Here is a 115,343-nt window from a genome sequence, read left to right as displayed (position 1 = left end):
ATGATAAGATCCAAAAATATGCTATAGGTAAGATTGGTTACGGTATCCAGATGGGTGTAAGCGAAGTCCATACCAGAAGGAATCATCTGGGAAGAGCTTATCATGAAAGCGTATATGCGCTAACCATGGACGGCGAGAACATGGATGCTGAGAATGTCGCAGACATACATACTTCCGTTATGAATACAGGCGGCGAAGATTCAGGCGGAGAGCATGTTGATAGCGAACATACCGATAGTGCACGAAGTTATAGAAATAGTAAATTTGATAGCGGATGCCGCTTTTATCTGAAACTTGTTACTTCCAAGGGTGATGGCATCAATCTCAAAAAGTATGAAAAAGAGCTGTGTGATGCATTAAAAGCACTTGATAAAGGAGCATGCTACAGGCTTATAGATGAATTCATAGAAAACATAAGGCTGGTTGGAGAATGGTCTGTAGCTTCTGTCTACCTTACATCTGTGATTGATGCGATCATGATCCAGGCTATAGACATGCAAATAGATATTGCAATAATCTGTCCGGAAGGTCTGCAGCCTTTATATCACAGCATTCTGGAAGCGGGAGATGTATCAAGGGTTCGCAAAAATCTGAAAAAATATATCGTCGATCCTGTTTTTGCTGCAAGATATGAGCTTCTTGAGGATAATTCTTATCAGATGATGGCTCAGATAGAGAAAATGCTGGCTGATTCTAAAGGTAATATCACTTTGAATGAGTGTGCAGATAAATTGGGCGTCACTCCTTCCTATATCTGGAAGATCATGAAAGCTCAAAGAGGTAAAACATTCAGTGAATATCAGGAAGAGTACAAGATTGAAGAAGCCAAGAAGCTGTTGCAGCTTAATAGATCAGTTTCGGATATTGCATTGGAACTTGGATATACCAATGCTCAGAACTTCATAAGATTCTTTAGTAAGGGAACCGGACTTACCCCAGGCAAGTATAGAAAACTAATGTACGGACCGGTATAGATTGCGGCGGCGTGTGTGGTGCTTCCGACTCTGGCGGTAGGGTATCCACGAATGTTTTGCAAAGGCATGGGGCTTTGAGCGGATAGCATATAAATCATTGTCACGCTGTTAATTGTTTCATAGTTCATGGCATTTATATAAAAATTAAAAAGCAGACGAGCTATGCTGATTGAATGAGCTGGCTTGTCTGCTTTTTGATGAATTTGAGATGTGTTTTTTACAAAACATATGCTGGTTCTTGTAATAGATCGAGGGTGAAAAAAGAAGAGAGATATGTTTTACAAGAAAAATTGCGATTGTTGGATTCGTAAAATCAATAATCAATTTATTATTTTGGTCTGTATATACAGATATAAAATGATACAATTTGTATATTATGCATAAATTAGGTATATGCAAATTGTGATTTATTGGTAAAAAATAATATGATTGTAGATGTTACGAATCCGCGGCCATATGATTAGCTCATGGACGGGTTGTGGGTTTGGCAACTGCATCTTGGTATTACTATCTAAAACATCCCACATGGACGGACCTGCTCCCCTGTAAAGACTTAGGATATGCCGGTCTGTCCAAGTGGGAAGTTACTATCATGAAAAGAGGAGACGAGTATGGCTAAGACTAAAACGATCAAGTTGTCTGACGGATCTGTTATTGATGCCAACAGAACCAGCAACAGAAAATATTTCAAGCAGCATATATGGCTGTATCTGTTACTGCTTCCCGGGCTTTTGTACATGATCCTGTTCAGATATGTACCAATGGGGGGACTGATAATAGCATTTAAGGATTATAGTCCATTTAAAGGAATGTGGGGAAGTCCTTGGGTCGGATTTTCTAATTTTACCAAGTTCTTTAGTAATAATGATTTTCCAAAGCTTCTTGTTAATACGCTTGGAATAAGTTTATTACAATTAGTATTGTTTTTTCCGGCACCTATTATATTGTCACTTTTTCTCAATGAAGTAAGAAATATTGCATACAAAAGATGTGTTCAGACACTTGTATATATCCCTCATTTCGTATCATGGGTTATCATTGCCAGTCTAACATATCAGCTCTTTAATGTAACGGACGGTGTATTCAATATCATATCAAGATCGCTTACAGGTAACTCTTTTGACATACTATCCAAGGCATCGACCTTCTGGGGACTTATAGTTGGACAGGATATCTGGAGAGAGACGGGATACGGTACTATTGTATTTCTTGCAGCCTTGTCAGGTGTAGATCAGGAACTATATGAAGCCGCCAGAGTTGACGGAGCCGGAAGGTGGAGGCTTATGTGGCATATCACGCTTCCTGCCATAAGAGGTACCATCATAATGATGCTGATCCTGAGAGTAGGAGGAATCCTGAATACAGGTTATGAGCAGATATTTCTTATGAGGAATGACCTCAATCTTGCAAGGGCCGAAGTATTTGATACTTACATCTATACAAAAGGTATCAAGAATGGAATGTATTCATTTTCATCTGCTGTAGGTATGTTCAAGTCTATAGTCGGAATGATTCTGGTACTTATATCTGACAGAGTAGCCAAGTGGTTTGGCGAGAGCGGACTATATTAAGGGAGGGTAGATATGGCTAAGTCAAAATCAGGGTCCAAGGTCAAAAAAAGCCTTGGCGACAGAATAGTTGATGTCATCATATATGTAGTTCTGGGGCTTATTGCAATATCCACGATACTTCCGTTTCTATATGTATTCGCAGGATCTTTTGCTACAGAAAAGGAACTAACAGAAAAGGCATTCTTTATAGTGCCGACTATATGGTCATTTAATGCATACAAATATGCCATAAGAACAGCAAATATTCTAAGAGGACTTAAGAATTCGGTGATACTGACAGCACTTGGAACGACGCTTTGTATGCTCTTTTCATTAACATTTGCTTATCCTCTTTCCAAGTCTCATTTTAGGGGCAGGAATTTTGTAATGAATCTGGTTATCATAACCATGCTCTTTAGCGGTGGTATGATTCCTTCATTCATAGTCTACAGGGCATATGGACTCTATGATACATACGGTGCATTGATACTCCCGGGCCTTATAAGTCCTTTCAATATGATCATAATCAAGAAGTTCTTCCAGGGGCTTCCTGTAGAGCTGGACGAGGCTTCATATATGGACGGAGCCAATGACCTTCAGATATTTGCTAGAATAGCTCTTCCGCTTTCAAAGCCTGTTATAGCATCTATATCTCTATTCTACGGAGTTGGCTTTTGGAATGACTATTTCGGATCCATGATATATCTGCAGACTGCTGAGAAATATCCGATCCAGATCCAGCTAAGATCTATAATCCTTCAGTCATCAGCTATCGTTGACAACATGGCCAATGACTTTGATATGTACGGTACGCCTCCGGACAAGGCCGTCAAGATGGCATGTACGGTTATAGCAACAGTGCCTATCCTGTGTGTATATCCTTTTGTTCAGAAGTACTTCACTAAAGGTGTTATGGTCGGCGCTGTAAAGGGCTAAGGAGCCTACCCATTTAGTTATGTAAAAAAATAAAGCTGCTTAAAGAAACATATGCTCAAAACAAATCAAAATAATATGCAGGAGGAAAGAACATGAAAAAGAAAATCGTAAGTATGCTGTTAACATCAGCTATGGTAGTAGGTCTCGCCGCATGTGGGGGAGCATCATCTACTGAGTCAGGAGTAACTAATGGCCAGAGCAGCGGTCAAGAAGGATCCGGAGAGAGTGCTCAGGCAGAGGGTTCTGGCGAGCGTCAGACAATCACATGGTCAGTAATTGATGTCAATGCAGGTGTCAATGCTGTAGGCGACTATGCAGATGAGATTATACAGCAGATAGAAGATTACTGCGGCGCAGATCTTGATATTATCTGGTATGCCAATGATGCACTTTCTGAGAAGAATTCACTGGCACTTACAAGTCCATCTACAATGCCTCAGATCATGTCCTGGGGCGGTACTGTTACAGGCGATGTTGTATCAGCGGCCAAGAACGGAGCTTTTGTAGATCTTAACAAATATATCTGGGATTCAGAGAAGTATCCTTATCTGTCACAGCTTTCCAAGGAGGTTGCTGCTAATCTTACAGTTAACGGCCAGCTGATTGCCCTTCCACGTACTCGTGTTATCGGCAGATATGGTCTGTCTTATCGTCAGGACTGGGCCCAAAAGCTGGGCGTAGAGCTCCCTGAGAATGCAACTCCGGATGATGTATATAAGATGTTATATGCCTTTACCTATGACGATCCTGATGGCAATGGCGTAGATGATACTATCGGTATGGAGATGACTTTGTATACCGGTCCTTTTGATATCATCCAGACCTGGTTTGGATGCGGCAATGGCTGGCAGGAAGTAGATGGCAAGCTTATGCCTGTATGGACTACAGATGAGTATTTTGAAGCTGTTGAGTATATCAAAAAACTCTATGATGATGGCCTTATGCCTGCTGATTTCTATTCAAGACCTACAGACTCTTGGTCCAATGGATGTAAGACCGGAGAGAATGGTGTATTTATAGACGTTCTTGATTCAGGTAAGAGAATATGGCAGTACTTTGAAGCAGATGAAACCTATACTGCATCAGTTGTTAATCCCGATGAACCTGCAACTATGAATCTTTACGGAGCAGTTAACGGACATACACTTGCTACAGCCGGTTATAACGGATTTTTCACACTTTCTGCTACAACGCTTGATACTGAAGAGAAGATCGAAGCTGCGCTTACTCTTCTTGACAGACTCTGCTCACCTGAGATGCTCACACTTACACAATATGGTCTTGAAGGTATCAACTATGAGTATGATGCAGACGGATATATCGTAGATCTCGATGCTGAAACTGAGGATCAGGCAGCAGTAGAACTTGCCAACAATTATAAAGGTCTTAACCAGCTCCTTACATTCCTTCCATCATCAGAGTCATCTACAGGTGCTATTCCGATCGCAACCAACAAGTTCAATGAAGCTCAGGATGCAGCTTATGCAGCAGCTCTTCCATATGCAGAACTCAATCCGGCACTTTCTTATCTGGTAGGCTCTGATACATATTCTCAGGTTGGCGCTGACCTTGATGAGCAGGTTACAGCAGCAAGAACCCAGTATATCTGTGGATCCATCTCACTTGAAGAGTTCAAGAACACACTGGATTCAATCAGATCTCAGGGATATGACACTATCATCGAAGAGGTTAATGCGCAGAGATAAATAAGTGCACAAAGATACAATTTGCGTATAGAAATGCTGCTAAAGCTCGGAAATACGATGTGTATCAAATATATGAATGTTATATAGATGATCATATGCTATAGACACCCCGGCATCGGCATCCTGCGCGGATGTCGATGCCGGGGTTATTATCATGAATCAAAACTTTATGAGGTTGCAATATATGAATATATGGCTTGAAACTGTCGAAGACGATAAGATGACTTTTGGTTGGGACATGCAAGAGGGTGCTGACCGCTACAGACTATTATGGAAAGACAGAAAAAGAGACTCCATGCAATTTAAAGAGCTGGCACAAACAGCAGATTGCAGGGGAATTCTTAAAAAGATGCCAAGGATTCCTTACTATGTTAAGGTTCAGGCATTAAGGATAAAAGAAGGTAAGGATACTGGAGATGATAAAGATGCCAGAGAAACTGAAGATTCTAAAGACATTAGAGAAAATGTAGAGCTTAAAGATGCAAGAGAAGCTGAAGAGGCGAAAGAACATAAAGAAGTTGATAATGCTGAAGTAGTTAAAGATGTAAAAGAAAAAACGGTAGTACTTGAAGTAATAGATGAGAGCCCTGTCATAAAGACACCGGTAACCAAAGTATTAAAGCCTCAATTGGAAAAACTTGGAAGAGGCCTTGTGGCAGTAAAGACAAGAAACGGGATATTCGTATCATGGAGACTTTTTAAGGATGAAGTAACAGGAAGTAATGAAACAGGTCTGACAGGGACTGATTTTGTTGTTTTTAGAAACGATAAAAAGATAGCTGTAGTAACAGACAGCACCAATTATCTTGATACTAATGGTAATGAAAAAGATGTATATAGTATAGTGCCTTTTGTATCTGGCACTGATGTTTCTGATGATGAGCTTAGTGTGCGCCTAAAAAAAGCTGAGCATGTAAGCGTATGGGCAAGTAAGGATAACTATCTGGATATCCCACTTAAAAAGCCTGAAGGCGGTGTGACCAAAAAAGGAGAGGTATATGAATATCATGCCAATGATATAAGTGTTGGCGACGTAGATGGAGACGGCGAGTACGAATATATAGTAAAGTGGGATCCCTCCAATTCGCATGATGTATCTCAAAAGGGATATACAGGCAAGGTGTATCTTGACTGTTATAAGCTTGACGGAAGGCTGATGTGGCGACTTGATATGGGAGTCAATATAAGGGCCGGAGCTCATTATACTCAGTTCATGGTATATGATTTTAACGGTGATGGAAGAGCAGAGATGGCTGTTAAGACAGCTCCCGGAACGCGTATGCATATCTATGATGAAAAGGGCGATGAGATTAGCAATAGCTACATCTCTTTGCCACAAGCAGATATTGAAACAGGTGTGACCAACGAAGACAACTATGTCTGCTCATCAGAAGATTATAGGAATCATCTAAAAGAAGAATTCACATATTGGCAGGACCATCCGGAAGTTGTAAACGGGCACTGGCCGGGGACTTTGGAAGAGTGCTTTGGGATACCTGCAAGATACTCTTATCCTTTAGATTACAAGGATGCAGATGAGCTTACAGACTATTTTATCAATGTATATGCACCTTCAAGAAGCGATAAAAACAGGTTGTGGGAATTCGAAGGATTCGTATATGAAGGACCTGAGTATCTTACTATGTTTGCAGGAGATGGAAGCGAACTTGAAACGATTCCTTTCAAATTCAAAAGAGATGATGATGGCCTTATGTGGGGGGACTACTCCATGAATAGAATAGAGCCTTGCAACAGGGTAGACAGATTTCTGTCAGGGGTAGCTTATCTGGATGGAGTAAGACCTTATCTTATCGTGTGTAGGGGATATTATACAAGGACAACACTTGTAGCTTATGACTTTTTTGATAACAGATTCAATGAAGTATGGAGCGCGGACTCGGGATATGTTCCTATGAGTAATCCTTTCAATGATAATCCTCATGAGAAAAAAGGATCTGATCCTGTATACGGAGTTATCGCAGGCCAGGGCAATCATAGCCTGTCTACAGCCGATGTGGACGGCGATGGATATCAGGAGATAATATACGGAGCAGCCTGTATAGATCATGATGGAAGTGTCCTGTACAGTAGTTATGACTATCTCCCTTCCGGAAAATACGCCAAGCTCGGCCATGGAGATGCGATGCATGTAGCTAATATAGATCCTGATCGTCCCGGACTTGAGATCTTCAATGTGTTTGAAGGGGCTACAGCTGCGCCTTACGGATATGCTCTTAGAGATGCTGAGAGCGGTAAGGTATACTTTGGCGAATATGCAGAAACTGACCTTGGAAGATGCATGATAGGCGATATCTGCCCTGATGTCAGGGGGCTTCAGGTGTGGGTCAATGATGTCTATTCTGTCAAAGGAGATAAGCTGGATGTCCCGGCTCCATCTACCAATATGAACATCCACTGGGCAGCGGATCTTACAACGCAGGTCACTGATGGAAGCGAGTACCTTACTGAGAATAAGTGCGGTGTTATAAATGATATAGTCCACGGGGCTATGCTGATCCCTAAAGGAACCGCTACTAATAATGGAACTAAAGGAAATCCCTGCCTTGTGGCAGATCTCTTCGGAGACTTCAGAGATGAGATAGTACTTAGGTTGTCTGATGACAGTGCCCTTAGGATCTACATAAATACTGATATTACAGAGCATAAGCTATTTACCCCTCTCCAGGATGTGCAGTACAGGGTAGCTGTTGCCTGGCAGAATAACTGCTACAATCAGCCGGGGTATACGTCATATTATTACGCGAGCGATATGAGATTTGATGAAGTACTGCCGGAAAACGGATAATTGAGATAAAGGCAGTGCGTTTGCCTGAAGTTACTGCCGAAATGAGAGATATGGGAAAATAGGTAGTACATGAGGAGGAACTATTGGTTCAAAGGGGGAATGTATGGATATAGAAAAGTTTGAGATTGGATATAAGGAGTATCCTGATAAAGCAAAAGGTTGGTCTGGCGGAGTGTACTATCCTCGAAAAGAAGTTGTAAAAAGAATCCAAACGCAGCAAGACGAAGTTAAGGATATATCTACTGCTATAGATACCGCTATAGATACAGTTATTAACGGAACTTTGAAGATAAGTTCGAGGACGTGGACCGAGACGGAAGAGACAGGATTTGGGATATATACATATGTTGAAGGGCCTATCTTTGTGCTAAAGACAGGACTTAAGGATTATAAGTGGACTGTGATTTTCTCTAATCAAGGCCGAGAACCTATCAGAGTAAACTGTTATGCAGATGAAGTCCTTATGATCAAAGATGCAATGATCATGCCGGGATGCGATCAGGAGATATCCTTCATAAATTGTTCTATTCATGAAAATACAACTCTTCAATTTTTTGTATCGGATGCGGCCACCTGTAAGGAGGATGCAGGCTTTAATTCTTTGTATATCAAAGATATAGAATATATAGAATGTGAAGAGAAAAAGTCGGGCATAAAACCTACAATCTTCCTTGCTTCAGACTCTACGGTCCAGACTTATGAGAAGTTTTATTATCCGCAGATGGGGTGGGGGCAGGTCTTTGAAAAGTATTTTTGCCCGTGGGAAGAGTTAACAGAGTATATGTCTGATGACAGGATATATCCCCAGTGCCATGTCTACGAAAAAGAGAGCATTATCATAGAAAACAGGTCAATTGGAGCCAGAAGTTCAAGATCTTTTATAGATGAGGGTAAGTGGAATGCACTTCTTAGAAGAGCAAGGCCGGGAGACTATTGTTTCATTCAGTGGGCTCATAATGATGCAACCGCTGTTCGGCCTAACAGATACGTGAGCATATCTGAATTCGATGGATTCTTGATGAAATATATAGACTCATGCAGGAGCCGGGGCATATACCCTGTACTAGTGACGCCTGTATCCAGAAGAAACTGTGATGATTATAACGGAGAGTTCCCGCTATCTTTTGGAGAGTACAGGGATGTGATGATCGAGGTTGGAAGGCGCGAACATGTTCCAACTATCGATCTGTGCAGGATGAGCAATGAATATATGAAAAAAGTAGGCCCGGAAGGAGCCAAGGATCTGCATCTATGGTGCCCTGCAGGAGCATATCCTGATGGCGCTTATAAGGACGGCGTATCTGACAATACTCATCTTCAGGAATACGGCGCATTGATATATGCAAGGATGGTAGCAGGAGCTATCCTTACTATGGAAGGCTTTGAAGAGATCGACAAGCTTAAGCTTTATGTAGATATAAGCTTCGAACCTGTTAAAAAGCCTCTTCTGGTAAAAGAAGGCCCTGGCAGACTGGATACTGCTACTGATATCCCAACAGGTTTTGCCATGCAGGAGCTTTATGTGGCTGACAGTATGGCGAATTTCCTCCTTATCTGGAATGACGTGGAGGGGGCGAGATCCTATAACGTGTACAGGAAAGGGTCCGTAGACTTTCAGTTTTTTCCCTTAAGGAGTGTGACTGTGAAGGAAAAGAAGTCGGCATCAGTTCTACCTTTCAGGCTGCCGGCAGCAGATGTATATCAGGTCAAGGTTACAGCTGTGTTTGAAGATGGAAGCGAAAGCGAATCTAGCAGGATCATTGAATTCAGGGCTTGAGTATTGCCGTGGTACTTGATATAAGTTTTGCAGTGATTGAAGAAGTGGAAGGTTCGATGATCCGATGTTTGATCTTGCTTTTGTTGATTACCAAAGTATGACGTAAGTAGTTATATGGTGTCAAAAGGAACTTTTGACACCTCCTCATAGTATGCCTAACCCGACAAAGTGGTTTGGAGCCATTTTGCCGGATTTTTGCATTAAGTGGGGCTGTATTTGCATTATCTGTATAAAGGCGTAGATAGATTGTGGCAAGAAGGATATGATGACGTAAAGGTCAAAAGATATTTTGACTTGAGCTTGCTCGACTTGGTAAACATATGCCGAACGTTAAGCTTGTATTGGTGCATGCTTAAAGAACGGCGTATGCTTGGCGAGCGCTAAGTTTACATATTATACCCGCTTAAACTACTGGAACTGTCTGAATGGAGCCTGAATGAAGAAGATTGTACTTATTTTTGTTGCTATATTTATTACTATATTGATGCTAATTGTCATATTTGGAGACTTCAAAGTAGCCTCATCTAAAATAGAATGCACTACAGCTAATACGAATACTTGTACTAATACTGATACTGTCATTAATGATTATATAGATAACTTCTGCGATGAGACAAAGTGCTCATCTGTCAGCGTTGTGGTGATGCAAGATGGTAAGATCACTATATATGGAGATGAGGATGCTCTGTATCAGATAGGATCTATGACCAAGGCTTTTACAGGGTTTGCAGTATTGAAGCTTATAAATGAGAAAGTTCTGTCTGAGGACGATATAATATCTGATCATATCAAGGGCTTCACAGCGTATTATGAGAAAGAAGCGCGTGATATTACTTTAGGGCAGCTCCTTACTCATACAAGTGGATATACTAATAAGGAAACGGACTATCCCAGTGCTTTGGAGGGGATGAGCCTAGGAGCTTGGACTGATACTATATCAGGAAGTGAGCTAAGCTTTGCACCGGGGTCAGGATATTCATATTCCAATGTGAATTACAACCTGCTTGGAGCAGTGATAGAAGAGTCGACGGGGCTTTCTTATAAAGAATATATGGAAAAGGAGATACTTACTCCTCTTGGCCTTGCAGATACATATGTGGGGACGCCGGATGATGGCGATGTGGTATCCGGCTCAAGGCTAATGTTCAGACGCAGTATCCCATATGATATACCTGTTATTGAGGGCAGGATACCTGCCGGGTACATGTACTCTAGTGCATCTGATATGGCAAGGTGGATGCAGATATGGACCGGAGCTGATATGACGTTATCATCCCAGAATGATGATGCCAATAAAGAAAATCAAAAGGAAAACCTGAAAGATAATAAAGAAGAGAATGTGGATATACCTATAGAATATAAACAGCTTGTTTGTGATATAAAGGCGCATATAAGCAGCGCCGGAGATTATTACGCAGGCTGGGAATATGTAAGCGATGATATTCTAAATGAAGATACAACAGATGAAAAAGAAGCTATAGGTCATTCGGGAGGAACCCCAAATTATTCTTCGCGAATAGTCTTTTCTCAGGATAAAAATACAGGTGTATGCGTTCTTACGAATCTTAATGTAGCAGCTTCTACCGATAGTCTGTGTAAAGGAATCTATGCATATATCATAAATGGAAGAGACGCTGAATATGAGATGGAAATTAAGACCAGTATAGCTACGGATGTGTGGACTGTTTTTGATATTGTATTTACAGGCATGTTCATAATGGGAATCGTAACATTGGTAGGTATACTAATAGTAAATCGCCGCTGTATACTATTAGTAAGTGGAGCTTTACTAGTGTTAATTCTTATAGCCTTGTGCGTAGTGATGCCTATAATATTCGGCGCCGGACTTTATGATATATTGTGCATCTGGGCACCCTATAGTATGATGGGCGGGATGGGGATTTTGGCTGCTGATATAGCGGCTATAGGAGTCCGTTTATTGAGACTTAAAGCCAGGTGATACACATATAAATGGATATCAAGATGAGATATCAAGATGAGAATTCAAGATAAGATTTCAAGATAAGATATCAGATGCCTAAATAAAAGCCATGGAAAAGGTAGTATAGCATCTGTAAAAGCGCTTTTATCACAGAGGTTAACATATTATGAGAATAGAGCACAGGCAGGTTGAAGGTCAGCCTCTTACGGTTATAATTGAATATCCCAAGTGGAGCGAATCTGTTGATAACCTTGTCAGGAAGATAGGCATGATGGATATCTCGTTCATTGGAAGGATGGATGAAAAGTCTGTTAACATCAGCCTTTCAGACATCTATTATATAGAGAATGTCGATAGAAAACTCTTCATATATACAGAAAGTGAAGTGTACAGACTGGACGGCTCCATGGCAGATGTAGAGAGCCGCATCTACGATTCAAGCCTGGTGCGTATATCCAGAACCTGTATTATGAACACAGATTATCTTAGGCAGATACAGCAGATCAGGAACAGTCATCTTGAAGCTGTTATGGACAATGGTGAGAAACTTATCGTATCAAGGAAGTACCTTCAGGATATCAAGAAGATATTTAAAAGGAGATCGTTATGAAGAGAATCTTAAGAGATACATGTATTCTGGCTTCACTTATGATACTGAGCGTTTTTGCAATATCTGTCATATGGATGGGACTTACAGCAGAGATCGTCCTTGTGTTTCAGCTTTTTGCTTTATCTTTTGTCATAGCTCTTGTCAATTACCTTCTTGATGAATACCTGAGTCTATCAATTATAGGTAATTATTTGTTAAAATATATCATCGCCACCGCCATTGTAATGCTGTTTGGCTTTGTCGTTGGCTGGTTCTATCAGAGCAATTTCTGGATGGCCTTTGTTTATGTGGGAGTGGTTCTTGTACTTGCATATATGGTAGATGCTATCAAGACTAGAAAAGATATAGAGTATATAAACTCCAGAATTAAAAAATAGGAAAGTTAGAAAAATTGGGGATACACTACCGCTAAGAAAATGCCGATATAACAAATAATAGATGCTTTTTGCTGATATATTTGGAGGTGAGGCGTGAAGAAAACTCTGATCATTGTTATTGACCTTGTAATAATGACGTTGATACTTTTCTTTATAGTTCAATATGCCAATGCCAAAATGCGAGAAAGTAATGAGAGTGTTATAGAGGCCTTCGAGAAGATGACTGTTACTGCTGAGCAGATCATCACTAATTATCTTGAGGACGAGCAGCATCTATGTGACGTTTGGGCCAATTATATCAACAGGTCTGCTGAAGCGGGGACACCTATGACTGCTGAGGAGGCTATTTCTTTTATCAGAAAGGCCAAGATATCTCCTATAATCTACGGACATCTTATATTCACTGATGAAGGGTCCAGGAGCGGTATATCTACCCATCCCGGGTCCAAGGATCCTGACGATTATTCGGTTTCATATCGCAACATCAAGATTTTTGACAATATGGACAAGACAGTCAGACAAGATGGAGCTGTCAGTCTGACAAGAGCATATACCAATCCTCAAAATGGAGTGCAGTCAATTGCATTCATGAATCCGGTAACTATAAAAGATGAGGATACAGGAGAGCTCAAAGAAGCGCTTCTTATGCGCGTAGAGCCTGTAAGCACGCTTGAAGACAAACTTGTCTTCTTAAAGGGTGAGTATGAGAATGTAGAGATCTCTCTCATTAACAATGATGGAGAGTATATGGTTCATGGTAAGTCTCTTAAGAATTCCAACTTTTTTGAATATTATAAATCTTATAATAAAGCTGATATTGCAGATTATAACGAGATGATAGACAAGGTTACAACGCAGACAGGAACTATGACGATGTTCAATTCAAAGGGGGAAGAATGCGTGATCTCGTATACTCCTTTGAAATCCATGGATACGTGGCTGCTTCTGGCGTACATACCGGCAGTTGAGCTGAAGTCGACCAATACGGTTGTAGACTGGCTCCTTCTTGGAATGGTAACGGTGGGATTGTTACTGCTGCTGGGTTTCAACTATCTGATACTCGTGCAATATAACAGGAAACTGGCAGAGGCTGCAGAGGCTGCCAATCAGGCCAATGAAGCCAAATCCCACTTTCTATCCACAATGTCCCACGATATTCGTACACCTATGAATGCAATCCTGGGTCTTAATGAGATGGTACTTAGGGATAGTCACGAAGATGAGATCGTGGCGTATTCTGAGAGTATCAGGACTGCGGGCAAGACACTTCTTGGCCTTATCAATGATATTCTTGATTTTTCCAAGATAGAAGCAGGCAAGATGGATATCATAAATGTGGATTACAGTCTTGCTTCGATGCTCAATGACCTTGTGAATATGGTTCAGGGCAGGGCTGATGACAAGGGGCTTTCATTTAATCTTGATGTAGACAGGAATATTCCGTCTGTACTAAATGGCGACGAGATCCGTATCAAGCAGGTCATCACCAATATCCTTTCTAATGCAGTCAAATATACCAAGGAAGGTGGCATTACTTTCAAGGCGGGGTTTGAAAAGACCAAAGAAGAGCCTGATAAGATAAGGCTTATCATAAGCATAAGTGACACCGGTATTGGCATAAAGCCTGAGGATATGAAGCGCCTTTTTAAGGCATTTGAACGTATTGAAGAGAGCAAGAACAGGAATATAGAAGGAACCGGCCTTGGCATGAGCATAGCCCAGAGTTTTCTTAAAATGATGGGAAGCCATATAGAGGTTGAGAGTGAATATGGAAAGGGATCGACTTTTTCTTTTGCCTTAGTACAGGGGGTAAAAGACTGGAATCCTATAGGTGACTATGAAGAGAGCTTCAAACGATCTGTATCTGAGAGGAAGAAATATAAAGAGAGATTCACAGCTCCTGATGCAAGGCTACTGGTTGTTGACGATACACCTGTTAACCTGTCTGTATTCAAGAATCTTTTAAAGAGAACCAAAGTGCAGATAGACACTGCAGGCAGCGGAGATCAGGGTATCATGCGGTATAGAAACAGGCACTATGATGTTATTTTCCTGGATCATATGATGCCTGATAAGGATGGCATAGAAACCCTTAAGGAGATGAAGGAGATAGCCGATACAACGAATGCGGGAACTCCTATAGTATGTCTTACTGCCAATGCTATTTCGGGAATGCGCGAAATGTATATAAATGCCGGTTTTGATGATTATATAACTAAGCCGATAGATCCGGACAGGCTTGAGGCACTGCTCCTTACATATCTTCCGAAGGACAAGATCGTTGAAGCATCTAATGAGGATAGTGAGGATAAGGGTGCGGATGATCACGATACGGATGATCATGACATTCCGGATTTTATCAAAAAGATCGATGCTCTTAACGTGAATTCCGGCATCATACACTGCGGAAGTTGTGAAGCCTATATGGATACGCTAAAGACTTATCTGGGAAGTGGCAAGAAGAATGTGGATGAAATCCAGAAGTACTGGGCAGATAAAGATGTTAAGAATACTACGATCAAGGTTCATGCGCTTAAGAGTACTTCTTATGTGATAGGAGCGCAGAAACTTGGAGACTTCGCAGCACGTCTTGAAAAGGCTGGAGAAGCCGGGGATGTAGACATTCTTGAAAAAGAGATAGAACCTTTACTTACTCAGTATAGAGAACTGGTAGATAAATTGGAGCCTTTGGCATATGAAGATAGCATTAAGGTGCAGGATGGTACAAAAGATGCGAAAGATAAGCCTTTAATATCTGATGATGATATGAAAGAAGCTTATGAAAGACTACAGGAAGCTTGTAATTCATATGATTATGACAGCGTTGCAGATATAGTTAGTAAGCTTGAAGAATACAGATTCCCGGAGGATGAGGCGGCAAGATTTGAAACTATAAGAAGCGCTGTAGACAATTTTGACTATGACCAGATACCACAGATTCTTGCAGAAAAAAAGGATTGATGTCGCAAGATACATAAGTTTGAACCATTAGCTAGTGATATGAGGGTGATTATGTCCTTGGTTACAGAAAGGAGTCAGTATGATGATCCAGACAAAGAGATTTATTAAAAAGATAGTGATGGCGGCATTAGCAGGATCACTAATACTGGGCGCTGCATCATGCAGCCTAAGTTCTGAAAAGAGTGCGGAATTTAAACCGGCGCTTTCAACAGATACGTCCTGTACTATAAAGGTTGCAGGAAGCTATTCCAATTTTGAATCCTTGGAGAGTGAATTCGAGCGTTTCTATGAATACTATCCAAATGTAAGCCTTAACTATGTCTATCTGGATGATTATAACAATACTATCGCAAGCGCCTTAACAAGCGATGAAGCTCCGGATATATATGTTACGGCGTCATGGATGCTTGATGATGAGAAGATGGCACCTGTTCTTGATAGTGCGGAGATCTTATCTGACCCTTCTCTTAATATAGATCTTGACTGTATACGTCAGGGCGCTCGCTGGACGCTTGAAAATGGGGATGTGATCATGATACCTATTTTCACAAGGTCATATGGAATGCTTGTAAATTTGGATATATTTGAAAAAAATAACCTGGAAGTTCCGGATACATACAGTGAACTTGTTGAGACTTGCGATAAGCTGGTTGCTGCCGGTTTTGATGCTCCTATTATGGGGGATAACGGAATTACTGTAGCCGGAATATATTATGCATTTGCTTTTCCGCTATTTTGTAACAACGTAATTGGCAATCCCGAAGCAGTAGCAGCACTAAATAACATGGACAGCTCTGCAGGAGAATATATGCGACCGGCACTTGATAAGATAGGGAGCTTTGTAGATATGGGATATATAAATCCTAAGCTATGCTCTGATGAGATAGAAAATGACTATGATGCAGTTATCATGCGCTTCTTCGAAGGAGATGTTCCTATTATGCTGGGAAGCGGCGACATGGTATCCGGTACTCAGAAGCGTGAGAGTAAGTCGGAAGCTTTTATAGCAAATCCCTTCAAATACAAGTTCTATGTGGTGCCTTCTGGTGATGAAGGCGGATACTTCCTTGACTCTGTCAATCTGTTCTTTAGCGTGAACAAGAACAGTCCTAACCTTGACATGACCAATGAATTCATAAGGTTCCTTATGAGGGAGAAGGAGCTTGGAAATATGGCTGCGATAAAGCGCCTTATCACTCCGACCAATGATTTCTCCCTGGATGAGGTATATGCATCTCTTGAAAGCTTCCCTAAAGAGAGGTACTTCAGTTTTCAGGAGACAGGTCTTAATGATGCAGTCACCAAAGAGTTCCGTGCAGCTGCCTATAAGGTTGCCAACGGCGAGATGACTGTGGATGAGGCAGTAAGTGCTTACGGAAGCCTGTGGGATAACTAAAAGCACTTGCAGAAAGGATACCGGATGGAAGAGCGCGTAGTCGTTGTAGATGATGATGCGATCATATTGAAGAATGCCAACACGGTCCTGACCGGTGCCGGGTTTAAGGTTACATGCCTAAAAAGCGGACGATTATTGCTTGACTATGTCGTAAGGAATAAGATCGATATGCTGCTTCTGGACATCAAAATGCCTGAACTTGACGGCTTTGAGACTATGAGGCTTCTTAGAAAGTGGGAAAAGGATAATGGCGTAAAAGAGATACCTGTTATCTTCTTTACAGCCAATGATGACTGTGAATCAGAAACTATGGGACTGTCTCTTGGCGCAATGGATTTTATAAGAAAACCCTTTGTAGCAGAAGTACTGACGCTTAGAGTGCGTCACCTTCTTGATCTTATAAGGCTCCAGCGTGATCTTCATGCAGAGGTTGAGCGTAAGACCAAAGAGGTAGAGGGCCTGTCACTTCACGTAGTACATACTCTTGCAGATGCCATTGACGCTAAGGATGCATATACTAAGGGTCACTCCGGAAGAGTAGCAGAGTATTCAAGAGAGATAGCCAAAAGATACGGATATTCTGTAGAAAGACAGGATGAAATATACATGATAGGACTTCTTCATGATGTAGGTAAGATAGGCGTGCCTGATGCTGTGATCAATAAACCGGGCAGACTTACAGACGAAGAGTTTGAGAAGATCAAGACTCATCCCGGAAGAGGAGCCAAGATACTTCAGAATATCGAAGAGATGCCTAAACTTGCCATAGGAGCAAGATGGCATCATGAAAGGTACGACGGAAGAGGCTATCCTGACGGACTATCAGGAGAAGATATCCCCGAAGAAGCCAGGATCATCGCAGTTGCAGATGCCTATGATGCCATGACCAGTAACAGAAGCTACAGGGGCATAATCCCCCAGGACGTAGTCAAAAGCGAGCTTGAAAAAGGTTCCGGAACCCAGTTTGATCCACGCTTTGCGGCTATAATGCTTGAGATAATCAAAGAAGACACTGACTACAAACTACATGAACAATGATCCTTGTGGACGGAGACAAGGGATCATATTTTGTCAAAAAAGCCTGTGTTGACAGGCTTTTTTGGTGTACAATATAACTTTAAAACTTGGATACTACACCAAATAGTCCAAGAATAAAAAATGTTTTATAGGGAGAAAAAAGTAACAAATGTGGGAGAATGAAGATAGCAGAGTACCTGTGACTATCGAGGAATTAAAAGATCTATGTGCGCAAAGGGGAATTAATCTATATCAGCTGGGCTTCTATCTTGGTTCGGATCATATCGGACCTAATGCATATGGCGTTTACAAAGACTATTGGACTAGTGACTTTATAGTATATAAAAATATTGAGGACGGATCCAAGGAAGTACTGTATCAGGGACAGGATGAAGCGAAAGCTGTAAGTAAGATCAATGAGCAGCTAAGGAATACGCTTCTAAATGCGGAAGTCAGCAATGAAGAGGTACCGGATACCGGAGCGCTGGATACTTCCGACCATTCCCTTTTACGTCCTGAAACATCAGGAGTGGAAGAGAGCGAATATGCAAGAGAAGAGACTCAGGATTCATGTACAGACACCATATTCACCCAAGATGATGATCTTAATCTTTCCAGTGAAAAAATATCTGATGAAGAAGCTAATCTGAATATATTTGGAGGAAGTTCATCAAGCGAGGAATATAACTTAAGCTCGAATGAATCTGTACACAATAAATATACAAGTGGGTCTACGAAAGATGATAGAGCATCGGAAAACTCCTGGATGGATATTCAGACTCCGATCATGAAAGCAGCTCCTAATGAAGCTGGTACAAAAGAAAGTGATGAGCCATCTTCTGATGATGAGAAGAATTCTACTAAAGAAAAAGAATTTACCGCTGAAGATGTCAAAGATCTAAAGACCGGAGTAATATTTTGCATTGGTAAGCTTTTCTATTATCTTGGAAGGCTTTGCTATTATCTAAGCATAATCCTTTACTATTTGTTCAAAGCTTTTGATGGTGCCAAATATGAGATCAATCTCATACTGACTGGGAATAGAAGAAGCGTAAAAGACAGGAATAATAATGGCGCCGCAACTGGTGATAAAGAAAATGTCAGAATAGATGGAAGCGGCGAAGATAATGGCATAGAGAATGGTAAAGATAACGAGAATGAAGCTCCGGTATTTTTCAATGAGAAAGAATATGATGATAAGGCAGAACTCTTAGGAGCTAAAATACAATTTTATATCAGCAGGTTCTTCTTCTATATTGGCAAATACGCTTTGAAATTAAGCCAGTATTGTTATCAGGGTATAGATGATAAATTCAAGTTTGAAGCTGAGTTTAAGGAAGCAGATAGCGAGCATATAGCAAGAACAGATACAATCAGTAGGGCAGCAGAAAGTGAGCATGTAGCTAGAACAGATGTATCCGGCGGGGCAGCAGGCAGTAGTGTTATTACCAAAGAATATACCAACAGAAGACCGGATGTCAGCAAATCGGAGTCTGATGCTTATAACAATGCAGAAACCTATAAAAAAGCTGACACCTATACCCATACCAATGCTAATACCAGCTACTACCGAGGTAATGACCAGAATCTCCAAAGCCTTGTCAAGAACATTGACCCGGATGTAGAGTTATTAACAGCAGATTACTCTGAGACATATGATCTGACAGAGATTGCAGAGGAATATGATGATAACACAGAAGCTGGTAGTGATGGCAGTATAGATGATCTGTTTAGTTCATTGGATGATGAGGAACTTGAGTATCCTGATAATAATGAAGATTATATAGATAATAAACTCGGTAAAAAGATATACCTGTTCATAGTGGTGGCACTTGCTGCAGTACTGTTTTTGATATTCATGATGGCAGGTGCAGATTTGGCGGCCAAATCAAAGCGTAATGACCGAAACTACTATGATTACGAATATAATACAAATAGTCATAAGACCTATAACAACAGCTGGAGATGGTAAAAGGGCCAAAGCCCAGGGTGATAGATCACAGCAATCTGTCACTCTGGGGCGGCCTTTTTATATTACTCTATACTTTTTTATATTACTCCATACTCTTTTAGAAGCTTCTCAATATCTGTTCCTTTGATAGCACTTAGGAGTTTGCTAAGGGCGATCTTTTCCTTAAAGCCCAGCTTCATGTCAGTAAGGGGCCTTCCGTCGCGCATGCTGACTGCAGCCTTTAGCAGATCCCGGATATCATAGATGCTGCCCCAGACTTCCGGTACTCCGCGGTCTACATTCATGAGAGTATAGACAGCGACCATTGCAGTTCGTATAGAATACTCAGTTGTGAATACGGTGTCTCTTGGAACTTCTGCAAAATTCCCGATAAAAGCGAAGTTCACAGCGCCGTCAGGCACAACTTCTGGTCTGTCTCCTGCTGTACGCGGCATGAAGTAAGCACTTGCAAATGGCATCATTACCGGGATTGTTTTTGCACTGTTTGCAGCAAGCTGTTCGATCTGATCTGTGGGAACGCCAAGATGATACAGCCATTCCATGCATATTTCTTTGCCGGTGCAGTCGCGCATTTTCTTCTTGATATAATCACCCGGACGATCTGTATAAAGACCATAGAGCCATACAAGGCACTGATCCTTGGGCTGGGAATGGAACTGAGGCTGGCGATTGATAGTCCAGCTAAGTAGCCATCCCGAATCCCTTGCTGTAACAATTCCGCCGGTTACAACCTTGCCGGATAGTGGATCGCGCTGACATATGTTTTTGATATAGGGCAGGATCTTGCCATCTAATGTATTGACAGTGACACCCATCCAGTTGCATTCTTCGGGATTGCCATAGAACTTCTCCGGATGACCAAAAGAGCTGTCCTTTTCAGCAATCTTGCGCCACAGATCAAATGAACCACCCGGGCGGATCTCTTTGTGATATTCACACACTTGATCCTGACCACCAATGGAGGAGTTCTCTACATTACTTCCATTGGTGATAAACAGATAATCGTCCTCTGTAAGGTCCAGGTAATCTTTCTGGCCGGCTGTGTATAGTTCTATGCGCTTTGCAATTTTTATATCATCATGAATATCAAAATCAACATCCATGACTTGTGTATTAAAGTGAAACTGTACTCCGTGAGCTTCCAGATATCTGACCATAGGAAGAATCATGGATTCATACTGATTGTACTTGGTAAAGCGAAGAGCACGTAGATCCGGAAGACCATCGATGTGGTGGATGAAGCGCTGCATATACCTCTTCATCTCAAGAGCACTGTTGCAGTTATAGAATGCAAACATAGTCCTCCAGTATGTCCAGAAATCGCTGCCCAGAACTTCGTCATCCAGAACATCTGTGATACGCTTTTCTTCCAGATCTTCATCAGGTGTGAAAATAAGTTTTGTTAGCTGCCTTGATGCTTTGTCGCTAAGGTTGAATTTGCCGTCTGTATGGGCGTTCTGGCCCTGATGCTCAGTAACGCGGCACAGAGAATAGTTGGGATCTTCCTTGTTAAGCCAGTAGTACTCGTCAAGGACACTGACTCCATCTGTTTCGATAGATGGAATAGAGCGGAATAGGTCCCACATAACCTCGAAATGGTTGTCCATCTCACGACCGCCGCGCATGACATAACCAATCTCCGGATAGTTCCATCCATCGCAGGCGCCTCCGGCGATGGGATCACGCTCAAAAAAGTGAATGTTTTTTCCCGGCATTTGTGCGTCGCGCACAAGGAAACATCCTGCAGAAAGCGCTGCAAGTCCGGTTCCTATAAAGTAGGCGGATTTATGTTCAATTCCTTCAGGTTTTTTAGGACGGGCAAATGCCTCATAGTTACCACTTGAATAATACATAAAAGAACCTCCATAACACTGTAATTGCACTGTTTTTGGGTACAATTAAAGTGTAGGAGGTTCTGCTTATAGCTGCCATAGGCGAAAGATACAGAGTATCTAAAAAGACGATAGTAATGCATAAATGACTATTTTTCCAACAAAAGGACATAACTGTCTAAATAATCAAAATCATTAAATATATCCAAATAAGATACAAAAATTAAAGCGCATGTAAAAGCTAAATTACCTAAATAGCTATGAAAATTCCGATCACGTTCTACTTAAAGGGACATCCAGCCTGCACTTTTCAAGCATGCGGGGGATGTCACCGTCAATAAGTTCACTTAGGCGAGATACTATCTCTTTTGGAGGAGTCTTCATATCGCTCTTGATCCACTCCAGAGTCAGACCTACAAAGGCGTATTTGTAGAAATCAGCAATGAATTTCTTGTCTTCATCTCTGACAGTCATCCCATGAGCGCATTCCTCTACTACATTGATCAGGAGATCATATACTACCCGGTACAGGTACTGGATGATCTGTTCCTGGCTTACATGGCGGTAGACATTGATTATAAATGGCTTGTTGTCTTCTACTGCGTTCAGAACATTCAAAAAGCCCTGTTGCCAGGTATCATAGGTCGTATTGCTTGATAAGGCCTTCCTTGCATCCTCTTCACAAGACCATTCGATCAGGGCATATATATCCTGAAAATGATAATAGAAAGTGGCTCTGTTGACGCCGCAATCCTCGGTTATATCATTTATGGTGATCTTATTGACAGGCTTTTTTAAAAGAAGGTTCTTGAGTGAAGTTTCAAGTGCACGTTTGGTGATATTGGACATGAATCAGGCTCCTAAATGACTTTTATTAAAATCATCAAAACTATAATCTTAATATAGCTTATAGACCGGCATACCGGCTTATTCATATTTAATAAAACTGCTTGTCTATGAATTTATCTATTGCGTCATAAAATCTTGACAATGATTACATTGCCTTCGATTTTATTCCTTGTATATAAATCGAACGAGTCAGCACACTAGAATCCGATATCTAATATCATACCATATCTTACATAAGAACTTATTATTAAGAACTTATGCCTTATCACCACATATCCACGCCCATGCAAGATCTGACCATAGGCCTACATCGGCCTTAAGGCTCATATCGATTCCATTTTCTTGGAATTCATTGCCGCTAAAGAACTGTTCGATGAGTTCCTTCTTCCTCTGCTCTGAAACGTTGACTCCCTTACCTTCCTTGACACTGAAAGCCGCCCGCATGGTCTGCTCCATGCTATAATCCCCGCCGGACCAGCCTTTGAAGAAGGTATCGTTGGCAATTGTAAGGCCGTGAGGTCCTCTTGGGAACACATAGTGGGCGAAAGGAACCTTATGCCTGCGCAGTGCCATGGCAAAGAGATAACTGTTCTCTACAGGGACAAGACCATCTTCCTGAGTCTGCCAGATAAAACAAGGCGGTGTGTTACCTTTAACCTGTTTTTCCAAAGAGAAGTACTCAAGCTCTTCATCAGTAGGATCATCGCCAAGAAGAGCCTTGACTGAATCCTTGTGAGTGAACTCGCCTGTAGTGATAACAGGATAGGACAGGATGACGCCGGTAGGTCGGTTGGATATCTCGTTGTATGTAGGATCAATATCCTTGACATCATCAAAATGAACTGCAAGGCTTCCGCATACGTGGCCGCCTGCAGAAAAGCCCATGATATAGAGATTGTCAGGGTCTATGCAGTATCTGTCAGCATTTTTTCTTATAAATCTTACAGCTCTTGAGATATCTTCAAGGGGCTGTCTTTTAAGAGGAACTGACATGGTGATATCAGTTGTATAGCTAAGAACCAGTACATTCATCCCGCGTTTGTAGAACTCCATTGCAGGAAGCTCGCCCTCATGAGAGCAGCACATGCAATAGCCGCCTCCGGGTACTACCAGCATACATGGACGCTTATCAGTATCCGGGTGAAGATATGCAAAGACATTGGGAACAAAGCCGTAAGCTGCTTCGTAGGTATACTCGCCATCCTTCCAGATATTATCACGTTGTATCCTCATCCTTGGCCCGTTTTGAGGCATACCTTGAAGCTCATAATCAGCTTCCGGATAGTCAGGAGCCCATCTGTCTATACCATCTGATATATATGCAGCTATAGGATCCTCTGAACTTGCAGTATCCGTTGCATCCGCTCTGTCACCGGGAAGCACTGCGCTAAGCACAGCATAGTAAGCCTCTTTGGCTTCACACTTTCCTTTGAACAAAAGAGGGTAACTTGTCTCACGTCTAAAACCAGTAAGCCAGCTATCTTCATCTCTAAGATTCCAGAATGTGACACTTGTGATATTGGCCTTGCCTGATCTTACAGCGTCAAGGTAGATCTTGAAGAAGTCCCTGTATCGTAGAGCCAAACTATGCATGGACTCATCTGACGGGTCGGCATTGTGCATATCAAGCTCAGTTATATGGATCTTAAGACCAAGAGCGCCGTAGCTCTCTATAGCCTTCTTGTAATCATCAAGATCAGGATGATTCATAAGAAGATGAGACTGCATGCCCATTCCGTCTACAAGCTTTTGGTCAATAAGGGGTTTTAAAACATTGGCTATGATGAAGTCTCTCTTCCAGTCAAGAGCTGTCTCGTAGTCGTTGTAGAAAAGATCAACACCATCGGATACGTATCGTCTTGCATATTCAAATGCTTTGATAAAAAAGTCATTACCAACAGTCCTGGTCCATAGTGACTTCCTGAAATCTCCCTCGTCAACTATCTCGTTGACAACATCCCAGGCATAGATAACACCAGGGTAATTGGACTGAACAAAAGTAAGTACACCTTTTATATAGTTTTCAAGTCTAGAGAGCATAGTGTCTCTACTTGCAAGCGGAAAATGCTCGTTGTAGTTCTCACAAAAGAACCACTTGGGAGTCTGATTGTGCCATACAAGGGTATGGCCGCGCATGGCTATGCCATGTTCTTTGGCAAATTCAAGATAAGGGATGGCGTTTTCAAAAGTCAGGGCAGGTTCAAGGTTGTACTTGTCAGGGTCTTCCTTGTTAAGATTCTTGTCAAGGTAGTACATGGGCTTCATATCATTCTCACAAGTGAAGCTGTTGAACTGATCTGTAAGAAGCTCCATGTGAGCCTTGGTATGGAGATTGACTCTGGAGATAGCAGCGCCAATCTTAAAATATGGTTCATAGGCGGTTTTGAGATTCATAATATCCTCCGTAATACGATACTATAATTAAAAAAACATATCTATTGTAGAATATATCTATTGTATATATAAAGACTCTTTGTATATCTTAATACATTAATAAATAGCGTACTATGTAATTCTTGCCTATTACTTATCATTATTGATTAATTCATCGGAAGAAGTGATTAAACTACGCTATAATAAATATCGCAATAAGTAAGCCAAAGCTTGCTGCCCTAGATCCTACAGCTATTCAAAATGGGAAGTAAGTGCTATAATTGTTAGGGATTGCTAACTTGTTGCGACCTAATAAATGTAACTAATTATCCACAGGAGGAACATCAATGTCTTTTTCTAATGTAATTGTCATAGCTATTCTTGCGGCAGTTGTTTTCATAGCGCTAAAGGGTAGTATAAGTCACTTTAAAGGGGAGGGAGGATGCTGCGGAGGCGGCGGATCAGTTGAGAAAGAGCCTGATAAGAAACTCTCTGGACCCGTAATCCAGACTAAAGTGTTCAAGATAGACGGGATGCACTGCGAGAACTGTTCTAATAAAGTTAAGCGCACCATTAACAGAATAGACGGCGTATCAGCTAAGGTGAATCTGCGTAAAAAAGAGGCTGTTGTCCGTTATGAAAAAGATGTTGATGATAGCCTTATTACTAAGGAAATTGAGGATCTTGGTTACAAGGTAACAGAGTGTTACGGCAAGAAGTAAGAGTATAGAGTATATTATTACCTCTTAAGACAGTGCCGGGGATATCCGGTCAGTATTTTCAGAAGATGCAGAACCCGTCCGGGAATGTCAATGACTAAGAAGATTACTTTGTCATTGATATTTTCGGGCTTTTTTTTTTTCCTGATAATCTTCATCAAATCTTTATTTTTCTTTGTATTCTCTTTTCAGGTTGAAAAAACGCGATAACAAAAACAAATATACTTTGAAAATAAAGGGGAAAAATAATGGAAATGATGCTTAAAACTAACGAACTTTGTAAGACATTTAAAGATCAGAAAGCTGTTAATAAAGTTTCACTTAATATACCCAAGTGCTGCGTATACGGTCTTCTCGGACCAAATGGTGCAGGAAAGTCAACAACACTTAAGATGATAACAGGAATCATGAAGCCCACAAGCGGCGAGATCATCTACGATGGGAAGCCTTGGAACAGAAGCGTTCTTGATAAGATTGGAGCACTGATCGAGAATCCGCCGATTTATGAAAATCTCACAGCAAGAGAGAATCTTGAAGTAAGAGCGATCCTTATTGGAGCTCCCAAGAGCAGGATTGATGAAGTTTTAAAAACAGTTTCACTTACAAACACAGGCAAAAAGAAAGCTGGTCAGTTTTCACTGGGAATGAAGCAAAGACTTGGTATAGCACTTGCGCTTCTTGCAAATCCCAAGCTCCTTATTCTGGATGAGCCTACAAACGGACTTGACCCTATCGGAATTGAAGAACTTAGAGAACTTATAAGATCTTTTCCAAAAAAGGGAATCACAGTGATCCTGTCAAGCCATATCCTATCAGAGGTTCAGATGTGTGCTGACTACATCGGAATAATCTCAGACGGAGTGCTGGGATATGAAGGCGAGCTTCTTCCGGGACAGAATCTTGAAGAGCTATTCATGGATGTTGTTAAGCAAAACCGTAAGCTGCAGAATATCGCATAATTACCAATTACCTAACAGAATAGATGAGAGGATTGAAGAAATGACTAACATAATAAAGGCAGAATTTTTAAAATCAAAGAGAACTATGAGCAGTAAACTCATATTTGCATTCCCAATAATCGCACTTGTAATGGCGTTTGTGCTTACAAACGGAATAGAAAACGCATACGCAGAGAGTGCATGGAACTGGTGGTATGTATTTATTCTTCCGGGGATGATCGCTATCGTAAGTTATCTTTCTGTAATGAGGGAAAAGAAAAACGGATACTACAACATCAAGACTCTTCCTATGGAGAAAAGAAAACTGATGCTTGGGAAAATAGCCTATCTTGGAATCCTTGTACTTATATCAAATGTAGTGCTCTTTGCGGGAGCTACCATGGGTGGCGCCTTTCTAACAACAAGTGTTCCGGTAATTGGAGCAGCTGTAACAGTTGTCGTTCTTACTATCGCAGTGCTTTGGCAGATACCGCTGTTCTTATTCCTTAGTGAAAAATTCGGAATGGTAGTTGAACTCTTAGCCTGCCTGTTCATAACTGTGCTTGGAGTAAGTGTGGCACCTTCAGGAAAATGGTTTTTATTTGTATCCGCAATATCCAATAGAATTGTTACTCCGCTTCTTCATATACTTCCAAACGGCTTGAGAACGCAGGCAGAAGATCCGCTTCTTAGCACTACTGTAATCTTTCCCGGCATTCTCATTGCCCTGGCCCACTTTGTGGTTTTAACTTATCTGTATCTTAACTGGTTTGAAAAAAGAGAGGTCAAATAATAATGTTTATTAGATGTCTTCGTGCAGAGTTTTATAAAATGAAAAGAAGTCCCGTGACAATCAGTCATATCATAATCCCGATACTGGTAAGCGCGGTGTTTCTTGCTTATTATGCTAGTTCCGGATGGGAAGAGATAGATAAGATAACTGCTTTTTATCAGGCTCTTGGATCTGCATTTCCTGTATTGATTGGAATCTTCGTTGCAAGTACAATGGAGCAGGAGCAAAATGCTGGAGCGTTCCAGAATCTTCTTACTTTGAGAAGTAAGACTGCAGCACTTTTTTCAAAGGTAGTAGCATTACTTTTACTTGGTCTATTGGCTTTGTTATTCACAGCAGTTTTATTCGGATCCGGCTTTAATATGATTCACGGGCAGAGCAGCGCTTCAATGGGAGTGTTTGTTATAGCTTCTCTTGTGATGTGGCTTTCCGCGATTCCGCTTTATCTGATATTTGAGATTTTTGCATTTGTTTTTGGAAAAGCTTTTGCGATAGGTGCAGGACTGCTCTCAGGACTTATCAGTGCACTTTTCCTTACCGGTCTAGGTATGTATGTATGGAAGGTCGTGCCGTTTTCATGGGCAACTAAAATGCCTGATGCATACCTTGTATACGAGCTTGCTAATAGATCGGCGCTTTCTCAGATTAAGTCACAGGCACCGATTTACCTGATAGTTGTCATTGTATGCTTTGCCGGATATTATGTTTTTGCTGCAAACTACGAAGGTAGTAAGATTTCTGAATAAATGGCTTCAAATATTTATACAAAAAGGATGAAGAATATGGCAAACATACTTGCAGTTGACGACGAAAAAGCCATTCTAAACATGATTGGAAATGTTCTTGTTAAGGACTCTCACACAGTTACAAAAATTGATGATCCTACGAAACTAAAGATGGATAAGCTATCACGCTTCGACCTGATATTACTGGACGTGATGATGCCCGGAATTGACGGCTTTGAACTTTGTTCAAAGATAAGGAATGTAGTTGATTGTCCGATTATATTTATCACAGCTAAGACGGATGAGGGAAGTCTTGTAAACGGACTTGCCCTTGGCGCAGATGATTATATCTGCAAGCCCTTCGGAGTTATGGAACTTCGTGCAAGGATCGGAGCGCACCTTAGAAGAGAAAAGCGTGAACACGTGGCAAGACTATCACTTGGCAGGATCTGCTTTATGCTTGAATCACGAAAGATGATGATTGATGAAAAGGAAATAAATCTCACAAAGGCTGAGTATGACATATGCGAGTTTCTGGCAAAGAACCGCGGTCAGATTTTTTCCAAAGAACAGATACTGGAAAAGGTACTGGGGTACGACAGTGAGAGTAGTGACAGCACGATAATCACGCACATCAAAAATATAAGAACGAAGCTCTTGCGCTACGAATATATGCCGATTAAGACAGTTTGGGGGATTGGATATAAATGGGAAGAGTAAAGAGCAAGGATAAAAGGAATAAGAGGGGGATGCTGGGGCTTGGAAGTATGTTTGAGGCCTATACTTTTTTTATGGGATTTGCACTCATTATATGGGCTGCTATTTCTTATTTTGCGTTTGGTCTTCTTATAAATGCCGGAGTGATCTACCCGGCCAACTATGCTGAATATAGGATAAATGAAGCTTTTGAACAGATTGAAACAGCAAGTGAAGTGACGGAAGATCTGATTCCTGAAGTATGCCGCTATGTGGTCTTTTCAGAGGATGGAGAAGTCCTTTCAGGGAATCTTGGCCAAAAGGATGTGGAAACTGCATGGAAGGTATTATCAAATAATAATTATAGTGATGGTAAATTCTATAAGGTTATTCACCGCAAGGATGAATATGTTGTCTTACAGTACAGACTTAAGTCTCAGTATAAGTCAATGTGGATGAATGAACATCTGCCAAGCCCTGAAAATCTTATGATATTATTCATCTTTTTTTGCTGTATTGGAATCATGCAGATTTTTGCAAAGAGATTCGGATCGGTTATCCGAAAAAAGATGACTCCTATGAGGGGAGCCTTAGAGCAGATCGGCGACAGGAACCTGGATTTTAAGATAAATTATTCAGGTGTCAGGGAGATTGATGAATGCCTGGTGGCATTGGATGACATGCGATATGCGCTTAAGACTTCGCTTCAGAAGCAGTGGGAGACTGAGCAGGAAAAGAGCAGGCAGATGTCAGCTCTTGCTCACGATATCAAGACTCCTCTTACAGTAGTTCGCGGCAATTCCGAGCTTTTATTAGAGACAGAACTTACGGATGAGCAGAAGAACTATGCGGACTATATTTCGGGAAGTGCACTTCAGATTCAGAACTATGTGCAGACCCTCATAGAAGTTACGAAATCTCAGGAGGGTATCGAGCAGGCACCTGTCAATGTGAAGGCTTCTGAGATTCTGGCTGATATCAAAAAGCAGACTATGGGGCTTTCAGAAGTTTATCAGCTTCAGATTAACTGGAAGGAAGAGTTTTCACCTGTAAAAGATGCAAATGTACAGGCGGTGCCGGATGATGAAAATAGCGAGGTCATTATCAGCGTAGTGTACGACCACGTTGTCAGGGCTGTTATGAATGCTGTGAGGAATGCTGCTGAGCATACCCCTAAGGGCGGTATAATAAATATTATAGCAACTTACAATGGCTTAGAACTTGCCTTTACTGTTGAGGATTCTGGAAGCGGCTTCACACCTGAAGCTCTTGCCCATGGCACAGAGCAGTTTTTTATGGATGATTCCAGTAGAACAGGCGGTTCTCATTATGGTATCGGACTATTCTTTGCAAAGAAAGCTGCTAAGGAGCACGGCGGCGAGATTGTTCTTGCTAATTCTAAGGAGACTGGTGGAGGTAAGGTTCGGATCTACTTTACGGTCTGAGCATGAAACTGAAGAGGAAGCATATATTTTTGATATATGGAATGGAGAAAATGACAATGGCTAACATGATAATGAGATTCCCGGGCGGCCTTCCAAAGGCGCTTACTTTAAGCTACGACGACGGCGTAGAACAGGACGAAAGACTTGTAGAGATCACTAATAAATATGGCATTAAGGGTACCTTTAACTTAAACAGCGGCGCTTTTGCCAAAGAGGGCACAACATATGAACCCGGAACTATTCATAGAAGAATGTCTCTTAGTAAGCTCAAGGAAGTATATAGTAAGAGCAGTTGGGAGATCGCAGCTCATGCCTATACACATGCAGCGCTCGTAGGCCTTCCTTCTAATATTGCTACAGATGAGATTTCAAGAGATCGTAAAGAACTCGAGGAAGTATTCGGAACATTTGTAAGAGGATTTGCTTATCCATACGGAGCCTACGATGATGCAAGTGTACAGATTCTTAAAAACTGCGGCATATGCTATGCAAGAACTGTAAATTCAACTCATGACTTCCGTATTCCAACAGACTGGCTCAGACTCCCTGCAACATGCCACCACGCTGATCCTCAGCTTATGGACCTTGCAAAGCGCTTCGTTGAAGCTAAGAACAGCTGGTCTCCAATGTTATTCTATCTCTGGGGACACAGCTATGAGTTTGAAGAGAAAGACAACTGGGACGTAATCGAGAAGTTCTGCGAATACGTATCAGGCAGAGACGATATCTGGTATGCAACTAATATCGAAGTATATGATTACTGCAAGGCATTTTCAGAACTCATTTTTAATACAGATATGACAATGTGTAAGAACCCTTCGGCTATAGACGTTTGGTTCACATATGGCGATAAGGATGTTCATGTAAAAGCAGGCGAGATTGTGGAAATCTGATGTAATAATAGACCCAAAAGGAAATAGTAATGAAGAGTAATACTAAAAAAATACTAATTATTGCAACAGTAAACATCATTTAAGAACCCATATTATTTATGACTCCGTTCACTAGGTCCATTCCCTAGGTCGGAATACTTCGTTTATTTGCAATTATACTTGATTAGTGTATCATGATGGTGTAAGTGAACAGATGGGAGGAGTAACTTGTTTGGATATTAAGTATTTGTTGTTTTTGCAGGAAATTAGGGAGAGCGCACCCGAATGGATTAATAATCTTATGCAACTTATCACCGATATGGCCGGAGGCATTCTTATTCTGCTTATACCGATGATTGTTTTCTTTTGTGTTGATAAGAAAAAAGGAGAGTTTATATGGATCTCACTGGTGATAGCATCGGTGATAAATGTATTTGTAAAATGTTTATTCTGTGTTTATAGGCCTTGGATTCGTTCGGAATTGATAAATCCTTCGGCAAAAGCAATTGAGGGAGCAGGAGATTATTCTTTCCCAAGCAGTCATACCCAAGGGAGTGCATCAGCATTTGGTTCTCTTGCGTATGTTTATCGCAAAAAGAAATTGCTATCCATAATATGCATCTGTGTGATACTGTTGGTTGCATTCTCTAGGAACTATTTGGGGGTTCATACACCGCAGGATGTTTTAGCAGGTTTATTTATTGCTATTGTTGGAATTGCTTTGACATGCCTTATACAGAAGAAAATAGATGGCTCGGAAAAGAATCGCATAATCTTTTGTGTGATTGCGGTTGTTACTATAATGCTTGCTTTATTATTTGTAAGTATGAAAGAGTATCCTATTGATCTCGATGCTTCCGGAAATGTTTTGTATGATCCTTTGCGCTCAATATCATCATTTGCCAGTAAGGCTGGTTTGGCTATAGGATTTTTAGCGGCCTGGATACTGGAAGAAAAATACATTGCTTTTAGCACAGAGAATTTGACATTCGGACACAGGATTATCAGAGCTGTGACAGCTATTCTCCTATATTTCCTAATGGCGATAATAGCTGCGGGAGTTTCTTCAATCATACCAATTGCATGGGTGGCGGCTTTTATGCAAAACGCTATTATGTATTTTGGTGTTATATTCTTTGCACCACTCATATTCACAAAAATTGAATCGCACTCACGGTCATGAACATGGTATCAGCTGCTTAACTATAGTAGCTGATATTTTTTTGAAATTATAGTTAGCAGTGACTAACAAAAAGAGTTATAATGTCTATATATATGGATAGAAGCGGAGGAAAAAGCATATGAAAGCAGATTATAAAAACTGGATGCCCAAGGGTATGGTGATGGGAACTGGATGCGGAATGATAGCTTCACTGGTCCTTTTTCTTATTTTAGGGGTCTCTCCAATAGTACCGGAAGGAAGCGCAAAAAGAGTTATTGGAATTGTGCTCTTGATTCTTACAGTTATTTTTTGTGCTGTGACTATATGGATGTATTTGATGTACAGAGCTTTTTCTTATAACGGTAAGCGCCAGATGTCAAAACAGATCATTGAAGGGGTAGCCTCTTATGTAAGCATTCCTGATGGTGGAAAGGGGCTTGATGTTGGATGCGGAAGTGGAGCTCTTACCATAGCCTGTGCCAAGAAGAATCCGGGGGCATCTTTTATAGGAATTGACAGATGGGGTAAGGAGTATGCTTCATTCAGTAAAAAACTTTGTGAGAGCAATTCTGAAGCAGAAGGTGTAAGCAATACCTCTTTTATGCAGGGAGATGCGTGTAAATTGCCTTTTGAAGATGAGACCTTTAATGCAGTAACAAGCAACTATGTATATCACAATATTCCAAGCAGTGACAGACAGGCGATCCTTTTGGAGACATTACGCACTTTAAAGAAGGGCGGCACATTTGCAATCCATGACATTATGTCAAAGGTAAAATACGGTGATATGCAGGCATTTGTACAGAAGCTAAAAGACATGGGATATGACGATGTAAAGCTTATAGATACAACAAGCGGAATGTTCATGACTAAATGGGAGTCAACCTGGATGGGATTATCAGGCTCAGCTATTTTAATGGGGAGGAAGTAAGAAATGGGACTTTTTAAAGATTATGTGAGTCAGACAAGAAAACCGGAAGGCTTTCTTGGGAAGATGATGGTAAATGGCATGAATGGAGGACATGCCAAGATGGCAGATTGGGGCATGTCACATCTTAAAAACATAGCGCCCGAGGAAATAGTTGAGATAGGATGCGGAGGTGGAAGAAATGCCGGAGAACTTCTTAAGAGGTATCCATCATCACATGTAACAGCGATTGATTATTCTGATGTTTCTGTAAGTAAAGCATCTGCTTACAATGCAGACGCGATAAAGAATGGCCGATGTGAGGTCAGGCAGGGAGATGTTTCTGCATTGACTCTTCCGGAGGGAGAGTACGACCTGGCAACAGCATTTGAAACTATATATTTCTGGCCTGGATTGAAGGAGTGCTTTGCGCAGGTTGCAAAGGTTTTAAAACCGGGTGGAACCTTCATGATAGTAAATGAGTCCGATGGTACTGATGAGACCAGCCTAAAATTTGAGAAGATCATTGAAGGAATGAAATGTCATACCATAGAAGAAATAGAGGATGCACTTAAGACAGCGGGATTTAGTAAGGTTAAATCCGATCATCATAAGAGCAAACCGTGGATAACCGTTATTGCCAGAAAGTAAGATGGAGGAACAGATATGTTATTAACCATATTTTTAGCAATAGTAGTATGTGCAGCAGTCGCACTTATGATGTTTGCCGGAGTTGCATTTATTCAGGACACAAAGCTGTTTTCATCTGCACCAAAAGAATTTAGGGAAGTATTAAAGCCAAGGGATAAGGAGCTGTTTTATGGAGCCAAGGCTATAGGATGGATGCTAATGATTTTTAGTGTAGTAATGATAATAGGAGCATTGTTCATTTCTACTTGGGACGGCTTTAGATGTGAATATTCATTTTGGCAATTCTTTTTGCGTTTTGTAATGATCTTCACAATATACAAGCTCTTTGACATGATTTGCCTTGACTACTTTCTGCTGTTAAAATTTCACTTCTTTCAGTTTTACTTTCCGGAAATTGAAAGCGTAAGCCACGGCAGGAAGTATGGATTTAACATAAAAAGCCAGCTACTTAAGCTTTTGGTTGTATTCCCGGCGATTTCTGCTTTGGGAGCCTTAATATGTACACTTATTTAATATGTTCTTAGGGAGGTAAGCGATGAAGTCAAAACAAAGAATATTATTCGGATGTTATGCAATGGTACTTGCTATTATTGGGGACTATCTTCTTGGATACGGTACAATCGGCACAACATCAGATCCGGATGCCTATATGGGAATATCCTGGAATGTGGCTCCTGATTGGAGATATGCAGTATCATCAATCCTCGGTTTTTTGTGTGCAGCGATGTTTGCCTATGCTGCAACAGAATTGATGAGGATTATGGAGGATGAATATAATCTAAAGAATTCCAAACTATATAAGCTTTTCAAGGTTGCCAACTGGGGAGGAATTTTGTATTTTGCCTTTATTCATATAGGCATATGCATCCTGCCGGTTGTTTTTAATACAGGAATGGAAGCAACGGGCGATATTGAAGCATCTGTCGGTATGACGATCAGGGTTCTGAAAAGTGAACTTATTCCATTGCTGGCCGGTTTTGTGGTCTGCGATCTATTTGTGACTATAGGATGGATTGGAATGGTTATTAAGGGTATGCTTCCTGTAAAAAAATGGATGATCATATTCTGCCCTGTTTTTGGTGTGATTTTTGGAAATCTGCTCAATTTGATATCAGAAGGGTTGGACTCTGGGACAGAATCACTGGGGTGGCTCGTGTTGTATTTGGTTTGTGCACTAACTCTTACAGATAAGAAAAGGTCAATTAAATGAAACTGACAAAAAACAATTGAATCTCATCTCGGAACTCCTTGGCTGCCTTTGCTTTTGCGGAGGGGATAGCCTTTACTAACGGACTCATGAGCGAGAGCATGATTATCTGGTTTTTGTTTGTATATTTGGAAATCGGGAGGCCTTGAAAAGTGTTAAAGAATTATAACAAGGATGGGCAAAAGCTACCGTTATTTGGAATAGGGCCATATATGATCTTTGGGATGGGATTGACCACACTGGCAGGTATCATACTGTTTGGATATGTTTTTAAAATCGGGATATTGGAGATGCCCTGGATAATGGTGTTCAGGATTATGGGAGCCTTACTGATAATATCAGGCATATTTATATGGTTTACCGGTGCGGTTCGTTCAGATATGGATGATCATATAGAGAGCAATAAACTTAAGACAAACGGAATATATGCATGGGTCAGAAACCCAATGTACAGCGGCTGGTGGATTGCCTTTGCAGGCATCACCCTTATGTGGCATAACATATGGATGCTTGTCCTGCCGGTGATAAACTGGATTATTATGACGATTACCCTTATTAACTCGGAAGAGAAGTGGCTTTTGGATTTATATGGTGCTGAATATGAGACATATAAGACTAAGGTAAACCGCTGTATTCCGTGGAAACCCTGCGAGGACAGAATCTACGTAACAGATATTTCGAATGCGAGATGGATGGCCTATGACATTCCGGGAAACGTTGGGTGGATTATTTACATAGCATGTCTTGTAAGGTGTTTTATCGTAAAACCGGATTTCATTTCTTCATGGGGATTATTCGGGATCATTGTGATCTCAGTAATACCGGCTATTTTCATGATGATCGGAATAGCAGAGCTTGTTTCTGAAAGATTTGCACATCTTGACAGAAGACTCCCTAAAGTGCGACTTCTAAGAGGATTTGGAGCACTTGTTCTCGGCGGCACTCTTGGGATGACAGTAAGTGTACTTGGATTAATATATGGATATTGTATAGGAGAAAGAAATCTGATTACTATATGGTGTATGCTGCTTGGAAGCTTTCTTTGTTTTATTTTTGCCGAACTTATTTATAAAACATACAGGTAGATCCCGGGAGACTGGGACTTTCTTTGTTTTATGGGTTAGTTAATGCTAACAAAAATAATTAACTTAAAGGGAGAAAACTCATCATGAAAGAATGGAACAAAAAGAGTGCATTATGGATGCTGCTTTATGCAGTTCTGTATGCAGTAGGAACAGCGATTGTGTGCGTTACGGGAGCGATTACGCCGGTACTGTTTGTGTGTTATCAGATTACGGCAGGAATACTGCTCTCTGGAATCATCATATACGCATTCAGAAAGGTAAAAGCTCCAGGAGTAGCAACGTGCCTTGGGCTTGCAATGATTCTATTACTTTTGTTGATCCAGGATGCTGTGGCATGGCATGTAATACCAGTCATTATCATAACAGTCCTTGCCGAGGCAGTACGTGCAGTCTTTAAGTATAACTGGACAGGAGACGTGATAGCTACTGTGATCATGACATTTTCAAGTTTTGGTTATTACGGACAAATCTGGTTTAACAGAGACTATACCTATGAATGTGCCGTTGAAGAAATGCCTGCCGGCTATGCTGATGGTCTTATGACTGCAAGTCCTGCATGGAGTCTTATTATAGTCATAGCTATTGGAGCAGTATTGTCTGTGATGATATCAAATGTAACAGCAAAGCTTTTTAAAATTGACAGATAAAAGCAGGAGGAAACGATGCGACTGGGACATGTGATTTATGATAATCTAAACTTATAAGTTTGAAAATGATATCTGTTATATTTGGTTAACTATTTTTGTTGAATGATTACATAGACCAGTACCCCTGGGGATGCCCAGCCTGTACTGGCCTATTATTATGCCCATTTTTAGCGCAGAAAATCGGCATGAGACGAAACTACTAATCATATTTCAAAGCTGACGCTAATGCTCATGTACGGTAAGGAAGCAAGCAACCGAAAACAAGAGATAGACCGCCAGCACTACACTATTCCGAACCAAAGACCAAAAGATAAGCATTGTGGGAAAATCTAAACTTTTGGATTTTCCTACAATGCCAACTACGGCGGAATCCCTCCCACTCCTTATATCTTTCTGTATACATTGAATTTGTATTTAGTAAAATGCAGACAACACCACGGATCGGCTTTTGGTTGGACAATTCCAACCAAACACCACAGCAGACAGCAGAAAACATTCTGAACGCTAGGAAGCCGGTATGATTGTTACATATAAGGGGAAGAAAAATTTCTTTTAGGTACTTGCTTTCCTAAAACTGATGTGATACAATGATTTAATCCAGAAAAGGAGTAAAAAATATGCGGCAAGGTATTCTTAAATAAAACTATAATCAAATAGTGGGAACAAAGGATTATGATAGCTCCTTTTGTAGGGGCTTAGTTTTTTGTACCCAATTTAAGAATACTTTTGCCTTATCAATTTTGACATATCCCCAAAAACAGCAATCACAAACAGGTGTATGCTGTATATGTGTATGTCCGCAACTTATAATCCCCAGTGGTAAAAGTATTTTACTGCTGGGGATTTTTATGCCCTTTGGGGCTGTAAAGGGAGGACAATCACATGAAAATAATCAATATTGGAATTCTTGCCCATGTAGACGCTGGAAAGACGACCTTGACGGAGAGCCTGCTATATGCCAGCGGAGCCATTTCAGAACCGGGGAGCGTCGAAAAAGGGACAACGAGGACGGACACCATGTTTTTGGAGCGGCAGCGTGGGATTACCATTCAAGCGGCAGTCACTTCCTTCCAGTGGCACAGATGTAAAGTTAACATTGTGGATACGCCCGGCCACATGGATTTTTTGGCGGAGGTGTACCGCTCTTTGGCTGTTTTAGATGGGGCCATCTTGGTGATCTCCGCTAAAGATGGCGTGCAGGCCCAGACCCGTATTCTGTTCCATGCCCTGCGGAAAATGAACATTCCCACCGTTATCTTTATCAACAAGATCGACCAGGCTGGCGTTGATTTGCAGAGCGTGGTTCAGTCTGTTCGGGATAAGCTCTCCGCCGATATTATCATCAAGCAGACGGTGTCGCTGTCCCCGGAAATAGTTCTGGAGGAAAATACCGACATAGAAGCATGGGATGCGGTCATCGAAAATAACGATGAATTATTGGAAAAGTATATCGCAGGAGAACCAATCAGCCGGGAAAAACTTGCGCGGGAGGAACAGCAGCGGGTTCAAGACGCCTCCCTGTTCCCAGTCTATCATGGCAGCGCCAAAAATGGCCTTGGCATTCAACCGTTGATGGATGCGGTGACAGGGCTGTTCCAACCGATTGGGGAACAGGGGGGCGCCGCCCTATGCGGCAGCGTTTTCAAGGTTGAGTACACCGATTGCGGCCAGCGGCGTGTCTATCTACGGTTATACAGCGGAACGCTGCGCCTGCGGGATACGGTGGCCCTGGCCGGGAGAGAAAAGCTGAAAATCACAGAGATGCGTATTCCATCCAAAGGGGAAATTGTTCGGACAGACACCGCTTATCAGGGTGAAATTGTTATCCTTCCCAGCGACAGCGTGAGGTTAAACGATGTATTAGGGGACCAAACCCGGCTCCCTCGTAAAAGGTGGCGCGAGGACCCCCTCCCCATGCTGCGGACGACGATTGCGCCGAAAACGGCAGCGCAAAGAGAACGGCTGCTGGACGCTCTTACGCAACTTGCGGATACTGACCCGCTTTTGCGTTGCGAAGTGGATTCCATCACCCATGAGATCATTCTTTCTTTTTTGGGCCGGGTGCAGTTGGAGGTTGTTTCCGCTTTGCTGTCGGAAAAATACAAGCTTGAAACAGTGGTAAAGGAACCCTCCGTCATTTATATGGAGCGGCCGCTCAAAGCAGCCAGCCACACCATCCATATCGAGGTGCCGCCCAACCCGTTTTGGGCATCCATAGGACTGTCTGTTACACCACTCTCGCTTGGCTCCGGTGTACAATACGAGAGCCGGGTTTCGCTGGGATACTTGAACCAGAGTTTTCAAAACGCTGTCAGGGATGGTATCCGTTACGGGCTGGAGCAGGGCTTGTTCGGCTGGAACGTAACGGACTGTAAGATTTGCTTTGAATACGGGCTTTATTACAGTCCGGTCAGCACGCCGGCGGACTTCCGCTCATTGGCCCCGATTGTATTGGAACAGGCATTGAAGGAATCGGGGACGCAGCTGCTGGAACCTTATCTCTCCTTCATCCTCTATGCGCCCCAGGAATACCTTTCCAGGGCTTATCATGATGCACCGAAATACTGTGCCACCATCGAAACGGCCCAGGAAAAAAAGGATGAAGTTGTCTTTACTGGCGAGATTCCCGCCCGCTGTATACAGGCATACCGTACTGATCTGGCCTTTTACACCAACGGGCGGAGCGTATGCCTTACAGAGCTGAAAGGATATCAGGCCGCTGTCGGTCAGCCGGTCATCCAGCCCCGCCGTCCAAACAGCCGCCTGGACAAGGTGCGCCATATGTTTCAGAAGGTAATGTAAAGATACATAATCGTCAAGACGGCAACAATCAGAAGTTATGGAGGGTAACAATGGAATATAGTAAGGAAGATTTAATGGAAGCAAAAAAGCAAATTTGGGGAGTGGGAGAGAACATGGGAACAGAGGAAAGTAAAAAAATCTGGGAGGAGAACGCACAATTTTGGGATAATGCAATGGGTGACGAATCTAATGAATTTCACAGAGAGGTAGTGCGTCCCAAAGTAACGGAACTTCTATCTCCTAATCCTGCGGATTACATTTTGGATATTGCGTGTGGCAATGGAAATTATTCTTCGTATCTTGCACAAAGAGGCGCTTCGGTTGTCGCTTTTGATTACAGCAAAAAAATGATAGAATTGGCTAAAAGACGGCAATCACAATATGCAAAACAAATTGAATTTTGTGTGGCGGATGCGACCGATAGAAAAAGTATATTAGAATTAAAAAGAAATCGAGCCTTTACGAAAGCAGTTTCTAATATGGCAATTATGGATATTACGGATATTGAACCACTTCTTATGGCTGTTTATGAACTGTTGCAGGAAAGCGGAATTTTTGTCTTTGCAACGCAACACCCTTGTTTTGTCACGTTGACTGAAAAATATATGACACCGCACAGTTACTATGATATAGCGATTGAAGGGCAACCGAAAGAGCAGATTTATTATCATCGTTCCATACAAGATATTTTTAACCTTTGTTTTAGAGCTGGATTTGTCATTGATGGATTTTATGAAGAATGTTTTAGGTCAGTTTACAAGGAACTACACGCAGACCGTGAAACGGGCTGCTGACAACAAACGGCGCTATGCTCCCGGCTGGGTGCATAGCACCTGTTTGTTGCGGGGGTTTCCAAAGGGGGCAGCGCCCCATTTGGCACACGACTTTGCGGAGCAAAGTGTAGTGTGTTATACGCTCTGTCGGCGTTGCCCTGAAAATACCGTTGCCGCCGGGGAGGGCAAGGGCATTTGACGCGGCAGGAAAGCAGGGCTTTGTTTGGGGCTGGTAAGCCGGAAACAAAGGGCTGATTTCAGCAGCAGACAGGGCGTATTATGAAAGCCCCCGTCCCTCGTCCTCCGCCCCCGGCCTATGGGACAAAAAGTCCCAAAGCTCTGGACACCGTGACCAGATGTGTGGCCACACTCCGGGAAAAGTAGCAGGACGGCAGGAAACCGTCAAGGCTGAAATGAATGGGCTGACGCCCGGCCTTGACCGTTCCCCGCCGCCCCGCTGGATGGGTGGACAAGGTGGCCAATCCCTAAAAGTGTTTGGCCGCACTCGTTCATTTTGGGGCCTTTCTTCTCCCAAAATTGAAATGGGCGGGAAAGCCCTAAAATGGCTTTCCCGCCTTGATTACCCATTAGCAAAGACGGGCGAGACTGTCAACGGCGGCGCTGAAAGCGCCGTTCATCTTGAACGTTGACTGGCTCGCCTGGCTTTGCTACTGCCCGTAAGAGATGGAAAAACAAGATGGAAAACAAGGTTAAAAATGGTTTATACAGCATAGTCAAATTCAATTTCAAATTCTTTCCATCGGCCAGCAGTAACCTCATATTCATTATAGGCGTATCCTACGCCCAATACATGCGGAACCATATGTTCACCTCCTACTACTTCTAGCAGACAGTTCAAAGCTGCCGAGCATAAGTTACCCGGCAGCTCTAAACAAAACTATATTTTTCTATGATGGAGAATGCTTTTTTGCGTATCTACAAATCCTCCGTCATCGATTATTTCCCCAGTAAATCAATGCCAGTGCGCCGGGACCGGTGTGTGCTCCGATGATAGGGCCAATATAAGCAATACAAATCTCAGAATCCGGGAATTGTTCCAACAACCTTTCTTTCAGCATATCTGCTGCTTCAGGGTCATCGGCATGACCTATCAGAATCGATTTACCAAGTTCAGGTTTCCAGCCCTGTTCCATTCGGGCAATCTGAGTGGTAACAGCCTTTTTTCTTCCACGAGGTTTTTCCACTGCTTGCAGCTTTCCTTCGCTGTCCACATGAAGCAACGGTTTGATCTGCAAAGCCGTTCCCTTTGCGGCTGCGGCACCTGAAACCCGCCCGCCATGTTTCAAATGGGTAAAGGTATCAACCGTAAACCAATGACATACCTCTAATCGGTGTTCCATGACCCAAGAAGCCAATTCATCAATAGACAGTCCTTCCCTCTGCTTTTTCGCAGCTTCTCTGACTAAAAACCCTTCACCCACTGCGGCAGCAAGCGTATCAATGCAGATGATTCTTCTTTCCGGATATTCCTGCTGTAGTTCTTCAACCGCTAAAAACGCAGACTGATATGTACCTGACAGACCAGAGGAAAAACAGAGATACAGAATATCGGTTCCCTGTCGCAGACAGGGTTCAAAATGCTTAAAATAAATCGTTGGGTTGATTTGTGAGGTCGTTGCAAAATTCCCAGCTCTTTGCAAGCGGTAGAACTCCTTGGCTGTGATTCCTTCCGGGGAACCATATGAGTATTCTGTTCCGCCGATCTCAACATTCATAGGAATCATTTCAACAGATGGCAGACCTGCGGTTAACTCCGGTGCGAGATCTGAGGTGGCATCTGTGAAAATTTGATAGCCGTCCATCACTTCTTACACCCACTACAGCCCTGACAAGCAGCCCACAGCTCATCGGCCTTCGGCTTCCAGGTTTCTGCATAAAGTGTAGTCTTATCACACAGATGGTCAACACTTTCCGGGGACTGATACTCGGTAGAATGGGCACCGGATTTCTTTACCATGCTACGCAGACATTCAGGATTTTCCAGCATAGGACACGGCTGGAACATATTATCATTAAAGGGCTGACCGTCGTGATAGGCCATAAACAGCGGAGACTGATATGCTTCCAGCAGGGTCTTTTCACGGATGTTGGAGTCAGAGTAATGGATAAAAGCGCAAGGCTCAATGTCACCATTGGCATTGATATGCAGATAGTTGCGGCCACCAGCAATACAGCCGTTTACAAATTTCGCATCATTCTGAAAGTCAATTGTGAAAATAGGCTTTGTGCTACGGTATTCGCAGATGCGGTTATACATCTTTTCACGCTGGTCAGGAGACGGGAGCAGCTCCACAGCGGAATCGTTGCCCACAGGCATATAGTGGAAGAACCATGCGAACTTCGCACCGCACTCCACCAGATGATCGAAGAACTCATCCGAGCTGATGGAGTCGATGTTCTTGCTGGTATAGCACCCAGATACGCCGAAAGGCAGCTTCTTTTCTTTCAGAATCTTCATCGCCCGCATAGTAGCCTGATAAGTACCCTTGCCACGGCGGAAATCAGTAGCTTCCTCGAAGCCTTCAATGCTGATGGCCGGGTAGAAGTTCTTCACCCGCAGCATCTCATCGGCAAACTTCTCATCGATAAGGGTACCGTTGGTAAAGGCAGAGAATACGCAGTCAGGATGCGCTTCACACAGGCGGAGCAGATCGTTCTTGCGTACCATAGGTTCACCGCCGGTGTAGAGGAACATATAGGTTCCCAGTTCATTGGCCTGATTGATGATGTCATCCAGTTCCTCATAGCTCAGATTCAGCTTATTACCGTATTCTGCCGCCCAACAGCCGGTGCAATGAAGGTTGCAGGCGGAAGTGGGGTCCATCAGGATTGCCCAGGGGATATTGCAGCCGTACTTTTCACGATTAGCCACCTGCTTGCGGCTGCCTAAGAGAGATGCATTGACAATAAAATTGCGGAAGAACACTTTGCGGACTTCAGAATCAATGTCCGTCCAAAGGCTGTTGATCAGGCGCATCCAGTTGCTGTCAGGCTGCTCCATCACCTTACGGATTTGCTGGCGCTGTGTGAGATAGAGGTTATCCTTATCGAACTTATCCGCCCAATCTAACAACTTGGGGAATGCTTCCTGCGGATTGCTGTCAACATATTTCAGCACTTGATTGACGGCGAAAGCCTGTGCGCTGTCTTTAATAGAATTACTCATGGTTTTGTCTCCTTTTCTATCTTAAAAGCAAAAAGAGCCGATAATCCGCAGCACAAGGCTAACGGGTTATCGGCTCTGCGTCTATGCGTCTGGCTCTGTGATAACTGTGGTATTGAATTGTTTTACGCTGATTATTATTTCCCGTTTGCACTTCGGACAGTATAGCGGAAAATTTTCAAGTACTGTATTATCACAGATTTTAATTCTCGTTTTGTTGTTGCAGTTGGGGCATAATAGCCATTCGGTTTTTTTCATTCTTTGTTTTTCATCAGATAGTAGAATATCTATGGACAATTACATTTACAACTCACGCAGTTTCCACCGCCTTGTAGAAACCATTACACACGCGCCCACAATGAGTACTGTTAAGACGATGGAGGAAAGATAGACGCCATTTAGTGCTACTTCATACACATCATAGTACCGCAGAGGGGTCAGATAGTCTAAGAAACGGTTCCCAGCGTACTCGGCGGTGATGGCGACAGCATAGGCGGCCAATACGAAAACCGTACCGACACGAACCGCAGCCTTATAAGATTTGAAGAGGCTGGCAAACAGTAGGCCCAAGGCAAAGAACAGAAGTTGTGTCAAGAACATTCCAACCACAGTTGCAGTTCCAGCTCCCGGCTGTTCCAGTCCCCCCATCGGGAGGATGACCGCAAAGTAATTGCACACACCGCTGAACAGGGAAAATACCAGCAGGTTCACCGATGAAACAATCACCTTTGCCAAAACTATGGTTTTTCGCTCCACAGGCTTTGTGAACAGATATTCGGATGTCCCAAATTTCTTTTCCCTCGCCACACAGGACAGGCCCAGAGAGATTGCATAGGCAAAGGCCAACAGCCCCTCCCAAAAATAGATACACGCGTACCAACCAAGGGCCGTCGTGAGATCCCCTTTCACACCGAACATGATCATGATCAAGCGAGGGAATTGGTCGACTGTCCGGGCCATCTCATCCAAACTGTCCTTCAAGGATAAAAGTTCAAAATAGCAGAATCCGCACAGCAGTAACATGATCCCCAGCCAGATCAGCAGGGTCTTTCTGGTTTGGCGGAATTCGTTTTTAATCAATGTTTTCATGTTCACACCTCCTTAGCTGCGGAACTGAATGTCTTTTTTCAGAAAGACACCGTAAGAAAGCACCAAAAACAGGGCAAACAGCAGCACACACCATCCCAAGTAATCCAACTCATAAAAGCCAGATTTGGAAATCTCAGCCGCACTAAAGAACGAGTACGGGGACAGAAAACTAATGGCACGGTTGCTGACAATGTTGGAGAAGCTGGTAATGCAATACTCAACGAACACAACCAAACCGGCAGTCAGCAGCGGACTGCGGTTGCGGGAAAACAAAATTCCCACCATCAGGCCCATTGCAGCGAAGAACAGCGTAACAAGGGTCAGGGACAGGGCAATCAGGAAAAACTCTCCCCAAGGAGTTCCGGAACGGAATATTGCCATGGCGAAAAGGGAAGCCAGCAGATACCCCGTACCCACAATCGCCACGCCGACAAACACGGTCAATGCCTTTGCCCAATAAATTGCTTTCCGGGGAAAGGGCTTTGTAAACAGATATTCCGAGGTTCCTTCCGTACATTCTCTGGTGTGAATGGAAATGCCGAAGTGCATCCCAAAAATGCCGGAGGCAATCATAAAAAAGCTGGTGAGAAACGCATAAATGCCCAACGGTGAGGTCAGATATTCCATGGACACGCCAACGCCCTTGTAAAAATCACTCGTACCCAGCGTTTCATAGAGGTCTCCGGTGGAAACATCCATAAAGCTGTAATAGGTAGGCGTCATCACAAAAACACACAGAGCCAAGGCGATGGCCCAACCCAAAATATATTTGCGGTGCCTTTTCAGTTCATATTTCAAAATGATCATGCCTGACACCTCCCTACTCGTAGTAGTGCATGAAGATCTCCTCCAGAGAGGGCTCTTCCAAAAGCACATCGTCCAAATGCAGCAGGTGAAGCTTGTCAATGATCGCCGTGATATTGCCGTTATACATAAAGGAAACAGAGGTCTTGTCCGCAGTCTCCGCATAGTTCGCAATGCCGGACAAATTAAAGAAATCGCGAGGGATAGCCTCCTTTGCACTCAGAGTGACTTTTTTATAGCCGCTCTCACGCAGTTCTTTGATGGGCTGAATGCCCACGAGCTTGCCTTCTTTTAAGATTGCCACCCGGTCACACAGCTTCTGTACTTCGCTGAGGACATGGGATGAGAAGAAAATGGTGGTTCCCCGGCTGTTCTCCTCCTTCAGAATATCGTAGAAAGCCTGCTGGATCAGTGGGTCTAACCCGCTGGTGGGTTCGTCCATAATGATCAGTTTGGGTGAAGTCATAATGGCAGACACGATACCCACCTTTTTCTTGTTACCCAGAGACAGGTCTTCGATTTTCCGGGTCAGATCCAGATTGAGGCGCTCAGACAGCTCATACATTTTCGTTTCGCAGTCCATGCCGTACAGGTCAGCGGTGTATTGCAGCAGTTCCCGCACCTTCATGTTTTCATAATAGCTGTTCTCGCTGGGAAGGTAGCCCACATCTCTGGCAATGACACTGGCCTTGGTCTGGCAGTCCAGACCGAAAATAGAGGCGTTGCCGCCGCTGGGATGGATCAGGCCCATCAGCGTGCGGATGGTGGTGGATTTTCCTGCACCGTTGGGGCCAATGAAGCCGAAAAACTCGCCCTCATTCACCGAGAAACTGAGGTCATTGATCCCCCGATGGGTTCCATAGTGCTTGGTCAGCTGGTTTAAGACGATTGCTTGCTCACTCATTTTTGATACTCCTCCTTATAAAAATTTTTCCGCAGAATTGCGATGTTCTCCTCAAAATCCTCCATGACAGCCTGAAAATCGAAGGCCGCCGCCCCACGGTACCGGGCCGCATAGCCCTCGGCCATCAGAAGCAGCATTTGAAAGACCGGCTGGGCATCCTCCGGGTTTTTGAATTTCAAAGCATCCTCTTCCCGCAGAACAAGATCGTTTCGGAATCCGCTGGCCTCCTCCGTCAGGATCGCTAGCGTATCTGCCACCTCGGGAGAAGTTTCCTCCCAGGCACTGGTAATAAACTGCAAGATAAAAGGCTGATTTTGGAGCCCCTCCATTTTCATGCGGCTGGATGCCAGGATTCTGTCGAACAAATCTGTTTGGGAATTGAGGGATTCCTTGTCAAATATTCCCTCTATGATTTTCTTGCAGTATTCCAGTAGGTAAATGTAGAGCTGCTTTTTACTGCCGAAATACTGAAACACAGACGCTTTGGAAATGTGTGCGGCTACCGCAATATCATTGATTGAGGCTTTTTCATAACCAAACTTGCCGAAGCACTGGAACGCCGCATTGAGAATGGTCAATCTCTTTTCTTCGGTCAGGGCCAAAAATTTGTCCAATTCATTTCCTCCTTTTTACATATTAACCGTTTCTGTTATTTAGAGTATAGCACCAATAACCGAATCGGTCAAGTATTTTGGAGTATAATTCAAAAGTTTTCTTTTTATACTGTTAGATCAACGAAGATTAGTCTCGAAAGTACCGGTGTGTTCAAGTCAGCAGTTGCACGAAAATGTAATTCGTTCAAATACTACTACCTGAAATATAAAATTACATTGGGTGATGTCTATGAAATTTGAACGCGATGAGCGCAAATTTGATTTCCACGATATAGGGTGCGAGATAAAGCGCAAGATGGAAAACAAGGTTAAAAATGGTTGACAAGTCTATCGGATGTGTGTTATACTGTGCGACAGTTTGAGATTGGAAGGAGGCTTACGTGTGTTAATTTGTGTACGCTAATAAGCAATAAAAAGTAGAAGTACCTTTCCACATGATGGTGGGCTTTTTTTGCGTGCGTATGCAAAGGAACACGTAGGTTTGACACGAGCAGTCTTTGAACTGTATCGTGGTGTTTTTTCGTGCTTTGTTGTTATGCAGGCGTCTGCCCTCTCTGTGGGACAACGCCTGCTTTTTATTGCAGAAACAAAGGAACAATGCAATAAAAAAGGAGGTTCGCATTATGACCCAAAACAACAATTCATGGAGAAAAACTTATTTTACACTTCTTGCCGGACAAGCAATATCCTTTATTAGCAGCGGTATTTTGCAAATGGCCATTATCTTTTATTTGGTTGCGAAAACTAATTCTGCAATCATATTGACGGCGGCAACACTGATTGGATTTTTGCCGCAAGCCTGTTTAGGCCCGTTTGCAGGTGCTTTTGTTGACCGGCACAGCCGTAAAAGCGTAATGATTGGTGCGGATTTGATAATTGCCGCCGCTGGCGGTATTCTGGCGCTGGTGGCGTTTTACATGGAATTGCCCGTATGGTCTATTATGGTTGTCCTGTTAATCCGAAGTGCGGGAACTGCTTTTCATTCTCCAGCATTCAGCGCAGCAACACCTATGATTGTGCCAAAAGAGGAACTTACAAAATGCGCTGGTTACACGCAGACCATGCAAGCAGTAAGTGCGATTATCAGTCCAGCTGCCGCAGCGTTTTTATATGCTGTTTGGCCTCTTAATGCAATTATATTGTTAGATATTGTGGGTGCAATCCTTGCCTGTGTGACTGTTGCGATTTCGTCCATACCAACGCCTGAACTATGTCCAGAAACGAAAAGACAACAGTTTTTACAGGATATGAAAGAGGGGTATGTGGTATTAAAGCAAAACAGGGGCCTCTTTGCTCTGCTCTGGATTGGTGTAATTTATATGTTCTTTTATATGCCAATCAGTACGCTTTTTCCTCTCATCTGTATGTCATACTTCAAAGGAACACCGGCCCATGCCTCTGCCGCTGAAATTGCTTTTGCGGTTGGTATGCTGCTTGGCGGAGTCATTCTGAGCATTTGGGGCGGTTTTAAGAAACGGCGGTACACCATCGGTCTTTCCGTTCTCCTGATGGGCGTTAGCAATATGCTCTCCGGGCTTTTGCCGCCAGACGCATTTCTTGTCTTTGTTGTGTGCTGTACTGTTATGGGAATTTCCGCTCCATTTTACGGTGTGCAAAATGCGATTTTTCAAGAAACGGTCAAACCAGAATATCTGGGGAGAGTTTTTTCTCTACTGACAAGCGCCGCTTCCCTCGCCATGCCGTTTGGCCTTGTCATTTCCGGGCCTCTGGCGGAGCGGCTGGGAGTTGAGAAATGGTTTGTCATTTGCGGAATTGGCATTATCATCGTTGCGCTTGCCGTATTTTTACTACCCGGTTTGAGAGAGATTGACAATACGCAATAATCAACTGCACCTTTTTCTATTACTAAACAAAATGCCTGGATGGTGGTTCTGAAAAACCAGAACCGCCGTTCAGGCATTTTTTATCTTCGTCCTCTCTGCGGTTTTGGATTCTTCAGCAAGTCGGATTTTTCCGCAATCTTTTTCAGCCACTTCCGTTCTTCTACTGACAGCTTCCTAAAATTCAGCTTGAGCCGTTTGCAGATAAACGCCAAGTACGCTTGTTCCGTGTCGCTGTCCTGGCTGACGATTTCACCAGCAGTTTCCAGCATTTCTTTTAGCGGGTTATCCTCTGGGACGCTGAAAAAATCGTCCTTGTGTGTTTCCCGCAGAGCAAGGGCAATCCCGTTTATGTCCCGTTGTATCACATAGCGGCAAAACTCGTCCTCATCAATATGGGCGGTGATAAGCTGTCTTAACTGCGTATCACTCATGCCAGGATTATGCTTTTTTATAACAGTTGCGCTCATCGTGTCCACTATGGCGTTTGCACCCTGCGCCTGTTTCAGTGCCGTTCCGTTCACATAGATTTCAAGGTCAGCCATCAGCCGGGGGAAATCCGGGTGCGCCGCCAGCTCACACAGCAGGGTATTGTCTATCCTCCCGCTTTTCAGCAGGTCAATCATTTCATCACTCAAACGCAGGTCTGCAAGATCGGCGTTTGGGTGATTTTTCATTTCAGACAGCCCCAGCAGATAATCAGCGGTCACACCGTAAAACTTCGCCAGCCGGATAAGGGCATAGTGGCTGATGTCCTTGAAGTCTTCCGTTTCGTAACTGCCCAGCGCAGACTTGGAAAGCCCGGTCTGCTCCGCAAGCTGCCCCAGCGTCAAGCCACGCTCCACACGTAGGTCTTTTAATCGCTCTTGTATGGATAAAGACATATTCACCCTCCTTGCTAGCTCAACGAAAGAGAAGCCGTTATGCTATGTACTATGCTCATAGCATAACGGCATAGGCATTTACAGTTTTATTTTACCATTTAAAACCAACAAAGAAATTCCTATGGTAATGATAGTAAGGCTTAAGAAGGTAAAACGTGATAGCTTAAAATAAATTCAAGTTTGTCGGGTAAATAGCAAACCCAGCCGAGCCAGTCAACGGTCAAGATGAACGGCGCATATGCGCAGCCGTTGACAGCCCCGCCCGCCTTTGCTGGTAGGCAATCAAGGGGCGACAGCAAGAAGTGCCACCGCCCCGCACTATTATTCAGAAAGGGGAATTTCCATGACCGACCAGATAGCCTATCAAGAATATATCCAGCGCAGGTACAACGCCTTTTGCAAGACTGTTATCCGCTGTGCCGCCTTGGACAAGATTTTGAAGCTTAAACGGCAATGGGAACGGCAAGTTTCCCTTGACTATCTGATGAACGAGAAGTTTGTCCAGTTTGCCGCGTCGGAGCCGGACGAGGAATACCCATTTACCGTCTGCGGTCAGACCGTCCTGCTCTGCAACGCCGCCCTTGCCGACGCGATCTCTGTTTTGCCGGAGCAGACGCGGGAAGAAATCCTGCGCTATTACTTTCTGCGCCAGCCGCAGCGCGTGATCGGCGCGTGTATTGGCCGGTCACGCAGCACAGCGGGGCGGCATATCCAGCTTGCCTTGCAGCGGCTACGCGAAGAAATGGGGGTGAGCCGGTATGAGTAGACTTCTCCCCTATGAAACAATCCTCAAAGCCCGTGAGGGCGACCCAGAAGCCGTGAACGCTGTCCTGCTCCACTACGCCGGATATATCCGCTATTTCTCAAAAGTGAACGGGCAGGTCAACGCCGAGGTGGAGGACTATGTAAAGCAGCGGTTAATTGACTGTCAATTCAAGTTCCGGCTTGACGAACCACCGGACAAGTCATAAAAACTGAATACCAGCCGCCACCGACGCGGCCAGCGAAAGCAGTAAGTCTTGAAAAAGATTTACTGCTTTTTTTGTTGTCCGGCTCCGCTCCCGGCCATTTTGCCCCCTGCCGGTTGTAGTAGTAAGCGAGGAGGGAATTTTTCTGCCCTGGTGTTTGGCATTTGGAGCATTTACCCGTAGTAGAGGGCAAAGAGAAAGGATTTCTCCAACACCGGGTAGAAACCACTGCGTCCGGTGTCATTTTAGCGAAAGCGGGCAGGAATGCCCTTTACAGGATTAGTAGTAGCAGAAAAAGAGAAACAAACTTTTGTGGTTGCAGTTTTCCAAAAAAGTGGCGGACGGAAGTGAGAGAAAGTTTGCAGTCACGGAGAGCAAGTTTCTACCACGGTGCCAAAATCCGCAATTCTGCAGTTTTGCCCCTCGCGGGAAACTTGTTGGGGAGTGCCTTCCCCAAACCCTGCTCATGCGCCCTTACGGGCGAGAAAGGAGGTCACACCATGCGAAAGAAATACAACACGCCCCACCGCAGCCGCGTTGTGAAAACCCGGCTGTCCGAAGATGAGTATGCCGACTTCACAGCGCGGCTTGCGCCCTATGGTATCAGCCAGTCCGAATTTCTCCGGCAGGCGATACGGCGGGCGACCATACGCCCGGTTGTCCATGTGTCGTCGGTCAATGACGAGTTGCTTTCCGCTGTCGGGAAGCTGACAGCCGAGTACGGCAGGATCGGCGGCAACCTCAATCAGATTGCCCGGTATCTGAACGAATACGGCGTACCCTACAACACCCTTTCCGGCGAGGTACGCGCCGCCATATCCGACCTTGCCGTCCTCAAGTATGAAGTCCTCAAGAAAGTAGGTGACGCGGTTGGCAACACTCAAGCATATCAACTCTAAAAACGCCGACTACGGAGCCGCCGAGCAATATCTTCTCTTTGAGCATGACGAGTTTACCATGAAGCCGGTTTACGGCTATGTGATGGACGAGGACGAGAATTTTATTATAGACGAGGAAGCCGCCCCGGTGGTGCAGCAGATTTACCAGCTTTGCCTTGCCGGGAACGGCCCGACCAAGATTGCCCGTATGCTGACGGAGCAGCAAATCCCCACGCCGGGGACGCTGGAATATCAGCGGACAGGCAGCACCCGCCGTTATCACCCAGGCTATGAGTGCAAATGGGCGACCAACACCGTCGTTCATATCCTCGAAAACCGAGAGTACACCGGATGTCTGGTGAACTTCAAAACGGAAAAGCCTTCTTATAAGGTCAAGCACAGCATAGAGAACCCCGTCGAGAAGCAGGCCATTTTCGAGAACCACCATGAGCCGATCATCGACAAGGAAACATGGGAACGGGTGCAGGAGTTACGCAAACAGCGCAAACGCCCGAACCGCTACGATGAAGTGGGGCTGTTCTCCGGGATTTTGTTCTGCGCCGACTGCGGCCATGTGCTGTATCAGCAGCGGTATCAGAACAAAGACCGCAAACAGGACTGCTACATCTGCGGCAGCTACAAGAAGCGCACCCGCAACTGTACGGCGCACTTTATCCGCACCGATCTGTTGACCGCTGGTGTCCTGGCAAATCTCCGGCAAGTGACCGAATACGCAGCCAAGCATGAGAGCCGGTTTGTGAAACTACTTGTCCAGCAGAACGAGATCGGCGGCAAGCGAAAGACCGCCGCAGCCATCAAGCAGCTTGAACAGGCGCAGGAACGCATTTCTGAAATCAGCCGCATTATCAAGCGGCTGTATGAGGACAATGTAAACGGCAAAATCAGCGATGAGCGTTTCATGGAACTGTCGGCTGACTACGAAGCCGAGCAAGCGGAGCTGAAAAAGAGAGCCGCCGCCCTGCAAGCCGAACTGGACAAGTCACAGGCAGCTACCGTCAACGCCGAGAAATTTATGGGCATTGTCCGCAAGCACCTTGCCTTTGAAGAACTGACCCCCACTCTCTTGCGGGAAATGATCGAGAAAATTGTGGTGCATGAGTGCAGCTATGATGAGAACGGCACCCGCAGGCAGGACATTGAGATTTATTACAGCTTTGTCGGCAAGATTGACTTGCCCGAATAACCGCCCGACCTATCCGACACAATGGCCAAGTGTCGGATAGGAACGGCAAAATTTTTTGCACTTCTATTGCTTCTTTATCACACATAAGCAAAGTCACAGGGAATGAAGCAGTTTATGGTCGGTGGTGTATGAAAGTTGTCACTACACGTTTTTACAAATCCGTCCTGACATGGTAATATATATTCGCTGTGTCAGGTCTATTTTTATGTCATAATAGAAAAATAGTGCCCGGCGTGGTACTCGGTATAACAAGCTGAGATAACAAATGGCTTAAATAAAGCATTTTTAAAAGGAGATACATAGAAAATGAAACTAGGAATCGTAGGTTTACCAAATGTAGGTAAGTCAACACTTTTCAACTCACTTACAAACGCAGGAGCGCTTGCAGCAAACTATCCATTTGCAACAATTGACCCTAACGTAGGCGTTGTTGCAGTTCCGGATGAGAGGATCAAGAAGCTCGGCGAGTTATATAATACTAAGAAGGTTACACCTGCAACAATCGAATTCGTTGATATTGCCGGTCTTGTAAAAGGTGCATCTAAGGGCGAAGGTCTTGGTAACCAGTTCCTTGCCAATATCCGTGAGTGTGATGCTATTGTTCACGTTGTAAGATGTTTTGAAGATACCAATGTAGTTCACGTTGACGGATCTGTAGATCCTGTTAGAGATATAGAGACTATCAATCTTGAGCTTATTTTTGCTGATCTTGAGGTACTTGAGAGAAGAATTGCCAAGACTACCAAGACAGCTCGTATGGACAAGGAAGCTGCCAAGGAACTTGACCTTCTGAACAAGATCAAGGCCACACTTGAAGACAACAAGCTTGTTAAGGATATGGAGGATCTTAATGAGGACGAGCAGGCTCTCCTTAATACATACGACCTCCTTACATCCAAGCCTGTTATTTTTGCAGCTAATGTTAAGGATGAAGACCTTGCAGATGATGGCGCTTCTAATAAGTATGTACAGGCAGTAAGAGAGTGGGCAGCAGGTAACAACTGCGAAGTATTCGCGATAAGTGCTCAGATCGAGTCTGAGATTGCAGAGCTTGATGAGGATGAGAAAAAAGAATTCCTCGCTGATCTTGGTCTTACTAAGTCAGGTCTTGATAAGCTCATCGAGGCAAGCTATAGAACTCTTGGCCTTATGAGCTTCCTTACTGCAGGTGAAGATGAGTGCAGAGCCTGGACTATCAAGGTTGGCACTAAGGCTCCTCAGGCAGCAGGTAAGATTCATACTGACTTTGAGAGAGGCTTCATCAAAGCTGAAGTTATCAACTATCAGGATCTTCTTAACGAAGGATCACTTTCAAATGCTCGTGAGAAGGGTCTTGTACGTATGGAAGGTAAAGAGTATGTCGTTCAGGACGGCGATGTAATTCTTTTCCGTTTCAATGTATAATATACATATGATATATAGGCTGGGTAAGGCGTAGCAGCTAAGCCCGGCTATTTTTGATTGGACAGATGAAGTGATAAATTGATTGTAAGTCATAAGTTTAAGTGACGGAGGGGGATTTATGCCTAATATTATGGATGATATGTCCATTGCATTTCCACATCTTGGGATCTACCTTAAGTACATTCCCAAAAGTTTCACAGTATTTGGCTTCAGGATTGCTATGTATGGTCTTATTATTGGTATAGGCGTGTTGTGCGGGGTATCACTTGCTGCACATATAGCCAAGAAGACAGGCCAGAATCCTGACTGGTACTGGGATCTTGCTATATACCTGCTTATCTTTTCAATAATGGGAGCAAGGCTTTACTATGTAATATTTGCCTGGGATTATTACAAAAATGATCCTATTGAGATACTCAATATAAGGAACGGCGGATTGGCGATATATGGCGGAGTTATAGTTGGCTTTATAACACTTGCGGTATATGTTAAGGTCAAACATAAGAGTTACCGCCTTATGGCAGATACCGGTATCTTTGGTGTCATCATGGGACAGATCATCGGCAGATGGGGCAACTTTACTAATCGTGAAGCATTTGGAGATTATACAGATTCTCTTTTTGCAATGAGACTTCCTGTATCTATGGTCAGATCTATCGAGATTACAGACAAGATGCAGGCTCACATGAGTACTGCTACCAATTACATTCAGGTTCATCCTACATTTTTGTACGAGAGTTTATGGAATGTTCTCATATTGACATTGATGCTTCTGTATATAAAGCATAAGAAATTCCATGGTGAAGTTGCTCTTCTATATCTTGGAGGATACGGATTTGGAAGAGGGCTTATAGAGTCTCTACGTACAGATCAGCTACATCTGCCTGGTACCAGTATCCCGGTATCGCAGCTTCTGGGCTTTACGCTGTTTGCATTTGCGCTTATCACAGATATTGCAGTCAGAATCTATATGAAGAAGAATTCATATGTTATCCTTCCTTCAGATGAAGTCATAAACGAGAACGTAAGACTTGATATGGAAGCTGAGGCTGAAAACAAAGAAGATACCGAAGGTAAGGACGAGGAAGAAAACGAAGCTGAAGAAAAGCTTGATGAAAAGCCTGAAGATAATACTGAAGACGATACTGAAACTAAGTAAGATAAAGCCTGATAAGCAACAAGCACTATACATACAAATACGAAGTATCCAAAGATCAGTCAATAGAAGATCAGCTGAATCAGAAAATTCAAAGACTCAGTGGTGAAGAAAAAGAGATTCTAAGTAAAATGTTAGATGGACTTATAAAGTAAAGGTTCCTGTAAAATGGAGCCTTTATTTTTTTGTTGCACAAGACCGGCAAGCGAATGGATGCTTGCATACAAATTCATTTGCCGGTCGTAAGAACATGGAGCACTAAGTGCGGAATGTTCGTGTGCGAAATCGAGTAGGAGTCAGCCTACTCGATTAAAAAAATTTTAATCAGCCAAGCCCTAGTTTTTATCTGCCTTTAAACCATTTTGGAATATCCCTCCACTTTCCACCACGCCATATTTTTATTGAAAAGCCCAAAAAAATGTAATAAAATGGTGGCAGGTGGAGAAAAGTGGTGGAAAAGTATTAAAAAGTGGTGAATCTTTTCCGATATAGAAAATGAAGATATAAATATTTTGTATAAGACCACAGATGTAGTTTTGAAAGAAAGTAATAGACGCTTGGGTGAGTGCTGATGTTAACTGGTGAATACAGCCATTCAATTGATGCTAAAGGGCGTCTCATCATTCCTTCCAAGATCCGCGATGAACTGGGCGAGCAGTTTGCGGTCACCAAGGGACTTGATGGGTGTCTTTTGCTGTATCCGGAAGACAGCTGGGAAGCATTTACCATGAAACTGCAATCGCTACCTTCATCTAACAGCAAGAGCCGTAAGCTCCAGAGATTCTTCCTCGGCGGAGCGCTGGTTACCGAATTTGACAAGCAGGGACGTATCTTACTTCCTGCCAATCTTCTTGATTTTGCAGGTATGCAAAAAGAAGCAGATGCAGTGATTGTAGGTGTTGGCAATCATGCAGAGATCTGGAGTAGCAGCAAGTGGGAGGAGAACAACTCCTTCGATGACATAGAAGATGTTGCTGAAGAAATGGGTAATATGGGTCTTGATTTCTAAAATGGAGGCAACGCTTGGAATTTAAGCATACATCCGTACTTCTTAATGAAGTAATCGATAATCTGAATATTAAACCGGATGGTATCTATCTGGACGGGACACTTGGAGGAGCAGGACATTCTTCTCATATCGCTGAGAAGCTGACTGCCGGCGGACATCTTTACGGAATAGATCAGGATGAGGATGCCATTAAAGCTGCGACCATGCGTCTTGAACCTTTCAAAGACAGAGTCACAATTATTAGAGACAATTATGAAAATGCTGTAGCAAGGCTCAAAGAGCTTGGTGTTACAGGTGTAGATGGAATTCTTATAGATCTTGGAGTTTCATCTTATCAGCTTGATGCTGCAGACAGGGGATTTAGTTACAAGTACGATGCTCCCCTTGATATGCGTATGGATAGAAGGCAGACACTTTCGGCCAAAGAGATCATCAATGAGTGGCCAGAGAGTGAGATATATCACATCATAAGAGATTATGGTGAGGATAAGTTTGCACGTAATATCGCTAAGCATATCTGTATTGAAAGACAGAAAAAAGAGATTGAGACAACAGGCGAACTTGACAGGATAGTACATGAGTCAATCCCTGCCAAGATGCGTACTAAGGGAGGGAATCCCAGTAAGCGTACCTTCCAGGCTATAAGGATAGCCTGCAACAGAGAACTTGATGTTCTTCAGAATTCACTTGACGGGATGATTGATTTTCTCAATCCCGGTGGAAGGTTCTGCGTTATAACCTTCCATTCTCTTGAAGACAGGATCACTAAGGTCAACTTCAAGAACAATGAAAATCCATGCACATGTCCGCCTGAGTTCCCGGTATGTGTGTGCGGCAAGAAATCTAAAGGCAAAGTAATAACAAGGAAACCTATTCTTCCAAGTCAGGAAGAACTCGACAATAATACAAGATCTGCCAGTGCAAAGCTTAGAGTCTTTGAAAAAGCAGTCACAGTAGACGAGAAATAACATGGTCATCCTAAGGGCACACCTTCAAAGGAGGCACTATTATGAACGAGAGATACAGATATGAGTACAATGCAGAATATGCAGATGGCAATACTGTCCGCAGAAGACAGAAACAACAAGAGGAGAGATTTCGTGAAGTAAAGGGTGGTCAGAATAGACGCAGGAAGCACATGTCTTTTGGCTATATGGCCTTTTTGTGTTTGGCTATGGCTGCTGTAGCTGTCGTTGCTACATGTTATGTATCACTTAGGATGCAGATAACCAACAGCGCCAATACTATCTCTGCACTTGAAAGTCAGCTCAATGAGCTAAGACAGGAGAATGATGAGAAGTACAACAAAGCCAGCAGCAATGTTGACCTTGATGAAATCAAGCGTATAGCTATGGAAGAGTATGGCATGACATACGCTGATGAGAATCAGATTGTAACCTACTCTGATGAGGGTGGAGACGACTATGTAAGACAGAATGAAGCAATCCCTCAGAAATAAGATTTTATGATAAAATAGTTCTTTGGAACGCCGGGCAGATGAACAGTTTGGCCGGCGTTTTTCATAGGATTATTTGCTCGTGACATGAGGCTGAGTTTATAAAAAAGTATTTGGGGACAAAATGAAAGATAAGAAAGAACAGCGCTTTACCTGGCGCATGAAGAAAAAACTTAGGGTCATGTTTGTATGCATGATGCTGATATTCGCGATATTATCTGCTAGGCTTGTATCTATAACAAGAAATAACGGAGCTGATTATGAGAAACAAGTCCTGTCGCAGCAGGAATATGACTCTGTGACGCTTCCTTACAGAAGAGGCGAGATACTTGACAAGAATGGCACAGTTCTTGCCATGAGCCAGAAAGTCTATAATGTCATCTTAGATACAAGAGTATTATTAGAAAAAAAGGATGCGGTAGAACCAACGATCAAAGCCATAGTAGCTCAGTTTGGTGACTATATAGATGAATCGACACTTAGAACTTACATAAGCAATAACCCAAGTTCTGCATACTACATAATCGCTAAAGAACTTCAGTATGATCAGATAGCACCTTTTCAGGCTTATATGACTCCGGGAAGCGGAGATTACAATGCCAATATTCAGGGAGTATGGTTTGAGGATTCTTATATAAGATATTATCCCAATGGGTCACTTGCCTGTGACATAGTCGGTTTTACCACCAAAGACAATCAGGGACAATACGGCCTTGAAGAGTATTACAATGATGAACTCAACGGAACCTATGGCCGTGAGTACGGATATCTGGATGAAGAGAGTACCCTTGAGCGTACTACTATAGCTGCTGTAGATGGAAATAGTATAGTTACTACTATAGATGGTAATATCCAGAGTATAGTTGAGAAGTACCTTCAGGAGTTCAATGATACTTATAAAGATTCTTATCATGAAGGTAATGCTGCGGAGAATGTTGGCTGCATTGTTATGGATGTTAACTCGGGAGAGATTCTTGCTATGGCAAGCTATCCGAATTTTGACCTTAACAATACCAGAGATTCTTCCAAACTCCTTGGCATGAGAATGGTAGATGAACTTGGCAACAAAGTGGATCTTGAATCTGAGACAGGTGGTTATATCAATGAGACCAACCTTGCCAATATGTCAAGTGAACTTCTTCTTGCCAATTACAATGCGCTTTGGAGAAACTTCTGTATATCTAATACCTATGAGCCCGGATCTGTATTTAAACCGTTTACAGTTGCGGCTGCTCTGGACAATGGAAGCATAACAGGCAATGAAGTATATCAGTGCAACGGAAGCCTTGAGATAGGCGGCCATGATATCAGATGCCATAACAGATATGGTGACGGTCAGGTTTCTGTAGGAAGATCTATTGAGATCTCCTGTAACGTAGCGCTCATGCAGATAGGTCAGACTATGGGATCTGCAACTTTTGCAGGATATCAGCATACGTTTGGTTTTGGACTTAAGACCAATGTCGATCTTGCTGGTGAAGCCAGAACTGCAGGACTTGTATATACAGCAGATACCATGGGACCGACAGAACTTGCTACAGGTACATTCGGTCAGGGCTTTAACGTCACTATGATTGAGACTATAGCCGGATTTGCTTCTCTTATAAATGGCGGATATTATTATCAGCCTCACTTTGTAAGTAAGATTGTATCTCCCAGCGGAGCTACAGTTAAGACTATAGAACCCAGGATTATAAGACAGACGATTTCAGAGACAGTCTCTGACAAGATAGTCAGTTACTGTAATCTGGTTGTTGCGGGTGAGGAAGGTACAGGTAAGACTGCAAGACCGGCCGGATATATGATAGGCGGTAAGACAGGTACAGCCGAGACTATCCCGCGAGATAAGACCAACTATGTGGTATCTTTTATGGGATATGCTCCTGCAGATGACCCGGAGATAGCTATCTATGTAGTTGTAGACAGGCCTAATGCTCAGTTTCAGGCTGATGCTAAGTTTGCAACAAGAATTGTAAGGAAGGTCCTTACTGAGGTTCTTCCGTATCTTCACTATCCTATGACAGAACCTGTGACAGAAGAGGAGCAGGCCGAGCTTGATGCTCTTAATTTAAGCGGCTATTCAGTACAAAGTCAGGATGACACAGCTACGTATGACTCTATAGAAGATGGCAATGCATCAGGCCAGTCAGGCGATACCAATGTGGACGATCTTGATGAATCACAGATTGGCTCAGAGGGCGTACCTATGGATGATGGAACTGCGCAAGACGGTACTGATACACAAGAGGATGGCGAAGCAGGTGATGGCAGTAGCGATGCTTCTGAAGAAGGAAGCACCAGAATCTGGGAGACATTTGACGTTGACCCTGAGACGGGGTATTATATTGACCCGAATACAGGTGAACTTATCGATCCTGAAACAGGTGATGTTGTTGGAGGCGGAGAGTCATCTCTTCCTGATACAACAGCCAATACACCGGCAGAAGGCGACGGACCGTGATCATATAGTAAGATGTATGGCTTTAGAGAAGCTGCTTATGTGGGATGCATTTAGTGTATATGTGTTTGGGAATCTACACTGTATTTAATAGTAATGTATGGAGATGTTGTTATGTCTAATGAAGTATTGTTAAAGTATATCGCTGCGCCTATCATTATCGGGTGGATACTGGCTCTTATAGCCGGTAAGATCATCATCCCGATCCTTAAGAATCTTGGCATTAAGGATTCTGAGAGAGAAGAGGGTCTTGAATCTCATAAGAAAAAAGCAGGAACGCCTCTCATGGGAGGTATCATATTCCTTCTTCCGATGCTGATAGTTACTATTCCATATGCCGTTAAGACTCCTAAGCTATGGGCAGTTGTCATACTTACAATAGGTTTTTATATCGTAGGCTTTATCGACGATTATATCAAAGTTGTAATGCACAGGAATCTCGGTCTTCGCGTATGGCAGAAGCTCCTTTTGCAGTTCATCGTGATGGTAGTATTTGTTGTTTTTGTTAATACTGCATTTGATGATTTCTACAATATGTACATCCCTTTTTTGGGAAAAGAAATTAATCTATCATGGTTTAATATTCCGTTCCTTTTCCTTGTAGCACTTGCTACAACCAACGGAACCAACTTTACGGACGGAGTAGACGGTCTGTGCGGATCTGTTACAGCTGTTGTTGCGACATTCTTCGTGATAGTTGCAGCTATGTCTACTGTAGAGCTTGCTCCGGTAAGCGCAGCTCTTCTTGGAGGGCTTCTTGGATATCTTTATTACAATGTGTATCCGGGTAAAGTATATATGGGAGATGGCGGATCACTTGCGATCGGCGGATATGTAGTAGCAGTAAGTTATCTTACAGGTCTTACACTCTGGATCCCTATCGTAGGTATCATCTATGCTGTAGAAGTTATATCTGTTGTAATGCAGGTTGGATATTTTAAGCTCACTCATGGTAAGAGAATATTCAGAATGGCACCTATTCATCATCACTTCGAAAAGGGCGGCTGGTCTGAGACAAGAGTTGTTAATGCGTTTACTACAGTTACTATCATCGCAGGTATTATAGGACTTCTTGCAATAAGCAGATAATCTGAGATCATGTATCTGTAGTGAGCTATATAGCCATTATAGAATAATGTTTTTATAAGTATATTTTGTCTTTGGATGGAGGATTTACAAATGGATTTAAAGGATAAGAAGGTCCTGGTCATAGGAACGGGACTGTCCGGAATAGGTTCTGCGCACCTTCTGTGCGGAGCAGGAGCATGGCCTGTTCTACTTGATGAGAATGAGAAAGTTAATGAAGCAGATGTAAGAGCCAAGCTCGAGCAGGATGCTGATAATGTTAAGATCGTTATAGGAAGGCTTCCACAGGAACTTGCAGATGAGATCGCGCTTGTGGTACCAAGTCCTGCTGTACCGCTTGATACAGATACCATCATGTATTTTAAGAACAAAAATATCCCTGTATGGAGCGAGATAGAGCTTGCATATAACTTTGCTAAAGGAAAACTTATAGCTATAACAGGAACCAATGGTAAGACAACTACTACAACTCTTGTGGGTGAGATTATGAAGGCTCACTTTAATGATGTATATGTAGTAGGTAATATAGGTCATTCATATGCACTTGAAGCACAGAAGATGACTGATGAGAGTGTAACTGTTGCTGAGATCAGCTCTTTCCAGCTTGAAGCTGTTGAGAATTTCCATGCAGATGTATCAGCAATCCTTAATATCACTCCTGATCATCTTAACAGGCATCATACTATGGACAACTATGCAAAGTGCAAGGAGAATGTCACCTACAATGCTACTAAAGCAGATACCTGTGTGCTTAACTATGACAATGAGTATACAAGGGAATTTGCTGATAGGTGCCCTGCCAAGGTGGTCTTTTTCTCATCACATGAAAAGCTTGAAAAGGGCTTCTATCTTGACGGTGAAGAGATATATCTTGCCGGTGAAGGTGACAATGTCCGTATCATGAATATCCATGATATGAATCTTGTGGGTCTTTGCAATGTTGAGAATGTTATGGCAGCTATCGCTATAGCTATGGCAATGGATGTTCCTATGGCTACTATTCTTAGGGTAATCCATGATTTCAAGGCTGTAGAGCACAGAATAGAGTTCTCAGGTACGAAGAGAGGCGTTGACTATTACAACGATTCCAAGGGTACTAATCCGGATGCTGCTATCCAGGGTATCAAGGCTATGTCCAAGCCTACATTCCTAATAGGAGGCGGATATGACAAGGGCAGTGAATTTGATGAGTGGATAGAAGCTTTTGATGGCAAAGTCAAAGAACTTGTGCTTATCGGAGCTACAGCTGACAAGATCGATGCATGTGCCAGAAAACATGGATTTACTGCTATCCATCACGAGGATAGCTTTGATGGCGCTTTAAAATACTGTACAGAACATGCGGTACCTGGCGATGCAGTTCTTCTGTCTCCTGCCTGTGCCAGCTGGGATATGTTCCCTAGCTATGAAGTTAGGGGCAAGATGTTCAAGAGCTATGTTAATTCTCTTTGAATACGGTAAGACGATGTAAGGATCAAAAGAAACTTTTGACACCTGCTTCAATAAAGAAAAAACCTAAGGAGGGGGATACTTATGATGGATGCGCAGGAAAGGGTAAGGGCAAGATTTAAAAAGACCTATTATGTCAACTACGGTCTCATTTTTATAGTGTTATTCCTCCTTGTATTCGGGCTTATCATGCTTCTGTCGACGAGCTCATATGAAGCTAATCTTAAGTTTGGTAATGCCTGGTACTATTTTAAAAGGCAGATGATTTCTACTGCGGCAGGACTTTTGGTCATGCTTGTTGTATCTTTCTGGCCCAATTATAAGATCTACAAAAAGGTGACGATACTGGCATATGGAGGCGCCTGTGCTGCACCTTTTCTTGTAAAGACGCCGCTTGCCTATTCTGCTAACGGTGCTACCAGATGGATCAAGCTCTTTGGGATATCTATCCAGCCTGCAGAGATAAGTAAGATGCTTATGATAATATTCCTTGCGGGATTTGTATCACAGCTTGGTAAGCAGGTATCAACCAGGAGAGGTTTTAGCATAACACTTATTATGTCGCTTGTTCCTGCTTTTTTGATCTATTCGCTCACAAGAAACCTTAGTTCGGCACTTATTGTTATATGTATAGCGATCGCGATGCTCTTTGTATCCTGTCCTGACTATAAAAGATTTATACTGCTTGGCGGAGGCGCTGCCTGCGTGGCGGCACTTGCCATATATTATGCGGTATCGTCTTCTGCATCATCTGCAGATGGTCTTAACTTTAGATTTAGGCGTATTCTGGCATGGATTCATCCTGAGCAGTTCGCAAGCAGCACGAGCCATCAGACCATACAGGCTCTCTATGCAATAGGTTCCGGAGGTCTTTTTGGTAAAGGACTTGGCGAGAGCATGCAAAAACTTGGCTTTCTGCCGGAAGCTCAGAACGATATGATCTTTTCAATAATATGTGAAGAACTGGGCCTTTTTGGAGCTATAGCTATCATGATAATGTTCATGCTCCTTGTATGGAGACTTAAGCTGGTAGCAGACTCGGCTACGGATATGTTCGGAGCGCTTCTTGTTATCGGAGTACTGGCGCATGTTTCTATACAGGTGATCCTTAATATAGCAGTTGTAACTAACAGTATCCCTAATACCGGTATCACACTGCCATTTATAAGTTATGGCGGCTCCGCAGTCGTGATGCAGCTTGTGGAGATAGGGATAGCACTGAACGTATCAAGGATATCTTCTGCTGAGTATGCATAAGAAAAAGAGTGCAGGTTCCGCCGGTGTAAGGACTGTCAACAGGAGCCAGACAGCCAGAGCAAGGAAGGCGGCAGGTAATAGTCAGACAGGAAGGACATCCAAAATTGCAAGTGGAGGTCAGTTGGCAAGAACCTCCAAGATGGCAAGTGGAGGTCAGGTAGCAAGAAACGGGAAGATATCAGGAGCCGTCCGTAGTTCAAGGATGGCAAATGATAGTTCATATCAGGTAAGCAGAAGAACGGGTGCTCCGCCAGGATATAAGAAAGCCGGAGCTTCCTATGGCTATAAGAAGAAAACTTACAAAGGAAGCGGAGCAGGCAGACAGGGCAACCATAACAGAACAGGCAATTCTCTAAAATTATTGGACAATGCTCCAAGAAGATCTTATCAGGAGAAAACATATCTTGAGAGAAAGTTCGGAGACAGGCCTACTCCGGGATATGTTGATGCCGAAAGAACCAAAAAGCCGAAAAAACCAAAGAAACCCAAGATATCACTATATGATATGTTGAGGCTTCACAAAAGTATCCTGATACTGGTGATGACAATTGCAGTCATAGCCCTCTTAGGAGTAGGTGTTATAGAGTATATAAGGTCTCACTACAGGGTACAGACAGTCAATGTATCCGGTAATACTTATTATAGCGATGAACAGATTCAGGATATGGTGATGAACGGTATGTTCTCTCATAACTCATTGTTTCTGGGATTCAAGTATCATGATAAGTCTATTACTGATATACCTTTTATAGAAAAGATAACAATAGATATAAAGTCTGCTGACACCATCGATATACATGTGTACGAAAAAGCGTTGGCAGGATGTATCAGTTATCTTGAAAGTTATATGTATTTTGACAGAGAAGGAATCATAGTTGAAAGCTCGTCTCAGCTTCTTGAAGGGGTTCCTGTTGTAAGAGGACTAAAATATGACAGCGTAGTTATCTTAAAACCTCTTCCTGTGGAAGATAATGAAGTTTTTGCAGAGATCCTTGATCTGACACAGTTACTGTCCAAATACAATCTACAGGCAGATCAGATGTATTTTGATTCTGTATATAATGTGTATCTTTATTTTGACAATATTGAAGTTGCTATGGGATCAAAGAAAAATATTGACGAAAAAGTGATACAATTACCTTATATCCTTCCTTCTTTGGAAGGGAAAAAGGGAACGCTTCATCTTGAAGACTATGATGAGAATACTGATTCAGTCAGATTTGAGGAAGCGACGTAGGTTGGAAAATGAAGTATTTTCTAGCTGTTAAATTACTGATAATATTAAAAAGATAGTTGCGAAATCCCCTAAAAAATCGTATGATATATAAATGGTAGGGTTTTAAAACTGGACGTGAAGGAGGAGTTGTTTTGCTGGAAATCAAGTCGAATGAGGCTGAAGCTGCGTGCAAAATCATCGTAGTCGGAGTTGGTGGTGCAGGCAACAATGCTGTTAATAGAATGGTTGACGAGAACGTTACCGGTGTCGAGTTTATCGGCATGAATACAGATAAGCAGGCTCTTCAATTATGTAAGGCACCAAAACTTCTGCAGATCGGAGAGAAGCTCACTAAAGGATTGGGAGCTGGTGCTAAACCTGAAGTTGGAGAGAAAGCTGCAGAAGAGAGCGTAGAGGATATCAACAGTGCTATTAAGGGCGCTGATATGGTATTCGTTACATGCGGAATGGGAGGCGGAACCGGAACAGGTGCTGCTCCTATAGTTGCTAAGGCAGCTAAAGATATGGGAATTCTTACGGTTGGTATTGTTACAAAGCCTTTCAGCTTTGAAGCACGTACCAGAATGCAGAATGCCCTTATGGGAATTGAAAATCTTAAGAATAACGTAGATACTCTTATTGTTATCCCGAATGATAAATTATTACAGATAGTAGACCGTCGTACATCTATGCCCGATGCTCTTAAGAAGGCTGACGAAGTCCTTCAGCAGGCTGTTCAGGGTATTACCGATCTTATCAATGTACCTGGTCTTATCAACCTTGACTTTGCTGACGTACAGACAGCTATGAAGGGCAAGGGTATCGCACATATCGGTATTGGTACAGGAACAGGCGATCACAAGGCTGCAGATGCTGTTAAGCTTGCTGTTGAAAGTCCTCTTCTTGATACTACTATTTCCGGTGCATCTGATGTTATCATCAATGTATCCGGTGATATCGGCCTTGCTGATGCATCTGATGCTGCAAGTTATGTTCAGGAACTTGCCGGTGAGAGAGCCAATATCATCTTTGGTGCTGTATATGATCAGTCTCAGTCTGATACATGCAACATCACAGTTATTGCTACAGGAATTGAAGATCGTGCTCAGGCTATGAATATATCCAAAGCCGCTCCTGCAGAGAATAGACAGGCTGCTAATCAGACACCTGTTCAGATGCAGGGTGCTGCGAATGTGACTCCCAGACCACAGGTTTCACAGCCATTTGTAAGACCAATGCAGCCTGCATCTATACCTCAGCCAAGGCCTTTTGTTAATCCTCAGGCTATGGCACCTCAGGTACAGCCTGCTGTACAGCAGCCTACACCTGTTGAGCCTTCGGTTGAAGCAGAGGCACCTACAACATCAAGAACTTTTTTCCGCAGTGATAGCAGTGTAAGGTCTACTGTAGAACCTAAGTCGCTTAAAATTCCTGAGTTTTTACAGAAGAAATAAATATCAGCGAATCAGTTAACAATTTAAACGCTTCAGGTGCCTGCATCTGAAGCGTTTTTCGGAATTAATATCATCAAAGGGAGGACACTGTTATGAAATGCCCGTTTTGCGGTAAAGACGAAACCAGAGTAATCGATTCCCGTCCGGCTGACGACAACACATCTATAAGACGTAGACGTATTTGTGACTCCTGTGGCAAGCGTTTTACAACTTATGAAAAGGTTGAAACGATTCCAATTATCATTATTAAAAAAGACAATAACAGAGAACCATATGACAGATCTAAGATAGAAGCAGGTATTCTGAGGGCTTGTCATAAAAGACCTGTCAGTGCGGAGCAGATCACAAAGCTTGTGGACAGCGTAGAAGCAGAGATCTTCAATATGGAGAAGCGTGAGATCAAAAGCCGTGAGATTGGTGAACTTGTTATGAACAAGATGAAAGATCTTGAGCCTGTAGCTTATGTCAGATTTGCATCTGTATATCGTGAGTTCAAGGATATCAACACATTCATGGATGAGCTTAAGGATGTAATGAACAAAGAGGCCCCCGGTAAGGCCTGATAAACCTTGAATACATCTGTATAGATAAGCTTTATTGGTATTACAATGGCAACAAGATTGAGTTTAGGATTAGCACTAATACTGTGATCAAAAGTATTAGTGAAGATATATGATTAAAAGGAGTGATATTATGAAAAAGAAAGTTTGGTCAGGTAACATGCTGCGAAGGGGAGTTGCAGCTGTTTGCACACTGACAATGGCAGCTGCTATGCTTGCAGGTTGCGCCAAGAAGGATGATGAGACAGGATCACAGAATGCTCAGGAATCACAGAATGCTCAGGAGGGCACGCAGGAGACCAGCAGCGTTGATTCTGATGAAGTGTTCACTGTAGGTATTCCTCAGGATCTTGACAGCCTTGATCCCCACATAGCACAGTCAGCAGGAACCAGAGAAGTACTGTTCAATATCTTTGAAGGCCTTGTTAAGCCTGATGAGAATGGTAATCTTAATCCTGCGATCGCATCAGGATATGATGTATCAGATGATGCAACAGAATATACATTTACAATCAGAGACAATGTCCTGTTTCATAATGGACAGACTCTTACTGCAGATGATGTAGTAGCATCACTACAGCGTTACAAGGATACAGGCGCTTCTGTATTCGAAATAGTTGATTCTATCGAGAAGGTTGATGATACACATGTTAAGGTTACACTTACTAAGGCTAATTCTGAGTTCATCAGTTATTGTACAGTTGCTATCATGCCTGCAGACTGTGAAGATGTTGAGAACAATCCTATCGGAACAGGCCCTTACAAGTTCGTATCCCGTACAGCTCTCGAGAATCTTGTAGTTGAGAAGTTCGATGATTACTGGGATACTGACAATGCTGCGCATATCAAAAACGTAGAATTCAAGGTAGAAGCTAACCCTGACAATATTGTTACTGATCTTGAAGGCGGATCTATTGATATGTACGCTCGTATCACAAGTGATCAGGCAGATCAGCTTTCAGATGCATTCGATATCTATGAAGGTGAGATGAACCTGATACAGGCACTCTATGTCAACAATGCTGTAGCACCTTTTGATAATGAGCTTGTACGTCAGGCTCTGTGCTATGCTATAGATCCTCAGGAGATCATGGACTTTGTATCAGGCGGTGCCGGTGTTGAGATAGGCTCTGCTATGTTCCCTTCCTTTGGAAAATATTTTGACGAGTCATTAAATGATACTTATAATCAGGATATAGACAAGGCCAAAGAGCTCCTTGTACAGGCAGGCTATCCTGATGGATTCACATTCACTATCAAGGTTCCTTCTAATTACACACCTCACATTGATACTGCAGAGGTAGTAGTAGAACAGCTCGAAGCTATAGGCGTAACAGCCAATATCAAGAAGGTAGAGTGGAATACTTGGCTTGAAGAGGTATATAATAACAAAGATTATGAAGCTACAATAGTTGGCTTTGATGCTTCTACTTTGAATGCTTCTGCACTTTTATACCGTTATACTTCAGATGCACACAACAATATGTTCAATTATGCCAATGCTGATTACGACAAGGCTTTTGCTGCAGCACAGGCAACAGTTGATGATGATGAGCAGGTCAAGTATTATAAAGAGTGTGAAAAGATTCTTTCCGAGACAGCGGCTGCTATTTACATTCAGGATCTTCCTGAGTTTGTAGCTCTTAGCAGTAAGTATACAGGTTATACTTTCTATCCGCTTTATGTACAGGATATAGCCAAGATAAAGCTTGCGGAATAATCTGAAAAATCCGACATGTAAAAGGGTCTGACTTTTTGGAAGTCGGGCCCTTTTTTAAGGAGAATCAACAAGTGAAATACATATTAAAGAAGGCCGGGATGATGATCCTTACTCTTTTTGTAGTATCCATCCTGGTGTTCCTTGCTTTTAACTTAATACCCGGAGATCCTGCAACGAGGATTTTGGGAACGGAGGCTACGCAGAATCAGCTTGCAATGTTAAGACAGGAGATGGGACTTAATGATCCTATATACGTAAGATATTTTAGGTGGGTCACTGGTTTCATTCAGGGAGATCTTGGTACCTCCTATTCATATGGATCAGTATCTGCACTTATCATGGATAAGATACCGATTACAATATGGCTTGCTGTTATGGCATTTTTGCTCATGTTCTTTATATCAATTCCTCTGGGGATATTTACTGCAAGGCATGAGGGTAGTGTTATAGACAAGTTTGTGGTGGTGATGGATCAGATCATTATGGCTATACCGCCTTTTTTCTCAGGTATAATACTTACTCTTATATTCGGACTGTCATTAAAGCTCTTCGTACCGGGCGGCTTTATATCCTACAAGAAAGATTTCTGGGGGTTCATTGGATATCTGGTATTCCCTGCTATTGCAATAGCTCTCCCAAAGATCACTATGTGTGTCAAGCTCTTAAGAGGAAGCGTGATAGAAGAGATCTCCAAAGACTATACAAGGACAGCTTATAGCAGGGGCAATACTACAAGGGGGGTTCTGTACAGACATGTTCTTAAGAATGCCATGATCCCTGTTATAACATTCATGGGAATGGCGCTTGCAGATATGGTGAGTGGCTCTATAGTGATAGAACAGGTGTTTAATATTCCCGGGATAGGGCGTATGCTCCTAAGCTCTATCAACAACCGTGATTATCCGGTGGTTGAGGCTATCATCATGGGCATAGCTATTTTGGTAATGGTTGTGAATCTTATCGTAGATATTATTTACAGACTGGTGGATCCTAGAATTGAAACTATCAATGATTAAATATTTTAAAGATAAAAAAATAAATTCTTTTCTCTTATGGGGGATAATCCTTACAGGGATCATGCTGCTTGTGGTTGTGATCGGTATGTTTTGGACGCCTTACGATCCTACTAAGATGAATGCATCCCAGAAGCTTCAGGGGATGTCACTTAGTCACATACTGGGTACAGATAATAAGGGAAGAGATATATTCAGCCGTGTGATGTACGGAAGCAGGATAACTCTTGCTATCGCCTGTGGGACTATGATAATAGGTGCGGGACTTGGAACTTTACTGGGTGCTATCACCGGATACTTCGGGGGATTTCTTGATGAAGTATTCATGCGTATCGTTGATGCGATGTTGGCATTTCCATCTATTCTTCTTGCTCTTGTGATAGTCAGTCTGTTTGATTCGGGCAATATCGTGGTTATGGCTGCTCTTGGAATAGCTTTTATACCTAGTTTTGCAAGGATTGTAAGATCTGAGGTTCTAAGATGCAGGAATATGGACTATGTTGAAAATGCCAGGATACAGGGAGCATCGGATTTTAGGATCATCTTCCTTCATATCATGCCCAATATAAGCGGTGTATTATGGTCATCGGTTCTTATAGGTTTTAACAATGCGGTTCTGGCAGAGGCAGGCCTGTCATATCTGGGAATAGGTTCGCAGCCTCCGTATGATAGTCTTGGCAATATGCTCTCAAGTGCACAGCAGTTCATGCTCAAAAACCCTATATGTGTTCTTGGACCCGGTTTTGCGATCGTATGGATGGTGCTGGGATTTTCTTTCCTTGGAGAAGGACTTAGAAAAAAGGCTTAAATGCTGCCTTTCACAGATAACAGAATGAATCTGAAAGGCTATGTATCTTTTGTAGAGTATAGAATGAATATATGAAAGGTATAAACAGTGCCTTTCATAAATCAAAGAATGAACTGGAAAAAAGGGCTTTTCGTATAAGCCCGGAGATTATTATGAGTAGTGGTGATAAATTTGAAGTCATTTTATCAGTAAATGATCTTCATATAGAATTTCATGATCATAAGCTTCCTCAGACTGCGGTGGAGGATTTCGATCTGGAGCTGTCCAGAGGTGAGATCGTCGGTATAGTAGGAGAGTCAGGTTCAGGTAAGAGCCTTAGTGCACTGGCTATAGCAGGACTTCTGAGCAGGCATGATATGTACAAAAGCGGACGCATTATGTTTGAAGGAGAGGATCTTCTGACTTGTAATCGTCGAAAGCTAAGGACCTTTCAGGGAGATGAGATCTCTATGATATTCCAGGAGCCTATGACATCTCTTAATCCTGTTAAGAAGATAGGCTGGCAGACTGAAGAGAGCCTTAGGATCCATCATCCTGAAATTGACAAAAAAGAAAGAAGACTCCGTGCCATAAGTATGCTGGCCAAAGTAGGCTTGCACGAGCCTGAGAAAGTATATGATATGTATCCTCATGAGCTTTCCGGAGGAATGAGGCAGCGTGTCATGATCGCTGCTGCTATGATAGGTCATCCTAAGATACTGATAGCAGATGAACCTACAACAGCTCTTGATGTAACAGTTCAGGCTCAGATAGTCGAGCTGTTAAAGAGCATAAACAAGGAAGAGGGGACTTCTATTATCTTCATCTCACATGACCTGAGCCTTGTAAGGCAGATATGTTCAAGAGTCCTTGTAATGCAAAAGGGTGTAGTAGTAGAGAGCGGAAGCGTTAATGATATCTTCCTAAGACCTAAGAATATATATACAAGGAAGCTTATAGCATCAATTCCTAAGGTTGATATACATGCATCATAAATGTATACATTTTTGAATCAAAGATTCAAAAATGCAGCAATAGAGCAGGTTGAGTTCACTTACAAAGAGCGGTTTATATGAAAGAGTGGAATGAAAAGGCGATAGAGATCAAGGATCTAAACGTCTATTATAATAAACGAAGAAAAAGCATATTTGAGAAAAAAGGAAAGACCAGAGCTTTGAATAATGTGTCCCTTGATGTCTACAAGGGAGAAGTTCTGGGACTTGTAGGCGAGAGCGGAAGCGGTAAATCTACTCTTGCAAGAGCCATTATGGGCATTAATAAGGATTACACAGGATCTATTGTCAAAACAGACGAATATCCCCAGATGATATTCCAGGATCCATATGGAAGCCTTAATCCTGCAAGAACAGTTCACTGGATACTCAAAGAGTCTTTAAAAGTTGACAGGAAGCGTAAGTGGACTGATGAAGAGATGGAAGATAGGATCAGAACAGTATGCGAGCAGGTAGAGCTTCCGGAAGATTATGTTAACAGATACCCGTCTCAGCTATCCGGTGGTCAGAGGCAGAGAGTAAGTATCGCACTTAGCCTTATGCAAAGTCCCAAGATCCTTATAGCAGATGAACCTGTATCTGCTCTTGATGTTACTATTCAAGCACAGATTCTGGAGCTTCTGGATCATCTTCATAAAAAGCTGGACTTGTCTATTCTGTTCATATCTCATGATCTTAGGGTTGTATACAATCTCTGCGATCATGTTGCTATCATGAAAGATGGACAGATAGTAGAATACGGCGTCACTGATCAGATATACAAAAGTCCGACTGCGGATTATACCAAGACACTTCTTAAATCTGCAGGGATTGTGTGAATTTGATCAAATATTTATTGAGCTAATAATTATTATTGTGGGGAGAACCTGTGAGACACTATTTCTATCCGGATGCTACTGCAAAGTCATCCTATGACATACCATATGAACAATTATATAAGCTTGGATATCGCGGCGTAGTATATGATATCGATAATACTTTAGTACCTCATGGTGCTCCTGCTGATGAAAGGGCTATAGCTCTTTTTAACAGGCTTAAGAACATAGGCTTTGAGACTGTTCTTATATCTAATAACAAAGAACCCAGAGTCAGAACCTTCGCAGAAGCTGTGGGAGCAAGGTATGTATACAGAGCCAATAAGCCTTCAAAGCGAGGCTATCTTAAAGCGATGGAGCTTATGAATACAGATAATACCAATACATTTTTTGTTGGCGATCAGCTTTTTACAGATGTATGGGGAGCCAAACGCGTAGGGATAAAATCTTATCTTGTAGGTCAGATAGACAAGAAGGAAGAGATACAGATCGTTATCAAGAGACGCTTTGAATGGATTGTATTATTTTTTTACAAAAGATATATTAAGAAAAATGGCAGTAACTGGCCTGATATTGGGAGGATTGAAGCTTGAACGAAACTGACGGTAAGACTCTTACGTGCGGACTTTTGGCACATCCTGCAGGACATACGCTTTCACCACTTATACATAACAGCCTTGCCGAGATGACCGGCAAGAACCTGGTATATGTCCCTTTTGATGTAGAGCCTGAGAATATAGGAAACGCGGTTAACGGCGCTCTGGCGCTTAATATTCTGGGTATGAATGCAACAGTTCCGCATAAAGAAGCAGTTATTCCATATCTAAAAGAGATAGATCCTCTTGCTAAGAAGATAGGTGCTGTTAATACTCTTGTAAGAACTGGTGACGGGACAGGCTTTAAGGGATATAACACGGATATGACGGGACTTAAGAGGTCTCTTGAATGTCAGGATATTACTATTAAAGGGCAGAAAGTCATAATACTTGGCGCAGGTGGAGTAGCAAGAGCTGTAGCCTTTTTGATGGCATCAGAAGGTGCAGATATCATCTATATCCTAAATAGGACTGTTGAGAGGGCCAGAGAGGTTGCAGGTGAAGTGGCAGCAAAAGTTCCCGGCAGTAGATTCGAAGTTCTGGCTCTTGATAAGTATCATGAGATCCCAAGGGATAGATATCTCTGTATTCAGGCTACGTCAATAGGCATGCATCCTGACAATGACAGGGCTATTATAGAAGATCCTAAGTTTTATGAATTGGTTCATACCGGATTCGATATAGTATATCGTCCCATGAATACCAAATTCATGCAGTTGGCTAAAGGAGCAGGAGCTAAGGTTTGTAATGGCCTTGAGATGCTATTGTATCAGGGCGTGGATGCCTATGAGTTATGGACGGGGTGCAGCATTTCGGATGATCAGAGCAGGACTATATATAAAGCTATGTGCGAAAGGCTTGAAAATGAGAAGAATATAGTTCTCGTGGGATATATGGGAAGCGGTAAGTCAACTGTTTCCAAAATACTGTCGGATAGGCTTTCTTATGAAAGACTTGATACAGACAGTCTCATAGAAGATACTTACGAAACTTCAATAACAGATATATTCGCTTCTAAAGGCGAAGGAGCTTTCAGAGATATGGAAACAAAGCTTTTGAAAGCTCTTGGCAATGAGCAACATGACGGACTTGTCCTTGCAACCGGAGGTGGGCTTCCTCTTCGTGAGATCAATAGAAGACTTCTTTCAAAGCTTGGAAGAGTGGTATATCTGCGTACATCGCCCCAGGCTGTATATGATCGTATAAAGCATGATACTACAAGGCCGCTATTACAAGTAGAAGATCCAAAGTCTAGGATAAAAGAGATGCTGGATGAAAGAGCCGGTTTCTATGAGATGGCTGCGGATGTTATTGTCGATACAGATGGCAAGAGCAAAATAGTCATAGCAGATGAGATAATAAAGGCGCTTGGACTTGATAATTGAAGATGTTAGATTAAACTCATAAAGATTTTTGACTTTAGTCTTGAGAATACACTTGGATAGACAGAGGATAGATACTTAGAGGAGAGGTTGAACGTGAAAATATTAGTTGTAAACGGGCCTAATTTGAACTTCCTTGGAATCAGGGAGAAAGCAATATATGGCGATCAGAACTATGATTATCTTGTAAAGACTATTAAGGATAAAGCTTTAGAAGTGGGAGCAGAAGTAGAATGTTATCAGTCCAATCACGAAGGCGCTATTATTGACAAGCTTCAGGAAGCATATTTTAATGGTACAGATGCGATTATAATCAATCCCGGAGCATATACTCATTATAGTTATGCGATTCATGACGCGCTTAAGAGTCTTGAAAAGATATATAAGATCGAGATTCATATTTCTGATATAAATTCCAGAGAATCATTCAGATCCAATTCTGTGACAGCTCCCGCCTGCGACGAACAGATAGTAGGCCACGGACTTGCAGGATATCTGGAAGCTATCGACCATGCTATTTTGAACAGATCATAATGAGACTTTATAAATTATCTGCTGCAGTATAGCTGCGAGGAGGTGTTTTTGAAGTCGTAAAATTTTAATATATAGATTGTGCAGCCGCAGCTTTGATGAGTATCAGAGCTGCGATTTTTGTTCCTCTAAAACTAATGAGACAAAAGCAGCATATTAGTCGGAGATTATTTAAGCTGCGATCTTAGATTCCTTTAAAAACCATCCAGATATAGTAATGTATAAAAAATTTTTAATTAATAGCTTTGGAAATCTTACATATAAAAAAATAATAACCGATATAATAGATGGTTCATTTTGTATTTTAGTAATGAACGAGGTAGCGTTTTTAAATGTTTTATAACAAGGACATGTAGGGTCTATGCTAAGGAGAGTACTATATGAATGCTGAACAGTATAAGAGAGCCAATAATAACAGTTTTTATGTGTGTGCAGTAATAATAGCAGCAGGTCTTCTGATGACAATTAATGATATTTATATGAAAGGTATGACGATTGGTAATATCGCTATCATTGGAAACGCATTGCTTGGAGGAGCCATGATATCTCTTGGCAAATTCAAGTTTAATACAGTCAAAATGGGTTCTATTCTTATAATGGGTGGTTCAACTATTTTCTATTTTGTGCTTCTCATTGCTGAGGACAATATAGTTTACTTTGCCTTTGGACTTCCAATTCTGATCTGTTCCATTATCTATCTGAATGTAAGATTATGTAAAATGGGAATGACTGCTATCACTATTTCATTTACTTTAACTTGTATCAAGGCTTATTTTGCCGATGGTACCTTGGATATGGTACATGTTCCTGCTTTCATAACTCTTGCTCTTGCTTTTGTTTCATGCCTGTGTACAGTTACTCTTCTTACAAAATTCAATGAAGAAAACAATGCTGTGATCACAGAAAATGCAGAGAAATCTCTTGAAACAGGAAAGGCTATGGCTGATATAGCAAATACGATCACTGATCTGTTTAATGAATCGCAAAACGATATGTCATCTCTTCAGGAGATAATGGATGATCAGCAGTCCGGAATGAGAGATATTGCAAGCAGTATGGAGAGCACTGCTCATGCTATTACCAATCAGGCAGAGAGAGTTCAGCATATTCAGGATGAAACACAGGCAACAGAACAGCATAGACAGGAGATGACCAAGGCTTCGGAGAATGCGCAGAAAACGGTACAAGAAGGTGTACAGGTAATAGGTGAACTCAAAGAAAAGTCTCAGGAAGTTGCCAGAACAAGCCAGGTTACAGTTGAGACTACTCAGGCAGTTATTAATAAAGTTGAAGAAGTGCAGCAGATAGTCGGATCTATTATGTCTATATCCAAACAGACCAATCTTCTTGCTCTTAATGCAAGCATAGAAGCCGCAAGGGCCGGTGATGCAGGTAAGGGATTTGCTGTCGTTGCTAATGATGTCAGAGAACTTGCAGCCCAGACCAATACAGCATCTACTCAGATCACAAATATTATCAATGAACTCACAGAAGATGTACAGAAAGCTATGGCCAGCATAGATGATACCGTAACATCTGTATCTGAGCAGAATGATATGATAGAAACAGTTGGTGAGAACTTCGATAGTATCAATGACAATGTAACTGAGATGCTTGACAGATTCCAGGAGATAGGAGAAGGTATGAAGTCTATAGCATCCTCGACTACTGAGATCAATGACAGTATATCCAACCTTTCTGCTACCAGCCAGGAAGTTGCATCACTGTCCAATCAAGGCGCAGAATCCTCCGACCGCGCTGTCGAGAAATTTGATGCTTTTAAGAATACACTTGGACAGATATTCCAGCAAGCCAACAAGCTCAAAGACATGCAGACAAATGGATGATAAGTTGTTGACAAAAGTGTATTCTATAGTTTAAACTATGATATGTTGTTTAAGAAAAGAATTGTTAAATTGGATGAGTGAGCCTGTTTTGGCTAAACATCCGGTTTGCTTTTATATGTTATTATCAGGAGGATTTTATGGTTACAGCCAGTGATTTCAGAAATGGTGTTACAATCGAGGTAGATGGCAAGGTCTGCCAGGTTATCGAGTTCCAGCACGTTAAGCCAGGTAAGGGAGCAGCTTTCGTTCGTACAAAGCTTAAGGATATCATCAATGGTGGTGTTATCGAGACTACTTACAGACCTACTGAGAAATTCCCTCAGGCTCATATTGAGAGAAGAGATATGCAGTATCTTTACAGTGATGGTGATCTTTACAACTTCATGGATACTGAGTCTTACGAGCAGATCGCTGTAAATCAGGATATAGTTGGCGATTCACTTAAGTTCGTTAAAGAGAACGAGATGTGCAAAGTTAATTCTTACAATGGTAATGTATTTGCTATTGAGCCACCTCTTTTCGTAGAGCTTGAGATCACAGATACAGAGCCTGGATTTAAGGGAGATACAGCAACAGGTGCTACAAAGCCTGCTACAGTTGAGACAGGTGCACAGGTTTCAGTTCCGCTGTTCGTAAACCAGGGTGATGTAATCAAGATCGATACAAGAACAGGTGAGTACCTTTCAAGAGTTTAATTCTTAGTATCGTATATCATATTCTCTGAATATTTATATGTCTGTAAGGCAATAGGAATATCTAATAGATGTTTCTATTGCCTTTTTTGCTATTAATATATTTTTATTTGGAGAGTTGGAAGATGGAATTTAAATCGTTTTGTGAACAGGTAGTATCAGTGATGTCAGAAAGACATCCTGAGTGTGATGTTAAAACTTGTAAAGTAGATAAGAATAATGGAGTTACTTATAATTGCCTTAATATAATATGTCCGGGGAGTAATATATCCGAAGTGATATATCTTGAACCAATGTATGAGGCTTTCAAAGACGGTACAAGCTTCATGGAGATTATAGACAGGGTCGAGGATGCAAGGAAGAAGAGTGGTGACAAACATTTTGAAGTTGGATATTATAGGGATTTTGACAAGGTCAGGGACAGAGTCCGGATGAAGCTTGTTAATTACAAGAAAAACAAGGAGTATATAGAAGGATTTCCTCACAGGAGATTCAAAGATCTTGCGGTTTTGTATTACAGTAAAGTTTCAGATAAGGCATTTGAAGGTATCATCATGATCAAAAATGATCACGTATCACTTTGGAATATATCAGAAGAGGACCTCTATGAGGCTGCGTGCCTTAACGCGATGAAATCAGGGGATTACGAACTGGTTCCTATGATGAGCGTTCTGGATGATATCTTTGGATATATCATGTCGGGCAGACGTGAAGCTCAAGATGATGGTAGTGAAGGCGAAGCGAAAGAAGATGATCAGATCCCATTCCTTAAGATCCTGACTAATAAAGATAAAACCTACGGAGCATCAGTGATGCTAAATCCGGGACTTTTGTGCGCGCTTGCCAGAAAATACGATAGGAATTTCTATATCCTGCCCTCATCTGTTCATGAACTTATACTCGTCCTTGATGAAAATGAAAGCTTTGATGAGAATATAGCTGCAGAACTTTATAATATGGTCAGATATGTAAACATGACGGAAGTTGAAACAGAAGATGTGCTTTCGGACAATGTATACTATTATGACAGATCTCTTGATGAAGTTCTTGATTATTACGAAATAGCGTTAAAAACTGGTCTTGCGTAAAAAAACATAGACACAAATGGTTTAATATGATATTATACATTGGTGCGTAATAAATTTGTAACAATTAAGGTCCCGGATTAATTCGGGACCTTATATGAGAAATAGAAATTATTCCTGCACCCGTAGTCTAATGGATAGAACGAAGGCCTCCGACGCCTTTAATGCAGGTTCGATTCCTGTCGGGTGCATTTTTAGAAGGGTAGTTTATAAAGTAAAGAGGTTGCATGATATGATACGTAAGAATGATAAGAATAAGTTTGAATCATTTCGTAAAAGTGAGTTTAATCTTGCCACTTACATTGCTGATAACAAGAGAATCGTAATGCCGGCTTTTTTGGTGGCATGTCTTCTTATCACTATTCTGCTGGCTGTGCGTGCAGGAAAAAATGATAATGGAACTGGCGTAGCTACTACAGCTACAGCTTCTACTTCTGCTGAGAAGGTAGCTACAGCATCTGCTGTAGAGAGTAGTACTGCAGATGCTGTAGAAGTTGTAATGGAAGAGGATGCCTATCCTGAGATCACATCTCTTATCAATAAGTTCTATGAGGCCCAGGCAACAGGAGATATGGATACTATCAAATCCATAACTGTAGGACTTACAGAACCTGCACTTATCAGATATCAGGTATCGGCAGAATATTATGACAAGTTCGATGCCATCAAGGTCTATACCAAGAAAGGACCTGAAACAGGCGCTTATGTAACATATGTATATTTTGAGCTCTATTTTAAAGGATTTGAACAGCAGGTACCGGGACTTCAGACCTATTACATCAGAACCAATGAAGAGGGACAGTATTACCTCTATTTCGGTGAGCTTGATGAAGAGATCATATCATACATTGAAGCATTAAGTGTACAGGATGATTTTATAGATCTTAGTAATGAAGTAGCTGTTAACTACAACACTATGCTTGAAGAGAACGCTGAGCTCAGCGCTTTTCTTACAAACTTCTCAGAAGAGGTCAATAAGTCGGTAGGTAAGGAGGTTGCATCAGCTACAGCAGAGGCATCAGGAGAATCTACAGATGCTGCAACACAGGATACAAGTGCAGCAGGTGACAGCGCAAGTAATGACGCTGCTTCTACTTCTGAAAGTAAAGAGACTGCTACAGATAGTACTGCCAGTGGTCCTGTGATAATTGAGGCTACTACAGTTGTTAAGATAAGAAGTTCTGATTCTACCAATGCAGATGTTCTTGGTAAGACTGAGGTAGGACAGCAGTTCACTCAGATCGAAGCGCTTGCCAACGGCTGGAGCAAGATTGAGTATGAAGGTAAGACTGCATATGTTCGTACAGAGTACTTCACAGTAGTATCTGACGGAACAGACAATGATACTAATACAGAATCAACTGATGATAGTACTGAGTCTAAGGACACTGATACTAAAGAGACTGACACAAAGACTACTGAGACAAAAGAAACAGAAACAAAAGAGTCAGATACAGCATCTACAGAAAATACCGGCGTAACAGGTAACGGAACATATCATGTAAAAGAGACAGTACGTATCAGAAAGTCTGCAAGTACTGAATCTGAGGTGCTTGGTAACGCTTATCAGGGTGACGAGATCAAGGTTACCAACTATCGTGCCGATGGATGGTGTGAAGTAGAATATAACGGCATCAAGGGATTTGTAAAGACTGAGTATCTTACTAAATAATTTATGCTGAGTGCTTAATGAAGTGAGTATGAGTTATTGGGCCTATCTTCAGAAAGTCATAATGGTTTAAAATATAAAGATCGAGTCATTTCATAGTGACTCGATCTTTGTGCAAATTGATAGATAAAACTTTTTAAAACGTTGACGTTTTAGTGCAATAAAGCGTATTGAATTATTTAAGATTGCGTAATATAATATTTCACAGATGCGGGTCAGAATTGTATATGTGGATACAATGATCCGTGTATGATATTGAATCAGTTCATAATTTGATTCCAACAGTAATATAGAACTTTTGACAAAGGTGTCTGCACAATGGAGCGTAGAGATCGTTAGATCTTTATTGCTCTTTTTTTATAAAACAGCTAATTTCAAGTTGAAAATAGATTTCCAAACTTTGGAATTGCAGATGAAGAAGTTGATTCGGAAATTGATTTTGGCTTGCTATATTATTTTTATCGCGCAAGGCGCGGGAAGGAGTAGTGAAATGTCATACGTAGACGAGATTTACGACAGAGTCGTAGCACAGAATCCAGCTCAGCCGGAGTTCCACCAGGCAGTTAAAGAGGTACTTGAATCTCTTAGAGTAGTTATCGAAGCTAATGAAGAGGAGTATCGTAAAGAGGCTCTTCTTGAGAGACTTACAACACCTGAAAGACAGATTCTTTTCAGAGTACCGTGGGTAGATGATAAGGGACAGGTTCAGGTTAATAATGGTTTCCGTGTACAGTTTAACTCAGCTATCGGACCTTACAAGGGAGGACTTCGTTTCCATCCTTCAGTAAACCTTGGTATCATCAAGTTCCTTGGTTTCGAGCAGGTATTCAAGAATTCACTTACAAGCCTTCCTATCGGCGGCGGTAAAGGTGGTTCTGACTTTGATCCTAAGGGTAAGTCTGATAGAGAAGTTATGGCATTCTGCCAGAGCTTCATGACAGAGCTGTATCGTCACATCGGAGCAGACACAGACGTTCCAGCAGGTGATATCGGTGTAGGCGGACGTGAGATCGGATATCTCTATGGTCAGTACAAGAGAATCAAAGACGTATATGAAGGCGTTCTTACAGGTAAGGGACTTACATATGGCGGATCTCTTGCTCGTACACAGGCTACAGGTTATGGCCTTGTATATATCACAGATGAGCTTCTCAAGGATCATGGCACAAGCTTCGAAGGTAAGACTGTTACTGTATCAGGTGCAGGTAACGTTGCTATCTATGCTATTGAGAAGGCACAGAGCCTTGGTGCAAAGGTTGTAACATGTTCTGATTCTACAGGCTGGATCTATGATCCTGAAGGAATCGACGTTGAGCTTCTTAAAGAGGTCAAGGAAGTTAAGAGAGCACGTCTGTCTGAGTATGCTGCAAACCGTCCATCAGCTGAGTATCATGAGAAGAAGAATGGCGAGCACGGTGTATGGACTGTTAAGTGCGATGTAGCTCTTCCTTGCGCTACACAGAATGAGCTTGATCTTGAGGATGCTAAGGCACTTGTTGCAAATGGTGTATATGCAGTATGCGAAGGTGCTAACATGCCTACAACTCTTGATGCTACTAAGTATCTCCAGGACAATGGTGTACTCTTTATCTGTGGTAAGGCTTCAAATGCAGGTGGTGTTGCTACATCAGCTCTTGAGATGAGCCAGAACTCAGAGAGACTTTCATGGACATTCGAAGAAGTAGATGAAAAGCTTCACGGAATCATGAAGAATATTTACAAGAACATCTCTGAAGCAGCTAAGAAGTATGGTAAGGAAGGCGATTATGTAGCAGGTGCTAACATTGCCGGATTCCTTAAGGTTGCTGAGGCTATGAAGGCTCAGGGCATAGTTTAATACTAAAATGATCATAAGGCACCAGAGGATACTCCCGGTACTTGGATCAATATAAAGACTATCAGGGCAGCACAGACTATTCTGTGCTGCTTTTTTTCTTACAGTATATGAAATTAATATAAGCACAAGGACGTGTTTTTCTATTTACCTACTGATTAAGTGATTTTATAATTAATGATATAAACAAGTGTTATAAGAATCGTTAGGTAATGTGACTACGTTGGGCATTCCATTATGTCTTTTATCATAAAAACAATCATAATTACTGCGTTCTTTGTATAATAGTTAAGAATTTACAACTAATTGCCGAAATAAATTTCGAGAGAATATAAGCTTAGTTAGCTATATCTAACGTGTTTAATATATATAATGAGTAAATAATATAAACTATGCTCAGGGGAATTTTACGAAAACCTTTTCGTAAAATGCAGCATGAAGATATCATGTATGCAGCATAGGCACAAGGAGGGAAAAGAAATGGCAGTAGCAGGAGTAACAGGAATCGATTCGGTAGAAGATCTCTATCTCAAGACGTATGCAAAACTAAAGGCAGTGTCAGAAGAGGCAGCTGCTTCATTTGCACAGCAGGTGAAACTTAGTGGTGCAGCTATGGACCTTAATGCTGGAGATACTTCATCAAGCTTATCAGCAATAGATAATATTCAGGATACTTATGTAAGGACTATCAATACTATTAAGGCTGCTCAGAATACTACATCAGGTATATATAATGCAAATGGTATATTTACAAGCTCTGTTCTTGGATCTAACGCCCTTGCAGGTTCCGTTGTAGGTGCTCCTTCTATTGATGTGGATTCTTTCCTTGAATCGGCTGTGAAGATGGCTCTAAATAGCGACCAGCAGAACCTGTTAAGTCAGATACAGGATACATTCAGAGCAAATACTACTACTATAGTTGATACTATGCAGGCTTTGGGACTTACTTTTAATGATCTGGCAACAAGAGAGAACATGGTAACTCTGGGTGACGCTCTCAATAACAGAGCTATAGAATATGGTCTGCCTGCAGTAGAGAATGTTGATGCATCTGTTGATATGCTTTATGACGGATTTGGCGAAGGGGCAGGTAGCGGCGGTAATGGCGCGGGTACCAGATCAGCAGTGGAAGATGTTAAGGAAGAGTACTCTAATATCATCGTAGAGGGCGATAAGACTTATCTTGAGACTGTAACTATAGAGAATGGAGTTAAGACCGTTGTACGGACTGAGATGAACCGTTAACATAGTGTGATCTGAAGATTGGTATCAACCAGTGAACTGATGTGATCATAAGACTGATATGAACCAGTAAAATGGTGTGATTATAAGATTGATATTAATCGGTAAGATGATACTACTAAAGTAGATAAATTATTAGATGATAAATGTATAAAAAACAGCTGCCAGATACATGTCCGGCAGCTGTTTGCATTTCAAGATCTATAAAAATTATATGGCTAATACTGATGAATCAGTCTTTGGCAGATGCTTTCAAAAGATAAACGATCTCTTTCTCTGTATCAAGTTCCATAACCTTGTCAGCAAGAGCCTTGGCCTCTTCTACTGACCATTTACTGATAATGCATCTTGCAGTCAGTACAAGAACCGGGTTGACGCTGTATTCATCAAGACCGAAAGCAATGAGAAGCGGGATCATAAGAGGATCTGCAGCTGCCTCACCGCACATTCCTACAGGAATACCTGCAGCATTACCTGCTGAGATGATATTCTTTATAGAACGAAGAACTGACGGCTGGAAAGCAGAGTACAGATATGCAACTTTAGGATTGCCCCTGTCTACACTCATTGTATACTGTGTCAGATCATTAGTACCGATAGAGAAGAAATCTGATTCTTTAGCAAGCTTATCTGCAATAAGAGAAGCAGAAGCTGTCTCTATCATACATCCAACTTCTATATCCTTGTCATAGTCAATGCCCTGAGCATCAAGATCTTTCTTGATATCTTCAACCATAGCTTTGACATTTCTAACCTCGTCAACAGTTGTAACGAGAGGAAGCATTATCTTGACTTTACCAAAAGCACTTGCACGAATTATCGCACGAAGCTGAATCTTGTAAGTGTCAGGATTGGCGAGACAGTAGCGTACTGCTCTGTAGCCAAGGAAAGGGTTGTCCTCTTTTTCCAGATTGAGATATGGAATATCCTTATCACCGCCTATATCAAGGGTACGGATGATAACGGTTTTACCACCCATAGTAGTAACAGCCTCTTTGTATGCTTCAAACTGTTCATCTTCGTTAGGAAGATGTGTGTTGTTCATGAACAGGAACTCTGAACGGAAGAGGCCTATACCTTCGCCATCACACTCAATAGCTTTCTTGGCATCCTTGGGTGTTCCGATGTTACAAAATAGCTCTAATTTCTTGCCATCAGCTGTAACAGTCTCTTTACCGTGGAATTTCTTGAGTTCTTCCTGTTTTCTGATAAAATCTTCGCGCTTTCTGATATATGTTGACAGCACATCGCCTGTAGGATTGATGAATACATGACCCTCTGTACCGTCAATGATGGCAGTATCCTTGTCATTAACAAGATCGATGATACCGGGAACAGAAAGTACTGCAGGGATCTCAAGGGCTCTTGCAAGGATAGCAGAGTGGGAAGTCTTACCACCTATCTCTGTGATGATACCAGCAACGTTCTCTTTGACAATCTGAGAAGTCATTGAAGGTGTAAGGTCTTTGGCAACAAGGACTGTTCCAGGTGCGACTTTGCTGATATTGATATCTTCGATACCAAGAAGGATCTTTAAAAGACTTTGCTTTATATCCTTAACATCAGATGCACGCTGTTTCATAAGTTCATCATCCATAGATGAGAACATATTGATGAACATATCGCAAACTGCTGTAACTGCAGCTTCTGCACATTGATTGTTGTCGATCATCTTGTCCATCTCGCCTACCATTGCAGGATCTGATACCATAACAAGATGACCTTCGAGGATCTCAGCTTCCTTGGGTCCGATTCGCTTTCTGATATCTTCAGCCATTTCTGTTGTCTCTTTTTTGAAAGAGTCTACAGCATTGTGAAGACGCTCTTTTTCAGCACCGGTATCTTCGGGCTTGTGATTTTCATATGTAAGATCGTGTTCGATAATACGGCATACGGAACCTATTCCTATACCTCGTGAAGCAGCTATTCCTTCGTACATATTTGTCTGATCCTTTCAAATTTGAAGAAGTACGGTTGCTATTGGTTATCAGTCACCAAGTCCGCTGTTTACAAGATCAACAGCTGCCTTTAAAGCTTCGTTTTCATCAGGTCCGTCACATTTGATCTCGATCTCTGCACCACACTTGATGCAAGCGCTCATGAGCATCATAACTGACTTTGCATCGAACTCATTACCATTGTATGAGATTCTTACTGAGCTTGTAAAAGGAGTTACTGTCTGGCAGAAAAGACTAGCCGGACGCATGTGCATTCCTTCTGCATTGATTACTTTAACATTTGCTGATACCATTTGTTATTCCTCCTATGGTTTTGTAATGGTGTAGATCATATATATTACATGTAATTAGTTGCAATATCTGATCGGAAACTTATTCAAGAATCTAAACTATATAAGATTCTTCCTTTTGTGTCAAGAGCGCGGCTTTTTATGCATATCAATTATACACCGCAATCACTTTTATGGCACTAATACCCTGCATGCCTGTGACAGCATACAGGGCGATGAAGTATTAGTTGAAACCTTTATGGTTCATGGCTTTTTTTGAAAAACTTTGTTTTCAAAAATCATTCCTTGTTCTTCTTGATGAATCCAAGAAGTACTGCAGTGATGATAGATCCTACAAGCCATGCAACGATGTAGAGAATAGGATTACCTACAGTTGCAAATACGAAGATACCACCGTGAGGAGCCATCAGTGTGCATCCGAATACTGCAGAAAGAAGACCTGCAATACCGGAACCGATCATAGTACAAGGAATTACATGAATAGGATCAGCTGCTGCAAATGGGATAGCGCCTTCTGTGATGAATGAGCTTCCCATGATGATGTTAGTGATCCATGTCTCACGCTCAGCTTCTGTAAACTTCTTAGGGAAGAGTTTACAAGCAATTGCGATACCTACAGGAGGAACCATACCACCTACCATGATAGCTGCCATAGCGATGTAGCAGGCTGTAACCTTAGGATCATTCATCTGAGCACCCTGAGCCATATAATCAGATGCTGTAGCAAGCATACCTGTACCGAATACGTAAGCTGCCTTGTTGATAGGACCACCCATATCGATAGCCATCATAGCACCGAGGATGAGACCCAGAACTGCAAGCATGTTAGCATTTGAAAGAGCTGTAAGCATTGCTGAAAGGCCTGTATTGATAAGTCCGATGATCGGATTGAGTACGAAGCACATTGCAATACTTAAAAGGAATATACCGCAAAGAGGATAAATAAGTACAGGCTTGATTCCTTCGAGTGACTTCGGGAATCCTGAAGTTATCTTCTTAAGCCACAGTACGATAGCACCTGCAAGGAAACCTGCTGCGATACCGCCAAGGAAACCTGATACTGTATTACCTGATCCCTGGAATGCGAAGTTAGCAATAAACTTATTGAAACCGCCAAGCTGTGGAAGAGCTTCTTCTGAACCCCATACAAAACCGGCTATAGCAGCGTTACCATTTGAAGCAAGAAGTCCGCCTGTAAAACCAACAGCAAGACCAGGTCTGTCAGCGATTGAATAAGCGATATAACCTGCAAGAACAGGAACCATAAGGCCCATAGCAAGTCCGCCTACGTATTTGAAGAAGGCTGACAGAGGAATCATCTGGCCGAAGTTACCACCACCTGTTGTGCCGTATCCTGCGAGAGTATCGATAAGGAATGAAAGAGCTACAAGAATACCGCCACCGATAACGAATGGAAGCATGTGTGATACACCATTCATAAGGTGCTTGTAGAACTTACGCCCAAGTGTCTCATCACCGTCTACAGAAGTGTTTGATTCTACAGCGCCTGTGTGATGATATACAGGAACATTGCCGCTCTCAGCTTTGGCAAGAAGATCACCGGCATTGTGGATGGCATTGGCGGTAGAAGCCTTAATGACTCTCTTGCCGTCGAAACGTCCCATTTCAACATTCTTGTCAACTGCGAGAATGATAACATCTGCTGCAGCAATCTCAGAAGATGTGAGAACATTCTTAGCTCCGCCTGATCCGTCTGTTTCAACCTTGATAGCATAGCCTTTATCTTTTGCAGCCTGTTCAAGAGCTTCAGCAGCCATGTATGTATGAGCTATACCTGTAGGACATGCTGTAACAGCAAGAAGGTTAAGAGATCTGCTTGCAGATGAAGCAGCTTTTGCTGCAACTTCCTTATCCTTCTCAGTTTCTTTTTCATCAATTACTTTCATGAATTCATCAACACTTGTTGCTGCAATGAGCTTCTGTGTGAAATTATCATCCATGAGCATTGTCATAAGTTTTGACAGAACTTCAAGATGTGTATCAGCGCCGCCTTCTGGTGCTGCGATCATGAAGATAAGCTTGGAAGGCTGTCCGTCAAGAGACTTGTAGTCAACTCCGGCCGGAACAGTAATAGCTGTAAGTCCTGCCTTAGAAACAGCAGAAGACTTTCCATGAGGAACAGCAATAGCCTTTCCGATTGCTGTAGAACCTTTTGCTTCACGTGCAAGAATTGCATCTTTGAATGCTGCTGCGTCGTTAAGATTTCCCGCTGCATTGTGCAAAGCAATGAGTTCATCGATTGCAGCGTTCTGATCTGCAACTGAAACGCCCAGCTTTACGCCCTGCGGCTGTAAAAACTCTGTGATTTTCATACTTTTAACCCTATCCCTTTCTTAAAAGAATACCTTGTTTTTATATTTGAAAATACTGTTCTTCATAACAGTATCTTCTTACTTAGTTAAGTGTCTTATAGAGTTCGTCTATAAGATCTTTCTTGGCAAGTCCGTCTGAGAATGCAGTAGCACCTCCGCAGGCAGTTCCGAGGTTGAGAGCTACTTTATAATCTCCGCCTGACTTTTCATAGCCAGCTATAAATCCGGCTACCATAGAATCTCCGGCGCCGACAGAGTTCTTAACTTTACCCTTGCATACGCCCTGTCTTAGGATCTGTCCATCTTCTGTAACAAGAAGAGAGCCATCACCAGCCATGGAGATAAGTACATTTCTTGCACCTTTTTCCTGAAGCTTCTTGGCATAGAGAACTGTGTCATCATCAGAATCAATTGTGACACCGAACATCTCTCCAAGTTCCTGCTTATTGGGTTTTATAAGGAATGGATGATACTTAAGCACATTAAGAAGCAGATCCTTGATCGCATCTACTACGAATCTGATTCCCTTACCGTCGAGTCTTTCAAGAATTCTTTCATATACATCACTTGGAAGACTGGATGGGATACTTCCTGCAAGAACGAGAGTATCGCCTTCTTTGAGCTGATCAAGCTTTTTGAAAAGTTCTTTCTGACATTCGTCGGGGATTTTAGGACCCTGACCGTTGATCTCTGTCTCGTCAGCAGCTTTGATCTTGACATTGATTCTGGTGTTTCCTTCAGGGAGCTTTATAAAATCAGTAGTGATTCCTGATGCAGCAACACCTTCGTCAAGAGCTTTGCCGGTAAAGCCGGCAATAAAGCCAAGAGCAGTTGTTGGAAGATCGAGTTCACGAAGTACATTGGAAACATTGATGCCCTTGCCACCAAAGTAAATCTCTTCAGCGTCTGATCTGTTAGTCATACCGATAGCCAAATCCTGTGACATGTGTACTACGTAGTCAAGGGCTGGATTAAAGGTAACTGTGTATATCATTATTAAATCTCCTTTCCTGCAAACTATTGCTGGAAAAATTTGATAACCGTTTCGTCTGTATACTGTTTGGAGGGCTCCTTGTCAGTGATGATCGCACATGTCTTGAGCTCTGCAAAAGTTACTGAACTTACCACACCGAACTTGGAGTGGTCGGCAAGAATATAAGACATATAAGAATGTTTGATCGCCTCAGCTTTGACCATGGCCTCGTCAACGTCAGGGGTGGTGAACCCTGCTTTCAATGTGATACCATTGGTGCCCATGAAGGATTTGGTGAAGTGATAACGTCTTATAACATCAACGCAATCTGATCCTATTACGGCTTCAGTTCTGGCCTTGACCTTGCCACCTATGATTATGGTGTCGAGATGGCGCTCTATGAGGTGTTTGGCATGAACTATACCATTAGTAATATATTTGGCTTTGGTATTGGTAATATAGTCGATAAGCTTAAGTGTAGTCGTACCGGAGTCTATGTATACGAAGTCATCATTGACGATGAGTGAAGCGGCGTAACGGCTTATTTCATCCTTGGCTTCAACATTTTTAAAGAGCTTTTCTTTAACAGCATCTTCGCCTGAATTTATGCTTCCAACAGAAGTTGCACCACCGAAGACTTTGACAATACGATGCTCTTTATCAAGCTCAGTAAGGTCACGTCTTATAGTCGCTGCAGAAGTCTCAAGCTCTTCTACAAGCTCTGCAACAGTTACAGCATTCTTTTCGTTTACGATGCGGGTGATTATGTCCCGTCTTTCCTGTGTCAGCATATATACCTCGGTTTTTATAAAAAGTGTTAAAAAAATTAAAAAAACATCCGATAAACTTAAAGGCAACATTATTATGTTTTACAAAAATATCGTATCACCAAAATCAATCAAAATCAATCACAAATAATCAATTTTAATCATAAATTATACAAAATATAAAGGAGGTATCACCTTGGGCTTAGGTAAACTTACGGATGAACAACTCGATATACTTGGAGAGGTTGCCAATATCAGTATGGGAACATCAGCAACGGCGCTTGGTATGATGATCAATCAGAAGGTTAATATCACAACACCCAGAATTGAGGTCATTAATAGAAGCGAATCCCTGGATGATTATTCCAATATATGTATATTTGTACAGATTCATTACATCAAAGGCCTTGAAGGCAATAATATACTCATTCTCAAAGATCATGATGTAAAATGCATGACTGATCTTATGATGGGCGGGGATGGCTCCAATGTAGAAGGCGAGATTACAGATATTCAGCTTTCAGCTGCTTCTGAAGCCATGAATCAGATGATGGGATCAAGCGCCACATCTCTTTCTTCTATGCTGGGAATACCTGTTGACATCAGTACTCCTGAAGTTAAATGGATTGATGTTGAGTCTGTTAAGATCTTTGAGAGAATGTTTGAGACCAATGTTGAGAAGTTTGTAAAAGTTACCTTTAGGATGGAGATTGGAAACCTTGTTGATTCGACAATGGTTCAGCTCTATCCTGAGAACTTTGCGTGTGATATGTGTGAGAAATTCAAGGAGTCCAAGCTTCAAGCCAAAGATACCGAATGATATATAGATGCCCCTGATCAAAGAGTTAAATGATTAAAAAGTCTAAATTATATAAAAGATGAACTATCTGTATTGACAATATGTAGGAGACTACCTATCATAGTTTATGTAACATGCTACATAAATGTGAAGGCAGTCTCCTTTACTTTTGGAGAAGCCTTTTTTAACGAGTAAAACTGATAAGGAAAAGAGGTGAGAAGTGTATGGGAGGATGTGATCGTCAAGGCCCAAAGAGATTTCGCGAAAGAAATCCTGAAATGGAACCAATCGGTCATAAATTCAAGATGATAGCAGAAAAGATTCATAAGCATCAGGATGAAGCTTTGAAAAAAGATGACCTGACTTTTTCGCAGATGAGTGTTCTTCTGTGTATTTTGTTTCATGGTGAAGAACCTATTACAACGGGCGAAATCTGTGGCATATTGCAGATCACGCATCCAAGTGCAGTGGGGCTTATCAACAGACTTGAAGAAAAGAAGATGGTCGAAAGGATTCCTAATCCCAATGATTCGAGATCATCTTATATAAAACTTACGGGCAAAGCCTGTGAATTTCTTCAAAAAAACAGAAAATATAATGTTGAGATGGACCATGAAACAGTAAAGGGTTTTTCGGACGATGAGATTAAGCTTCTAAGAAGCTTTCTTGACAGAATATATCTTAATATCGAGAAATTCTGACAAGGACGGATCAAAAGATTTATATGAAAAAATATTTTTGAAAAAAGACTAAAGTTTTATATGAAAACAATTTTTATTAAAAGACTATATAAGGTAGTCACAAGACAATAAAAAGAAAAGGAAATAACAGTATGCTCAAAACACTAGCTAAGCAGTTAAAAGAATTCACCTTTACTGCTATAATATCTCCCCTTTGGATGATAGGAGAAGTTATCTGTGAGATGATCATCCCTGTCCTTATGGGAAGGATTGTTGATAAAGGAATAGGCACAGATGTTGTACCTGGCAATATGGGTTATATAGCAAGTACCGGTCTTGTTATGGTTGTTGTTGCATTTCTCGGCCTTATGTGCGGCATCATGGGAGGTGTTACGAGATCCAAGGCATCAGCAGGTCTTTCAAGGAACTTAAGAAAGGCAATGCATGACAATATTCAGTCATTTTCTTTTGCCAATATAGATAAGTTCTCAACTTCGGGGCTTGTAACAAGGCTTACTACAGATGTTACCAATATTCAGAACTCATTTATGATGCTTCTGTCTATGGCTGTAAGGGCACCTATGTCTATGGTAGTAGCTATGGTGATGTCTTTTTATTTAAGCCCCAGGATAGCAAGTATATATCTTATTGCAGTCCTCTTCCTTGCAACGCTCATGTTCCTGCTTATGGGAAGTACTACAAGATATTTCAAAAAAGTATTTGAACGTTATGATGCACTCAATGAAAGTGTTCAGGAAAATGTATCTGCTATACGTGTTGTTAAGGCTTATGTCCGTGAAGAATACGAGAATGACAAGTTCAAAAAAGCTGCTTTCAACATCTATGAGATGTTCGTAAAAGCTGAGAAGAAGCTTGCCAAGATATCTCCTATCATGATGGGCACGGTATATACCTGCATACTTCTTATAAGCTGGGTAGGCGCTCATATGATCGTATCTGATGAACTTACAACAGGTGCGCTTATGTCACTTCTTGCTTACTGCATGAACATTCTTATGAGCCTTATGATGGTTTCTATGGTATTCGTAATGATAACCATGTCAGAAGCAAGTGCAAGACGTATTTCAGAAGTTATCAATGAGAAGAGTTCTATCACCAATCCTGTAAATCCTGTTATGGAAGTCAAGGATGGAAGCGTAGTATTCGATCATGTGAATTATGCATATAAAGAGGATGCCAAGGAGCCGGTACTCAAAGATATAAATCTTGATATCAAGTCAGGTGAGACTATCGGTATCATCGGAAGTACAGGTTCTGCAAAGTCTTCTTTGGTCAATCTCATAAGCCGCCTTTATGATGTTACAGATGGAGAAGTCAGAGTGGGCGGAATCGACGTAAGAGATTACGATATGGAAGTTCTCAGGAACGAGGTTGCAGTAGTATTACAGAAAAATGAGCTGTTCTCCGGCACAATATATGATAACCTTCGCTGGGGCAAACCTGATGCAACAGATGAGGAGTGCAGAAAGGCCTGCGAGCTTGCCTGCGCAAGTGAATTCATAGACAGGATGCCTCAGGGCTATAACACATATATCGAGCAGGGCGGATCCAATGTATCAGGTGGTCAGAAGCAAAGACTTTGTATTGCAAGAGCGCTTCTTAAGTCTCCTAAGATCCTGATACTTGATGATTCTACATCTGCAGTTGATACTGCGACTGATGCCAAGATAAGACAGGCATTTGCTCAGGAGATACCTAATACTACAAAGTTCATCATCGCTCAGAGAATATCCAGTGTTCAAAACTGCGATCGTATCATAGTAATGGAAGATGGTACAGTCAATGACTTTGGTTCACATGATGAACTTATTGCAAGGAATCCTATTTACAGAGAAGTTTATGAGTCACAGACCGGTGCAAGCGGTGATGCTGACTTTGATGAAAAGAACTAAGGAGAATCAGATATGGCAGAAGAAAAAGTCAGAGAGGTTAAAGGCCCGGGCCCAAGAGGACAGCGCGGAATGCCAAAACCCAAGATCAAAAATCCCGGAAAGCTCTTAAAAAGACTATTGGGATATGTTTTTAAATTTTATGGATTTCAGATGATACTTGTAGGTGTCTGCATAGTTGTTTCAGTTCTTGCTAATATCCAGGGAACTCTTTTTACCAAGACACTTATTGACGGATATATCGATCCACTTATCAAAACAGTCAGAGAAGGCGGTGAACCTGATTTTGGACCTTTAGGTTTTGCAATACTAAGAGTTGCTTTCTTCTATGCTGTTGGTATAGCTTCGACTTATATTCAGTCGCTTACAATGGTATTCATATCTCAGGGTACATTGAAAAATCTCAGAACAGCGCTTTTTGAGCATATGGAGAGCCTTCCTATCAAGTATTTTGATACTAATGCTCATGGTGATATCATGTCTATTTATACAAATGATATAGATACTCTGAGACAGATGATATCCCAGAGTATACCGCAGCTTCTTAACAGTGCTATTACTATAGTTTCTGTTTTTATCTCAATGGTAGTACTTAATGTACCGCTTACTATCCTTACGATCATCATGGTAGCTTTAATGCTGTTTGCATCAGGGGCAGCTGCAGCTGCTTCAGGACGTAACTTTGTTAAGCAGCAGAAGAATATAGGTAAGCTTAATGGCTACATAGAAGAGATGATGAATGGTGAGAAGGTTGTTAAAGTCTTCTGCCATGAAGAAAAGACGATCGAGGATTTCGATAAATACAATGAAGAGCTCTTCGAGAGTGCTTACAAGGCCAATGCATTTTCATCCATACTAGGACCTATTAATGCACAGCTTGGTAATATCAGCTATGTTCTGTGTGCTCTTTTGGGTGGTGCTCTTGCCCTTACGACTTCAAGCTCAAAGGGAGTTGCAGTAGCATTTTTCCTTGCACTTGTTAATCTCTTCGGAACTCTTTCCGTTGGATCTCTTGCAAGCTTCCTTACATTTAATAAGTCATTCTCAATGCCTATCAACCAGGTGTCAATGCAGTTCAACTCTATTATCATGGCACTTGCCGGGGCAGAACGTGTATTCAGACTTCTTGATGAGAAGCCAGAGATGGATGAAGGTTATGTAACACTTGTTAATGTTGAGAATAAGGACGGCAAGATCGTAGAAGTTGACCATCATACAGGCTCCTGGGCTTGGAAGCATTTCCATAAAGCTGAAGGAACTACAGATTACAAGCCTCTTCTTGGCGATGTAACCTTTAATGATGTTGATTTTGGCTATACTGACGAGAAGATGGTACTTCATAATGTTGTACTTCACGCTGAACCCGGTCAGAAGATTGCTCTTGTAGGTTCTACAGGCGCAGGTAAAACTACTATCACAAATTTAATTAATCGCTTTTATGATATTCAGGATGGCAAGATTAGGTACGATAATATAAATATCAACAAGATATCTAAGAAGGATCTTAGAAGATCACTTGGTATCGTACTTCAGGATACGCACCTCTTCACAGGAACTGTTGCTGAGAATATCCGCTATGGTAAGCTTGATGCTACTGATGAGGAAGTATATGCAGCAGCAAGACTTGCCAATGCTGATGGATTTATAAGACGTCTTCCGGATGGTTACGATACTATGCTTACAGGTGATGGTGCCAACCTGTCACAGGGTCAGCGTCAGCTCCTTGCTATTGCGAGAGCCGCTATTGCAGATCCGCCGGTACTGATCCTTGATGAAGCTACAAGTTCTATTGATACCAGAACTGAGAAGATTGTTCAGGATGGTATGGACAAGCTTATGGCTAATCGTACGACATTTGTAATCGCCCACAGACTTTCTACTATCAAGAATTCTGACTGCATCCTTGTAATGGAGCAGGGCAGGATCATAGAAAGAGGCAATCACGAAGAGCTTCTTGAGAAGAAGGGACGTTATTACCAGCTTTATACAGGTAATAAAGCAGTAACTGCATAAGTGTCATTTGAAATGGAGGCTTTATGGATAGTTTGAGATTGATTCGTAGCGAGCTTGCATATTGGAACGATGATAAGACTAAAGTTGAACTGTATGAAGAGTTCGTCAGGTTTATTCCTGTGGGAGACAAAGCAATAGATGTCAAATATGGCAATATCGCATCCTGCAAGAGATACATCAAAGAGCTTCATATTACCAGCAAAGGCTCCACTGAAGATGGCTATTATGATATACATTATATCCCTTTGATATTCGAAAATAAGGATATTGCTGAGTATTATTACAGCTTCATAGCAGAACGTACCCAGCAGTTTGCAGATGTTTCAGAGACTGATCGTGAGAACAAGAAGAAAAAGAATGATAATCCTATCTATACGATTCCTTCCACTATGGGATTAACGGAAGGTGTTCTGTATATCTTTGAGGATCATTTCAGTTTCAGAGTCTCTGGCCAGGGTGAAAATGCAAGGCTTCATTATATGGACGTTAATGATGTTGTAAAGAGCTTTGGAAGTATACGCTTTATATATGGGCGCAATGAGACTATGACATTCCAGATTCCTAAGGCTGTTTTTGCAGAGATCTTTAAATATCTGGACAACCGTATCAAACATATGCATGTTCACGAAAAAGATGATGTGTCCGAATACGACAGATTCACAAGAACAGGTAAAGGCGCGAGTGTAAATGATATGGTAATTGCAGAATCAGACGCTGCCAGAGGCATGACTGATGATAAAAAGCGTATGACGATATCGGAAACCGGTGGTCTTAAAAGAAGAGGAATATAGAAAAGAATAATTTTAAAAGAAAATAGTTCAGAAGAAACATCTAAAAAATAATTTTAGAAGAAAAGCCTTCCCCGGTATCACTACTTTTGGGAAGGCTTTTTACTATTCTGATAAACAGGGATTGCAGTATCTCCAATAAACAGGGATCGCAGTATCTCTAATAAACAGGAATCGCAGTATCATTAATAAACGGGAATTTCGGCATCTTTAATAAACAGGGATTTCAGCATCCTTATAGTTTAGAAGATCATCTCTTGTTATGATCCTAAATGAAGAAATCTTATAAAAAGCGGATGACCTGAAAGTATCTTCGCCGGATGATGCGAAGCTTTTTTTATGATTGTTTATATCTGAGACAGAAGGGTATATGATCGAAATCTCGACATGAAGATACTGCATCTCTCCAATCGGGAAGTTGTCTGAAACAGGGCCGAAACCAGCTTTTCTCATGTAATCGTTATAATCTGCAGATTCATAATAAAGACTTGATAGTTTGGAATCCATATCTGCAAGGAATCCTTGCGCCTCATGGAATGCTGCATAATAATTCTGTGTATAGTCAGCTGATTTGCTGGTAAGATTCATATCAGCAACAGACGTCTCCAGCGACAGTACTGCAAAAGAGGTAAGGCTTAGTGTAAGGAATATAAGTAGTATTGAGGCTGTTCCTATTGGAAGTCCTATATGTATATTTCTGTTCATAATATCTCCTGCTTAGTTACTGTATCAGTATCTTCTGTTAAGCTCCCGTATTAATGTCTCCAAGATACAGATCGATGGGGAGCGTCAGTACTCTGTTTTCTGTATGTTCTTTTAGATTTTCAAAATAAGCATCAGTTATAAGTGTATCAGATAGCTGTATATCATAAATATATATTGATGCTTTACAGGCATAGCCGGTTTCTGCATAGGAATTTAAACCTTCATATACATCTAAGGCGTCTTCAAGGCTTTGAGTCAGGATCAGTTCATAGGCAGTTGATTCTATAGTCTGATCAATGTTGTCCGTCGGGTGGGGGATAGGCTTGAAATCACTGTCATAGAGGATCAGTATAGTGCCTGTATAGTCTCCTTCCTGAGACAATGTCACAGCATATTCGGAATATCTGGATATGATAAGATCGATGTTTGCACCGCTATTAATAAAAACCTGAGCTATATTGTCGGCTTCAATGTAGCTTTGGGTCAGCACCTGAGAATTTTCTGATACGATATGGGCTTTTACAAAAATACGTATGCAAACCACAGCTGTTATCGCAAAGAAGAAGACTGCAATAATAACTTCTATAAGAAAAAGAGAAGATTGATTTCTGGTGTAAGCAGAGCCATCGTTCATGTCTGGCCTCCCTGACTTAGAGGAGATATCAGTACTTCAGTTAGCTGACCTTCCATATCCGTTATTTCGACTGTTATAAGATTTGAACTGGATATCTTGATGTCCATAGCATTCATTTTGATGATGCGCTGACCTGACTGTGGGGATATATCTATGTCTGTTCTCGCAAATACTTCCATAAGGTATCCGTTATATGCATACATATAAGTAGTATAGGAGCTGCCGCCTATAGTCCTTGTGATAGTAAGAGCAGGAATATCGCCTATATCACCTACTGAGATTGCTCCGTTATCATCACTTTGCCTGACTTTCTGGACTATATAAGTTGAAGCGGTCCTTTTGTCAAAATTGCTGTTACTGCTTGAAACGCCGCGCTCATAGATGCTGGCTCCAAGCGCTATGATCAGAACTGCGCAGAAAACGAATCCGAACAGAAGTGATATTATAAAAAATATATCGATTATGTGCCTTTTGTCGTTATCAGGATTCATGCAGATGTTCCTTTCTGCGTTATATTATGAGGTGGGTGTCAAAAGTTCCTTGTGAGACCTTATGACTAACGGATTGTTCCGTTTCTACGAAACTCTCACAATCATCTTATGGTAATAGCGGTTTTCTTGGACTTGTTAAGGATGGTAACATCAGGATACATATTAGAACCAAAAGCAGTGTAATCTATATAAAAATATCTGAATCGTATACAAGTCCGTAGTGGTCTTTCAGATAATCAAGATTCGGAGGATAGAAGCCTTCTATTGCATAGCACTGCGCAATATCTTTTTGAAGAGCAAGGACCAGCGAATCTTCCTGATAGGAGAGTGTGTTTTCAGAGAACATATTGATCCCATATAGGAAAAGAGTTATCAGCACGGTACATAGTACTATGTACATTATATTGGACCTTAGTTTTGGCAAAATACTGTTATTTTCAAATCTGTTAGCCATATGATCTCCTTTGGCATGGCATCATCCGATTGAACTCATGATGCCCATGAGAGGAAGTATTACCGATAGAAGAATAAGTCCTACGATAAGTGAAAGTACTATGACCAATGTGGGTTCAAGTGTAGAAAGGACGAGGCTTATCTTCTTATTGGTCTTCTGTTCATATCTGGTAGAGATCTGGTGGAGGACTTTCTCCATTGAACCGGTTCTGAATCCAACCATTACCATCCTGGTATAAACATTCGAGAAGATATTGGCGTTTTTTAAAGCTTCGGGGAAGCTGTCTCCTTGTTGAATCTGCTTCTGACATATATCGATCTTTTTGGATATCTCTTCGTTTTCGACTATTGATTTTAACAGATTCAAACTTGTATAGGTGTCCATGCCGCTGGATATCGCGAGAGCCATACCGCTTGCAAAGCGGCTTACACCATTATCAAGGAACAGGTCATTTAGAGGCTTTATATGCTTTGATATCTTCTGGAGAAAAGAAAATCCGTGCCTTGTCTGAGTTGTGAATATCATAAAAGCTCCAAGAAGGACCAGTATGACGATAAGTACAAGCGACCAGCGGTTTAATGCGCTTCCAAGACTAAGAAGAGTCTGAGAAAGGCCGCTCATAGCAGTACCAAGTTGCGCGAACACTTGACTGAATATGGGCATGACCTTGGTAATAAGCACTATCACTATCATTAGTATCATTATGATCATGATCATAGGGTACATGAGGGCATTTCTAAAATTGTCGGCAAGGTTATCTTCATGCTCATAGAAGATCTCCAGAGATTCCAGTACGCTGTCAAGGTTACCTGACTCTTCGCCTATTTTGATCATGGATATCACATAGGGCGGGAAAACATTGCACATAGATAAAGCAACATGGAATTTCTCGCCTGTTCTAAGGATATGGAAAAGGTTTGATAATAGTTCCTTGCCTGAAGGATCTGTTGTATCTGACATGAGTATGCCGGCGGCCTCTAATGGAGCGATTCCGCTTTTTAAAAGCATGGCATACTGACCGCAGAAACTTGCGGTTTCCTGATTGCTAAGAGCCTTTTGTTTGGGAGCTTTGGATGCTTTTTTCAATGTCAGCCCTTCTTTCTTAATAGATGTATTTGGCGATGTAGCTATCGTCATCTGTTATATAGTTTCTTAGAACATCTTCTGCAGTTGTAGAGCCGAAGGTGGGATCCATTAGCTGCCAGGAAGTTCCGTCAAACTGGACTATTCCGTTGACCCAGCCTTTCTCATCAATATAACAACTGATCCAGGCGTGGTACTCCATTCCTGCATATCCGACTTCCATGTGTGTTGGGATATTCTGTGATCGAAGCATTGCTGACATAAGGCATGCATAATCAATGCATATCCCTTTTTTGGTTTCAAGGACTTCGTCAATGTCCGGGAGGTAGCCACTTTGAACTGTTTCAGCTTCATCGTAGTCATAGGAGATGTTGCTGATCATAAAATTGTAAACATTGGAGATGACATCAAGATCAGAATTGGCACTTAAGGCAAGCTGGCTCCCCATGTCGATTGCTTTCATATCGCTGGTGAACCATACATACTGATTGGGATACAGATAGGGAAGGAACTCATCTTCAAGCGCACTTTCGATAGTAGCAGTAAGTCCGAGAGAGTATTGATTTCCGGATATATTTTCGTAGATATTTATAAGATATGATCCGGCACCTGCTGAAAGAGGGAAGACTTCATCAAGCCCTCCTCCTGTAGTCATATCATAAGTATAAGTGACCTGATCGGGACCTGTGATCTGTAGCTTGACCTTTTCATTGGAACCTGTGTATTTGGCAAAAATATAGCCTTGATCAGAGTTGGAGGCATCTATTATGGCAATATCGTTCTCGTATACTGTAGTGCCTGGTTTCTCCGGCACAAGAACGTGGGGAGTGTTGTCACGACTTCCTTTGACAGTGCTGATCTCATAGCTTGTGCTGCTGACCTGGGCTTTATCTGAAGGTGTGCCGGTATTTGCGCTGCTTTGAGATCTTGTAGTATCGGCGGGCGTAGACGCAGTATTCGAGCAGGCCGATATTATAAGTAGTGATAGAATGAGTATAGCAGGAGTATATAATATTTTTTTCTATATAAAAAAATCATATGGATTCTCCTGGGTGTCCCCTGTCCTCTGGTACAAGCCTGAAATGCTATATTACAAAAAATAAAATGGGCTATCTATGAACATAAACACCTGATCAGGAAGAAGATCACAGGTCGTGGAAAACAGGCTTTCTGTCTTTGAAAGTACAATAAGATGTAAAGCCTGCTTTTAAGGCGGTCTTCCTGGCTCTGTCAAAAGCATATGCCACATGTTCCGGCTTATGAGCATCTGAACCAAATGTTATGATACGTCCGCCAAGCTCTTTGTATCTTGCAAGTATTTCGCCGCAAGGGTTGGGGTCGTTCATACCACTTTGGAATGATTTGGTGTTCACATCGAGACCTTTGTTTTCAGAAATAAGGATCTTCAAGATCTCATCAATTATATCGGAGAATTTTGTAAAGTTATAATCACTTTGACAAGGAATATATCTGACAATATAGTCAAGGTGCCCCAGAACATCGAAGTTATGGAATATTTTGATATTTTCCAAAGTACATTCATAAAATTCTCTTACGGCATCGTCTATGGATCTTCCTTCATAATATGAGGGGTAGTAAGGGTCTTTGTGGTGGCACAAGTGATTGGAACCTATAACAAATTCAAAAGGATATTTGGAAAGAAAATTTTCATTCTGTTCTGTTATCTGGGGCTGGAGCCCAAGTTCTATTCCATAGCGGATGGTGATCCTGGATCTGTATATTTCCTGTAATCTAAGGAAATCCTGTCTATAAGAATCTGCATCTATCTCAAAAAAACCTTCCGGGTTATCAGGCCCTATCGGATAGTCCAGATCCATGTGCTCTGTGAAGCATATCTCCTGTAAGCCCTTGTCTATCGAGCTTTCGATCATGTTCTTCATGGGAGCTGTGCTGTCTCCGGAATGTTCACTATGCATATGATAATCGGCAATAATATTCATGGATGTGGCCTTTCTGGGTGAGGAGTGTTTTCGTAATTGGATAAAGATATTATTGTGATAATACCATAAGTATGTAGATGTGGTCACTGTGCGATTTTAATATCTTTTAATGTCTTTTAAAGCGTTGTATAAAAAAGTTAATAAGATGAAAGAAAAACGATAAATAAAGCGTCGTATAAAGAGTCGTATAAAGTGGCATATAAAGTGCTGGTAAAGGGATATATATAGATATTATAACGTGTTTGCGTTGATTTATCTGTAAATGTTATCATAAAAACGATAACTTATCAGAACATGTGCTTTATTTTACTATATTGTAAGAGAATGGTCTAAGTTATAAGCAATTTTTAAACTTTTTACATTTGCAGACTTGAATTATTCTAATAACTTTTGTAGAATAGAAATTGCTGATAAAAATTTGTCAATCATGGATGGTTTCGTTTAAGAATTCCGTCTTTGAAATTGGAAATAGCAGCAATATAACCAAATATTTCATTTTAGGAGGAACTTAAAATGGCAGTTAAAGTAGCAATCAATGGTTTTGGCCGTATCGGTCGTCTTGCATTCAGACAGATGTTCGAGCACGAAGGAACAGAGATCGTAGCAATCAACGATCTTACAGCTCCTAAGATGCTTGCTCACCTTCTTAAGTATGACTCATCACAGGGCAAGTATAAGTACGCTGATAAGGTTTCTTACGGCGAAGATTCCATTACAGTAAATGGTAAGGAGATCAAGATCTACAAGGAAGCAGACGCTAATAACCTTCCTTGGGGCGAGATCGGAGTAGACGTTGTACTTGAGTGTACAGGTTTCTACACATCAAAGGAAAAGGCTCAGGCTCACATCAACGCTGGTGCTAAGAAGGTTGTTATTTCTGCTCCTGCAGGAAATGATCTTCCTACAATTGTATATAACGTTAACCACGAGACACTTACAGCAGATGACAACATCATCTCAGCTGCATCTTGTACAACAAACTGCCTTGCACCTATGGCTAAGGCTCTTAACGACTTCGCACCTATCCAGTCTGGTATCATGGCAACAATCCATGCTTACACAGGTGATCAGATGATCCTTGACGGACCTCAGAGAAAGGGTGACCTTAGAAGAGCACGTGCAGGCGCTGTTAACATCGTTCCTAACTCAACAGGTGCTGCAAAGGCTATCGGTCTTGTTATCCCTGAACTCAACGGCAAGCTCATCGGAGCTGCACAGAGAGTACCTGTACCGACAGGTTCAACAACACTTCTTTTCGCAGTTGTTAAGTCTGACAAGGAACTTACAAAGGAAGCAATCAACGAGGCTATGAAGAAGGCTTCTGATCCTGAGACATTCGGTTACAACGAAGACGAGATCGTTTCTTCTGATATCGTTGGAATGACATATGGTTCACTCTTCGATGCTACACAGACAATGGTTACAGCTATCGGCGATGGCCTCTATGAAGTTCAGGTTGTTTCATGGTATGACAACGAGAACTCATACACATCTCAGATGGTTAGAACAATCAAGTACTTCGAGAAATTCGTTAAATAATTATTTTTAACCTAGTTCTTGCAGGAGGTCCGGTCCAATAGGACCGAACCTCCTTTTCATTATCGGGCCTTGTACAGATCCGGTTCAATCAAATTCATTCAGGAGGAAATATACTATGGCACTTAATAAAAAGTCTGTAGATGATTTCAACGCAAAGGGCAGAAGAGTCCTTGTTAGATGCGATTTCAACGTACCACTTAAGGAAGGCAAGATCACAGACGAGACACGTATCGTTGCAGCTCTTCCTACAATCAAAAAGCTTATTGCTGATGGCGGCAAGGTTATCCTTTGCTCCCACCTTGGCAAGGTTAAGAACGGACCTAACGAAGGTGAGTCTCTTGCACCAGTTGCTGAAAGACTTTCAGAGAAGCTTGGCAAGAAGGTTAACTTCGTATCTGATTACAACGTAACAGGCGAAGCTGCTACAAAGGCTGTAGCTGAGATGGCTGAAGGCGATGTTGTTCTTCTTCAGAACACACGTTTTAGAGGCAAGGAAGAGACTAAGCCTGAAGATGCTGGTGAGAAGTTCGCACAGGAACTTGCTGATCTTTGTGATGACTATGTATGTGATGCTTTCGGTTCAGCTCACAGAGCACATGCTTCTGTATCAGTTGTTACTAAGTATGTTCGTGAAAAGGGCGGCACATGCGCAGTTGGTTACCTCATGCAGAAGGAGATCGATTTCCTTGGTAACGCAGTAGAGAACCCTGTTCGTCCATTCGTTGCTATCCTTGGCGGTGCTAAGGTTGCTGATAAGCTCAATGTTATCAACACTCTTCTTGAGAAGTGCGATACACTTATCATCGGTGGTGGTATGGCTTACACATTCCTTAAGGCTAAGGGATATGAAGTTGGTAAGTCACTTCTCGATGAGACTAAGGTTGATTATTGTAAGGAAATGATGGAGAAGGCTGATAAGCTTGGCAAGAAGCTTCTTCTTCCTGTTGATGCTGTATGTATCGACGAGTTCCCAAGCCCTATCGACAATCCTTCTATCAACACAACAGTTGTAGATGCTGATAAGATCCCTGCTGACAAAGAGGGTGCAGATATCGGACCTAAGACTATCGAGCTTTACTCAGAGGCAGTTAAGTCTGCTAAGACTGTAGTTTGGAACGGACCTATGGGCGTATTCGAGAACCCTGTTCTTGCTACAGGTACTAAGGAAGTTGCTAAGGCTCTTTCAGAGACAAGCGCTACTACAATCATCGGTGGTGGTGATAGTGCAGCTGCTGTTAACCAGCTTGGTTATGCAGACAAGATGAGCCACATCTCAACAGGTGGCGGTGCTTCTCTTGAATTCCTTGAAGGCAAGAAGCTTCCTGGCGTATATGCTGCAGACGACAGAGCATAATTTGCGCGAATAAGCAGAGTCAGATGAAAAACATGTAGATGGATGCTTGCATACAGATACATGTTTTCGAATATGACGAGCAACGCGAACGAGGAAATGCATAGCATTTTCGAGTCTGCTTATGAACAATCAAAATTCGGAGGAATAACATAATGGCACGTAGAAGAATTATTGCCGGCAACTGGAAGATGAACATGACACCTTCAGAAGCTGTAAAGCTTGTTGCTGAGCTTAAAGATTTAGTTAAGAACGACGATGTAGACGTAGTATACTGCGTTCCTGCAATCGACATCGTTCCTGTAGTAGAAGCTGTAAAGGGTACTAACGTAAATGTTGGTGCTGAGAACTTCTACATTGAAGATAAGGGTGCTTTCACAGGCGAGATCTCAGCTCCTATGCTTGTAGATGCCGGTGTTAAGTACGTTATCATGGGACATTCAGAGAGAAGAGATATCTTTGGTGAGAATGATATCCTTATCAACGCTAAGGTTAAGAAGGCATTTGCTGCTGGCCTTAAGCCTATCCTTTGCTGTGGTGAGTCACTTGCTCTTCGTAAAGCAGGTACTTACAAGGAATGGATTGAAAGACAGATCACATGGGATCTTGACGGCGTAACAGCTGATCAGGTTAAGAATCTCGTAATCGCTTACGAGCCAATCTGGGCTATCGGAACAGGCGAGACAGCTACAGCTGATCAGGCTCAGGAAGTTTGCGGATTTATCCGTGAGCTTATCGCTAAGCTTTATGATGATGCTACAGCACAGGCAGTTCGTATTCAGTACGGCGGATCTATGAATGCCGGCAACGCTGCTGAGCTTCTTTCAAAGCCTGACATTGATGGCGGTCTTATCGGTGGAGCAAGCCTTAAGCCTGACTTCGGTAAGATTGTTAATGCTTGATGCATAATGCTTTGAATTTGTAAATGTTTATTAAGAGCTGTTTTCTTTAGGTACTTCCTTTGGGAAACAGCTCTTTTTACTAGTGATATGAGGTTATCTATGAAGAAGGTTTGCGATTATTGTAATTCTCAATATGACGATACCTTGGAGAAATGCCCCAATTGCGGCGCACCCAATGATAATGTCCGCAAAGCGGTAGGCGTTCCGACAACAATTGAACAGCTTAAACAGTGGTATGTTGATCATCATCTGCCACCGGAAGATGTCACAAGATTTTTTATCGGCAAGGATATAAAAGAGCCCAAAGCATTCGGTATCTATAAGGATGATTCGGGAGATTTTGTAGTATATAAAAATAAGGCTAATGGACAAAGAGCAGTAAGATATAAGGGTGGCGATGAATCCTATGCTGTAAATGAACTGTATCAAAAGCTTAAGGATGAGATTGCAAGGCAGAAGGCTGATAATGCTGCCAGAAGATCCGGACAAGGTGGTAGCAGAGTCGGCAAAGCTATTAATAGAACCTGGAATTATATCATGTATGGCTTTTGGGGAATTATAGGACTTTCTTTTGCAGCAGCATATGCAGATGTATTTCAATATGCTGCTTTTGTAGCGGTTCCGGTCATACTCTTTTGTGCCTGGAGAGCTTATAAGAATCCGGCATACAATAAGAAAAATGTTATAAGAAATACTATTATTGCGATCATTGCTGCTATTATTGTGTCGCTTGTGGGTGTTTCATTGCAGCCGGCCAATAAAAATGGTTATTACTACATAAACGGTAATACCTACTATAGCCGCTATGATTCTTGGTATGCCTATGATCCTTATATAGATGACTGGTACTACTACGGAAGTGATCCATATATAGATTCAGGGTCTGAGTACACTGATTATTATGAGGGCTCGTCCTCATATTCTGATGATAGTATAGGAACTTCTTTTACAGATAGTGATTATTATGAAGAGAATTTCAGCTCCTCAGATTCCGATTCGGATTGGGACTCTGACTCGGACTGGGATAGCAACGATTCTTGGGATTCTGGCGGTTCAGACTGGGATTCCGACTGGTAATACTAATGATAAAAACAGGCTCTGCCTTGTGCTGTTATATCGGCATGGCGGAGCTTTTTTGTATATAAAAGTGCTGTAAGCAAGATTTTTGTATCTTTTGAGGACTATGTTATGTATAATAAGCCTTGGTGTTTAAAGATGCTGTTAGGAGATGGAAATATATGATAAAAGCACTTGTATTTAGTGATTCACATGGCAATCAGGCTTATATGAAGCAGAAGATCAAGGATGAAGCGCCTTTTGATGTACTGGTACATGCAGGAGATCTTGAAGATACATTGGAGAATGTACTTGGGCCTGTAGACTATCATACACATATAGTTAAGGGTAATTGTGATTATGGAAGAGATGTCCCTCTTGAGAAGATATTTAAACTGGGGGGAAGAACAGTGTTACTGCTGCATGGACACTCCCTTGACAATACACATTGTCATCCCGGGATGGATATGAACAGGATGGTGTATTATGCAAAGAGTAAGGGATGCGATATGTTGATCTATGGACATACACATATTCCTCACTATGAAGTCCTTGATGACGGCTTCATAATCCTTAATCCGGGCAGTATCTCTCTTCCGAGACAGTCTGATATGAACAGAACATATGCGATTCTTGAGATAGAGGACAAGGAAGTTACAGTAACGCACAAGCACTACTAAAATATTATCAAGATAGTTATCAAAATATAACCTTGAAACATGAGAGGCAGAAGATATATGAGCAGTGAAAGTAAGATTGGTGGCGACAATATAATCCTTATAGGTATGCCTGCTTCAGGTAAGAGTACACTTGGCGTTATACTTGCCAAGGTTCTGGGTTACAAGTTTATTGATTCAGATATACTCATACAAGAGCAGCAAAGCCGTAAACTTAGCCAGATCATAGAAGAAGATGGCATAGATTCTTTTCTTAAGATAGAGGATGATGTTAATGCTTCTATTGATGCAGACAGGACTGTCATAGCAACAGGCGGAAGCGCCGTATATGGAGAGAAGGCTATGCAGCATTTTAAAAATATCGGAAGAGTTGTATATCTTCATGTAGAATATGACCGCCTTGTAAAACGCCTGTCTGATATCAAACAGCGCGGAGTAGTAATCCGTGATGGCCAGACTTTTGAGCAGCTCTATGACGAACGTGTAAGACTATATAATAAATATGCTGATATAACAGTCACAGAGAATTGTGAAAATGTAGAAACAGTACTTGCAGATCTTATAAAAGAGCTTGGTGAAGCATGAAAACCGGTTTTATTATCGGTTTCAATAATCTGACGTAAGGGTCAAAAGTCATTTCGATTCGAGCTTGCTCGAAATCGAATATGAATTTATGACCCGCCAAACATGAGCAAAGTAGCACGTAGTGCGGATTTGCGAATGTTTGAGGATTGTGAGAGTTTCGAAGAAACGGAACAATCCGGTAGTCATATGGTGTCAAAAGGAACTTTTGACACCTACCTCATAATCTGCTTTGATCATCAACTCTTATAAACGTTATTGGCAGGGCTTTGACAATGCACCTTGACACAATGTAAAATAGATAACGGACGTTATAAATATTTCATAAGGGGGAGCACAATGTCACGCAAAGCCACAATAACACAAAAAGAGATTGTAAATGCTGCATTTAAGATCACCAAAAAAGAGGGGTATGAAGCAATAACGTCAAGAAAACTTGCCGCAGCTGCAGGTTGTTCGACACAGCCTATTTTCCGTATTTATGATAATATGGACGGGCTCAAGGAAGATGTATTTAATAAAGCTTCGCTTTTTTATGAAGACTATTATGCATCCTATCCTAAGAATAACAGTACGCCTTTTGTAGACCTTGGAATGGCATACATTGAGTTTGCTCAGAAATATCCTAACCTTTTCAGACTTTTGTTTTTGTCAGGCAATAATGATGAAGAGAAGAGTATGTATGCGCTTGTTAACGGTGGACAGGAATATGTTGTCAAGGAAGTTGACCGTGCAAGAAGCCAGGGCGTCAAAGAGCCTGAACAGCTTTTTATGAAGATGTGGATCTTCATCCATGGAAGTGGATGTATGGCTGTTACGGGAGATTATGACCTAAGTCATGACGATTCGATAGGGCTTTTGGAAGCTGCATATCAGTCGTTCAAATAAAGGACTATAAAAAATAAAGAAAAGATATATATGAAAAATATTGCAGTAATTGGCGCAGGCGCCGCCGGAATGATGGCGGCAGCCGCTGCAGCCGAAAGTGGCGCTAAAGTCACTATATACGAAAAAAATGAAAAAGCCGGAAAAAAGATATATATTACCGGTAAGGGCAGATGTAATGTAACCAACAATGTCGATACCGACATGTTCTTTGGCAATGTATGCCGAAATCCCAAATTTTTGTACAGTGCTGTTTATGCCTTTGACCATGACAGCGTGTGCGACTTTTTTGAGAAAAACGGTTGCCGTCTTAAGGTTGAGCGTGGAGACAGGGTTTTTCCTGTTTCTGATCATTCATCAGATATCATAGGAACGCTTGTTAGATATCTTCAAAGATTGCATGTCAAGATCTCATATAATAGTGAAGTTACAGGAATAGAATATGAGGATGATAAGGTAGTAGCTATAACTGTCGGCAGGAAGGAGAAGATACCTGTTGATGCTGTTATAGTATGTACAGGCGGTATTTCGTATGAGAGTACCGGCTCTACAGGTGATGGATACAGATTTGCACGTAAGGCAGGTCACAGCTTGTCACAGCCATTTCCAAGTCTTGTCCCTTTTGAAGTCAAGGAAGCCTGGGTTAAGGAACTTCAGGGCCTTTCTCTTAAGAATGTCAGCATTAAAATGGTTGCCTGTGAAAATGAAACTGAGGATGAAGACGCTAGGTTTGCTAACTCTAAAAATCTCGAAGTTAAGAAGCTTGGAGTTGTAAAAAAGGCAGAAATTCCTTCTGATAATGCTGTAGGCGTTGCAAGTTCTGAAAAGAAGAAAAAGAAAAACAAAAATTCCAAGAGTGTCTATGAAGGCTTTGGCGAAATGCTTTTTACACATTTTGGAATAAGCGGTCCGCTTATACTTACGGCTAGTACCCGCTATGAAGAAGGAACCAGATACAAGATCCATCTTAATCTGAAGCCTGCTCTTACCAAGGAACAGTTGGACAAGCGTATAATACGTGACTTTGAAGAGGGTAATAAGAAAGTCTTTAGGAATGTTCTTGGAGGTCTTTTTCCATCAAAGCTCATACCTGTGATAATAAATCTGTCTGGGATTGCACCTGACAAGAAGGTCAGTGAGATCAGTAAAGCGGAGCGTATGAAGCTTGTGGATCTGACCCAGGACCTTGTGATGACGGTTACAGGAACCAGAGGATTTAACGAGGCTATAGTAACTAAGGGCGGAGTTAATGTCAAAGAGATAGATTCTTCTACAATGGAGTCGAAGTTTCGAAAGGGCTTATATTTTGCCGGAGAAGTTCTTGACATAGACGCTGTGACTGGAGGCTTTAACTTACAGGTTGCATGGTCTACAGGGCATCTGGCCGGACTTTGTGCGGCTATGGAAGAATAAAAAATATGAACAGTTAACAAGGAGAAGTTATTAAATGAGTCATCAGATTGCAATAGACGGACCTGCAGGAGCAGGAAAGAGCACCATCGCGAAATTAGTATCAGGTAAGCTTGGATTTATCTATGTGGACACAGGAGCTATGTATAGAGCAATGGCTCTGTATCTTTCCAGAATGAATGTAAATCCTGACAATGCAGACGAAGTTGGAGAAAAGGCTCAGTCAGCTGAGATCACTATAAAATATGTTGACGGTGAGCAGGTTGTAATGCTTGGAGATGAGAATGTCAACGGTCTTATCAGAAGCCCTGAGGTAAGCGCTATGGCTAGTAGGACATCTCAGGTAGCAAGACTTAGAGAAAAGCTTGTAGAGCTTCAGCAGAAGCTTGCTGAGACCGAAAACGTAGTAATGGATGGTCGCGATATTGGAACAGTAGTACTTCCAAATGCTGATCTTAAGATCTATCTTACAGCAAGCGTACAGGTCAGAGCTATGAGAAGATACAAAGAGATGATCGCAAAAGGCCAGGAAGCAGTTCTTGAAGAAATAGAAAAAGATATAGAAGACAGAGATTATCGTGACATGCATAGAGAGGCATCACCCCTTAAACAGGCAGATGACGCAGTGTTGGTTGATACTTCTGATATGTCAATAGAAGAGGTTGCCGATAAGATAATTGAATTGTATAATAGCTAATGGCTTGCGACTTGTTGGGAACAAATAAATGTCTGCTGATAAGGTAATTATAAAGAAACAGATATAAAGAAACAGATATAAAGATCTGACTACCAATAAGTGATCAGATTAGGTATACTAATAGTATGATGACTCTGGGTTCTTTTATAGACTAAGTATCATGCATTAGTTGTCAAAATATGTCTATGGTACCTATATCATAGTATAACCAGGGAGTCATAGTAATACGTTCGCTGAGAAAGGAAGTTTTGGTATGGAAGTAATCTTAGCTGAACATGCAGGATTTTGCTTTGGTGTTAAGAAAGCTGTTGACACTGTATATGAGCAGGTAGAGCATAAAGATAAGAAAATTTATACATACGGTCCTATAATTCATAACGAAGAAGTTGTAAAGGACTTAGAGAGTAAAGGCGTTGAAGTTGTAAATAATGTAGATGACCTTTCAAATGTGTCAGAAGATGGTACAATAGTTATAAGGGCACATGGGATCCCTAGGGAAACTGAGGAGAAGATCAAGCAAAAAGGTATCTCTTACGTAGATGCTACTTGTCCTTTTGTAAAGAGAATACACAGGATAGTTGATGAGGAAAGTCAAAAAGGAAGAACCATTGTCATAACAGGTAATGCAAAACATCCTGAAGTTGAGGGTATCGTGTCATGGGCAAATGGACCGGTTTATGTAATCGAGAGCCTTGAAGATGCCCAGAAATTCGCACTTCCTGTGGAAACGGAGCTTACACTCGTCTCTCAGACAACATTTAATTACAAAAAATTTAAAGATGTAGTTGAAATTTTCAATGGCAAAGGCTACAATATTAATATTGTGAATACTATCTGTAATGCTACACAAGAGAGACAGACCGAAGCAGAAAAAATTGCTGCTGAGGCTGATGCCATGATAGTAATCGGTGGAACATCAAGTTCCAACACACGGAAACTGTATGAGATTTGCTCCGGCAAATGTAAGCATACATATTTCGTACAAACAGTAGATGACTTACCCAAGGATTTTCCTGAGGGTATATATAAAGTGGGAATTACCGCTGGGGCGTCAACCCCGAAGAATATTATTGAGGAGGTTCAGACATATGTCAGAACAGGAACAGACATTTGAGCAGATGCTCAACGAGTCATTCAAGACAATTCATACAGGGGAGGTCGTTGAAGGTACTATAATCGATGTAAAACCTGATGAAGCCATCCTCAACATTGGTTACAAGTCCGACGGTATTCTTTCCAGAAATGAGTACAGTAACGATAACAGCCTTGATCTTACAACAAAGCTTAATGTTGGAGATAAGATGGATGTCAAGGTTCTTAAAGCCAATGATGCAGATGGACAGGTAGTACTGTCATACAAGAGACTTGCTCTTGACCGTGGCAATAAGAAGATTGAAGAAGCTTTCAATAACAAAGAGACACTTTCTGCTAAGGTTGTACAGGTTCTGGAAGGTGGTCTTGTAGTAGTTGTTGATGAAGTTAGAATCTTCATCCCTGCAAGCCTTGTATCAGATACTTATGAAAAGGATCTTACAAAATATCAGGATCAGGAAATCGAGTTCGTAGTAACAGAGTACAATCCTCGCAGAAGAAGATACATCGGTAACAGACGTATGCTTATCGCTGCTGAGAAGGCTGAAAAGGCTAAGGAACTTTTTGATAAGATCCAGGCTGGTGACATTGTAGAAGGAACAGTTAAGAACGTTACAGATTTCGGTGCATTCATCGATCTTGGCGGTGCTGATGGTCTTCTTCACATTTCTGAAATGAGCTGGGGCCGTGTTGAGAGTCCTAAGAAAGTATTTAAAGTTGGCGATACTGTTAAGGTTCTTGTTAAGTCTATCGAAGGCAAGAAGATCGCCCTTTCCAGAAAGTTCGAAGATGGAAATCCATGGAAGAACGCTTCTGAGAAGTATGCAGTAGGTAATGTTGTAAGTGGTAAGGTTGCTCGTATGACAGATTTCGGCGCATTTGTTGAGCTTGAATCCGGTATCGATGCACTCCTTCATGTATCACAGATCTCTAAGGATCATATCGATAAGCCTGCTGATGTACTTAAGGTTGGTGATGAAGTAACAGCTAAGATCGTAGACTTCAACGAAGATGAGCACAAGATCAGCCTTTCTGTAAAGGCTATGCTTGCTCCTGAGAAGAAGGATGACAACGAAGATGTTGCTTCTGTAGATATCGATCAGGTTATCTCTGAGCAGACAGAAGAGTAATATTTAGTATTACTAATCTATCAATTTAATTGGTAAAGATAAGCTCCGATGGCGATAATGCTATCGGAGCTTTTTTATTTGCTTTTGGTGACGGAACTTAAAACTGAGGCTTAATTAATGCTTTTAATGTTGTTCTAATTATTTTGTCATGTTTCGTATTAATCTTTTGTATAGATCATCCGATATTCTTTATGTAGTATCTGTATAGTAATATATCGTGTGTCTTGACGACACGTATCTCTGAACATAAAAGCAGGGATATATATTCTTTGGAGGTTACAAGTATCATGGCTTATGATTATGAGTGGTTCAAAAAAGCAGTTTACGACCTGACCAAGATAGATCTGAATGCCTATAAGGAAAAACAGATGAAACGCCGTATAGATACTCTTATCGGCAAGTATGAGGTAAAAGGATACGACCAGTTCATGGATCTGATCAAGAAGGACAAAGAAGTACTTCATGCCTTTGTTACATATCTTACCATCAACGTATCGGAATTCTTCCGTAATCCGGATCAGTGGGCTCTTATGGACAAAGATATGGTTCCGGAACTAATGGGCAAGTTTGGCAAGAATCTTAAGATCTGGAGTGCTGCATGCTCGACAGGTGATGAGCCATATACTATTGTAATGCTCTTGTCACGCCATGTACCGCTTAATCAGATCAATATACTGGCTACTGACCTTGATTCTGTTGCTATTGCCAAAGCTAAGATGGGCATTTATGCAGAGAAGGAGATAGCCGGAGTTCCCAAGGATCTTAAGGATAAGTATTTTACCAAGAATTCAGACGGAACAGTAACTATCTCTAATGAGATCAAGAGCCGCGTAACATTCAAACAGGCAGACCTTTTAAGAGATCCTTATCCCAAGGATTATCACCTGATCGTATGCCGTAACGTTCTTATCTACTTCACAGAAGAAGCTAAGGATGAGACTTTCAGAAAATATTATGATTCGCTGGCTCCGGGAGGTATCCTGTTCATTGGTGCTACAGAACAGATAATAAATTATAAGGATATTGGATTTGTAAGAAAGAACTCTTTCTACTACGAAAGACCGAAGGGATAACTTATATCAGTATCTGGAATTGTTATCAAGGCTATGACCATAAGAAAATGTGCTCGTGTCTGGCTTGTATGACAATAGGATTTGGATTTGCTGAACCAATCCGGGACAAGACCTGGATTTTAACTGCATCAACTAAATTTTCCTCTGCAAGAGAAAAGCTCCGGTTAGCCTCCGGAGCTTTTCTTATTATCATTCAAAAAGGTGTGACAGAACATGACATGCGTACAGGCTCATGGCAGATCTGTTGACTTTGATATTGTCTGTCAATTCAAAATATAAGGCGTGTTCCTTGTATTCATGTTTGAAGAAAGGTGTAAATACAAGATCCCACTGCTTTAAAAACTGTCCGGGTTTCCTCGTGTAGCAGTTCTCTGCTTTGGCCTGAACCCGATGCGACCTTTCTACGAAGGAAGCTACAGACTTGTGCAGTGCCTGATCTTCGTCCGGAAGATAATAATAATCCTTATAATTTGAATAAAAGTATTTGAGTTCTTCTTCGAAAAGAGGAATTCTGAGATTTGCTGTATTTCCCTCTATGTTCAAAAATATTCCATCGAGATTACATTTAAACGGTACCGGAAGTTTGCATGAAAGTGAAAGCTTCATGAATATCTCTTTTTTCTCTGTGCCGTCCATATCTGTATAATAATTGGCCTGAACTTTGACAGCACGAAGGGGAAGCGTATCAGACAGTTCGGACTGCTGAGCGTCTGTTCGCATGTGAAGAGGAGGCATATTCTTGATGCTTTCAAAAAAGTCTACATAGTACAGGATAGGAAGCAGTTCTGACATTCCCTTGACATCATCCTCATTGTGAAGTAGGAGAAGTCTATAAAACTCTTCGTTCTTGGACTCCAGATACTTGTCGTAGATTTCTATGAGCTGGCCGCCTGTGAAGATGTCTTCACGATTTATTCCAAGGAACAGCTCTATCGTCTTTTGCTTACAGTTCTCGAGCCCCAAAACATCCTTGTAGGGTGATATGAGTTTGTATATATCAATTGAATTCATATTATCCAATTGATCTTCAATGCCATAGTGGTCACATTTTGCTTTGATATATGGAAGATCGAATCTGTTGCCGTTGAAATGGATCAGTGTATCATAGGTTGATGCGAACATCAAAAATGCATTCAGAATCTCTTCTTCATCATCTTTCTTATCTGCAAACCACTGGGCAAGGTGCCAGCTACCCTGTTCGTAGTAGGCACATCCTATAAGATACAGCTTTGAAGTCTTGGCAGAAAAACCTGTAGTTTCTATATCAATAAAAAGGGCTTTTTCGGGATTTTCTACCAGTTTATTGATTGGATACGGTGCGAGCATGACCGGTTTAAAAAGTATATCTTTTTGTATGATTATCATATTAACCTCTGGATTATAGTAAATGAACCGAATATATATGACTATAAGGGATTCTTATGACATATTTTATGATTCAATTACTATAGTAAACGATAATTGATCAAAATCAAAGTAATGATATTTTATCACATTGTACAAGGTAGT

99 protein-coding genes, 1 tRNA gene and 3 pseudogenes (1 of these 103 running past the window's edge) are annotated in these 115,343 nt (G+C 41.8%); 79 read left to right on the top strand and 24 right to left on the bottom strand.

Annotated elements, in window-relative coordinates; genetic code table 11:
- The 13 genes from I7804_RS14905 to I7804_RS14845 all read left to right on the top strand — a co-directional run.
- Positions 1-974 carry the 3' end of a helix-turn-helix domain-containing protein gene (locus I7804_RS14905; RefSeq protein WP_248404027.1) on the top strand. The gene continues 1,459 nt to the left of window position 1, outside the view, so 974 of the gene's 2,433 nt are visible here — the last part of the coding sequence; its start codon lies beyond the left edge, outside the window; its stop codon occupies positions 972-974.
- A gap of 611 nt (positions 975-1,585) precedes the next feature.
- Positions 1,586-2,545 (top strand): ABC transporter permease, encoded by a 960-nt coding sequence (locus I7804_RS14900; protein WP_248404026.1) that lies wholly within the window; start codon positions 1,586-1,588, stop codon positions 2,543-2,545.
- Positions 2,546-2,557: 12 nt separating this feature from the next.
- Entirely contained in the window at positions 2,558-3,460 is a 903-nt protein-coding gene (locus I7804_RS14895) for a carbohydrate ABC transporter permease (RefSeq protein WP_022758166.1), read from the top strand.
- Positions 3,461-3,552: 92 nt separating this feature from the next.
- Entirely contained in the window at positions 3,553-5,166 is a 1,614-nt protein-coding gene (locus I7804_RS14890; protein ID WP_248404025.1) for an ABC transporter substrate-binding protein, read from the top strand.
- Between the two features lie 184 nt (positions 5,167-5,350).
- Positions 5,351-7,972, top strand: a complete 2,622-nt coding sequence (locus tag I7804_RS14885) for a rhamnogalacturonan lyase (RefSeq protein WP_248404024.1) — start codon at positions 5,351-5,353, stop codon at positions 7,970-7,972.
- Between the two features lie 103 nt (positions 7,973-8,075).
- On the top strand, positions 8,076-9,749 hold the full coding sequence (locus I7804_RS14880; RefSeq protein WP_248404023.1) for a rhamnogalacturonan acetylesterase: 1,674 nt from the start codon (positions 8,076-8,078) through the stop codon (positions 9,747-9,749).
- A 436-nt stretch (positions 9,750-10,185) separates the two neighbouring features.
- On the top strand, positions 10,186-11,709 hold the full coding sequence (locus tag I7804_RS14875) for a serine hydrolase domain-containing protein (protein WP_248404022.1): 1,524 nt from the start codon (positions 10,186-10,188) through the stop codon (positions 11,707-11,709).
- A gap of 148 nt (positions 11,710-11,857) precedes the next feature.
- Entirely contained in the window at positions 11,858-12,301 is a 444-nt protein-coding gene (locus I7804_RS14870) for a LytTR family DNA-binding domain-containing protein (RefSeq protein ID WP_051199397.1), read from the top strand.
- Positions 12,298-12,678 (top strand): hypothetical protein, encoded by a 381-nt coding sequence (locus I7804_RS14865; protein ID WP_022758159.1) that lies wholly within the window; start codon positions 12,298-12,300, stop codon positions 12,676-12,678. The genes I7804_RS14870 and I7804_RS14865 overlap by 4 nt, the downstream gene beginning before the upstream one ends.
- Before the next feature lie 93 nt (positions 12,679-12,771).
- Positions 12,772-15,639, top strand: a complete 2,868-nt coding sequence (locus I7804_RS14860; RefSeq protein WP_248404021.1) for an ATP-binding protein — start codon at positions 12,772-12,774, stop codon at positions 15,637-15,639.
- Positions 15,640-15,718: 79 nt separating this feature from the next.
- Complete coding sequence (locus I7804_RS14855) at positions 15,719-17,035, top strand: ABC transporter substrate-binding protein (RefSeq protein WP_248404020.1); 1,317 nt, start codon at positions 15,719-15,721, stop codon at positions 17,033-17,035.
- Positions 17,036-17,059: 24 nt separating this feature from the next.
- Positions 17,060-18,073, top strand: a complete 1,014-nt coding sequence (locus I7804_RS14850) for an HD domain-containing phosphohydrolase (RefSeq protein ID WP_248404019.1) — start codon at positions 17,060-17,062, stop codon at positions 18,071-18,073.
- Positions 18,074-18,221: 148 nt separating this feature from the next.
- A complete protein-coding gene (locus I7804_RS14845) occupies positions 18,222-20,024 on the top strand; it encodes a hypothetical protein (protein WP_248404018.1) in 1,803 nt (600 codons plus the stop codon).
- Positions 20,025-20,101: 77 nt separating this feature from the next.
- Here the strand turns inward: I7804_RS14845 and I7804_RS14840 are convergent, their stop codons facing one another.
- The 3 genes from I7804_RS14840 to I7804_RS14830 form a co-directional block, all read right to left on the bottom strand.
- Positions 20,102-21,877 carry an oleate hydratase gene (locus I7804_RS14840; protein ID WP_248404017.1) on the bottom strand — a complete coding sequence of 592 codons (1,776 nt, stop codon included), beginning with the start codon at positions 21,875-21,877 and terminating at the stop codon, positions 20,102-20,104.
- Between the two features lie 252 nt (positions 21,878-22,129).
- Positions 22,130-22,705, bottom strand: coding sequence for a TetR/AcrR family transcriptional regulator (locus tag I7804_RS14835; RefSeq protein ID WP_022758777.1), 576 nt, complete (start codon positions 22,703-22,705; stop codon positions 22,130-22,132).
- Positions 22,706-22,960: 255 nt separating this feature from the next.
- Positions 22,961-25,099 carry an endo-1,4-beta-xylanase gene (locus I7804_RS14830; RefSeq protein ID WP_248404016.1) on the bottom strand — a complete coding sequence of 713 codons (2,139 nt, stop codon included), beginning with the start codon at positions 25,097-25,099 and terminating at the stop codon, positions 22,961-22,963.
- Positions 25,100-25,425: 326 nt separating this feature from the next.
- On the opposite strand from I7804_RS14830, the gene I7804_RS14825 reads away from it, so the two are divergent.
- The 16 genes from I7804_RS14825 (at position 25,426) to I7804_RS14750 (ending at position 40,521) form a co-directional block, all read left to right on the top strand.
- Complete coding sequence (locus tag I7804_RS14825) at positions 25,426-25,800, top strand: heavy-metal-associated domain-containing protein (RefSeq protein ID WP_022755024.1); 375 nt, start codon at positions 25,426-25,428, stop codon at positions 25,798-25,800.
- A 245-nt stretch (positions 25,801-26,045) separates the two neighbouring features.
- Positions 26,046-26,756, top strand: a complete 711-nt coding sequence (locus I7804_RS14820) for a lantibiotic protection ABC transporter ATP-binding protein (protein WP_282570433.1) — start codon at positions 26,046-26,048, stop codon at positions 26,754-26,756.
- Positions 26,757-26,796: 40 nt separating this feature from the next.
- The gene (locus tag I7804_RS14815) at positions 26,797-27,528 is read left to right on the top strand and encodes a lantibiotic immunity ABC transporter MutE/EpiE family permease subunit (protein WP_248404015.1); all 732 of its coding nucleotides are present in this window, start codon (positions 26,797-26,799) and stop codon (positions 27,526-27,528) included.
- Between the two features lie 2 nt (positions 27,529-27,530).
- Positions 27,531-28,274 (top strand): lantibiotic immunity ABC transporter MutG family permease subunit, encoded by a 744-nt coding sequence (locus I7804_RS14810; protein WP_248404014.1) that lies wholly within the window; start codon positions 27,531-27,533, stop codon positions 28,272-28,274.
- A 36-nt stretch (positions 28,275-28,310) separates the two neighbouring features.
- The gene (locus tag I7804_RS14805; protein ID WP_248404013.1) at positions 28,311-28,973 is read left to right on the top strand and encodes a response regulator transcription factor; all 663 of its coding nucleotides are present in this window, start codon (positions 28,311-28,313) and stop codon (positions 28,971-28,973) included.
- Positions 28,961-30,394 carry a sensor histidine kinase gene (locus I7804_RS14800; protein ID WP_248404012.1) on the top strand — a complete coding sequence of 478 codons (1,434 nt, stop codon included), beginning with the start codon at positions 28,961-28,963 and terminating at the stop codon, positions 30,392-30,394. Before I7804_RS14805 ends, I7804_RS14800 begins: the two co-directional genes overlap by 13 nt.
- Positions 30,395-30,450: 56 nt before the next feature.
- Positions 30,451-31,287 carry a polysaccharide deacetylase family protein gene (locus I7804_RS14795; protein ID WP_248404011.1) on the top strand — a complete coding sequence of 279 codons (837 nt, stop codon included), beginning with the start codon at positions 30,451-30,453 and terminating at the stop codon, positions 31,285-31,287.
- A 211-nt stretch (positions 31,288-31,498) separates the two neighbouring features.
- Entirely contained in the window at positions 31,499-32,449 is a 951-nt protein-coding gene (locus I7804_RS14790; protein WP_248404010.1) for a phosphatase PAP2 family protein, read from the top strand.
- A gap of 118 nt (positions 32,450-32,567) precedes the next feature.
- Entirely contained in the window at positions 32,568-33,359 is a 792-nt protein-coding gene (locus tag I7804_RS14785) for a class I SAM-dependent methyltransferase (protein WP_248404009.1), read from the top strand.
- A gap of 3 nt (positions 33,360-33,362) precedes the next feature.
- Entirely contained in the window at positions 33,363-33,986 is a 624-nt protein-coding gene (locus I7804_RS14780) for a class I SAM-dependent DNA methyltransferase (protein ID WP_248404008.1), read from the top strand.
- 15 nt (positions 33,987-34,001) lie between these two features.
- Complete coding sequence (locus I7804_RS14775) at positions 34,002-34,499, top strand: hypothetical protein (RefSeq protein WP_248404007.1); 498 nt, start codon at positions 34,002-34,004, stop codon at positions 34,497-34,499.
- Between the two features lie 22 nt (positions 34,500-34,521).
- Positions 34,522-35,196, top strand: a complete 675-nt coding sequence (locus I7804_RS14770) for a DUF6796 family protein (protein ID WP_248404006.1) — start codon at positions 34,522-34,524, stop codon at positions 35,194-35,196.
- A gap of 149 nt (positions 35,197-35,345) precedes the next feature.
- Complete coding sequence (locus I7804_RS14765) at positions 35,346-36,278, top strand: methyltransferase family protein (protein ID WP_248404005.1); 933 nt, start codon at positions 35,346-35,348, stop codon at positions 36,276-36,278.
- 83 nt (positions 36,279-36,361) lie between these two features.
- Entirely contained in the window at positions 36,362-36,925 is a 564-nt protein-coding gene (locus I7804_RS14760; RefSeq protein WP_248404004.1) for an MptD family putative ECF transporter S component, read from the top strand.
- A gap of 882 nt (positions 36,926-37,807) precedes the next feature.
- Entirely contained in the window at positions 37,808-39,727 is a 1,920-nt protein-coding gene (gene tet(W) / locus I7804_RS14755; RefSeq protein WP_248404003.1) for a TetM/TetW/TetO/TetS family tetracycline resistance ribosomal protection protein, read from the top strand.
- A gap of 50 nt (positions 39,728-39,777) precedes the next feature.
- Positions 39,778-40,521 (top strand): class I SAM-dependent methyltransferase, encoded by a 744-nt coding sequence (locus I7804_RS14750; RefSeq protein WP_248404002.1) that lies wholly within the window; start codon positions 39,778-39,780, stop codon positions 40,519-40,521.
- 929 nt (positions 40,522-41,450) lie between these two features.
- On the opposite strand, the gene I7804_RS14745 is transcribed toward I7804_RS14750, so the two are convergent.
- The 7 genes from I7804_RS14745 to I7804_RS14715 all read right to left on the bottom strand — a co-directional run bounded on the left by I7804_RS14745 (position 41,451) and on the right by I7804_RS14715 (position 47,095).
- A complete protein-coding gene (locus I7804_RS14745) occupies positions 41,451-42,323 on the bottom strand; it encodes a DegV family protein (RefSeq protein WP_248404001.1) in 873 nt (290 codons plus the stop codon).
- Positions 42,323-43,687: a radical SAM protein gene (locus I7804_RS14740; RefSeq protein WP_002587447.1), complete on the bottom strand. Its 1,365-nt coding sequence runs from the start codon at positions 43,685-43,687 to the stop codon at positions 42,323-42,325. Before I7804_RS14740 ends, I7804_RS14745 begins: the two co-directional genes overlap by 1 nt.
- Before the next feature lie 81 nt (positions 43,688-43,768).
- Complete coding sequence (locus I7804_RS14735; RefSeq protein ID WP_080633489.1) at positions 43,769-43,942, bottom strand: cysteine-rich KTR domain-containing protein; 174 nt, start codon at positions 43,940-43,942, stop codon at positions 43,769-43,771.
- Between the two features lie 45 nt (positions 43,943-43,987).
- Positions 43,988-44,773, bottom strand: a complete 786-nt coding sequence (locus I7804_RS14730; protein ID WP_248404000.1) for an ABC transporter permease subunit — start codon at positions 44,771-44,773, stop codon at positions 43,988-43,990.
- Between the two features lie 12 nt (positions 44,774-44,785).
- On the bottom strand, positions 44,786-45,580 hold the full coding sequence (locus I7804_RS14725; protein WP_248403999.1) for an ABC transporter permease subunit: 795 nt from the start codon (positions 45,578-45,580) through the stop codon (positions 44,786-44,788).
- Positions 45,581-45,593: 13 nt separating this feature from the next.
- A complete protein-coding gene (locus tag I7804_RS14720; protein WP_248403998.1) occupies positions 45,594-46,481 on the bottom strand; it encodes an ABC transporter ATP-binding protein in 888 nt (295 codons plus the stop codon).
- Entirely contained in the window at positions 46,478-47,095 is a 618-nt protein-coding gene (locus tag I7804_RS14715) for a TetR/AcrR family transcriptional regulator (protein WP_248403997.1), read from the bottom strand. The genes I7804_RS14720 and I7804_RS14715 overlap by 4 nt, the downstream gene beginning before the upstream one ends.
- A 623-nt stretch (positions 47,096-47,718) precedes the next feature.
- On the opposite strand from I7804_RS14715, the gene I7804_RS14710 reads away from it, so the two are divergent.
- On the top strand, positions 47,719-48,939 hold the full coding sequence (locus I7804_RS14710) for an MFS transporter (RefSeq protein ID WP_002584949.1): 1,221 nt from the start codon (positions 47,719-47,721) through the stop codon (positions 48,937-48,939).
- 80 nt (positions 48,940-49,019) lie between these two features.
- Here I7804_RS14710 and I7804_RS14705 read toward each other — a convergent pair whose 3' ends face one another.
- Positions 49,020-49,820 (bottom strand): helix-turn-helix domain-containing protein, encoded by an 801-nt coding sequence (locus I7804_RS14705; RefSeq protein ID WP_002575858.1) that lies wholly within the window; start codon positions 49,818-49,820, stop codon positions 49,020-49,022.
- Positions 49,821-49,917: 97 nt separating this feature from the next.
- On the opposite strand from I7804_RS14705, the pseudogene I7804_RS19425 reads away from it, so the two are divergent.
- The 32 genes and pseudogenes from I7804_RS19425 to I7804_RS14550 all read left to right on the top strand — a co-directional run.
- Positions 49,918-49,992 (top strand): annotated as a pseudogene (locus I7804_RS19425) (class I SAM-dependent methyltransferase); the annotation flags it as partial.
- Between the two features lie 171 nt (positions 49,993-50,163).
- Complete coding sequence (locus I7804_RS14700; RefSeq protein WP_002586616.1) at positions 50,164-50,586, top strand: sigma-70 family RNA polymerase sigma factor; 423 nt, start codon at positions 50,164-50,166, stop codon at positions 50,584-50,586.
- Positions 50,579-50,791 carry a helix-turn-helix domain-containing protein gene (locus tag I7804_RS14695; protein ID WP_002586615.1) on the top strand — a complete coding sequence of 71 codons (213 nt, stop codon included), beginning with the start codon at positions 50,579-50,581 and terminating at the stop codon, positions 50,789-50,791. The genes I7804_RS14700 and I7804_RS14695 overlap by 8 nt, the downstream gene beginning before the upstream one ends.
- A gap of 497 nt (positions 50,792-51,288) precedes the next feature.
- A complete protein-coding gene (locus tag I7804_RS14690) occupies positions 51,289-51,687 on the top strand; it encodes a plasmid mobilization protein (RefSeq protein WP_002596229.1) in 399 nt (132 codons plus the stop codon).
- A 55-nt stretch (positions 51,688-51,742) separates the two neighbouring features.
- Positions 51,743-52,870 (top strand): annotated as a pseudogene (locus I7804_RS14685) (recombinase family protein); the annotation flags it as partial.
- A gap of 306 nt (positions 52,871-53,176) precedes the next feature.
- Positions 53,177-54,274, top strand: coding sequence for a redox-regulated ATPase YchF (gene ychF, locus I7804_RS14680; RefSeq protein ID WP_027203986.1), 1,098 nt, complete (start codon positions 53,177-53,179; stop codon positions 54,272-54,274).
- Between the two features lie 139 nt (positions 54,275-54,413).
- Positions 54,414-55,250: pseudogene (gene lgt / locus I7804_RS14675) on the top strand (prolipoprotein diacylglyceryl transferase); the annotation flags it as partial.
- Positions 55,251-56,001: 751 nt separating this feature from the next.
- Positions 56,002-56,439, top strand: a complete 438-nt coding sequence (gene mraZ / locus I7804_RS14670) for a division/cell wall cluster transcriptional repressor MraZ (RefSeq protein WP_022752670.1) — start codon at positions 56,002-56,004, stop codon at positions 56,437-56,439.
- Between the two features lie 14 nt (positions 56,440-56,453).
- Positions 56,454-57,407 (top strand): 16S rRNA (cytosine(1402)-N(4))-methyltransferase RsmH, encoded by a 954-nt coding sequence (gene rsmH / locus I7804_RS14665; protein ID WP_022752669.1) that lies wholly within the window; start codon positions 56,454-56,456, stop codon positions 57,405-57,407.
- Between the two features lie 41 nt (positions 57,408-57,448).
- Positions 57,449-57,898, top strand: a complete 450-nt coding sequence (locus I7804_RS14660; protein WP_248403995.1) for a cell division protein FtsL — start codon at positions 57,449-57,451, stop codon at positions 57,896-57,898.
- A gap of 121 nt (positions 57,899-58,019) precedes the next feature.
- Positions 58,020-60,356: a penicillin-binding transpeptidase domain-containing protein gene (locus I7804_RS14655; RefSeq protein WP_248403994.1), complete on the top strand. Its 2,337-nt coding sequence runs from the start codon at positions 58,020-58,022 to the stop codon at positions 60,354-60,356.
- Between the two features lie 111 nt (positions 60,357-60,467).
- A complete protein-coding gene (mraY, locus tag I7804_RS14650) occupies positions 60,468-61,442 on the top strand; it encodes a phospho-N-acetylmuramoyl-pentapeptide-transferase (RefSeq protein ID WP_110073075.1) in 975 nt (324 codons plus the stop codon).
- Positions 61,443-61,532: 90 nt separating this feature from the next.
- Positions 61,533-62,891: a UDP-N-acetylmuramoyl-L-alanine--D-glutamate ligase gene (gene murD, locus I7804_RS14645; RefSeq protein WP_092041105.1), complete on the top strand. Its 1,359-nt coding sequence runs from the start codon at positions 61,533-61,535 to the stop codon at positions 62,889-62,891.
- A gap of 81 nt (positions 62,892-62,972) precedes the next feature.
- On the top strand, positions 62,973-64,145 hold the full coding sequence (locus I7804_RS14640) for an FtsW/RodA/SpoVE family cell cycle protein (protein WP_022752664.1): 1,173 nt from the start codon (positions 62,973-62,975) through the stop codon (positions 64,143-64,145).
- Complete coding sequence (locus tag I7804_RS14635) at positions 64,138-65,382, top strand: cell division protein FtsQ/DivIB (protein WP_248403993.1); 1,245 nt, start codon at positions 64,138-64,140, stop codon at positions 65,380-65,382. The genes I7804_RS14640 and I7804_RS14635 overlap by 8 nt, the downstream gene beginning before the upstream one ends.
- 131 nt (positions 65,383-65,513) lie before the next feature.
- Positions 65,514-66,815, top strand: a complete 1,302-nt coding sequence (ftsZ, locus tag I7804_RS14630; RefSeq protein ID WP_248403992.1) for a cell division protein FtsZ — start codon at positions 65,514-65,516, stop codon at positions 66,813-66,815.
- Positions 66,816-66,907: 92 nt separating this feature from the next.
- A complete protein-coding gene (gene nrdR / locus I7804_RS14625; RefSeq protein WP_022752661.1) occupies positions 66,908-67,378 on the top strand; it encodes a transcriptional regulator NrdR in 471 nt (156 codons plus the stop codon).
- 130 nt (positions 67,379-67,508) lie between these two features.
- On the top strand, positions 67,509-69,095 hold the full coding sequence (locus tag I7804_RS14620) for an ABC transporter substrate-binding protein (RefSeq protein ID WP_248403991.1): 1,587 nt from the start codon (positions 67,509-67,511) through the stop codon (positions 69,093-69,095).
- A 71-nt stretch (positions 69,096-69,166) separates the two neighbouring features.
- Positions 69,167-70,111, top strand: coding sequence for an ABC transporter permease (locus tag I7804_RS14615; protein WP_022752658.1), 945 nt, complete (start codon positions 69,167-69,169; stop codon positions 70,109-70,111).
- On the top strand, positions 70,104-70,916 hold the full coding sequence (locus I7804_RS14610; RefSeq protein WP_022752657.1) for an ABC transporter permease: 813 nt from the start codon (positions 70,104-70,106) through the stop codon (positions 70,914-70,916). The genes I7804_RS14615 and I7804_RS14610 overlap by 8 nt, the downstream gene beginning before the upstream one ends.
- A 152-nt stretch (positions 70,917-71,068) precedes the next feature.
- The gene (locus I7804_RS14605; protein ID WP_051164123.1) at positions 71,069-71,890 is read left to right on the top strand and encodes an ABC transporter ATP-binding protein; all 822 of its coding nucleotides are present in this window, start codon (positions 71,069-71,071) and stop codon (positions 71,888-71,890) included.
- Positions 71,891-71,967: 77 nt separating this feature from the next.
- Complete coding sequence (locus I7804_RS14600) at positions 71,968-72,726, top strand: ABC transporter ATP-binding protein (RefSeq protein ID WP_027203995.1); 759 nt, start codon at positions 71,968-71,970, stop codon at positions 72,724-72,726.
- A 50-nt stretch (positions 72,727-72,776) separates the two neighbouring features.
- Positions 72,777-73,316: a YqeG family HAD IIIA-type phosphatase gene (locus I7804_RS14595; protein WP_051199402.1), complete on the top strand. Its 540-nt coding sequence runs from the start codon at positions 72,777-72,779 to the stop codon at positions 73,314-73,316.
- Positions 73,313-74,704 (top strand): shikimate dehydrogenase, encoded by a 1,392-nt coding sequence (aroE, locus tag I7804_RS14590; RefSeq protein WP_248403990.1) that lies wholly within the window; start codon positions 73,313-73,315, stop codon positions 74,702-74,704. The genes I7804_RS14595 and aroE overlap by 4 nt, the downstream gene beginning before the upstream one ends.
- 93 nt (positions 74,705-74,797) lie before the next feature.
- A complete protein-coding gene (locus I7804_RS14585; RefSeq protein WP_022752654.1) occupies positions 74,798-75,235 on the top strand; it encodes a type II 3-dehydroquinate dehydratase in 438 nt (145 codons plus the stop codon).
- A gap of 377 nt (positions 75,236-75,612) precedes the next feature.
- The gene (locus I7804_RS14580) at positions 75,613-77,079 is read left to right on the top strand and encodes a methyl-accepting chemotaxis protein (protein WP_248403989.1); all 1,467 of its coding nucleotides are present in this window, start codon (positions 75,613-75,615) and stop codon (positions 77,077-77,079) included.
- 137 nt (positions 77,080-77,216) lie between these two features.
- Positions 77,217-77,774 (top strand): elongation factor P, encoded by a 558-nt coding sequence (efp, locus tag I7804_RS14575; RefSeq protein ID WP_022752652.1) that lies wholly within the window; start codon positions 77,217-77,219, stop codon positions 77,772-77,774.
- 122 nt (positions 77,775-77,896) lie between these two features.
- The gene (locus I7804_RS14570) at positions 77,897-78,859 is read left to right on the top strand and encodes a DUF5688 family protein (RefSeq protein ID WP_248403988.1); all 963 of its coding nucleotides are present in this window, start codon (positions 77,897-77,899) and stop codon (positions 78,857-78,859) included.
- A 116-nt stretch (positions 78,860-78,975) separates the two neighbouring features.
- Positions 78,976-79,047 (top strand) — tRNA-Arg (locus I7804_RS14565).
- Positions 79,048-79,088: 41 nt separating this feature from the next.
- The gene (locus I7804_RS14560; protein WP_248403987.1) at positions 79,089-80,528 is read left to right on the top strand and encodes an SH3 domain-containing protein; all 1,440 of its coding nucleotides are present in this window, start codon (positions 79,089-79,091) and stop codon (positions 80,526-80,528) included.
- Positions 80,529-81,015: 487 nt separating this feature from the next.
- Positions 81,016-82,362 (top strand): NADP-specific glutamate dehydrogenase, encoded by a 1,347-nt coding sequence (gene gdhA / locus I7804_RS14555; RefSeq protein ID WP_248403986.1) that lies wholly within the window; start codon positions 81,016-81,018, stop codon positions 82,360-82,362.
- 477 nt (positions 82,363-82,839) lie between these two features.
- A complete protein-coding gene (locus I7804_RS14550) occupies positions 82,840-83,604 on the top strand; it encodes a hypothetical protein (RefSeq protein WP_022752648.1) in 765 nt (254 codons plus the stop codon).
- Positions 83,605-83,833: 229 nt separating this feature from the next.
- On the opposite strand, the gene ptsP is transcribed toward I7804_RS14550, so the two are convergent.
- The 5 genes from ptsP to I7804_RS14525 form a co-directional block, all read right to left on the bottom strand.
- Positions 83,834-85,540 (bottom strand): phosphoenolpyruvate--protein phosphotransferase, encoded by a 1,707-nt coding sequence (ptsP, locus tag I7804_RS14545; RefSeq protein ID WP_248403985.1) that lies wholly within the window; start codon positions 85,538-85,540, stop codon positions 83,834-83,836.
- 48 nt (positions 85,541-85,588) lie between these two features.
- Complete coding sequence (locus tag I7804_RS14540) at positions 85,589-85,852, bottom strand: HPr family phosphocarrier protein (protein WP_022752646.1); 264 nt, start codon at positions 85,850-85,852, stop codon at positions 85,589-85,591.
- Positions 85,853-86,127: 275 nt separating this feature from the next.
- Positions 86,128-88,182 carry a PTS fructose transporter subunit IIABC gene (locus I7804_RS14535; protein ID WP_248403984.1) on the bottom strand — a complete coding sequence of 685 codons (2,055 nt, stop codon included), beginning with the start codon at positions 88,180-88,182 and terminating at the stop codon, positions 86,128-86,130.
- A gap of 82 nt (positions 88,183-88,264) precedes the next feature.
- A complete protein-coding gene (pfkB, locus tag I7804_RS14530; RefSeq protein ID WP_022752644.1) occupies positions 88,265-89,176 on the bottom strand; it encodes a 1-phosphofructokinase in 912 nt (303 codons plus the stop codon).
- A gap of 23 nt (positions 89,177-89,199) precedes the next feature.
- Complete coding sequence (locus tag I7804_RS14525) at positions 89,200-89,946, bottom strand: DeoR/GlpR family DNA-binding transcription regulator (RefSeq protein ID WP_248403983.1); 747 nt, start codon at positions 89,944-89,946, stop codon at positions 89,200-89,202.
- 172 nt (positions 89,947-90,118) lie between these two features.
- Here I7804_RS14525 and fliY point away from each other — a divergent pair, with 172 nt between their 5' ends.
- The 5 genes from fliY (at position 90,119) to I7804_RS14500 (ending at position 96,115) form a co-directional block, all read left to right on the top strand.
- Positions 90,119-90,742 carry a flagellar motor switch phosphatase FliY gene (gene fliY / locus I7804_RS14520; RefSeq protein WP_022752642.1) on the top strand — a complete coding sequence of 208 codons (624 nt, stop codon included), beginning with the start codon at positions 90,119-90,121 and terminating at the stop codon, positions 90,740-90,742.
- Between the two features lie 203 nt (positions 90,743-90,945).
- A complete protein-coding gene (locus I7804_RS14515; protein WP_022757168.1) occupies positions 90,946-91,422 on the top strand; it encodes a MarR family winged helix-turn-helix transcriptional regulator in 477 nt (158 codons plus the stop codon).
- A 131-nt stretch (positions 91,423-91,553) separates the two neighbouring features.
- Complete coding sequence (locus tag I7804_RS14510; RefSeq protein WP_248403982.1) at positions 91,554-93,314, top strand: ABC transporter ATP-binding protein; 1,761 nt, start codon at positions 91,554-91,556, stop codon at positions 93,312-93,314.
- A gap of 12 nt (positions 93,315-93,326) precedes the next feature.
- Positions 93,327-95,324, top strand: coding sequence for an ABC transporter ATP-binding protein (locus tag I7804_RS14505; RefSeq protein ID WP_027216200.1), 1,998 nt, complete (start codon positions 93,327-93,329; stop codon positions 95,322-95,324).
- A 23-nt stretch (positions 95,325-95,347) separates the two neighbouring features.
- Positions 95,348-96,115, top strand: a complete 768-nt coding sequence (locus tag I7804_RS14500) for a hypothetical protein (protein ID WP_027216201.1) — start codon at positions 95,348-95,350, stop codon at positions 96,113-96,115.
- A 207-nt stretch (positions 96,116-96,322) separates the two neighbouring features.
- On the opposite strand, the gene I7804_RS14495 is transcribed toward I7804_RS14500, so the two are convergent.
- The 7 genes from I7804_RS14495 to I7804_RS14465 all read right to left on the bottom strand — a co-directional run bounded on the left by I7804_RS14495 (position 96,323) and on the right by I7804_RS14465 (position 101,440).
- Positions 96,323-96,817, bottom strand: coding sequence for a hypothetical protein (locus tag I7804_RS14495; protein WP_022757172.1), 495 nt, complete (start codon positions 96,815-96,817; stop codon positions 96,323-96,325).
- A gap of 37 nt (positions 96,818-96,854) precedes the next feature.
- Entirely contained in the window at positions 96,855-97,451 is a 597-nt protein-coding gene (locus I7804_RS14490; RefSeq protein ID WP_248403981.1) for a hypothetical protein, read from the bottom strand.
- Positions 97,448-97,942 carry a DUF4860 domain-containing protein gene (locus I7804_RS14485; protein WP_022752635.1) on the bottom strand — a complete coding sequence of 165 codons (495 nt, stop codon included), beginning with the start codon at positions 97,940-97,942 and terminating at the stop codon, positions 97,448-97,450. The genes I7804_RS14490 and I7804_RS14485 overlap by 4 nt, the downstream gene beginning before the upstream one ends.
- A 184-nt stretch (positions 97,943-98,126) precedes the next feature.
- Positions 98,127-98,396, bottom strand: a complete 270-nt coding sequence (locus I7804_RS14480; protein ID WP_248403980.1) for a hypothetical protein — start codon at positions 98,394-98,396, stop codon at positions 98,127-98,129.
- Positions 98,397-98,417: 21 nt separating this feature from the next.
- Positions 98,418-99,482 carry a type II secretion system F family protein gene (locus tag I7804_RS14475; protein WP_248403979.1) on the bottom strand — a complete coding sequence of 355 codons (1,065 nt, stop codon included), beginning with the start codon at positions 99,480-99,482 and terminating at the stop codon, positions 98,418-98,420.
- Between the two features lie 16 nt (positions 99,483-99,498).
- On the bottom strand, positions 99,499-100,293 hold the full coding sequence (locus I7804_RS14470) for a transglutaminase-like domain-containing protein (protein ID WP_248403978.1): 795 nt from the start codon (positions 100,291-100,293) through the stop codon (positions 99,499-99,501).
- A gap of 331 nt (positions 100,294-100,624) precedes the next feature.
- Positions 100,625-101,440, bottom strand: coding sequence for a histidinol-phosphatase HisJ family protein (locus I7804_RS14465; protein WP_248403977.1), 816 nt, complete (start codon positions 101,438-101,440; stop codon positions 100,625-100,627).
- 513 nt (positions 101,441-101,953) lie between these two features.
- Here I7804_RS14465 and gap point away from each other — a divergent pair.
- The 12 genes from gap (at position 101,954) to I7804_RS14405 (ending at position 113,834) form a co-directional block, all read left to right on the top strand.
- On the top strand, positions 101,954-102,979 hold the full coding sequence (gap, locus tag I7804_RS14460) for a type I glyceraldehyde-3-phosphate dehydrogenase (RefSeq protein ID WP_027203570.1): 1,026 nt from the start codon (positions 101,954-101,956) through the stop codon (positions 102,977-102,979).
- A gap of 115 nt (positions 102,980-103,094) precedes the next feature.
- Positions 103,095-104,333, top strand: a complete 1,239-nt coding sequence (locus I7804_RS14455; protein ID WP_092041040.1) for a phosphoglycerate kinase — start codon at positions 103,095-103,097, stop codon at positions 104,331-104,333.
- Between the two features lie 152 nt (positions 104,334-104,485).
- A complete protein-coding gene (gene tpiA / locus I7804_RS14450; protein ID WP_022752628.1) occupies positions 104,486-105,232 on the top strand; it encodes a triose-phosphate isomerase in 747 nt (248 codons plus the stop codon).
- 99 nt (positions 105,233-105,331) lie between these two features.
- Complete coding sequence (locus tag I7804_RS14445; protein ID WP_022757182.1) at positions 105,332-106,309, top strand: hypothetical protein; 978 nt, start codon at positions 105,332-105,334, stop codon at positions 106,307-106,309.
- 161 nt (positions 106,310-106,470) lie between these two features.
- Positions 106,471-106,968 (top strand): metallophosphoesterase family protein, encoded by a 498-nt coding sequence (locus I7804_RS14440; protein ID WP_248403976.1) that lies wholly within the window; start codon positions 106,471-106,473, stop codon positions 106,966-106,968.
- A gap of 57 nt (positions 106,969-107,025) precedes the next feature.
- The gene (locus I7804_RS14435; protein WP_022752625.1) at positions 107,026-107,550 is read left to right on the top strand and encodes a shikimate kinase; all 525 of its coding nucleotides are present in this window, start codon (positions 107,026-107,028) and stop codon (positions 107,548-107,550) included.
- Between the two features lie 336 nt (positions 107,551-107,886).
- The gene (locus I7804_RS14430; protein WP_022757185.1) at positions 107,887-108,435 is read left to right on the top strand and encodes a TetR/AcrR family transcriptional regulator; all 549 of its coding nucleotides are present in this window, start codon (positions 107,887-107,889) and stop codon (positions 108,433-108,435) included.
- 30 nt (positions 108,436-108,465) lie between these two features.
- Positions 108,466-109,845: an NAD(P)/FAD-dependent oxidoreductase gene (locus I7804_RS14425; protein ID WP_248403975.1), complete on the top strand. Its 1,380-nt coding sequence runs from the start codon at positions 108,466-108,468 to the stop codon at positions 109,843-109,845.
- Positions 109,846-109,879: 34 nt separating this feature from the next.
- The gene (gene cmk, locus I7804_RS14420) at positions 109,880-110,539 is read left to right on the top strand and encodes a (d)CMP kinase (protein ID WP_074754368.1); all 660 of its coding nucleotides are present in this window, start codon (positions 109,880-109,882) and stop codon (positions 110,537-110,539) included.
- A 253-nt stretch (positions 110,540-110,792) separates the two neighbouring features.
- Complete coding sequence (ispH, locus tag I7804_RS14415) at positions 110,793-111,653, top strand: 4-hydroxy-3-methylbut-2-enyl diphosphate reductase (RefSeq protein ID WP_022752621.1); 861 nt, start codon at positions 110,793-110,795, stop codon at positions 111,651-111,653.
- The gene (rpsA, locus tag I7804_RS14410) at positions 111,628-112,761 is read left to right on the top strand and encodes a 30S ribosomal protein S1 (protein WP_092041021.1); all 1,134 of its coding nucleotides are present in this window, start codon (positions 111,628-111,630) and stop codon (positions 112,759-112,761) included. The genes ispH and rpsA overlap by 26 nt, the downstream gene beginning before the upstream one ends.
- 287 nt (positions 112,762-113,048) lie before the next feature.
- A complete protein-coding gene (locus I7804_RS14405) occupies positions 113,049-113,834 on the top strand; it encodes a CheR family methyltransferase (protein ID WP_022752619.1) in 786 nt (261 codons plus the stop codon).
- Between the two features lie 189 nt (positions 113,835-114,023).
- On the opposite strand, the gene I7804_RS14400 is transcribed toward I7804_RS14405, so the two are convergent.
- Positions 114,024-115,199: a ribonuclease H-like domain-containing protein gene (locus I7804_RS14400; RefSeq protein WP_248403974.1), complete on the bottom strand. Its 1,176-nt coding sequence runs from the start codon at positions 115,197-115,199 to the stop codon at positions 114,024-114,026.
- Positions 115,200-115,343 lie beyond the last annotated feature (144 nt).

The sequence above is a fragment of the Butyrivibrio fibrisolvens genome, from assembly GCF_023206215.1.
Classification (GTDB): Bacteria; Bacillota; Clostridia; order Lachnospirales; family Lachnospiraceae; genus Butyrivibrio; species Butyrivibrio fibrisolvens_C.
Note: the sequence above shows the minus strand (reverse complement) of the source record. Positions and strands in the feature narration are given on the sequence as shown.

Coding starts and splice junctions, on each gene's coding strand:
- I7804_RS14490 (WP_248403981.1), bottom strand. CDS start 97,451: ATGAACGATGGCTCTGCTTACACCAGAAATCAATCTTCTCTTTTTCTT.
- I7804_RS14440 (WP_248403976.1), top strand. CDS start 106,471: ATGATAAAAGCACTTGTATTTAGTGATTCACATGGCAATCAGGCTTAT.
- I7804_RS14700 (WP_002586616.1), top strand. CDS start 50,164: ATGACCGACCAGATAGCCTATCAAGAATATATCCAGCGCAGGTACAAC.
- I7804_RS14710 (WP_002584949.1), top strand. CDS start 47,719: ATGACCCAAAACAACAATTCATGGAGAAAAACTTATTTTACACTTCTT.
- I7804_RS14740 (WP_002587447.1), bottom strand. CDS start 43,687: ATGAGTAATTCTATTAAAGACAGCGCACAGGCTTTCGCCGTCAATCAA.
- cmk (WP_074754368.1), top strand. CDS start 109,880: ATGAGTCATCAGATTGCAATAGACGGACCTGCAGGAGCAGGAAAGAGC.
- I7804_RS14730 (WP_248404000.1), bottom strand. CDS start 44,773: ATGAAAACATTGATTAAAAACGAATTCCGCCAAACCAGAAAGACCCTG.
- I7804_RS14865 (WP_022758159.1), top strand. CDS start 12,298: ATGAAGAGAATCTTAAGAGATACATGTATTCTGGCTTCACTTATGATA.
- I7804_RS14465 (WP_248403977.1), bottom strand. CDS start 101,440: ATGAATATTATTGCCGATTATCATATGCATAGTGAACATTCCGGAGAC.
- I7804_RS14695 (WP_002586615.1), top strand. CDS start 50,579: ATGAGTAGACTTCTCCCCTATGAAACAATCCTCAAAGCCCGTGAGGGC.
- I7804_RS14820 (WP_282570433.1), top strand. CDS start 26,046: ATGGAAATGATGCTTAAAACTAACGAACTTTGTAAGACATTTAAAGAT.
- ychF (WP_027203986.1), top strand. CDS start 53,177: ATGAAACTAGGAATCGTAGGTTTACCAAATGTAGGTAAGTCAACACTT.
- I7804_RS14810 (WP_248404014.1), top strand. CDS start 27,531: ATGTTTATTAGATGTCTTCGTGCAGAGTTTTATAAAATGAAAAGAAGT.
- mraY (WP_110073075.1), top strand. CDS start 60,468: ATGTCTAATGAAGTATTGTTAAAGTATATCGCTGCGCCTATCATTATC.
- I7804_RS14535 (WP_248403984.1), bottom strand. CDS start 88,182: ATGAAAATCACAGAGTTTTTACAGCCGCAGGGCGTAAAGCTGGGCGTT.
- murD (WP_092041105.1), top strand. CDS start 61,533: ATGGATTTAAAGGATAAGAAGGTCCTGGTCATAGGAACGGGACTGTCC.
- I7804_RS14895 (WP_022758166.1), top strand. CDS start 2,558: ATGGCTAAGTCAAAATCAGGGTCCAAGGTCAAAAAAAGCCTTGGCGAC.
- I7804_RS14780 (WP_248404008.1), top strand. CDS start 33,363: ATGGGACTTTTTAAAGATTATGTGAGTCAGACAAGAAAACCGGAAGGC.
- I7804_RS14875 (WP_248404022.1), top strand. CDS start 10,186: ATGAAGAAGATTGTACTTATTTTTGTTGCTATATTTATTACTATATTG.
- I7804_RS14835 (WP_022758777.1), bottom strand. CDS start 22,705: ATGTCCAATATCACCAAACGTGCACTTGAAACTTCACTCAAGAACCTT.
- mraZ (WP_022752670.1), top strand. CDS start 56,002: ATGTTAACTGGTGAATACAGCCATTCAATTGATGCTAAAGGGCGTCTC.
- gdhA (WP_248403986.1), top strand. CDS start 81,016: ATGTCATACGTAGACGAGATTTACGACAGAGTCGTAGCACAGAATCCA.
- nrdR (WP_022752661.1), top strand. CDS start 66,908: ATGAAATGCCCGTTTTGCGGTAAAGACGAAACCAGAGTAATCGATTCC.
- pfkB (WP_022752644.1), bottom strand. CDS start 89,176: ATGATATACACAGTTACCTTTAATCCAGCCCTTGACTACGTAGTACAC.
- I7804_RS14720 (WP_248403998.1), bottom strand. CDS start 46,481: ATGAGTGAGCAAGCAATCGTCTTAAACCAGCTGACCAAGCACTATGGA.
- I7804_RS14610 (WP_022752657.1), top strand. CDS start 70,104: ATGATTAAATATTTTAAAGATAAAAAAATAAATTCTTTTCTCTTATGG.
- I7804_RS14660 (WP_248403995.1), top strand. CDS start 57,449: ATGAACGAGAGATACAGATATGAGTACAATGCAGAATATGCAGATGGC.
- rpsA (WP_092041021.1), top strand. CDS start 111,628: ATGTCAGAACAGGAACAGACATTTGAGCAGATGCTCAACGAGTCATTC.
- I7804_RS14445 (WP_022757182.1), top strand. CDS start 105,332: ATGAAGAAGGTTTGCGATTATTGTAATTCTCAATATGACGATACCTTG.
- I7804_RS14580 (WP_248403989.1), top strand. CDS start 75,613: ATGAATGCTGAACAGTATAAGAGAGCCAATAATAACAGTTTTTATGTG.
- I7804_RS14735 (WP_080633489.1), bottom strand. CDS start 43,942: ATGAAAAAAACCGAATGGCTATTATGCCCCAACTGCAACAACAAAACG.
- efp (WP_022752652.1), top strand. CDS start 77,217: ATGGTTACAGCCAGTGATTTCAGAAATGGTGTTACAATCGAGGTAGAT.
- I7804_RS14480 (WP_248403980.1), bottom strand. CDS start 98,396: ATGGCTAACAGATTTGAAAATAACAGTATTTTGCCAAAACTAAGGTCC.
- I7804_RS14845 (WP_248404018.1), top strand. CDS start 18,222: ATGTGGGAGAATGAAGATAGCAGAGTACCTGTGACTATCGAGGAATTA.
- I7804_RS14620 (WP_248403991.1), top strand. CDS start 67,509: ATGAAAAAGAAAGTTTGGTCAGGTAACATGCTGCGAAGGGGAGTTGCA.
- I7804_RS14405 (WP_022752619.1), top strand. CDS start 113,049: ATGGCTTATGATTATGAGTGGTTCAAAAAAGCAGTTTACGACCTGACC.
- I7804_RS14855 (WP_248404020.1), top strand. CDS start 15,719: ATGATGATCCAGACAAAGAGATTTATTAAAAAGATAGTGATGGCGGCA.
- I7804_RS14725 (WP_248403999.1), bottom strand. CDS start 45,580: ATGATCATTTTGAAATATGAACTGAAAAGGCACCGCAAATATATTTTG.
- I7804_RS14800 (WP_248404012.1), top strand. CDS start 28,961: ATGGGAAGAGTAAAGAGCAAGGATAAAAGGAATAAGAGGGGGATGCTG.
- I7804_RS14750 (WP_248404002.1), top strand. CDS start 39,778: ATGGAATATAGTAAGGAAGATTTAATGGAAGCAAAAAAGCAAATTTGG.
- I7804_RS14775 (WP_248404007.1), top strand. CDS start 34,002: ATGTTATTAACCATATTTTTAGCAATAGTAGTATGTGCAGCAGTCGCA.
- ispH (WP_022752621.1), top strand. CDS start 110,793: ATGGAAGTAATCTTAGCTGAACATGCAGGATTTTGCTTTGGTGTTAAG.
- tpiA (WP_022752628.1), top strand. CDS start 104,486: ATGGCACGTAGAAGAATTATTGCCGGCAACTGGAAGATGAACATGACA.
- gap (WP_027203570.1), top strand. CDS start 101,954: ATGGCAGTTAAAGTAGCAATCAATGGTTTTGGCCGTATCGGTCGTCTT.
- I7804_RS14540 (WP_022752646.1), bottom strand. CDS start 85,852: ATGGTATCAGCAAATGTTAAAGTAATCAATGCAGAAGGAATGCACATG.
- I7804_RS14690 (WP_002596229.1), top strand. CDS start 51,289: ATGCGAAAGAAATACAACACGCCCCACCGCAGCCGCGTTGTGAAAACC.
- I7804_RS14455 (WP_092041040.1), top strand. CDS start 103,095: ATGGCACTTAATAAAAAGTCTGTAGATGATTTCAACGCAAAGGGCAGA.
- I7804_RS14505 (WP_027216200.1), top strand. CDS start 93,327: ATGGCAGAAGAAAAAGTCAGAGAGGTTAAAGGCCCGGGCCCAAGAGGA.
- I7804_RS14485 (WP_022752635.1), bottom strand. CDS start 97,942: ATGAATCCTGATAACGACAAAAGGCACATAATCGATATATTTTTTATA.
- I7804_RS14745 (WP_248404001.1), bottom strand. CDS start 42,323: ATGGACGGCTATCAAATTTTCACAGATGCCACCTCAGATCTCGCACCG.
- I7804_RS14870 (WP_051199397.1), top strand. CDS start 11,858: ATGAGAATAGAGCACAGGCAGGTTGAAGGTCAGCCTCTTACGGTTATA.
- I7804_RS14770 (WP_248404006.1), top strand. CDS start 34,522: ATGAAGTCAAAACAAAGAATATTATTCGGATGTTATGCAATGGTACTT.
- I7804_RS14560 (WP_248403987.1), top strand. CDS start 79,089: ATGATACGTAAGAATGATAAGAATAAGTTTGAATCATTTCGTAAAAGT.
- I7804_RS14830 (WP_248404016.1), bottom strand. CDS start 25,099: ATGAATCTCAAAACCGCCTATGAACCATATTTTAAGATTGGCGCTGCT.
- I7804_RS14600 (WP_027203995.1), top strand. CDS start 71,968: ATGAAAGAGTGGAATGAAAAGGCGATAGAGATCAAGGATCTAAACGTC.
- I7804_RS14900 (WP_248404026.1), top strand. CDS start 1,586: ATGGCTAAGACTAAAACGATCAAGTTGTCTGACGGATCTGTTATTGAT.
- I7804_RS14605 (WP_051164123.1), top strand. CDS start 71,069: ATGAGTAGTGGTGATAAATTTGAAGTCATTTTATCAGTAAATGATCTT.
- I7804_RS14795 (WP_248404011.1), top strand. CDS start 30,451: ATGGCTAACATGATAATGAGATTCCCGGGCGGCCTTCCAAAGGCGCTT.
- I7804_RS14635 (WP_248403993.1), top strand. CDS start 64,138: ATGCATAAGAAAAAGAGTGCAGGTTCCGCCGGTGTAAGGACTGTCAAC.
- I7804_RS14850 (WP_248404019.1), top strand. CDS start 17,060: ATGGAAGAGCGCGTAGTCGTTGTAGATGATGATGCGATCATATTGAAG.
- I7804_RS14425 (WP_248403975.1), top strand. CDS start 108,466: ATGAAAAATATTGCAGTAATTGGCGCAGGCGCCGCCGGAATGATGGCG.
- I7804_RS14495 (WP_022757172.1), bottom strand. CDS start 96,817: ATGAACAGAAATATACATATAGGACTTCCAATAGGAACAGCCTCAATA.
- I7804_RS14805 (WP_248404013.1), top strand. CDS start 28,311: ATGGCAAACATACTTGCAGTTGACGACGAAAAAGCCATTCTAAACATG.
- I7804_RS14435 (WP_022752625.1), top strand. CDS start 107,026: ATGAGCAGTGAAAGTAAGATTGGTGGCGACAATATAATCCTTATAGGT.
- I7804_RS14515 (WP_022757168.1), top strand. CDS start 90,946: ATGGGAGGATGTGATCGTCAAGGCCCAAAGAGATTTCGCGAAAGAAAT.
- I7804_RS14815 (WP_248404015.1), top strand. CDS start 26,797: ATGACTAACATAATAAAGGCAGAATTTTTAAAATCAAAGAGAACTATG.
- I7804_RS14785 (WP_248404009.1), top strand. CDS start 32,568: ATGAAAGCAGATTATAAAAACTGGATGCCCAAGGGTATGGTGATGGGA.
- I7804_RS14655 (WP_248403994.1), top strand. CDS start 58,020: ATGAAAGATAAGAAAGAACAGCGCTTTACCTGGCGCATGAAGAAAAAA.
- I7804_RS14510 (WP_248403982.1), top strand. CDS start 91,554: ATGCTCAAAACACTAGCTAAGCAGTTAAAAGAATTCACCTTTACTGCT.
- I7804_RS14880 (WP_248404023.1), top strand. CDS start 8,076: ATGGATATAGAAAAGTTTGAGATTGGATATAAGGAGTATCCTGATAAA.
- I7804_RS14570 (WP_248403988.1), top strand. CDS start 77,897: ATGGAATTTAAATCGTTTTGTGAACAGGTAGTATCAGTGATGTCAGAA.
- I7804_RS14430 (WP_022757185.1), top strand. CDS start 107,887: ATGTCACGCAAAGCCACAATAACACAAAAAGAGATTGTAAATGCTGCA.
- I7804_RS14760 (WP_248404004.1), top strand. CDS start 36,362: ATGAAAGAATGGAACAAAAAGAGTGCATTATGGATGCTGCTTTATGCA.
- I7804_RS14890 (WP_248404025.1), top strand. CDS start 3,553: ATGAAAAAGAAAATCGTAAGTATGCTGTTAACATCAGCTATGGTAGTA.
- I7804_RS14400 (WP_248403974.1), bottom strand. CDS start 115,199: ATGATAATCATACAAAAAGATATACTTTTTAAACCGGTCATGCTCGCA.
- ptsP (WP_248403985.1), bottom strand. CDS start 85,540: ATGTACGAAGGAATAGCTGCTTCACGAGGTATAGGAATAGGTTCCGTA.
- I7804_RS14885 (WP_248404024.1), top strand. CDS start 5,351: ATGAATATATGGCTTGAAACTGTCGAAGACGATAAGATGACTTTTGGT.
- I7804_RS14840 (WP_248404017.1), bottom strand. CDS start 21,877: ATGTATTATTCAAGTGGTAACTATGAGGCATTTGCCCGTCCTAAAAAA.
- I7804_RS14525 (WP_248403983.1), bottom strand. CDS start 89,946: ATGCTGACACAGGAAAGACGGGACATAATCACCCGCATCGTAAACGAA.
- I7804_RS14550 (WP_022752648.1), top strand. CDS start 82,840: ATGGCAGTAGCAGGAGTAACAGGAATCGATTCGGTAGAAGATCTCTAT.
- I7804_RS14640 (WP_022752664.1), top strand. CDS start 62,973: ATGATGGATGCGCAGGAAAGGGTAAGGGCAAGATTTAAAAAGACCTAT.
- I7804_RS14705 (WP_002575858.1), bottom strand. CDS start 49,820: ATGTCTTTATCCATACAAGAGCGATTAAAAGACCTACGTGTGGAGCGT.
- I7804_RS14500 (WP_027216201.1), top strand. CDS start 95,348: ATGGATAGTTTGAGATTGATTCGTAGCGAGCTTGCATATTGGAACGAT.
- I7804_RS14825 (WP_022755024.1), top strand. CDS start 25,426: ATGTCTTTTTCTAATGTAATTGTCATAGCTATTCTTGCGGCAGTTGTT.